Raw genomic sequence first — 113,073 nt, forward strand, 5'->3', positions numbered from 1 at the left:
GCCGCGCGAAGGATGCGTTCGCGCGTCGCGGGACCCGACCTGCTTCGGCCGGCCGTGGGGGCTTGCTGCTGCACTAGATCTCCTGAATCCGTCGCCGCTGCTTGCGCAGGTGTACCAAGTAGTCTACCTTGCGTAAGTAGACGAACTAGTAACTCTACTTTCGCATCCCGTTCCAGAAGGAGAAATCCCATGTCCGCAACGCTGTCCGTCACCGACGCGTCGTCCTATGCGCGGTCGCTGCGCACTCTGTACCTCGTCAGAACCGTGTTCGCCCTCATCTGGGTGGGGGTCATGTTCGCGATGTTCGCGAAGGCGACGGAGCCGAGCGCTCTGCTGACCGCCCTGCTGGTCATCTACCCGCTCTTCGACGCGGGAGCCGTGCTGTGGCAGCTGCGAGCCGATCCCGACAAGCAGCGATCCAAGGCCGTCGAATGGGTCAACGTCGTGTTCAGCGTCGCCGTCGCGATCGCCCTCGGCATCGCCTCGCAGATCGCGATTCCCGCGGCGCTCGCGGTCTGGGGCGTGTGGGCGATCGTCGCCGGTGCGCCGCAGCTGATCGCCGCGATCCGCAACCGCGGCAACGGCGGCCAGGTCGCCCAGATGCTCTCCGGAGGCATCTCGGTGCTCGCCGGATCGGCCTTCCTCGTCCAAGGGGTCCAGGGCAGCGGCATGCTCTCCGGGGCATTCGGATACGCCGGCATCGGCGCGCTCTTCTTCCTGATCTCGGCCGTCGTGCTGAGCGTCAAGCTGAAGAAGCAGGGCGCTTGACCGGCGCAGCGACCGGCGCGGTCGACTACGACCCGATCGTCATCGGCGGGGGTCCGTCGGCGAGGATCGGATTCGGTCGTGAAGCCTCTGGTGTTCGCGAAGCGGGCCCTGCCGGATGGCGCCTTCGACGCGCTGATCACGTGGGGGACCGGGGCGAAGGTCCGACACGCGTGTAGCGCGGGGGCCCGTGGACGATGAGGCCGAGCGGCTGTTCGAGCGAACCAGACGTGGTTCGAGGCACCCTCGCAGGTGGCCGGGTACGAGGCAAGGCGCCGACACGGGCTGACGGAGCTCGACGACTCCAGGACGTCAGCAGGTCGCACCCGTCTCACGTGGAGGAGGAGTCGCCGAGCGCCTCGAGGTATTCGGTGAGGTCGAAGGACTGCGTGGGCGGCAGAGAGACCGCAGCGGGGTCGATCGGTCGGTCGACGACCACCCCCTTCCGAACCGAGCGTCTTAGTTGCCCCGTGCGGAGGGAATCGCGGGTCCCGCTCATGCGGACAGCGCCGTTGTCGGTGAGGTGCGGGATGCGCGCACTGCAGGCAGCACGCCTGCGGCGGCCCCGACGAGCACTGTCACGCCGACGCCTGCGGCCAGTACCTGAGGCGGTATGACCACGAGCCAGCCGTTGCCGCGAGCGACCACAGCGGTGATGAGCCAGCCGAGCACGGTTCCCGCGATGCCGCCGTAGGCGGCGAGCAGGACGGCCTCGATCAGGAACTGAGATCGAATGTGTCCGCGCGTCGCACCGAGCGAGCGGCGCATGCCGATCTCGCGGCGTCGTTCCAGGACGGAGATGACCATGGTGTTCGCCACTCCGATCCCTCCGACGAGCAGGGCGATCGAGCCGACGCCGACGAGAAGCCCGGTGAAGGCCTGGTCGAAGGTGTTCTTCGCGGCCAGTGCATCCGATGGGCGGCTGACCTTGACCTCGTTCGGTGACTCGGGGTTGATGGCTCCGGCGAGCAGGTCACGCACCTGGTCCACGCGTGCGTCATCCGAGCGCTCGTAGATCGTGGTCGGGGAGCCGTCGAAGCCGAAGAGCTCCTTGGAGATTCCGGCGCCGATGATCGCGGCGGAGTCGAGTTCGGGGGCCAGGGGTGATCGGTCGAGTATTCCGACCACGGTGAACGAGTTGCCACCGATCCAGACGCTGGAGCCGACGTCGCGGATGCCGAGCTTCTGTGCGGCCCGGAATCCGAGGACGGTGGCGGGGTAGCGCTGTGTCGCGTGGTTGAGCCATGAACCGCGGATGAGCGTGGAGTTCGTGCCCTTGAGGAGGGAGTCCTCGCCGACGACGACGGTGAGTCCGCCGGTCGCTCCGGGGTCGATCTCGGCGTTGCGATACACATTGACCTTGTCCATGGTCGCGATCCAGGTCGCGGTCTCGACGCCGTCGATGCGGCGGATCCGCTCCACAGCATCGGCGGGGAGCTTCGCGTCCTTTCCGAGGAAGTCGGTGCCCGCGGTGGCCGTGAGCATGTTGGTGCCGAGGGAGGCGAGCCGTTCGCGGACGAGGGCCTCGCTCGAGGTCGAGATCCCGATGACGGCGACCATCGCTGCGATGCCGATGGCGATTCCGAGGGCGGAGAGTGCCGCTCTGGTGGGGTGGGCCTTGAGCCCATGGCTGCCCAGCCCGAGGAGGTCGCCGAAACGGAGTCGTGATCGTCTTCTCGTCGTCATCATGCTGCCTCTCGTGTCTGGTCGGATTCGTCGCGTTCGATGTGCCCGTCCCGGATCGCGACGCGCCGGGGCAGCCGTGCGGCGAGTTCGACGTCGTGGGTGATGACGACGACGGTGGTTCCGGCGCGGTTGAGTTCGTGCAGGATCTCGACGACGGCTGCGCCGGAGCGGGTGTCGAGGCTGCCGGTGGGTTCGTCGGCGAGCAGCAGCGGCGGTTCGCCGACGACAGCCCGCGCGATCGCGACGCGCTGTCGTTCGCCGCCGGACATCTGCCGTGGACGGTGCTGGAGACGGTGCCCGAGCCCGACGCGTTCCAGAGCGGTGGCGGCGCGCCGCCGACGCTCCGCGGGCGGCACCCCGGTGTAGAGGAGACCGGTCGCGACGTTCTCGATAGCGCTGATGCCGTCGGAGAGGTGGAACTGCTGGAAGACGAAACCGATGGTGTGCGCACGCAGCGCCGAGAGGGCGGCGTCGTTCATCGCGGTCGTGTCCTCACCGGCGATGAGGATCTCCCCGGAGCTCGCCCGGTCGAGCGTGCCCATGAGGTTCAGCATCGTGGACTTGCCCGACCCGCTGGGGCCGACGATGGCGAGCATCTCGCCACGAGCGACGTGCAGGTCGACGCCGGCCAGTGCGACGGTGGGCGGGCTGCCGTAGGTTCTGGTGACCCCGCGCAGTTCGATGATCGGCTCGCTCACTGGCCCACCACCACCTTGTCGCCCTCCTCGAGGTCGCCGTCGGTGATCTGGACCATGCCGTCGGCGAAGACCCCGAGCGTGACCTCGACGACCTTGTTCTTCTTGCCCCGCTGGACTTCGACGGCGTTCGCGCCGCCGGGGCGGGCGAGCAGGGCGAGCACAGGAACCTGGAGGGCGTCTTCGGCCTTCACCCGGGTGATGATCACGTTCACGGTGACGTCGTCGAGACCGTCCGCGGCCTTGGGGTCATCCAGGACGATCGTCAGGGGCAGCTTGAGCTTCTTCTCACCGCTCGTCTGATCGTCCTGCTCGGTCGGAGTGCCGATGCTGGTGATCTTTCCCGTCGTCTCCTCACCGTTGGGCAGCACGATCCGGACGGTCGAGCCGACGGTCGCGACAGCGCGGAGGTCGGGGTCGACCTCCGCGGAGATCTGCTTGCTCGTACCGGTGACTCCGAGCACCGAGGCGCCGGCCGGGGCGCCGACGGCGGCCTTGTGGGCGGCTACGCGCACGTCAGCGGTCGAGAAGACGATGCGGCCCATCTCGATGCTGCCGGTCCGCTCGAGGCCGAGGGACTTCTGCCACTTCTTGATCGCATCGGCGGTGCTCCAGCCGAACTCCCGGTCTGGTTCCCTGCCGAAGAATCCGAGGCTCTTGAGGTTCTGTTCGAGCTGCAGCACGTCGACCCCGTCGGTCATGCCGCTCTGGAAGGACCGCCACATGGGCAGGCTTCCACGGAACAGGAGCACCGCCGTGTCGTCGACCCGGAAGAGCTGTCCGCCGGCGCCGATGACGCTGCCGATCTTCGGCAAGGAGGTGATGGTGCCGCCGAGGCTGGTGCCCAGATCGTGTGCCCCACCGAACCCCAGCTTGCCGCCGGCCCGCATCATCTCGGTGAGGTCGCCGCGTACGACGTCGGCGTAGTCCACGCTCACCTCCTTCTTGCCCTCCGCCGACGCGGCCGGCCAGGTGAGGTATCCGATCCCTGCAGCCACCCCGACCAGGGCGACCGCGGCCACCCCGATCAGCAGCGGCTTGCGGCGGGAACGGCGGGCCGTGAGCCCAGCCGTCCCGTCCGAGAGGGCTGCAGATTCGGTCGTCTCCACGATCGGATCGGCGGAATCCTGCGTCTCGCGCCGCATCAGTTCTCGCCTCCGCTCGCACCGGTCATCCCCATGCCGGCCTTCTTGCTGCACGCGTCGATGTCGGCGGGGTCCCAGTCCGCCGGCATGGCCTGGCCCATCGCGACCCCGCCATTGGGATCGATCTTGGGGTCGGGGTAGTCGTAGCCGGCATCGCGCATGCACTTCGCGAACGCCAGCATCTGCTCATTGAGCTCATCGTTCGAGGGGACGTTGGGGTCTGCGGGCGGCTCGCCGACCTTCTTGTAGCAGCCATCCGCCGCCTTGGTCATCGCCTCCGCGTCCGCTTGGGAATTGCTCTCGCCGGGCGTGGACATGTCGAAGCCCTTGTCCTTCATGCAGGCGTTGAACTTGTCGCTCCATTCCGCGTACGCTGCAGCCTCATCGCCGCTCTTGAGGTCCCCATTCGCACCGGTGCTGGATCCTGAACTCCCACGATCGTCGGAACCGGGCGAGGCGGAACAGCCGGCGAGGGCGACGGTCAATGCCACCGCCGCGAGGAGGGCGGCGGCGACACCATGGCGCTTGGTGCTGATGATGGTCATGTCTGGTCCTTTCTGTCGCCCCTGTTCGTGAGGCGACGGCCAGTTCACGCGACCAGCGGTTACGAGCCGGTAAAGACTGCACCTGACGTTTCCTTAACCTGCCGGATGCTTGAATGGCACACATCGAGACAGGAGGGGCGCATGCGAGTGCTTGTCGTCGAGGACGAGGCGTACCTCGCCGAGGCCATCCGCGCCGGCCTGGCGCTGGAGGCGATCGCCGCCGACGTGGTCGCCGATGGGGATGGCGCCCTCTTCGCCGCGGACGTGAATGAGTACGACGTGATCCTGCTCGACCGGGACATCCCGGGTACGCACGGTGACGACGTGTGCCGCATCCTCACCGCGCGCGACTCCCGTCCAGCGATCCTCATGCTCACCGCCGCCCGGCGCCTGCGGGACAAGGTTGACGGCTTCGAACTCGGGGCAGACGACTATCTCCCGAAGCCGTTCGAGTTCCCGGAACTGATCGCCCGGTTGCGTGCGCTGTCCCGCCGACGGTTCACCGCGCTGCCGCCGCAGTTGGAGCGGGCCGGGATCGCGCTCGACCCGTTCCGGCGCGAGGTCTCGCGGTCGGGGCGACACGTCGCGCTCAGCCGGAAGGAGTTCGCCGTGCTCGAGGTGCTCCTGCGTGCGGAGGGCGGGGTCGTCAGCGCGGAGACGCTGCTGGAGAAGGCCTGGGATGAGAATGCGAACCCGTTCACCAACACCGTGAAGGTCACCATCTCGACCCTGCGCCGCAAGCTCGGGGAGCCCTGGGTGATCCGAACCGTTCCGGGGGTCGGCTATGTCATCGACGAGTGAGAAGGCCTCGCCACCGAGGCTGCGCCTGCGGCGCTACCGGTTCACGGTCCGGACGCGCCTCGCGGTGACCTACGCGGCGCTGCTCACCGGTGCCGGTCTGATCATGCTCGCGATCGTCTTCGTGTTCCTGGGAATCCTGCCGACCTACCAGTTCGCCGCCCCTCTCACCCCCGCGCTCCCACCGGACTCCGGCGTCAGCAGCACCCCGAGCGCGCCCAGCACCGGATTCCCCGCTCAGACGACCGAGGCGCTGGTCGTCAGCTCCCTCAGCGACGTCCAGAAACTGCTGCTGGTGGTGTCCGCGGGAGTGCTCATCCTCCTCGCCGTGGGCGGAACCTGGGCGGGGTGGCTGGTGGCCGGGCACATGCTTCGGCCGCTGCAGGATGTCGGTGCGGCCGCGCGCAGAGCCGCCCGCGGAGACCTCGACCATCGGATCTCGCTCGACGGACCCCGGGACGAGATCACCGATCTGGCCGCGACCTTCGACGAGATGCTCGAAGAGCTGGAGCAGTCGTTCGACTCGTACCGGCGATTCGCGGCGAACGCGTCGCATGAGCTGCGCACGCCATTGGCCACCTCCCGAGCGATGCTGGATGTGGCGCTCGCCTCGGCCGGGGCGGCGGAACGAGACCTGCTGACCCGCCTGCGTGCGGTCAACGAGCGCAGCATCGAGACGGTCGAAGCGCTGCTCGACCTGTCCGAGATCGAGGCCACCGCCGCGCGGATGGATGACGTGGACCTGCAGGTCATCGTCGAAGACGCCCTGCGCGACGTGTCGCGCGAGGCGGAAACGGCGGATGTCGTGATCGATGCGGCGCTGACGACGGCGCCGATCCACGGCGATCCCGCCCTGCTGCGCCAGCTGGTGCTGAACCTGCTCCAGAACGGCATCCGCCACAACACCTCTGGCGGGCGCCTCCGGATCGCCACCGGCACGAACGATGATCGCTCGACGGAGCTCCGCGTCACCAATACCGGGGACGTCCTCTCGGAGGAGACCGTGCAACGGCTCAGCGAACCGTTCGTCCGCGGAGACGGGCGAACCAGCAGGGCATCGGCCGCCGGCCGCGGACTCGGACTGTCCATCGTCGCCGCGATCGTCGAACGGCACCGGGCGACCCTCCGGCTCCGGCCCCGAGACGGGGGAGGTCTCGAGGCGACGGTGACGTTCCCGGCGAGCGCACCCGGGTGACCTCCTGACCCGCCCGCGACGGAGGGAGGGCTATCCGCAGTCCTGCCGGGATCAGCTCTGCTCAGGCGTCCCCGGCAGGTCGTGGGTCGCGCAATGGATGCCGCCGCCTCCGGAGGCGATGGTGTCGATCCGCACGGGCACGATCTCCCGGTCGGGGAACTCGTCCTGCAGGATCCCCTGGGCCCGCTTGTCGGAGCGCCGGTCGCCGAACTCCGGGACGAAGACGGCCCCGTTGCCGATGTAGAAGTTCACGTACGACGCGAGGAAGTCGTCCCCCTTCCCGCGGATGCGGGAGAAATCGGGCTGAGGGAGTTCCGTGACCTCGATGGCCTTGCCGTCGGCGTCCACGGCGTCGTCCAGTACCGTGCGCGCCTGGTCGCTCGACTGCTTCCACACGTCGTCCGGCGCTCCGGGGCCGGGGACATCCAGCAGGACTCTGCCAGGGGAGACGAAGCGCACCAGCGAGTCGATGTGCGCGTCGGTGATGTCCTCGCCGTACACGCCGTCGAACCAGATCACCTCCGTCATCCCGAGCAGATCCATCAGGCGCCGCTCGATCTCGTCGCGAGACAGCCCGGGATTGCGGTTGTCGTTGACGATCGAACTCTCGGTGATCAGCAGCGTGCCACGACCGTCGGTCTCGATCGACCCGCCCTCGGCGATGAGATCGGCACGAAGTCGGGGGATCTCGAGCTCCTCGAGCAGGTTCGCAGCCACGTGGCCGTCGTTCGGGTGCTCCTGTTTGTCGCCCCAGCCATTGAAGTTGAAGTCCACGCCCTGGAGGCCCTTGGCGTGTTCCACGAAGACAGGCGCCGTGTCCCGAGCCCAGAGATCGTCCACTGGGATGGTGAGGACCTCCACACCCGAACCGACGGCTCGCTGCGCGGCGGCTTCATCGTCGGGAGACGTCATCAGGACGACGGGCTCGAACTGTGCGATCGTGCGCGCCAATCGGGCGATGTCATCCCGCACGTAGGGCAGATCCTCTCCCCAGATCAGCGCCGTCGGCCAGGACATGATCGTCAGCTCGTGGCTTTCCCACTCCGCTCCCAATCGGCGCGTCGAGCCCTGTTCACGATCGGCGGGTGTGCGATCGCCTGACGGACTCGCAGCGCACCCGGCTATACCGACGCTGAGCAGACCCATGCCGGACAAGGCCAGTAGGCTTCTGCGTGAGATCGACGACTGCCTCATGATCTGCCCCAGACTTCGGCCATCATCCAAGAATGGCCGACTGGCCGAGCGAGCGCATGGGGTCGCATCGTGCGGAGGAACTCACAGTGGAGGGGCTGACGGGAATCGAACCCGCGCTGTCTGCTTGGGAAGCAGAAGTTCTGCCATTGAACTACAGCCCCGAGATGGTGCCTGGCCAGCATAACAAACCTGAGTGCGGCATCCGTTCCGCCGAACGAGGCGCGGCTGCGCGGCGGGCGGCTTTGCGTCATGTCGTCATCCCGCCCGCCTGTTCGATTGACCGCGTCGTCGTCGCACTGCCAGATTCAGACACGGTTCCCCGTCAGGATCACCGGTAGCTCGCGGCCCCCCAACCGCGACGTCGACGTCGACTCCGTTCCTGGCCCCCTCCCCGAGGAGCACGATGAGTACACGCAGAAGACTGATGGGCGCCGCATGCGCGGCGCTCGTCGCCACGGCCATGGTGGTGACCCCGATGGGGGCATCCGCAGCACCGGCGCCGGTCGACCCGGACGGACCGTTCGCGGCCGGCCATCACGGCATCCCGGCACCCGGCGCACTCGGCGCAGGCAAGACGGGCGCCGGCACGAAGGACGCCGGCACGAAGGACGCCGCCGACCTGTACGAGAAGGCGCAGAAGGACGGCTTCACACCGATCGACTCGACCGGCTCTTCCGCCGTCGCCACCGAGAAGCTGGGCGCGGCGGACACACGGATGCTGCAGCAGGCGCAGGCCGCCGAGAAGAAGACGGTCACCGTGCTGATGGTCGCCAAGAAGGGCGCGACCGACGACGTGATCGGAGCGGTGCAGAAGGCCGGCGGCCACGTCGGAGCGGTCACGGACAAGCTCGGCTACGTGCGCGCGACCGTCCCCACCGACGAGGTGAGCACGCTCGCCGGCCTCTCCGCCGTGAGGGCGATCGACCTCGACCGCACCTACAAGGTGCCGAGCCCGGGCTATGGAACCCCCGGCGAGTCGGCGAAGGCCGCACCCCGCGCCGCCGCACCCGCCGCACCCGGCGGCCGCACACCGGCCGACAACCCCTACCTCCCGATCGGCGAGACCGGCGCGACGACCTTCACCGACCAGCATCCGAGTTGGGACGGTCGTGGCACCGTGGTGGGCGTGCTCGACACCGGAGTGGACATCGACCATCCCGCGCTGCAGAAGACCAGTGACGGGAAGCCGAAGATCGTCGACTGGGTCACCGCGACCGACCCGGTCACGGATGGAGACGGCACCTGGGTGCAGATGTCGCTGAAGAAGAGCGGCCCCTCCTTCACCTCCGCCGGCATGACGTGGACCGCTCCCGCCGGCGACTTCGAGTTCGGCTACTTCTACGAGATGGCCACCAGCGGCAGCGACTTCGGCGGCGACCTCGATCGCGACGGCAGGAACACCACCCGCTGGGGTGTGCTCTACGAACCGACCACCCACAAGATCTGGGTCGATTCCGACAACGACCAGGACTTCACTGACGAGGGTGAGATCGCTCCCTACGCGGTCGACCAGCAGGTCGGCCACCTCGGCACGGACGACCCGAACACCGCGACGAACGAGCGCATCCCGTTCGTCGTGGAGTACCGCGACGACGTCGACCTGTCCGCGCTCGGTGGCAGCAACGTCGGAAAGACCGCGGACTACGTGAACATCGGATTGGCCAGTGCCTCGCACGGCACGCATGTCGCCGGCATCATCGCGGGCACCTCGATGCTGGGCGGCGAGATGCGCGGGGCGGCTCCCGGAGCCCAGATCGTCTCGTCCCGCGCCTGCACCTGGGGTGGCGGATGCACCACAGCAGCGCTCACCGAGGGCATGATCGACCTGGTCATGAACCGCAACGTGGATGTCGTGAACCTGTCGATCGGAGGGCTGCCCGCGCTCAACGACGGCTCCGATGTGATCGCGATGCTGTATGACACGCTCATCGAGGGTTCCGGCGTGCAGATCATCGTGGCCGCGGGCAACGATGGCCTCGGCACCAATACCGTGAGTTCGCCGTCGGTGGCGAACAAGGCGATCTCGGTCGCCGCATCCGTCAGCGCCCGCACCTGGTGGGCCGACTACGGTTCCCTGGTCTCGGCGAAGCAGAACATCTTCGGCTTCTCCTCGCGCGGGCCCGCCGAAGACGGCAGCTTCGCACCGCAGGTGTCTGCACCGGGCGCGGCCGTCTCGTCGATCCCGATGTGGCTCGACGGGCAGGCGGTTCCCGAGGCCGGCTACGCGCTCCCCGTCGGGTACGGCATGCTCAACGGCACCTCGATGGCGGCGCCGCAGGTCACAGGCGCGACGGCTCTGCTGCTCTCGGCGGCCAAGGCTCGCTCCATCCAGGCCGACCCGGCCGCGATCAAGACGGCACTCACCGGCACGGCGAAGCCGATCGCCGGAGTTCCCGCAGCGGCGCAGGGCACCGGCATCATCGACACCGCCGGAGCCTGGCGGCAGCTGGCCAAGAAGGTGTCGGTGAACACTCTGAAGATCAGTGCGCCGGTGTGCACTTCGCTCTCGGATGCGCTTCCGAAGCCCGGAACCGGCGACGGCATCTACAACCGCTGCCTGCCGGGCGGCGGCGGACAGGTCGTGGGTACCTCCAAGAGCTACACGGTGTCGGTCGAACGAACCGACGGCAGCACACGCAGCGTCGCCCACAAGATCGGCTGGATCGGCAACGACGGCACGTTCAAGGCCCGCTCGTCACTGCCGCTGAAGCGTGACGATGCGGCCGATGTCACCGTCACCGCCAAGGCCGCGAAGCCGGGCGTGCACAGTGCGATCATGACGATCGACGATCCCGCGACGGTTGGCATCGACCAGTTCGTGAACGTCACGGTGCTGGCGACCCAGCCCCTGAAGGCACCCGGCTTCTCGGCGACCACATCCGGCACCCTCCCGCGGGCGGGTTCGACGTCGCTGCTGGTACCGGTGCCCGAGGGCGTAGAGGCACTGCAGCTGACTCTGGACGGGGTGGCCGCGAACAGCCAGGTTCGAGTGCTTCCGATCGATCCCGACGGGATCCCGGCGGACTCGAACGCGAGCAACCACTGCTACACGAACTATGCGGATCCGGCCAAGTGCGACCCGAACGCCCGCGCGGTGTACCGGCCGAAGGCCGGCGTGTGGGAGTTCGTCATCGAGGCCAGGCGCACCTCGGGAACGGATGCCAACACCTACAAGGCCGCGGTCTCGCTGCAGGGCATGACCTTCGACCCGAAGAGGACGACGCTCGACGCGGTCACGATGAACGCGCCGACCGATCTCGCCGCGACCGGGAAGAACGTCTACGGGCCTGTCACGGCACACGTCGCGGCGGGTGAGGTCGGCACCGTGCGCAACCTGTTCTCGACCGTCACCCAGGGGCAGCTCACGGCCAACCAGCTGTTCGTGCCCCGCGGCACGACCCGCCTGGACGCCATGCTGACCCCGCGGACGCCTGCCGACCTGGACTTCTACGTGTACTTCAACGGTCGGCCGATCGGACAGGGGACCACGAGCGGGAACGGGGCCGAGCGCATCATCGTCGACAACCCGAAGCCCGGCACGTACTACATCGTGGTGACTGGAATGGCGGTGCCCGAGGGTGGTGTCACCTTCGACTACCACCAGGAGATGTACTCGGTGGGGCAGGGCACGATCACGGGCGCGTCGGATGCGACGTTCGACCTGGCGTCCGGGGCGACCATGCCGGTCGCCGGTGACCTCACCGTCGCCGCGCGGCAGTTGACCGGCGATCCCATGGTCGCCAGGATGCGGGTCGCCAATGAGCACGGCACGTTCATCGGGGCGGTCGACGTCGACATCGCCAAGGTCGAGGTGCCGCAGCTCGACGTCGTGAAGTGGGCGCCGCCCTTCGTCGGCGCGGCCCTGACCGACGACGGAATGGTTGCGGGTGACCGGCAGTACAACGCCCGGATGACTCCGACGACCTGGACGGCGGAGGACGGGTTCGTGAACCTGAGCCTCGACGACAGCAAGTACGGGGCAGCGATGGCGATGAACCAGAAGAGGGAGGCCTCGGGCATCGCGACCGACAGCGCACTGCACAATGTCCCCGCCACCTGGGCCGCTGACGGCGCGCTGACCGTGATCGGAAATCCGGACTGGCGTGCGTACTCGGCGGGTTACGCGACGGGCATCAACGGCAACGGCGTCGTCGCGGGTTTCTCGGAGGCGACCATCAAGGAGTCCGACGGCAAGTACCACAACTACAGTGACGGATTCGTGCGCACCGCAGAAGGCGGGTTCCGCAAGTTGGAGCACCTGTCGGACAACCTGGCCGGTGATCAGCCTCGCGCGATCAACGACGCCGGCACGATCGTGGGCAACTCGCTCACCACGGAGTGGGATGCGCACGCGGTGACGTGGGACGCCGCGACCGGGGCGATCCGCGACCTCGGCACGCTGCCGGGTCAGTACTCGGCGCAGGCGAACGATGTCAACGCGACCGGCGCGGTGGTCGGCACCAGCGGTGACGACGCTTTCGTGTGGACCCGGAACGGCGGGATGAAGCGTCTCGCCGACTACGGGTACAACGCGACGGCGGAGAAGATCTCCGACGACGGCTGGATCCTCGGCACCGTGGAGCTGGACCCCGACTACGCGGTCTCCGCGCTGTGGGATCCGCAGGGCCGGCTGTGGGACGTCTCCGGCATGGTGCCGGTGGAGAAGGGGAGCTACTTCGTCCCCACCTACAGTTTCGACATCAACAACCGTGGCCAGCTGATGGTCTACGGCGAGGGCGGGCCCGGCCAGGCGCCGTCAAGCACGGTGATGCTCGGCATCCCTGCCGCGCTCACCGAGTGACACGCGTCCCGCCGGACTCGTCAAGGGTCCGGCGGGACTCCGCGTGCGCGGGCGCTACAGCCAGCCGCGGTCGCGCGCGTGCCAGCCGAGCAGCACCCGCGAGTCGGTGCCGGCGAGATCCATCAGATGCCGCACCCGCCGCTGCACCGTCCGCAGACCGATTCCCAACCGCGACGCGACAGCGGCATCCGTGTGTCCGGCGAGCAGCAGTGCCAGCACCTCACGGTCCGCAGGATCTGCGAGGTCGTTCGGGGAGGCGAGCGACGAATCGACCGTGCCGCCCGGACCCTCCCGAAGCTGCATCGCCGAACGCCACAGACTCTCGAAGCTGAACGTCAGGCAGTCCAGCAGCCCGCCGGGGCGCACCACGGCGATCGCGGAGTGCTCCATCCCGCCGTCGTCAAGCTGCACGATCGCCGCCGCATCGTCGACGATCAGCAGCTTCGCCGGCAGCGACTGCATCATCCGGATCTCCTGTCCCCGGTCCAGGGATGCGAGCAGGTCCTTCTCGGCGGCGGGCTCGTCGAGCACGGTCCGCTCGATGATCACGCGCTCGCGCAGCCTGCGGCCGGCGATCTCCCGTTCGGTGTCCGTCTCGGCGAGCCCGAACACGGCGAACGGCGGCTTCGCGAACAGCCGGAACTGCTCCCGGCCGGAGAGCAGCAGGTGGGTGAGCCAGGAGCCGATCTCGTCCCGGCCTCGCACGATCTCGATGCCGTCCGATGCCGTCTGCTCCCGAGCCGAGCGGTACTGGTCGCTGAGGCTGTCGAGTGCGGCTCGGGCCTCGCGGATCTGCTGCTCGCGCCGAGCGAGTTCGCTCCCGAACGCCAGCGCCGGCGAGACGGCCTCGACCCGGCCGTCTGCGTGGATGTCGATGAGCCGTGCGGCGGCGAGGTCGGCGATCAGGGTCTGCGCCATCGCGGCGCTCCCGTCCAGTCGCGTGGGGAGCGTGGCGGAATCCGTCGGCCCGATTGCGACGATCGTGCGATATGCCGATTCCAGTCGGGGATCCAGATCGATGCCGGAGAGTGAGCCGATGGGAGCCGAACCATCGTTGACGTCGGTCATTCCACAACCATAAGGTTCGGGCGGCGGCGTTTCGTCTCGCTGCCCTCGCTCGAGCACCGGGAAGCCGCGCTCGCTCCACGACCAGGGGAGTGGCACCCAGGTACCACCCGTCCGCCGCAGGATCATCCAGCAGGCGGACGCGCGGGGCCCACTGCCGCGAATAGCGTCGAAGACATGATCACAGCAGAAGGCCTCGGCAAGAGGTTCGGAGACAAGAAGGCCGTCGACGACGTGTCGTTCACCGTGCGGCCCGGTATGGTCACCGGGTTCCTCGGACCGAACGGCGCCGGCAAGTCGACCACGATGCGCATGATCGTCGGGCTGGACAAGCCGACGTCGGGGCGCGTCACCGTCAGCGGTCAGGAGTACCGCCGGCTGCCCGCACCGCTCACCGAGGTGGGCGTGCTGCTCGACGCCAAGGCCGTGCACACCGGCCGCACCGCTCGCAACCACCTGCGCGCGATGGCCGCCACCCACGGCATCCCGTCGTCGCGCGTCGACGAGGTCATCGACATCGCCGGCATCGGCTCAGTCGCGAACAAGCGCGCCGGCAAGTTCTCGCTCGGCATGGGGCAGCGCCTCGGCCTGGCCGCCGCGCTCCTCGGCGACCCGCACACCCTCATCCTCGACGAGCCGGTCAACGGTCTCGACCCCGAGGGCGTGCGCTGGGTGCGTCAGTTCGTCCGCCACGCGGCATCCGAGGGACGCACCGTGCTGCTCTCCAGCCACCTCATGAGCGAGATGGCGCAGACCGCCGACCACGTCATCGTGCTCGGCCGCGGCAAGGTGCTGGCGGATGCTCCGCTGGATGAGCTCGTCCGCGCCTGGACCAGCACCACCGTGCGCGTGCGCACCCCGCGCGCCGCCGATCTCGCGGCCGTCGTCGCGGGCCCCGCCACCGAGATCGTCAGCACCGGACCCGAGACGTTCGACGTCGTCGGCGTTCCGGCATCCCGCATCGGCGATCTCGCCGCCGAGCACCGCATCCCGCTGCACGAACTCACCCCGACCAGCGGCTCGCTCGAAGAGGCCTACATGGCCCTCACCGGCGACTCCGTCGAGTACAAGAGCAAGGACATCGCATGAGCGTCCAGACCGCGCCGGCCCGGCGCACGCACACCGAGACCTCGGACTACCGGCTGAACTTCGGGCACGCACTTCGCAGCGAGTGGATCAAGCTCGCCACGGTGCGCTCCACCTGGTGGTCGATCGCGATCACCGCCGTGCTCACCGTCGGAATCGGCACGCTGATCGCTGCCTCCGTCCCCGGTGACAGCGGCTTCCCCGGCATCCAGGCCGTGGTCTCGCCGATCCAGTTCACGATGCTGCTGGCAGGCATCCTCGGTGCGATCGCGGTGACCGGCGAGTACTCCACCGGCATGATCCGCTCCACCCTCACCGCGAACCCGATCCGCGGCGGCGTGCTCGCCGCGAAGGCGACCGTGCTGGCCGTCTTCATGTTCGTCGCGTCGCTGGTGATCTTCGCCGTCACCGCCGCGATCGTGACTCCGATCCTCGCCGGCAAGGACCTCGGCATCGACTGGGGCGACTTCAAGGGATCGATCGTTCCCGTGCTGGTCGCCTCGGTGACCATGGCCGTGTTCGCCCTGATCGGCGTCGCCTTCGGGTTCATCATCCGCAACGGCGCCGGTGCGATCGCCGCGACGGTCGGCCTGCTGTTCGTGCTGCCGGTCGTGGTGAGCATGTTCGGCATGGCGGGTGACGGCTGGCGCTGGATCCTCGATCTCGCGAACTACCTGCCGTCCGCCGCAGCGCAGAACGTGATCCTGCCGCAGGACGACTGGGGTCTGACCTGGCAGGTCGCCTCCGTGACGCTCGCCGGATGGGTCGTCGCAGGCATGCTCGGTGCCTGGGCCGTGCTGCGCAACCGCGACGCCTGAGCGTGCTGAGAGCAGAATAGTCAGCGTGACCTCCGACAGCCGCAGCTCCTCCCTCCCTCGGGACGAGGAGCTGCGGCTGCCGCGCACCCCCGGCGTGATCCGGCGGTTCTGGGCGCGGCATCCGCTCTTCGCCGACATCCTCATCGCGGTCCTCTGCCTGATCCTCTCGATCTCGCCGGCGGCGACGTTCAGCGGACCCGGCAGAGCGACGGTCGTCGGTGTGGTGATCGCGCAGGGGATCGCACTCACCGCCTGCGTGCTGGTGGTGTGGCGGCGGAGATGGCCGTACGCCCTGTTCGTCGTCTCGATGCTGGTCGCGTCGATCTACCTGTTCGCGCAGTACCCGGTCGGCGGTCCGCTGCTGCTGGTGTCGACGTACGCGCTCGCCGTGTACCGCTCCGCCCGCGCGTGCTGGACGGCGCTGGGCATCGGGTTCGGCATCCTCATCGTGCTGACGATGCCGCTCGCGATCACCGGCGTCGTTCCGTGGGGCACGGCGATCAACGCCATCCTCAGCGAGGCCGTGCTCGGCCTGATCGGCGCCCTGATCGGCGTGAACGTCGGCAACCGCAAACGGTACATCGAGGCGGTGATCGACCGCTCCCGGCAGCTGCTGGTCGAGCGCGACCAGCATGCGCAGCTCGCGGCGGCGGGCGAGCGCGAGCGCATCGCCCGCGAGATGCACGACATAGTCTCGCATTCGCTCACCGTCGTCGTCGCCCTCTCGGAGGGCGCCGCTGCGACCGGCGACCCGGATCGGGCGAGGGATGCCTCGCTCGCCGCCGCCGACACCGCCCGCAGCGCACTCGCCGAGATGCGCTCGATGCTGGGCGTGCTGCGCGCCGGCGACGCGCCGCTCGAACCCGCCGCTCCGATCGATCCCGCCGAGCCGGTCGCCGCCGCGCGCAGCGCAGGGTTCACCGTGTCTCTCGTCACCAGGGGCGCCCCGGACGTGCCCCCGGCCGTCGCTTTCGCCGTCGGCCGGATCGTGCAGGAGGGGCTCACCAACGCGATGCGGCACGCCCCGCACGCGACCGCGATCGACGTGCGCCTGGACTACACCGCCGACCCGGTCGTGATCGAGATCGTCAACGACGGCGCCACGACCGGCACGGATGCCCCGGGCTTCGGCCTGCGCGGCCTCGCCGAGCGCGCCGCGCACCTGGGCGGGTCGTTCCGCTCCGGCGCCGTCGGCGGAGGCAGATGGGCGCTGCGGGCAGAGCTGCCCCACCGTCCGACGAGCTCGGGGGCCGAGTCCGACACCGGGGCGCTCAGCCTGGAACGCCTCTTCCAGGGCCCCTCGTCGAGCTCAGGGAGCGATGCATGACCGAGCCCATCCGCGTGCTGCTCGTCGACGACCAGGCGCTCATCCGCATCGGCTTCCGCATGGTGCTCGAGGCCGAGGGCGACATCGAGGTCGTCGGTGAGGCCGGCGACGGCGCCGTCGCCGTGCGACAGGCCGACGCGCTCTCGCCCGACGTCGTGTTGATGGACGTGCGGATGCCGGGCATGGACGGCATCGCGGCCACGGAGACCATCGTGCGCGAGCACCCCGGCATCCGGGTGCTGGTGCTGACCACCTTCGATCTGGACGAGTACGCGTTCGGTGCGATCCGCGCCGGCGCGAGCGGCTTCCTGCTCAAGGACGCCCAGCGCGTGGAGCTGATCGCCGCCGTGCGCGCGGTGCACCGGGGAGATGCGGTGCTGGCACCGCGGGCGACGCGCGCTTTCCTCGATCAGCTGTCAGCGCAGCCGGCACCGGCGGCATCCGGCCCCGACCCGACGGCTGCGCTGACCGACCGCGAGCGGGAGGTGTTCCTCGCGATGGCGCAGGGACTCACCAACGCCGAGATCGCGGAGCAGCTCTTCCTCAGCGAGTCGACCGTGAAGACGCACGTCGGACGCGTGCTCGCGAAGCTCGATGCCCGTGACCGCATCCAGGCCGTGATCATCGCGCACCGGTGCGGGCTGGTCTGACGCCGCGGCGAGTGCCGCACCTCGGAGTTCTGCGGAATCTCGGAAGGATGCCGCATTCCGGAGGGATGCCGCCGCGGGCATCCGCGGTTCTGCAGATCTCCGAGATGCTGCCGCAACGTGGCGGGAGCTGGTGCGCTGCGGCGCGGGATGTCCTGGCATCCGCTTCTCGGAGTTCTGCAGTGTTTCGGAGGGATGCCGCGCTGCGCATTCGCGGTTCTGCAGATCTCCGAGATGCTGCCGCGCGGTGGCCGTGCTGCCGGGCGACCGGGCCGCCCGGCGCCGCACGCCGCACGCCGCGCGGCGGCCGGGGCACGCGGCCCGGCCGGGCGCGCGGCGCGGAGGCCCGTCGTCTCAGCCCTCGAACGCCTGGCGGACCGTGTCCTCGTCGACGCCGACGAGGTTGCTCGCGATGAGCGTGCCGTTCAGGCCGTGGAAGTGCTCGGCGAGGCGATCGCGGTCGGTCTCGGTGTTCACGACGAACAGCGCGGACGTGCCGGGGGTGACCTCCTTGCCGATGCGGTCGAGCTGCTCCTTGGTGATGCCGACGGCATCCATCTTCTTCACGAGCAGCGCGATCGCGGCACCCGCGGCGGCGCCGATCAGCGGCAGGAAGAACAGCACCCCCACGAGCGCACCCAGCAGCGCGCCCCATCCGCTGGCCCGCCAGTCGTCACGGTGCTCGTACTTGACCTTGGGGCGGTCCTCCCCGGTGGTCCACTCGATGACCGCGTAGTCCTCGATCTTGATCAGGCCCTCGCCTGCGGCCTCACGGAGGATGCCGCTCGCGGTCTCTGCGCCGTCGACGGTCTCGAACTTCCAGGCGGTGAATGTCGTCATTGAAGGCTCCTTCGGGAAGCGGTTGCTGTCAGGATCATCCTGGCAGTGCGGGGCGTCCTTCGTCTCGCTTGTATCGCGGATCCTGGGCGAGCGCCCTTCGTCTCGCTTCGCTCGCTCAGGACCCGCGACGGGGAGTGCTCTCAGAGTCCGGGGACGGGGAGTGCTCTCAGAGTCCGGGGTGGGGAGTGCTCTCAGAGTCCGGGGTGGGGAGTCAGCTCAGGGCCCCGGGGTGGGGGAGAGCACTCAGGGCCCCGGGGTGGGGGAGAGCACTCAGGGCCCGGGTGGGGAGGGCGCTCAGGACCGGGGGCGGGAAGTGCTCTCAGCGTCCGGGGTGAGGAGTCAGCTCAGGGCCCCGGGGGCGGGGTGGGCGCTCAGGGTTCGGGCCGGGGAGCTCGCTCAGAGTCCGGGGCGGGGTGGGTGCAAGGCCCCGGGGGCGGGGTGGGTGCTCATGGTCCGGGGCGGGGAACGCGCTCAGGGCCCCGGGGGTCGGGAGTCCGCTCAGGATCAGGGGGTAGGCGCGGAGGCGGGCAGCATCAGCGAGAAGGTCGTGGTGGGCGAGCTGTCCAGCAGCAGGTGGCCGCCCAGCGACTCGGCGAGCTCCGCCGACAGCGCGAGGCCGATGCCCTCGCCGGAGGTGGCGCTGCGCTGCTCGGGTCGACGCTGGAAGACGACGTTGCCGCTGGGCCGCGGTCCCTCATCGGCCACCTGCACGGTGACGTACTCCGCGCGCCGGGTGCCGCTGACGGTGATGTCGCCGTGGCCGTGCGTGATCGCGTTGTGCAGTAGCACGTCGAGGATCTGCGATGCCGCCGAGGGTGCGTCGCCGAGTGCGGCCTCGATCCCCGAGAGACGGATGCTGCGCCCCGCATCCTCGGCCGGTGCGCTCCAGCGCTCGACCGCCGCGCGGATGACCCCTTCGAGCGGCTCGCTCGTCCCTGCCCCGGGTGAATCGCCGCGCGCCATCTCGAGCAGTTGCGTGATCGCGTCGGCGAGCCGGTCGATCTCCTTCACAGCATGGTCGAGCTGCTCCCGTACTGCGGGCGGCGTCTGCGGCCACAGCGACAGGTCCTCCAGCTCGAGCCGTACTGCGGTGATCGGGGTGCGCAGCTGATGCGAGGCGTTGGCCGCGAACTCGTGCTCTCGTCGGATCCTCGTCTGGAGGGTCGTCGCGCTCTCGCGCAGGGCAGCGTCGATGGCCCGCGCCTCGGGGATGCTGAGATCCTGCGGCTCGCCGCTGAGCGGACCCTTGCCGATCGCCTTCGCGGTCTCGGCGAGCTGCACGAAGGGGCGGGACATCCGTCGGGCGAGGAGCACGGCCGCCACGGCCGCCACCGCGATGGTGAGCAGCCCGAACCAGATCACGGGCTGCAGGGCGGTCTGCACTCGCGACGCGATCAGCTCATCCGAGCGAGCGAAGGTGACCTCGCCGTCGCCGGTCACGTCCACGGTCGCGGCGATGTCGTCGGAGCGCGCCGGGATGCCGGCATCCACGACCGTCCCGTCCGCGGCGGTGTACGAGATCCGCTCCTGGTCCTGCAGGAGCGGTGCGAGGAAGTCCTCGGTGACCGGGGCGGTGCGCTCGTGCTCGGCGATCAGCGCGGAGAACAGTTCGGCGGCCCGCTGCACCCGCTGCGTCTCGGTGGTGTGCACGAGGTCGGGGATCATCAGCGCGCGCGGCACGCCGTACAGCGCGACGATGCCCACGGCGAGGGCGATGAAGACGATGACCAGTCGGTCACGCATCGGCCGTTCCCTCATCGAGCCGGAATCCGACTCCGCGCAGCGTGGTGATGCGCACCTGCGCTCCGGCCTCGTCGAGCTTCTGCCGCAGCCGTGCCATCGTCACGTCGAGCGTCTTCGTCGACCCGAACCAGTTCTCGTCCCACACCTCGTCCATGAGGTGCTCGCGCGTCACCACGGTTCCGCGACGCGAGTCCAGCTGCGCCAGCAGGTCGAACTCCTTGGTGCTCAGCGGCAGCTCGCGCCCGCCGGCGAGTGCGCGGCGGGCCGCGGTGTCGACGGTCAGCGGCGACCCGGCATCCGCTGGTTCGCGCGGAGCGGATGCCGGTGCGGCAGCCCCCGCGCGGCGCAGCAGCGCGCGAAGCCGGGCGAGCAGCTCGGCCAGGGCGAACGGCTTGGCGATGTAGTCGTCGGCGCCGACGTCGAGGCCGACGACGCGGTCGAGCTCTCCGTCGCGGGCGGTGAGGATGACGATGCCGCCGGTGAAGTCCTGCTCGCGCAGGCGACGGCACACGTCGAGGCCGTCCATGTCGGGAAGGCCGAGGTCGAGGACGATCAGATCGACATCCGAATCGGCTCGCTCCAGCGCCGCACCGCCCTCGGCGACCCGCTCGACCTCGTATCCCTCCCGGTCGAGCGTCCGCAGCAGGGGAAGCGCGATGCCGTCGTCGTCCTCCACGACCAGGATGCGTCGTCCCACGAGGTCGAGGCTATCGTCATCCTCCGGAAATGGGATACCAGACATCAGAACTCCCTGTCCGAAGGTCCGGTCTCGGTGACCGGGGCGGTCGAGCAGGCGGTGCCCGCGAGGTCGGTCGCCGTCGCGGACGGCGACCAGACCATGTTCGCCGCCGTGGTCGCGGTGCGTAGCGTTCCTCCGCCGCCGGTCACGGTGCCCAGCGTGATCCGGATGACGGTGACGGATGCCCCGCCGACTGTCGCTGTGGTGGCGGTCATCGTGGCGGGGAACGTCGCCGTCTTGCCCGACTTGATGTAGTCGCCCCGCAGGTTGACGGCCCCGACGCGGACGGACGCACTGCCGATGAGCACGTCGATCTGGTCGGCGGTGCCACTGCCGCCAGCCAGCGCTCCGTCGCGCAGCCTCACGGTCACCGCCAGGCTTCCGCCGTTCCAGCCGGCGGCGATGCTGCCGGTGGACATCTGCTTGCTGTACGTGAGGGTGATCGTGTCACCGGCATCCGCTCGTCCTGCGACGGCCCCGCCGTTCGCCGTCTGCACGTCGAGTCCGCGCACCGGGGTGTTGTCGACGCGGCGGCCGGTCACGGTCGACACGGTCTGCTTGCCCGAGCCGTCGACGAGGATCACGCGCAGGTCGTACAGTCCGTCGGGCACCGAGGTGGTGTCCCACGTGCAGGTGTACGGCGCGGTGGTCGTGGTGCAGGTGGTGACCCACGCGGTGGTGCCGGACGGCGCGTACTGCATGGTCACGGAGGTGACGCCGGCGGTCGAGTCGGCGGACGCCGAGAGCTGGCTGGTGCCGGACAGGTAGGCGCCGGGGTCCTCGAGCGAGACCGAGGAGATGGTGTTGTCGACCAGGCGGGTGATGGCGGCCGAGGTGGTGGTGTTGCCCGCGGCGTCCGTCGCGATCGCGCGGAAGCCATAGTTGCCGCCGGTGAGTGAGGTGGTCTTGAAGCGGCACGAGTACGGGGCATCCGTCGCGGTGCAGATCGTGGTCCAGACTCCGCCGATCCCGTACTGCAGGGCGACGGATGCCACGCCCGAGTCGGCATCCGACGCGGACGCCGCGATCGTGACCGTCCCGCTCAGCGGAGCGCCGGGGTCGACCATGCTCACGGCCGGTGCGGTGTTGTCGACCAGCACATCGGTGATGATCGGGGAGATCGCCGTGGTGAGTGTCTGCGTGGCGACGGCGCGCAGGTCGTAGAAGCCGTTCGCGAGGCTCGTGGTGCTCCAGTTGCAGCCGTACGGCGGCGCGAGCAGGTTCAGGCAGAGCGATCGCCAGTTGCCGCTGCCGGCCGCGGCGTACTCGATGCGAACGGTGTACACGCCGAGTCCGGCGTTCTGCAGCGTGGCGCTCAGCGCGACGGTGCCGCGCACGGCGTCGCCCGGGTCGGAGAGCGTGACGCCGAAGTTGTTGCTCACGGCGACCCGCACCGACGCCGAGGTCGTGGAGTAGCCTGCGTTGTCGGTGGCGATCGCGCGCACGTCGTAGGCGCCGTCGGGCACCGCGGAGGTGTTCCAGCTGCAGCTGTACGGCGCGGTGCTCGCGGTGCACAGCGGTGTCCAGGTCCCGGCGCCTGCTGCCTGCACCGAGAGAGCGACGCTCTTCACGCCTGTCTCGCCGTCGGCTGCGGTGGCGGTGAGGGTCACGACGCCCTTGAGCGCCGTGACCGGTTCCTGCACGCCGACCGTCGGCGGCGTCCAGTCGGCGGCAGCCGTCGCGGTGCTCGGAGCATTCGTGCTCGACGAGATGTATGCGGCGGTGGAGAACTGCGGGCCGTTCAGCGCGGAGAACGCGATGAGCGCGATCGCGAGCGCGGCGAGTGTCGCCGTCCTCAGGGTCGTGCCGATCATGGTGGTCCTTCCGGGTTCTCCTCCGACGCTACGGATGCGAGGGTTACAGCTGGGCAACAGCGGCTGCTCGACGCGGCCACAGTCTCAGTCCGCGCAGCAGATCGCGCAGGTACAGCAGGGCGATCACCGCGGCAGGCACGCCGATCGCCAGCATCCGGATGCCAGGCAGCGAGAGTGCGATGAACACCCAGCCGACCGCCGGGATCCAGCCCTCGACGCGCGGCTGCGCAGACGCGGCGAGCGTGAAGGTCCACGGGTCGGCGCTCGCGTTCGCGTCGCCCTTTGTGCGGAACACGCGGCCGCCTGCGGCATCCGGCTTCTCGCTGATCTCGACGATCCGGTGCGTCACCAGCTCGGTGACGCCGGAGTCTTTCGGCGGCAGGTACGTGATCACGTCTCCCTTCCGCAGATCGCTGACCGGCACCTGACGCTCGATGACGAGCGCTCCCCTCTCGAAGGTGCCGGACATCGATCCGCCCGTGATCACGTACCGGTCCATGCCGAGCAGTCCCGGAACGAGCATGAGCGCCACGAACCCCAGGGCGATCGCAGTTGCGCTAGCGATGAGGGCGCTACCGATCGTGCGGGTCGTCTTCTTGGCGCTCATGCTCGTTCCTTCCCCGGCCCTCGGGTGGCCGGCTTGTTCAGTGAATCGGAGGGAGACTCACTGCTCGGTCGTGGTCGCGGCGGTCTGCGTCGCGTTCCACGAGTAAGTGGCGGTCGCGCTCTTGCCCTGCTCGGCGTTGGTCGCCGACTGGGCGAGCGTGATGCTGAAGGTGTAGTCGTGGCTCTCACCGGCCGCGTAGGTGCCGAGGTCGAGCGGGCCGGCGGCGGTCAGGTCGCCGAAGGTGCCCGACCAGACCGGGGTGGAGGTGCCGGCCCTGGTGATGGTCAGACCGAGGTTCGACTTGGTGGCGAACCCGTTGACGGCGTCCTCGGTGAGAGCGAACTTCGCGGGCAGGCTGCCCGAGTTGGTGATGGTGACCTTGCCGTTCAGCGTGTCTCCCGGCTTCAGGTTCGATGCGTTGAAGATGGCGCTGCCGGCCTTGGAGTTGGACTGCGCGAGGGTGCCGGTGCTGTACGCGTTCGCGGTGTTGACCGAGTTGGAGATGAAGTCCGCCCCCGATCCGACGGCGACGGCGGCGGCGACCAGCAGGCCGGCCAGTGGCACGATCAGCCTCTTGCGCGAGGTGGTGGTGGCGGGGGTCTCAGCGATGTTCTCGTTCATGCGTGGCATCCGTTTCTGGAAGTGGGAAAGCTCTTGAGAACGAAGCTATTGAGGCCGGGTCAACGGGCGATCCACAGCAGGGCAACGGCCGGGCCAGCGCTCGGCCACGCGTGCGAGCCCGGGTAACAGCGCGGTGACGCCGGGTACGCTGAATTCGTGCTTCTCAGCGATCGCGACATCAGGACAGAACTGGCATCCGGCCGCGTCGGACTCGATCCGCTGGATCCCGGGATGGTGCAGCCGTCGAGCGTCGACGTCCGGCTGGACCGCTACTTCCGGCTGTTCGACAACCACAAGTACCCGTTCATCGATCCCGCCGAGGATCAGCCCGAGCTGACCAGGCTGATCGAGGTCGAGCCGGACGAGCCGTTCGTGCTGCATCCCGGGGAGTTCGCACTCGGCGCGACCTTCGAGCAGGTCACGCTGCCCGACGACATCGCCGCGCGGCTGGAGGGCAAGTCCTCGCTGGGGCGCCTCGGGCTCATCACGCACTCGACCGCAGGGTTCATCGACCCCGGGTTCACCGGGCACGTGACCCTTGAACTGGCGAACGTCGCAACGCTGCCGATCAAGCTGTGGCCGGGCATGAAGATCGGGCAGTTGTGCTTCTTCCGGCTCAGCTCACCGGCCGAGAACCCGTACGGGTCGGGCGCCTACGGCAACCACTATCAGGGGCAGCGCGGACCCACGGCGTCGCGCTCGTTCCAGAACTTCCACCGGACCGACGTCGGTGTGACCGACGCGGGGGCGACCGGGAACTGACGCGCACCCTCGGGGCGTCCCGTCCGGCCCGCCCGGTCACGCCAGGGATGGGTTTCGGTGGTTCGTGGGCCTGGAAGCCGCGAAAGGCATCCTTGCGGCGCGTGCTCGCGGCCGGCGTGGCTCGGCGCATTCGACCGGGGATGGGCTTCGGCGGTTCGTGGGCCCGGGGCCCGCGAGAAGCATCCCTGGGGCGCGTGCTCGGGCCGGCGTGGCTCGGCGCGCTCCGACCGGGGATGGGTTTCGGCGGTTCATGGGCCTGGGGCCTGCGAAAGGCATCCCTGGGGTGCGTGCCCGCGGCCGGCGTGGCTCGGCGCGTTCGACCGGGGATGGGTTTCGGTGGTTCGTGGGCCTGGGGCCCGTGAAAGGCATCCCTCCGGTCTGCGCGCGCGGCCGGCGTGGCTCGGCGCGTTCGACCGGGGATGGGTTTCGGTGGTTCGTGGGCCTGGGGCCCGCGAGAAGCATCCTTGTGGTGCGTGCGCGCGGCCGGCGTGGCTCGGCGCGTTCGACCGGGGATGGGTTTCGGTGGTTCGTGGGCCTGGAACCCGCGAGAGGCATCCCTGGGGTGCGTGCACGGGGCGGGCGTGACTTGGCGCGTTCGACCGGGGATGGGTTTCGGTGGTTTGTGGGCCTGGAACCCGCGAGAAGCATCCCTGTGGCGCGTGCTCGTGGGCGGTCCGCGAGCACGGCGTGGCGTGGGGATGGTTTCGGTGGTTTGTGGGCGTGGAACCCGCGAGAAGCATCCCTGTGGCGCGTGCTCGGGCCGGCGTGGCTCGGCGCGTTCGACCGGGGATGGGTTTCGGTGGTTCGTGGGGCTGGAACCCGCGAGAAGCATCCCTGGGGTGCGTGCTCGGGGCGGGCGTGGCTCGGCGCGCTCGCCTGGGGATGGGTTTCGGTGGTTCGTGGGCCTGGGGCCCGCGAAAGGCATCCCTCCGGTCTGCGCTCGCGGCCGGCGTGACTCGGCGCGCTCGACCGGGGATGGATTTCGGCGGTTCGTGGGCCTGGGGCCCGCGAGAAGCATCCTTGTGGTGCGTGCTCGCGGGCGGCGCGCTGAGCGCAGACGCGAAGAGGGCCTCGATCACCGAAGTGATCGAGGCCCTCTCGTCTGAGCGCGTCACGGCTCAGTGGGTGTGGATGTGGATGTGCTGCACCTGCGGGGTGTGACCCCAGTGCGCGCGTCCGGGGCCCCAGTGGCCGTGTCCGCGGTGGCCGCCCTCGAACGGGGCGCCCTCGGAGACGCGGCGCTCATAGTGGCCGTGTCCGCGGCCGTGCGGGCCGAAGCGGTGCTCGCGGTGTTCGCCGCCGTGGCGGTGTCCGCGGTGCTCTCCGCGGTGGCGACGGGGGAGCGGCGTGCCCTCCTCGTAGCCGAAGGCGCGGGCGATGTTCTCGAGCGACGCCGTCATCACGGCGAAGTCCTCGGGGGTGACGACCTCGGCGACCTGCGCGCGGATGCCGTCGACGACGGCGCCCAGGCGCTCCTTGGCGGCGCGACCGGAGTCGGTGAGCTGCCAGGTGCCGGAGGTTCGGGTGACCCAGCCGCGCTCGGCGAGCCGGCGGATCTTCGGGGCCTGGGGATCGCCGCCGTCGGCGACGAGGTTCAGCAGTCGCCAGTCGCGGCGGGTGAGGCCCTCGTTCTCGAAGGCGGTGGCGAAGCGGTCGGCCATCAGGCGGTCGATCGCCGTGATCCAGAAGCCGAACGGACGGGTGGTGTTGTTCTCAGAGTTATTCATGGGAAGTCCTTACTTGTCATATTGCATGTACATGCATTGTGACATGCAATGCGAGTGCATGTCAAGTCGCATGTAAAATCGGATGCATGACCAGCCCGACGCCCGATCCCGCCGACCTCATCGCGGACGCCCTCTCCCGCCTGCGCGGACGCGGTCCCGCCAGGGCGCACGAGGGGCACGGTCACGAGGGTCACGGCGGTCCGCACGGACGCGGCGGCGGGATGCACGGGCATTCCGGGCCGCATGGAGCGGGGCCCTGGGGTCGCCACGGCGGTTGGGGCGGACCCGGCATGCGCGACTTCCCGGCCAGGCTGCGGATGCTGGAGGCGCTCGCCGCGGCATCCGGTCCGCTGGGCGTGAGCGACCTGGCGGAGGCGATCGGCGTCGACCAGCCGCGCGCATCGCGGCTGGTGCAGCAGGGCGTCGAGAACGGCTGGGTGCGGCGCGAGGCCGACCCCGACGACGCGCGCCGCACCCGGATCGTGCTGACCGACGACGGCCGGCGGATGCTGGGCGGCGTGCGCGGGCAGCGCCGCGACCGCCTCGACAAGGCGCTCGCCGCGCTGACCGAGGACGAGCGCGCCGAGCTCGCACGTCTGCTGGGCAAGCTCGCCGACAACTGGGAGTGACGGCGGCGCTGCAGGAACACCGCGCGCCGCGGGCCCGACTGCGGATGCGGCGGCCGCCGCGCCGCGCATCCGCAGGTTCACGCGGTGCGTCGCCCACGCACTCCGAAGTTGCGCATGCCCGGGGGCACACGTCGGGCTGGGATCCCGGGTCCGGACGATCGGTCGGATGCGCCGGACGCACGGTCGGGCGGCCGCACCCGGCAGACGGGATGCTTGATACATGACCACGACCGCGCCCGTCCCCGTGACGACTCCCGCTCTGCCCAGGCTGCGCTACGGCGCCCTCATCGCCATGATGGCGATGAGCTTCCTGCTGGTGACGGCGGAGTTCCTGCCCGGCGGAGTGCTCACCGAGATCGCCGCCGACATCGGCGTGACGCCCGGTCAGGCCGGGCAGATGGTCGCCGTGACGGCGCTGGCGGGACTGATCGTCGCGCCGACGATCGGCCTGGTGCTGCCGCGGCTGAACCGGCGGGCGCTGCTGGTGTGGATGGCCGTCGGAGCCACCGTGTCGAACGCGATCGTCGCGATCGCGCCGAGTCTGCCGCTCCTTCTGGCGGGTCGCGTGCTGCTGGGCGCCGCGCTCTCGGGCTTCTGGGCGATGTCGATCACCGTGGCCGCGAAGATCGCCGGGCCGGAGCGGCTCGGCAAGGCGGTGATGTTCACGTCGGCGGGCACGTCGCTCGCGACCGTGGCGGGCGTTCCGATCGGCGTGATGCTCAGCGAGGTGCTGGACTGGCGTGCGGTGTTCGGCTTCGCCGCGGTCGCCACCGCGTTGCTGGCCCTCGCGCTGCGGATGCTGCTGCCGAGCGTGCCTGCGGAGAACTCGGCCTCGCTGTCGACGCTGCTCGGCACGCTGCGTCTGCCCGGCATCGGGCTCGGCGTCGCCGGCCACGTGCTGGTCGTGCTCGGCCACTTCCTGGCGTTCACTTACATCCGGCTCGCGCTGGAGCGGGTGACGGATGCGGGGCATCCGATCGATCCGTCGGCGATCATCGTGCTGCTCGCGCTTTTCGGCGCGGGTGGGCTGGTCGGCAACATCGTGATCGGCATGATCATCGACCGCACCTATCGCGTGTTCGCGGTCGTCTCCCCGCTGGTGATCGCATTCGGCACGCTGGCCGTGATCGCGGTATCCGGTTCACCGGTGCTGGTCGGTGTCGCGGCGTTCGTGTGGGGCTTCTTCTTCGCGTCGTGGCTGCTGATCGTGAACACCTGGGTGGGGCACCGGATGCCGGATCGGCTGGAGGCCGGCGGCAGCATCGTGGTGGTCGGCTTCCAGGCGGCGATCATGATCGCCGCGGGGCTGGGCGGGCTGCTCGTCGACGGACTCGGCATCGTGCCGGTCTACGTCCTGGGGGCCGTGCTGCTGGCGATCGGTGCGGTGCTGTTCGGCATGTCGAACCGGGCGGGGGCGCGGGGCTGAACAGCCGATGCCCCTCCTCGGAGAGTTCCGAGGAGGGGCATCGCCGTGCTGTCAGTCCTCCAGACCCCGCAGCAGCTCCTGTGCGGTCGGCAGGGTGCCGTCCACCAGGTTCTCGGTGTCCTCGACCTTCAGCTTCCCGGGGCCGAACCCGCTCATCGGGCCGGAGACCGGCAGGTTGAGCCTCGTCGGGGCGAGGTCGATCGTGTACGGGTTGCGGGCGGTGTCGGGCATGATCACGCCGTTGTTGCTGCCCGTGATGACCAGGCCGAGCTGGTGCCCGGCCGGGACCACGACGTCGTTGGCGGCCAGTTCGACGGTGCCCTTGTGATCACCGGCGCCGTCCAGTCGCATCCAGCCTCGGGCCAGCACCTGCAGATCGCTGGTCTGCACGCGCTTGGCCACGTCGACGTAGCAGGCGTCGTCGGTCGCGGTCTCCGCACCCCAGCACGACTCGGTGCCGAGGTTCATCGCCCCGTCGCCGCTCGCCGAGACGCGATCCATCGTGCCGTAGTCCACCAGCATCACCGACACCTGTCCGACCGGTGCGGAGTGGTTGACGGTGATGTCGACGGTCGGGGTGCCCGAGATCCGCAGCTCGTGCTTCGTGGTGCCGGTGGTCCACAGGAGCCGGTTGGGGTTGTTCGCCAGTGAGACCGCGGCAGACTCCGAGACGCGCCCGGTGTTGATGTAGCTCGCGGTTCCGGTGCCGGGCTTGCCGAGCGCCATCGTGCCGTCGCCCTGCAGGCGCAGCTGCATGCTGCGAGCCGAGGCGATCGGCCAGACCTTGGACTGCTCCCACCGGTTCGGGCCGACCTCGACGCTGACGGCCGGTTCACGGTCGATGCCGTTGTCGATGCCCATCAGTTCGGAGTCGAACCAGCGGTTCAGCGTCTTGACCCAGAGCGCCCGCTCGGAGTCGAACGGGTCGACGTGGCCGAGACGCGTCAGCCACATCTTGCGCTTGACGCCGGTCTGCTCCAGATCCGCCCACCACTTCGAGGCGTTCATGGTCTTGACGTTGTTGTCCTGCAGACCGTGCACCAGGAACACGCTCGCCGTGACGTTGCGCACGTCGTAGTGCGATCCGCTGCGGTAGTCGCGCTCGGCCCAGAAGTCGGTATACGCCCCGGACTCGTCGCCGTCGTTCGCGTTCATCCAGTTCAGCTTCGCGCTGCAGTCGGTGGGGACGGTGCGGTTCGCGGCGACGGCGCTGGACAGGTAGCCGGCGTAGTTGTTGGACTTCACCGCGCCCTGCCACCGGTTGTAGTCGTACCAGGAGCTGATCGCGCTGATCGGGACGATGGTCTTCAGACCTTCCACTCCGGTCGCGGCGACGCCGTTGGCCAGCGTGCCGTCGTAGGACTTGCCGATCATGCCGGTCTTGCCGTTGCTCCAATCGGCGCTCACCGGATCGCCGTCGGCGTCGTAGCCGGTGGCGTTCCCGTTCAGCCATTCGATGACCGCTTTGACCGACTCGACGTCGGAGACGCCGCCCTCGTCGACGCATCCTGTCGAGCGGGCGGTTCCGGCCATGTCCACCGCGACGAACGCGTAGCCGCGCGGCACGAAGTAGTTGTCGTAGTAGAGCGGCATCTTCTCGACGACGCCGTTCGCGTCGTACTCCTTGTGCTCGCCCTCGTTGCCGCGCCCGCTGCTGAGGTAGTACGGACTGGCGTCCATGACCACCGGCACCTTGGCGCTGCCGTCCAGTTCCTTCGGCCGGACGATGTCGGCCGCCACGCGTTCGCGCTGCCCGTCACCGTCCAGGTCGGGTGCATCCACCCAGACCGTCTCGCGGATCGCGCCGGCGTAGTCGTACACCGGCTGGGTGGTCCCGTCCTTCAAGACGACGGGTGGATTCTGATCGGTGGCAGCATTCGCCGGGCTGCCTGCGGCGCCCAGGGCCAGTGGCGCGACAACCGCCGCCGACCCGAGCAGGGCAAGGAACTTCGTCTTCATTGATGAAACCTTCCGTAGGAGACTGCTGTGTTTCCTCTCGGTGTCAACTGTGACGTTTCACACACTACCGGGCGGACGCGGGCGCGCCAGGGGCAGCCTAGCGGCGGTGGGCGGATGTGGGCTCAGGCCGTCGCGAGCCGGCGCTGCGCGCGCCAGGCCGACGGAGTGGCGCCGACGTGACGGCGGAACGCGCGGCTGAAGCCCTCATCCGAGGCGTACCCGAGCTCGCGCGACACCGCGCTCACCCCGAGTCCGCGTGAGAGCAGCTCCTGTGCGGAGCGCATCCGAACCGAGGTGACGTAGCCGGCGGGCGAGAGGCCGTAGGCCTCGCGGAACCGCTCGGCGAACACCGAGCGCGACATCGCGCCGACGGCGGCGAGGGTCTCGACCGTCCAGTCCCGGCCCGGCTCGGCGTTGATCGCGTCGACGACGCGGTCGAGGAAGGGGTCGGATGCCGCGGCCGGCCACCCCGCGGGCGCGCAGCCGATGGCGACCCAGGCGCGGATCACCGACGCGAGCACGGTCTTCGCCATCATCCGGCAGATGACGCGATCGCCGCTCCGGTTCGCGCAGATCTCGGCCGAGTCGATGCCCATCACCTGGGCGAGCGCGGCCGCCGCCGGCTCGCGGGTCGCGAAGTCGGCGATCCAGGCGAGCTCGGGCAGCAGCGCAGCGATGTGCGCGGCCTCGTCGGCGAAATCGAGTTCGGAGACCAGGACGGATGCCGCGTCCTCTGCGACGATCGCCGTGTCGTGGCGCCCGCTCACCAGCAGCACATCGCCGGCGGTGAGGATCTGCACCGGCCTGCCGGCCGAGCGGATCTGCACCTCGCCGGCGAGCACGTACGCGAAGGCGAGGGCGGCCGGGCCGAGCACGAGCGTGTCCCCGTCGAGTCGATAGCGGACCTGCTCCCGGATGCGCACCTCGACGGCGTCGAGCAGCATCTCGAGCGCCGCGCCGGGGTCGTCGCCACCCGGAGCGGGGACGCTCACGCGCGGCGGCGTCATCGCGATCAGGCTCATGAAGGGGCGAACCGCGGGCCGGGGACGGGTATTCCTGGACCCGTCACATCTTCGGTCAGAGCCGCTCGTGCTTCGGCAGCCGCACCAGCAGTAGCAGGACGAGCCCCACCGCCAGCACGATCGCGAGCCCCAGGACGCCCCAGTAGGTCGCGCCGAAGGCGGTGATGAACATCGCCCACATCATCGGCGACAGGAAGCTGGCCACCCGGCCGGTCGTCGCGTACAGGCCGAAGATCTCGCCTTGCAGACCGGTCGGCGTGACCCGGGCGAGTAGCGACCGCGACGCCGCCTGCGCGGGGCCGACGCAGCAGGACAGCAGCAGACCGGCGATCCAGAACACGATCTTGCCCTGGTCGTGCAGCAGGAACAGCGCCACCGCCATGGCGAGCAGCGCCGACAGCGCGGTGACGATCACGGCCTTCGCGCCGAAGCGGTCGTCGAACCGCCCGGCGATCATCGTGGAGATGCCGGCGACCACATTCGCGGCGATCGCGAAGATGATGACCTCATTGGAGGAGAGGTGGAACACGACAGCGCCGAGGATGCCGCCGAAGGCGAACACGCCGGCCAGACCGTCACGGTACACCGCGCTCGCGACCAGGAACCAGAATGTGGGACGGTGCGTGCGGTACAGCCGCGCGATGTCGCGGATCAGCTCGCCGTAACTGGCGAAGAACCCCACCTTCTTCAGGCCCTTCGTCGCCGGCGGCTCCGGAACGTTGCGGAACAGCGGGATAGAGAACGCGATCGTCCATACACCGCAGCCCACCGCGATCAGGCGGTAGGCCAGCCCGTTCGAGGTGTCCATGCCGAACCAGTCGAAGGTCGTGAACACCACGATGATCGTCAGTGCGACGATGCCGCCGATGTACCCGAGGCCCCAGCCCAGTCCGCTGACCCGGCCGACGGTCTTCGGCGTCGAGACGCTCACCAGCATCGCGTTGTAGTTGACGCCGGCGATCTCGGAGATCACCGCGCCCAGCGAGATGACGATCGCGCCGTACCAGAAGAACGTCGGGTCGGCGAAGGTGAAGAAGAGCGCGAACTGCGCCAGCGCGAGCAGCATCGTCGATGCGAACAGCCACTTCTTCTTCGATCCGCTGCGGTCGGCCGCCTGCCCCAGCACGGGTGCCAGAAGAAGGATCAGGATGCCGGCGGCGGTCGTCGCCCACCCGTAGCCGCTGGTGAGGTCGGCGACCGCCTTCTCGCGCACCGGATCGGTCTCGGGCAGAGCTGCGATCTCGGGCGGCAGGAAGCTGGGCCCGGTCAGGTACAGCGACACGAACACGAACGTCAGCAGCACCGAGTTGAACGGCTGCGTCGCCCAGTCCCAGATCGCCCAAGAGAGCACCCGCTTGCGGGGGATCGGCGTCTCGTCGCCGCTCTCGGCGAACGTGGCGCCGAACGCCGCGAGGGCGCCGGTGTTGGCGGTGGGCGGCGGAACGTCAGCGGTCATGCGCGTCACGCTACCGGATGCCGGTGACCGGCGTGCGAACGCGCCTGAGCACCGGCATCCGCCGATCTGAGCGTCCGGTTCAGAAGCTGGTGACGAGGTCGCCGAGGACCTCTTTCAACTGCGTCGGATCCGTCGCGTCGTAGTAGTGCGCGCCGGTCGCGCCGGAGATGTCCTTCAGTGCCTTCACGTCCGCGTCCGCGCCGTAGGCGAGCGTGAAGACGAGCACCGGGGTGTTGTCATGATGCAGGCCCTCGAGCGTCTTCAGCATCTGCGCGGCCGTGGTCGTGTCGTGGTTGGTGTCGTTCTCGCCGTCGCTGAGCAGCACGATCGCATTGATGTGATCGTTCGCCCATGACGCGGCCTGCTTCTTCGCGAACGTGTCGACCGCCTCGTACAGCGGGGTGTCGCCCATCGAGGTGATGCTGTTCAGCTCACTGACGAACTTCTTCTTCGTCTGGCGGATGTCGGCGACCGGCGCGAGCTGGCCGGGAACGAGCTTGCCGTCCGGGTCCTGCGCGAACGCGGCGAGGCCCACATCGTCGCCTTCGGTGAAGTGATCGAGCGCGGCGTTCACGGCCTTCTTCGCCAGCGTCAGCCGGGTGTCGCTCGCGGAGACCGGCTCGTCCATCGACCCCGAGACGTCGAGCAGGAACAGCACGTTCGCGCGCTTGCGCACTTCGGGGAACGCCTCCTGGGCGGCGAGCAGGACGTCGGCGGTGGTGGACAGCTGGACCTTGGACCCCGCCTTGTCGAGCTGCGCGATCTGCGCCACGTGGTCGTCGAGCTCGCGGTTCAGATCCCGGTAGCCGGCCTCGCGCACGACCAGCTGCCCCTCTTCGGTGCCGGTGAAGCGGATGAAGTCTGCGGCCGCGGCCTGCTCCTTCGCGTCGACCCAGTCTCCGGTGAGAGGGATGGCCGGGTTGTCGGCCGAGTAGGCGCCGTCGGCCGGGTAGATCGGAACCAGCGGATCGACGGGCGGCTTGTCGACGGAGCGCGTGACGCCGTCGCGGCTGATGATGCCCCTGTTGTAGTCCCAGATCGACTTCTCGTCGACGATGACCGCTGACAGGTAGTCGGCGGAGGAGCCCTTCGCCTCGGCCTGACGCGCGTGCCACAGGAAGTGCTCGGGCGTGGCCATGTAGTGACTGGTCGCCAGTTCCTGGTCGTGCACCTTGCGGCGCACCTTCGGGTCGGCGATGTCCTCGGTGGTCACCTCGCCCACGTCGTCGGCGGCCACACCGTATGACGCGAGCATGACGGCTGCGCCGGAGGTCGCCACGAGCGGGCTGGTCTTGCCGAGCTTGAACGAGCCCCACTCCGGGTGGCCGGCATCCGCCCACACGTCGGGGTCGCCCGCGGCCTTGAAGATCTGCTCCCAGGTCGGAGCCTTGTCGGACCATCCGATCGCGTCGGCGAGGGAGTGCGGCATGGCGGGGACCACGTCCGAGAAGGCGACCAGAGTGCGCTCGCCCACGGGGGCGGCGTCTCCTGCCTCCGCGAGCCACATCGACGAGTCGGGCAGCCACACGGTGGGACGCCTGTCAGCGGCGAAGCGGGAGAACGAGGCGGCGGCGTCCTCGGCGGCCGTGCCGGACTTCGACTTCGACGTCGTGACCGTCACGCATGAGCCCTCGATGTCGCGCGGCGCCTTGTTGTAGGCCTGGGCGAGCTTCTCGACCATCTCGGCGTTCTCGAACGACGAGAGCACGCTCACCGTTGTGCACGGGCCGGCACCGGCCGCAGCCGCGGGCGTGTCCTTCGGGAACTCGATCGGCACCGGCTCCTTCAGGGCCGCCGCCGGCGGGACGGCGGCCTCGGCCGCCTTGTCGTTCATCGACGATGCGATGCCGGCGGTTACAGCGGCCAGCGAGCCGAGCAGCACCGTGATGACGGCCACCATCGCGATCAGCACAGTGCGACGGCGCTTCGCAGGCGGGGCATCCGCCGTGCCGTTCGGCGGGGTCGCGCCGTCTCCTTCGATGTCGACGAGTGCGAGGGGGAGCGTGGGAACGCCGGACGCAGGCCTGGTGCGCAGGCCGGATGCCGGAGCATCCGCTTCGGGGGAGCGGGCAGCCGCCCCGACCGCGGCCGAGCGGGGCAGCGGGCCCGATGCCGGCAGTTGCGGGCGTGGGCGCGGGCGCAACTGCGGCTCGTGCGTGATCGGCTTCGCGGGCAGAGCGACGTCACCTGTCGTCGGGTCGAACTCGATGTGCGTCGAGCGGCGCGGCGGAAGGGGGGTTTCGGGCATGGCGAGAGAATTCCGGTCGGGGGATCGGGCTCACGACCCACTGCAGCCTTCGGGTGACGGCGGGGGCGGTCGGCTCGATTATAGGTCGGCGCGCGGGCCGGGAAACAGGGCTGATGGCGGCGAATCTGGTATACCGTCGCGGTTCAGGCGCCGGACGTGTTCAGCATGCCGATGATCACCGCCGTCCACCAGGCGACCTGCGAGGTGGACGCGCTGGACAGGCACCACAGCTTCAGGCGGGTCGGCGTCGCCGCGAAGCGGGTGTCCGGCGGCATCCTGTGCAGTTCGTCGGTGAGCCTGCCCAGCGCGACGCCGTTCATGGCGGCGACGAAGACCGCGGCCATCTTCAGGACGGTCAGCGGCGAATCCAGGGTCGGTTGCAGGAACGCGCCGGTGAACAGCAGCCCGACGATGCCGGCCCACGCCAGCGGCGTGACCGACTTCTCGAACACCCACAGCTCGTTGAGCTGCTGGGTGCCCATCACCCAGCGCAGGGCCTTCACGTCGAGCATCACGGTCGCGCCGAGTCCGGCGATGACGGATGCCAGATGAGCGAACAGCATCGGCAGATGCATCCAGGGGGCGGGCTGGATCTGCGTGCTGATCCACAGCGACGCGAACATGCCCAGTGACACCATGAGGTAGCCGACGGCACGGCGATGGCGGGCGAGCGATCGTTGCTCGTCGAGTGCGATGCTCACGAGCGACGCGTCTCCTCGGGTACGGAGTGGTGCATGAGCACCGCGCTGATTCTATTGCCGCATCGATCGAAAGATCGATGCCCAGGAGAGGTTTTTGGTAACGATCCTGCCTAACCTGGAGGGGACCCGACCCGAGGAGACCCGTGTTCACTGCTCCCGCGCGCCTGTTCCGCGTGCTCGCGATCGCCGAGGCGATCACCTGGACCCTGCTCATCAGTGCCCTGATCGCCCGCGCCGTCGGGGCTCCGCCGGTGCTGGTCACCGTGGCCGGCGGCATCCACGGCTTCGTGTTCCTCTCTTATGGGGCGACCGCCGTGCTGCTCGCCTTCCACCAGCGCTGGCACGCCGGCGTCGCGATCACCGCGATCGCCAGCGCGATCGTGCCCTATGCGACGATCCCCGCCGAGATCTGGCTGCACCGCACCGGCCGGCTGAAGGGCGAGTGGCGTCTGGAGGAGACCGACGACCCGCGCGACCGCACCTGGTACGACCGCACCATGCGCTGGTTCCTGCACCGGCCGTGGGTGCTGGCCGTGCTGATCCTCGTGGTCGTCGCGGCGATCTTCGCCGTGCTGCTGATGGTGGGTCCCCCGCAGCTTCCCGGCAAGGGTTGAGATCGAGTCTCGCCTCCAGAGGTACTACCTTTCAACCTTCGGGTGAGTCTCATTGCATCCATTGCCTTACTGTTCACTGATCGGATACGGTGGCCGCATCCCCAGACATCCGATCTTTGAAGGGCAATCTCCCCATGGCGACAATGATGTTGCACAGCCGCGCCGCCGACCCCGACGGCCGCTCGCGGACCAGGAAAGGCTGGCGGGCAGCCGCGGCCGCCGGCGCCGTCCTCACAGCACTCACGCTCGCGCCGCTCGCACCAGCGATGGCGGACTCCGGTCCGAAGGTGCTCTACGTCGCACCGGACGGGGCGGCCGGCGCGTGCCGGATCGACAAGCCCTGCGCCCTGGACTCTGCGAAGATCAAGGCGCGTGAGCACATCGCGACGGGGGCCACGCGTGCCGTCGTGATCGAGCTCGCCGACGGCCGGTACCCGCGCTCCGAGCCTCTCGTGCTCGACGCGCGCGACAGCGGAAGAGCGGATGCGCCGGTGGTGTGGCGTGCGGCTCCCGGCGCGCACCCCGTCCTCGACGGGGGTGTGCCCGTCACTGATTGGAAGCTGATCGATGCGGCTGCCGGACTCTGGCAGGGAGCGGCGCGGGACGACGGCGAAGTGCGCCAGCTGTTCGCCGACGGCACGAGGCTGACTCGGGCGCAGGGCGACGCCTGCTCGGCGAAGGACTGCGTGGTCACCAAGGAGGGCATCACCGGCCCCGGCGTCGCCGAGATGCTCGCCTGGTCCGACGCCGTCGACCTCGAGGCATCGGTCAAGATCCGCTGGCGCAACCTCCGCTGCGGTGTCGATCACGTCGCGGGCGACACGCTGGTCATGTCCCAGCCGTGTTGGAAGAACAGCTCGTCCGGTACGAATCGGACCGGCCCGGCCTGGGACACCACCACTGTGGACTCGTCGCGTTACTCGGGCGTCTCGTTCTTCACCGGCGCGTCCGAGCTGGTCGATCAGCCGGGCGAATTCGCCTGGGACTCGGCGAAGAAGACCGTGACGTACAAGGCGCGCGAGGGTGAAGACCCGCGCAAGACGTCGTTCGTCACTCCGCGCACCGAGACTCTGCTGAAGATCGACGGCACGACTGATGCCCCTGTGCACGACGTCCGCTTCAAGGGCATCGGCTTCGAGCACGCCGCTTACACTCAGCCATCCGGCGACGAGGGGTACGCGAGCATGCAGGCCGGCCTGACGCTGACCGGCGAGACCGGCCCGGTCGACCACGCCGGCCGGTACTACACCAAGCCGGCATCCGCGGTGCTGGTGCGCACGGGCCGCGATGTCGTGATCGACGGCGGGTCCTTCCAGCACCTCGGCGGCGCGGGCGCAGTCGTGGAGCAGGGCAGCCAGGGCGTCTCGATCACCGGCAACCGTTTCGAAGACCTCTCCAGCGGCGCCATCTACACGGGTGACACCGAATCGAACCCCGCCGCCGAGCTGGAATCGCGCGGCAACACCTACGAGCGGAACACGATCCTGCACCCTGGGCTGGAGTACACGGATGCGGTCGCGATCTGGGGTGGCTACGAGGCTGAGACCTCGATCTCGCACAACACCATCGAGTACCTGCCGTACTCGGGGATCTCGCTCGGCTGGGGCTGGAACCAAGCCGAGGTGCGCAAGCCGTTCAGCCGCGACAACCACATCGACGGCAACCGCATCGTCGAAGCGCTGATGCCGTGGTCTGAGCAGGCCGACGGCGGCTCCATCTACACCCAAGCGCCGCAGCCGGGCACCACGATCAGCGGCAACTACATCCACAAGACGACGAACAACAGCATCTACCTCGACGAGCAGAGCTCGTACATCGAGGTGTCGGGCAACGTCATCACCGGGGTGGAGGCTCCGCGCACCTGGCTGTCGAACTGGGCCAGTTACGGCATCAAGAACGTGTCCCACGACAACTGGGCTTCGGCGGCCTACCGCAAGATGTCGGGCACCGGCAGCACCCAGCACGACGACCACGAGTCACTCACGTGGCTGCCTGCGGAGGCCGTGGTCGTGGCCGCGGCTGCGGGAGCGACGCCTCCCGGTGAGGTCTTCCAGATGCCGCGTCTCGCCTTCGGCGTGACCAGCGTCGGCGCACCGTTCGACAACGGCGCGACCGAGAAGATCACCGCGAAGATCACGAATGCGTCCCCGGATGCCCCGCTCGACACCCTCAAGGTCTCACTGGAGGCACCTGAGGGCTGGACGGTGTCGGCGACCACGCCCGTCGAATTCACTGAGGTGGCAGGCGGCGGAGCGGTGAACGTGTCGTGGACCGTGGTGCCGACGATCGGCTCGGCCAAGGCGATCGAGGAGCAGGCCTTCACCGTGCGCGGCGCCTACACGAGCGCGGACGGCGATGGCGAATTGGCATCCGAGAACCGGGTCTACGTCAGTAAGCCCAACATCTCGCAGGGCAAGGAAGCGACCCAGTCGTCGACCTACGTCTCATCGAGCGGCACGACCTACCCGGCGCGTCTGGCTGTTGACGGCAACATCGGCAACTTCTCGCACACCGCGGCGACCGGTGACCCGCAGCCGTGGCTGCAGGTGGACCTCGGTGCATCGAAGGATGTCGACGCCGTCGCGCTGTGGAACCGCGTGGACTGCTGTCAGGAACGAGTCGAAGGCGTGTACATCTTCGTCTCCGACACGCCGTTCACCTCGGAGGACCCGACCGTGACCGCCGGTACGCCCGGCGTGTGGGCGACGTTCTTCGCGGACCGCGCCGGCCGCCCGAGCGTGATCGACGTCGGGGCGAAGGGGCGCTACGTGCGCATCCAGCTCGATTCCGACTCCAAGCCGCTCAACCTCGCCGAGCTGCAGGTGTTCGGCAGCTGAGAGGCACTCGATGAGTGCCCCGCGGGTTCCTTCGGATCCGCGGGGCACCGTCGTGAGCGCCGCGAGTACAGGAGAACGACCGAGAACAGGACGGATGCTGCGCATTCGTCCTGTTCTCGCGTGTTGTCCTGTCCTGGAGTGACTGGGCGGCGGGCGTCAGTCCCCGACGCGAGCGCGAAGCGCCACGAAGATCGGCGCGGAGGCCAGCTGCTCGTACTTCTCCGCATCGAGAGCGCGCAGCGCCTCGGCCGGTTGCGGCTCGACGAGCCGCTCGAGGACGAACCCGACATCCGCGATCTCGTTGAGCAGGGTGCTCATCGTCATGAGCTGATACTCCATGGTCGCCTCGCCGAACGAGCGCGTCACCCAGCGCTCGTCGAAGTAGGAACCGCCGAAGTAGCGCCAGTCGGCTGTCGGATGCGTGGACGACAGCACAAGCCACCCGCCCGGCCGCAGGATGCGGCGGATCTCGGCCAGGAAGTGCGGGCGGTCGCTGAGGTGGTGGATGACCAGTGCGCAGACCACGCCGTCCTGCGAGGCATCCGCCAGGAAATCGAGTGGCGCGTCGAGGTCGTGATGCACGATCGTGGCGGCCGGCGCCGCTTCCCGTGCGATCCCAGCGAGCACCTCGCTGCCCTCGACGCCGGTGACTCGCGCGCCCGCCGAGCTGAGGATCGCGGCGAGATGACCCGCACCGCAGCCGAGGTCGGCGACATCCTGCCCGCTCGCGTCACCGATCAGCGAAACGACCGCCGGCCGCTCGTGCAGCGAGTTCAGGCCCGGGGCATCGGCCCGCGCCGCGAACACCTGACCGGCGGCACCGTGGTATGCCCTGTTCTGTTCGGTCATCGGACGAGTCTATGGGTGGGGCGTACTCGCTTCGAGGCTGCGCGTAGGGTCGACCCATGTCCGTCACTGCCGAGGGTTCGCGGACGGTCGTGCTGTTCGAGGGCAGGAGCGACCGCCTCGCGTTCGAGGTCGTGGCGCGCCGCCTTGCGGTGGAGGTGGCGGGTGAGGCGCTCGTCGAACTGGGCGGCATCACCAACCTGCGCAACTTCCTGATCCCGATGCAGGGCACGGATGCTCGGGTGCTGGGACTGTACGACGGCGCGGAGCGCCAATACGTCGCGCGAGTCCTGCGCGACCTCGGGATGCTGCAGGGCGATGACCTCGCGCGCGCAGGCTTCTTCGGCTGCGAGCGCGACCTCGAGGAGGAGGTGATCCGTGCCGCCGGATCCGAGCTGGTGCTCGAGACCCTCGCGACGCGAGGCGAACTCGGACGGTTCCGGGTGTTCCAGCGGCAGCCCGCGCAGCGGGTGCGCAGCATCGAGGAACAGCTGCACCGGTTCGCCGGCACGGCATCCGGCCGTAAGTCGCGGTTCGCTGCCGACGTCATCGATGTCGTCCCGATCGCGCGGATGCCGGCGGCGCTGGTACGGCTGCTGGAAGCCGTGCTTCGAAGGGCGTGACCTCGCTCCCGTCGTCGGGGTGGGGCGCTCAGGCGGTCAGCGTCGGGAAGCTCCAGCTGCCGTCGGCGATCTCCGGGCGCGGACGGTACAGCCGGACGAGGTAATTCCAGCCGTCGGTGATCGGCAGTGCGTTCGGGGTGCCCTCCGGGTAGTCGCCGAAGCGCACCGTGATCGTGCCGTCGTCGCCGCGGACGCCGGTGATGTTGTTGATCGTGTAGGCGTCGCGGTCGTTCTTCTCGAAGAACCCGCCCGCGTTGTAGACCGAGAGCGACCAGAATCCGTCGACCGGGACGTCGCCGACCGTGAGCTCGTACTGGCCCACAGGCAGGCGCGGGTCGACGCCGATGTAGCTCGCCTCGGAGGAGGGCAGGCCGCCCCACCCCGCGGCTGTGCCGATGAGGTGACGCACCGGGTCGACTTCGTCGCGCGTGCCGAACGTGCGATCGAACGCGGCGAGGTTGCGCGCGAGAGCCAGCAGTGCGTCACGCGTCTCGTCGAGGCTCGTGGCGTCGTAGTCGGGGTATTCGAAAGGGACGGCCGAGGCGCTCGTGAGCCGGATCTGATCCTGCAGGGCCGAGACCGTCGCCAGGTCGGCGGCATCGGCGGGGTCGACCAGGGTGCGCACCGCGACGACGACGTACGGGGTGTCGAACTGCTGCACGGTGAGCTCGTGCTCGCCGGCATCGTGGAAGATCTCGTTGATGTAGTGGTGCTCGTTCACGATCATCGCCGAGAGGTAGCGGTCGCCGTGCTCCGGGAGCGTCAGTGTGGCGCCGGCGCTGATGTCGACGACGGCGAAGCTGTACAGGGTGTCGCGGTTCAGCCGGATCACGGTCTGCTTGTCGATGTCGGCGGGGAGCCGGTTGTGCAGGAACCTGTTCACCCCGCCCGCGTCGCGCTGCAGGTCATGCATCATCCGATGGGTCTCGGCCAGGGCGAAGTTGTCGACGTTCACGCGCACGCTCATGCGTCGATCGTGGCACATTTGCGGCGATCAGAGGGCAGTTTCGAAGTTGAGTGATCTCCTATCAACTTTGAATTGACACCATCCGAGCCCCGGCGTACACTTGAGTCATCGCGACTCATGTTTCTGGGTCGCAGCAGACTTCCCAGACAACAACCACAAGGAGAAAACACATGGCACGTGCTGTCGGTATCGACCTCGGAACCACCAACTCCGTCGTCAGCGTCCTCGAGGGCGGCGAGCCCAAGGTCATCGCCAACGCCGAGGGTTTCCGCACCACCCCCTCGGTGGTCGCGTTCACCAAGGACGGGGAGGTGCTCGTCGGCGAGACCGCGAAGCGCCAGGCCGTCACCAACGTCGACCGCACGATCTCTTCGGTCAAGCGCCACATGGGCACCGACTGGACCACCGAGATCGACGGCAAGAAGTGGACCCCGCAGGAGATCTCCTCCCGCATCCTCCAGAAGCTCAAGCGCGACGCCGAGTCGTACCTGGGCGACACCGTGACCGACGCGGTCATCACCGTCCCGGCGTACTTCAACGACGCCGAGCGTCAGGCCACCAAGGAGGCCGGCGAGATCTCGGGCCTCAACGTCCTGCGCATCATCAACGAGCCCACCGCGGCCGCCCTGGCCTACGGCCTCGACAAGGGCAAGGAGGACGAGCTCATCCTCGTCTTCGACCTCGGTGGCGGAACCTTCGACGTCTCCCTGCTCGAGGTGGGCAAGGACGACGACTTCTCCACCATCCAGGTCCGTGCGACCGCCGGTGACAACCGCCTCGGCGGCGACGACTGGGACCAGCGCCTGGTCGACTACCTGATCAAGCAGTTCAAGGAGACCACCGGCGTCGACGTCTCGGGCGACAAGATCGCTCTGCAGCGCCTGAAGGAGGCCGCTGAGCAGGCCAAGAAGGAGCTCTCCTCCTCGACCAGCACCAGCGTCAACCTGCCGTACCTGTCGCTCACCGACAGCGGGCCCGTCTCGCTCTCCGAGACGGTCACGCGCGCCAAGTTCGAGGACCTCACCAAGGACCTGCTCGACCGCACCAAGAAGCCGTTCGAGGACGTCATCCGCGAGGCGAACATCAAGGTCTCCGACATCGACCACATCGTGCTGGTCGGTGGTTCGACCCGCATGCCGGCCGTGGCCGACCTGGTCAAGGCCGAGACCGGAAAGGACGCCAACAAGGGCGTCAACCCGGACGAGGTCGTCGCCGTCGGCGCCGCTCTGCAGGCCGGTGTCCTGAAGGGCGAGCGCAAGGACGTCCTGCTGATCGACGTCACCCCGCTGAGCCTCGGCATCGAGACCAAGGGCGGCATGATGACCAAGCTCATCGACCGCAACACCGCGATCCCGACCAAGCGCAGCGAGACCTTCACCACCGCTGACGACAACCAGCCGTCCGTGGCGATCCAGGTCTTCCAGGGCGAGCGCGAGTTCACCCGCGACAACAAGCCGCTGGGCACCTTCGAGCTGACCGGCATCGCGCCGGCTCCGCGCGGCATCCCGCAGATCGAGGTCACCTTCGACATCGACGCCAACGGCATCGTGCACGTGTCCGCCAAGGACAAGGGCACCGGCACCGAGAAGTCGATCGTCATCTCGGGCGGCTCGTCGCTGTCGAAGGACGACATCGAGCGCATGGTGCGCGAGGCCGAGGAGCACGCCGCTGAGGACAAGAAGCGTCGTGAGTCCGCCGAGACCCGCAACCAGGCCGAGACCCTGTCGTACTCGATCGAGAAGCTGATCAAGGACAACGAGGACAAGCTGCCCGAAGACGTGAAGACCGAGGTCCAGGCCGACGTCGACGCGCTGAAGGCCGCGCTGGCAGGCGAGGACGACGAGGCCGTGAAGACCGCGTTCGACAAGCTGAACCAGTCGCAGTCCAAGCTCGGAGAGGCGATCTACGCGCAGGGCCAGGCGGATGCCGCGGCCGGCGCAGCGCCCGAGGGCGACGCGCCCGCCGGTGACACCTCCTCCGACGAGGATGTCATCGACGCCGAGGTCGTGGACGACGAGGACGAGAAGAAGTAACGATGACCGACAAGAACTTCGACGAGAACGACGAGAACGTTCCCGCCGAGGGTCTCGGCGAGGGGTCGGATGCTGCGGCATCCGGCCCCGCGCCGGATCCGGCGGAGAACGCCGACGAGCTGACGATCGACGACATCCTGAACGCCGAGCAGACCGCCGAGGCGGCTGCGGAGGATCACGCTCTGGAAGACGCCGAGAACGCCCTGCTCGTGGACCTCAAGCGCCTGCAGGCGGAGTACGCGAACTACCGTCGCCGCACCGAGGAGCAGCGCCACATCGAGATCCAGCGCGCGAAGGGCGAGGCCGCCAAGGGCCTGCTGCCCGTGCTGGACGACCTGGCGCGCGCCGAGCAGCATGGTGACCTCGGTGAGGGTTCGCCGTTCTTCGCGATCGCGGAGAAGCTCCGTACCGTCGTCGAGCGGCTCGGCGTGGTCGCCTACGGCACCGCCGGCGAGGAGTTCGACCCGCAGCAGCACGAGGCGATCTTCCAGCAGCCCACCCCTGGCGCCACCACGTCGACGATCCTCGAGGTCGTCGAGGTCGGGTACCGGCTGGGCGAAGTCGAACTGCGCCCGGCGAAGGTCGTGGTCGCCGTACCTGTGGAGTAGGTGATCGATGGCTAGTCAGGACTGGTTCGACAAGGACTTCTACAAGACGCTGGGCGTCAAGAAGGACGTCACGGACGCCGACCTCAAGAAGACGTACCGCAAGCTGGCGCGCAAGTACCACCCGGACTCCAACCCGGGTGACGCGAAGGCCGAGGCGACGTTCAAGGAGATCAGCGAGGCGTACTCGGTGCTCAGCGACGCCGAGCAGCGCAAGGAGTACGACGAGATCCGTGCCATGGGGTCGGGCGCGCGCTTCACCGCGCCCGGCGCCGGCGGGGCCGGCGGCTTCGACGATGTGTTCAGCCGGTTCGGACAGGGCCGAGGTCAGCAGGCCGACTTCGACGACATCTTCGCGATGTTCAATCAGGGCGGAGGCGGCGGCGGATCGTTCGGCTCCGGTCGGTTCGGCCAGACGTCCGGCGGGTTCCGCGGCTTCGGAGGCCCGCAGCGCGGCGCCGACGTGACCGCGCGCACCACGCTCGACTTCGTCACCGCGGCCAAGGGCGAGACCATCTCGCTGCAGTCCGAGGACGGGAAGCCGTTCAAGGTGAAGATCCCCGCCGGTGTCGCCGACGGGCAGAAGATCCGGCTGCGCGGCCGCGGCCGCCCGTCGCCGGATGGCGGCGAGAGCGGTGACATCGTGGTGCAGATCACGGTGCGCCCGCATCCGGTTTTCACTCGTGACGGGCTGAACCTGCGTCTGACCGTGCCGGTGACGTTCACCGAGGCCGCGCTCGGCGCGACCATCGAGGTGCCCACGCTGGACGGCGAGAACGTCAAGCTGCGGGTCGCCCCCGGCACGCCCTCGGGGCGGGTGCTGCGTGTCAAGGGCCGCGGCATCACCACGAAGAAGGGCACCGGCGACCTGCTCGCCGAGCTGCAGGTGGCGGTTCCGTCGCACCTCGACGAGGCCGCGAAGGCTGCTCTGGAGGCCTTCCAGGCCGCCGAGCCGAAGGAGAACCCGCGCGCCGAGATGATGGCGAAGGCGCGGGCATGAAGGTGATGGGGATGGATGCCGACGAGGATGCTCCGGTCTACGCGATAGCTGTCGCGGCCGAGCTCTCCGGCATGCATCCCCAGACCCTGCGGCAGTACGACCGCATCGGCCTGGTCGTGCCCGGCCGCACCCGAGGCGGCTCGCGCCGCTACTCGCAGCGCGATATCGTGCAGCTCCGCGAGGTCGCACGGCTCTCCGCCGACGGCATGAGCCTGCCCGCGATCGCGCGCCTGCTCGACCTGGAGGACGAGGTGCGCGCGCTGCGCCACCGCGTGCGCGAGCTGGAGCAGGCGCTGGATGCCGAGCGGCGCAGCCGCCCCGGCGTCCGGGTGTTCGCCGCCGCCACCAGCGGCCAGGTCGTGACCGTGCCGTCCGGTCGCCGCATCCGCCGCTCCACCGAGGTCATGCTGTGGAGCCCGCACCTGCCGTCCGAGGGCCCCGAGGACTGAGCCTCAGAGCCCCAGCACGGCCTTCGCGATCAGGAAGTAGATCACGAGGCCGGTGGCGTCGACGAACGTCGTGATGAACGGGTTCGAGAACACGGCCGGGTCGACCCGGATCGCCCGCGCCGCGAGCGGCATCATGCCGCCGACGGATGCCGCGACCGTGCAGACCGCCACCAGGGTGAGTCCGATCACCAGGCCGACGTGCCACTCGTAGACGAGGCCCGCGATCGCGAAGCCGAGCAGCCCGAGCAGCAGCCCGAGGCAGAACCCGGTGCGCACCTCGCGGGAGAGCACCTTCAGCACGTCGCGCGGCGCGACCTCGCCGAGAGCGAGCGATCGCGTCACGGTGGTCGCCGCCTGGTTGCCGGTGTTGCCGCCGGTGCCGATCAGCAGCGGCACGAACAGCGCGAGCACCGTCATCTGCGCCAGCGTCGCCTCGAAGGTGTCGAGCACCTGCACGGTCAGAGTCGCGCCGACCGCGAGCACCAGCAGCCACACCACGCGGGAGCGCACCAGCCTGCTGATCGGCGTGGACAGGTACGACCGGCGCAGCGGCTCCACACCGCCCTGCCGTGCGGCATCCTCGCTCTCCTCCTGCTTGAGGATGCGGGCGGCGTCGTCGATCGTGAGGATGCCGATCAGCCGGTCCTCGCCGTCGACGACGGGCAGCGCGAGCAGGCCGTAGTCGGTGGTGCGGCGGGCCGCGGTCTCGGCGTCCTCCGAGACGACGGCGATGTGCACGTCGCGGTTCATGAGGTCACTGATCAGCGCGTCATCGGCCGCGCCCATGAGGTCGCGCAGGCTGACCACGCCGACCACCCGACGGCCGTGGTCGGTCACCGGCAGCGTGTAGATCGTCTCGGCCGACTCCAGCGCGCCGCGCACGCGCGCCATGGTCTCGGCGACCGTGAGCTGCGGATGCGTCGTGACGAACTCCGGACTCATCCGGCGCCCGATCGAGTCCTGCGGGTAGCCGAGCATGCCCGAGGTGAGGTCGCGCTCCTGTCGGGTCAGTCCGCGCAGCAGTCGCGGGGCGACGGATGCCGGCAGTTCGTCGAGCAGCCAGACCCGGTCGTCCGGGTCCATCTCGGCGAACAGGGTCGTCACCTCGGCGTTGCGCAGCGCCTGAACCAGGTCGCCCTGGGTGCCGGGTGAGAGCGCCTCGAACACCTCGAGCGCCCTGCTCTTGGCGAGCAGGCGGTAGACGATCGCGGCGTCCTCGATGCTGAGCCGATCGACGAGTTCGACGACCTCGGGAACCGCGAGCGGGGTCAGCACGGCGGATGCGCCGGCGAGGTCGTTCTGGGAGAGGAGCTGGCCGATCGTGTCGGCGGCCTCGGCCACGTTCTGAAGCTGCGTGGGGGTCATGGTTGTGCCTTCGCAGAGAAAGCCGCCCCACCGCGGCGATCAGTTCGGGCTGATCAGCGGTGCGGAGCGGAAGCGGATGGGTGAGACGCGTCTGCGACTGTGACTGTCACTGGACATGGGGCACCACCTCGCTTCCTGGTTCCTCGCTCGCCGGCCGCATGATGCGGTGGGCGATGGCATGAGAGTGCGCACGGGAGCGCACCAGCCCACGGTAGTCCGGAAGCGTCGGAGTGGCAAACGCGGGCCTGGTCAATTGAAATCGATTTCGCTAAAGTGGCCTCCGATCGAGGAGGATCATGCGTACACGCAGGCGCTTCCGCCGCACCGCGATGGCGATCATGGCGGCATCGGCCGTCGGTCTGGCGGCGTGCTCGCCGGCTGGGCCGGTCGCCGTCGACCCTGACCAGGACAAGCCGTTCGTGCTCGCCGGCGTCTCGCATCTGAAAGAGATCGCGCAGCTCACCGGACCCGACGCGATCAACGACACCGTCTCGGTCGGTGTCGCAGGGACCGATCTCGGCTCCATGGTCGATGTCGGCGACAAGACGTTCTTCTTCTTCGGCGACACGTTCGGCGAGCGGGACCCCGCGTCGACCGGGGGGCAGGGCGGGATGTGGCGATCGAACGCGTCCGCGTGGACCACTGACGACGACCCCTCGGACGGGATCACCTTCGGCGGCTGGCTCGCCGACGGCATCGGCATGGCGGCTCCGCTCATCGAGGGCGATCACGACGGCAACGACGCCGGAGGCGAGGTCACCAAGATCCCCACCTACGGCTTCGCGATCGGCGACACCATGTACGTCTCTTACATGTCGGTGAAGCACTGGGGCGACGCAGGCGAGTGGGACGCGAATCGCTCCGCCCTGGTGAGATCCACTGACGGCGGCGCATCCTGGACGCCGGTCGACGGCGTCGAGTGGCCCGGCGATTCCGGCTTCGTGCAGTTCGCCGCCGCGCACGCGGTGGACGACGGCGTCGAGTACGTGTACCTCTGGGCGATCCCGTCCGGACGATTCGGCGCCGTGCGCCTGATGCGCGTGCCCGCGACCGAGAAGGCCGTGGAGCGCCAGGAGTCGTACGAGTACTTCGCCGGCGTCGACGGTGGGAAGGCGCGGTGGAGCGCCGACATGGATGCCGCTCAGACCGTCGTGGACGGCACGATCGGCGAACTCTCCGTGATGTGGTCGACATACCTCGAGCGCTGGATCATGACCTACTCGGATGCCGGCAGCGCCTACATCCGCGAGGGGGTGACGCCGTGGGGGCCGTGGGGTGATCCGATCGAGCTCGTCCCCGGCTCCGCGTATCCCGGGCTGTACTCGCCGTACCTCAACTCGCGCTACGTCTCGTCCGACGGGCGGACGGTGTACTTCACCCTGTCGCTCTGGGATCCGTACAACGTCTTCTGGTTCTCAGCGGATCTCGATCGCAAGGACTGATCCGGACCCTTGTGCGTGAAATCGATTTCGTCTAACGTGTCGATTACCCGGTCGATGGGGTCCGTCCGCGCGACCGAACAACGGCATCTGCCGAACACACAGCAACGGCTCGAGGGAGAGCCGAGGTCCTGAGGAGGACGAATGCGAAAGTCACTGAAGCGGATCGCACTCGCTGCGATGGCAGCGGCGACCGTCGGGATCATGGTCACCGGGTGCACCTCCGGAGGCGGGGGAGGAGGTGGCAACGGCGACGCCGAGAGCGGCGAGCTGAACTTCGTCTACATGGGCGACGCGAACCAGCAGAAGGCGTTCAACGCGCTGTTCGCCGAGTTCAACAAGGAGCACCCCGACATCAAGCTGAAGGCCGTCGGCATCCCCAGCGGCAACTGGGCGACGTTCTCGACGACCGTCGCCACCCGCCTGGCCGGTGGACAGAAGATCGACATCATCCAGGTCGCGACCGAGGGGCAGCGGCTGTTCGCGTCGAAGGGCATCCTCGAGGATCTCGCCCCGTTCATCAAGAAGGACCAGAAGGAGGTCGACGACTACTGGAGCGACATCAGCCCGAACCTGGTGAAGTTCAACAAGGAGTTCGCCTCCGGCCCCAAGGGCGAGACCGTCTTCATCCCCGGTGGGTTCAACACCATGGGCATGTACCTGAACAAGAGCGTCTTCGAGAAGGCGGGCGTGCCGATCCCAGAGAACGGCAACTGGACCTGGGATGAGTACCTGCAGGCCGGCAAGACGATCAAGGAGAAGACCGGCGCCTACCTCACCGGCGCAGGATCCGGCTACTTCACCGACGTGATGCCGTGGCTGACCACCAACGGCGCGAGCACTTTCAACGACGACTGGAGCAAGCCCACCTACAACACCGCGGCCGCTGTGGAGTCGGCCGAGTTCGCCAAGAGCCTCGTCGACCTCGGCCTGGCGCCGAAGCCCGGCGGGCAGTTCGATGCGAACACGGCGTTCAAGCAGGGCAAGCTCGCGTCGCTCAACGGCGGACGCTGGCCGGTGCTCGGCATCCGAGACCTGAAGATGGTCGACGACACGGTGTTCGTGAACTGGCCCACCAAGGTCGGCAACGGCTCCCCGGTCGGCTGGGATGCCTGGAACATCACCAAGAACAGCCAGAACAAGGATGCCGCCTGGACGTTCATCAAGTTCCTCATGTCGAAGGAGGCGGGAACCTACTTCGCTCAGATCGGCGGCACGATCGTGCCCGCCCGCACGTCGGTCGCGAACTCGGCGGCGTTCACCGACAACGCGCCTGAGGGCACGGTGCGCCTGAGCGAGGCGATGGAGTTCGCCACGCCGATCCCGTCGATCGACCAGGGCGCGGAGGCGCAGAAGACGATCGAAGAGGCGTGGGGCACGATCATCGCCGGGCAGGGTGCCGCGCAGAAGACCCTGGATGCGGCGCAGACGAAGCTGGAGAAGCTGGTCGGTGAGTAATACCGCGCTCGAGGTGCGGCGTCCCGGGGCACTCGCCCAGAGGCGCCGCACCGAGGCGGCCGGCTGGCTGTTCGTCAGCCCGGCCGTCCTCCTGTTCCTCGTCTTCGTCGCAGGACCGTTCGTGTTCGCGATCGTGCTCGCGTTCATGAAGTGGGATCTGCTCACGCCGCCCGAATTCGTGGGGATGCAGAACTTCGCCGATCTCTTCTCGGACGACCTGCTGCCCAAGGTGCTGCTGAACACGTTCCTCTTCGCGTTCGCATCGATCGTCACCCACCTCGTGTTCGGGCTTCTGCTCGCCCTCGCCGTCAACAACGTGATGAGCAGGGCACTGAGCTATTTCGCCCGCGTCGCCGTGTTCTTCCCGTTCCTGATCTCGTGGGCGGCCGTCGCGCTGCTGTGGAAGTACGTGCTCGACCCGACCTTCGGATTCGTCGCGCAGTACCTGTCCATGGTCGGGATCGAACTGCCGAACTTCTTCGCCGACCCGGCCTGGGCGCTGCCGGCGATCATCTTCATCGACCTCTGGCACACCCTCGGCTTCACGTTCATCATCATGCTGGCGGGGCTGCAGACGGTTCCGGCCGAGCTCATCGAGGCGGCCAGGACCGACGGCGCATCCTCCTGGCAGATCTTCTGGAACGTGACCCTTCCGCTGATGTCGCCGACGATGTTCTTCGCGACCATCATCACGTTCATCGGGGCGTTCCAGATCTTCGACCCGATCCAGATCATCACCAAGGGCGGCCCGCAGGACTCCACGATGACGATCATCATGTACCTCTACGAGAAGGGCTTCCAGGCCTTCGACATGGGCTATGCGGCCGCCGTCGCGCTGCTCGTGTTCGTGATCATCATGGGCGTGACGGTGATCCAGTTCGTCGGACGCCGGAAGTGGGTGTTCGAGTCATGACCGCGACCGAAGCCGTCGTGCTCGGCAAGAACGCCGACGCGCTCAGCCGTCTTGATCGCCGTCGTCGCCGTCGGCACCGAGGCCCGTGGTCGATCGTCGTCGACGTGTTCCTGGTGCTCTTCGGGGTCTTCATGCTCGCCCCGTTGGTCTGGCTGTTCGTGCAGAGCCTCACCGAACCGGAGGACGCGTTCACCAGCCCGCCGAAGTGGCTGCCCATCCCGTTCACGCTGCAGAACTTCGCGGACGTGTTCGAGTACATGCCCTTCTTCCAGCAGTTCGGCAACTCGCTGCTGCTCGCCGCCATCTCCACCGCCGGCTCGCTGCTGTTCTCCGTGCTCGCCGCGTACGCCTTCGCGCGCATCTCGTTCCGGGGCAGCCACGCGCTGCTGGTGCTGATGCTGTCGGCGCTGATGGTGCCCGGTCAGCTGGTGATCATCCCGATCTTCATCATGATGCGGCAGGCCGGCCTGGTCGACACCCTCGCCTCGCTCTGGCTTCCGGCCCTGATCAACGTCTTCCAGATCTTCTTCCTCTCGCAGTACTTCAAGACGATCCCGCGCGAGTTGGACGAGGCCGCGAGGATCGATGGAGCAGGCCACTTCTGGATCCTGTTCCGGATGCTGATCCCGCTGTCGGGCCCCGCCATCGCGGCGCTCGCGATCCTCGGTTTCGAAGCCTCCTGGAACGGATACTTCGGACCGCTGATCTTCCTCTCCAGTCCCGAGAACATGACGCTGCCGCTCGGGCTCGTGACGCTGCAGAACGGCTTCGGCGCAGCTCCGGCCGTGGTCGTCTTCGCGGCGATCACGATGGTGGTGCTGCCGCTGCTGGTCGTCTTCCTCGCGTTCCAGCGTCAGATCGTGGAGAGCGTCGCCTCGACGGGGCTGAAGGGATGACGGCGGTGATCGCACCCGCGCGCACCGGGGACGCCGTCCTGCTTCGGCTGCCCGGTGCGGCTTGGCGGGCGCTGCCGTGGCTTGCGGCGTGCGGCGCCGGAATCACGCTCGCCGTCGTCGTCGCGCTCTGGATCACCGCCTGGACGCCTGTTCTCGCGCCGCCCGTCGGGGCACTGCTCGCCTCGCCGTTCCTCGCCTGGGCGGTCGACGCCGTGCACCGGCAGCTCTTCGACGAGCAGACGGCCGTATCGCACCGGCGTCGCCTGCTGGCGGCAGCGATCGGATGCGTCGCCCCGGCCGCGCTCGCCGCGTGGAGCACGATCGTCGCCGGGCTCGCCGACACATCGATGGCCTGGCCGCTGCAGGTGCTCGCGGTGGCCGCGGTGGTGGCAGCCGCGGTGTGCGCCGCGGTCGGGGTGGTGGCCGTCCCGCTCGCCGCGATCCGCGCAGACGCGGCGCTGCGCAGTGTCGCCGCGCTGTCGTTCATCGCCGTCGTCCGCCGCCCCCTGGGGGCTCTCGCCGCTCTGGCGTGCACAGCCGCCGTGGTCTGGCTCGGCCTGAGCTGGTTCGCCGGTCTCCTCGTCCTCGCCGGCCCCGTGCTCGTCGTGCTCATGGTCGGCGCAGCCTGGACGACCGTCGTGTCCGCCGGCGTGGATCTCCCCGCTCTCGCCGTGCTCCGTCCCCGCACCAGAACCAGCCCAGGAGAAGAAGAATGACGCCGATCCTGCGACAGTCGCTCGCCCACACCGATGCCCCCGCCCTCGCGATGCCCATCGGCGGCATCGGAACCGGGGGCTTCGCGGTGAACGCCGACGGATCCCTGCGGCAGTGGCAGCTCGCCGGAATGCCGAACCACCGAGGCGCGCTGCCAGGCACCGGATTCTGGCTGCGACTGAGCAGGGTCGAGCCGCCGCTGGACAGCATCGCCATGGTGCAGGGCGCCCCGGTCGCCGACCCTGCGGCGTCGCTGACGACCGACGGCGAGGTGCCGGAGTGGATGCAGGATGCGGCGGGGAGATTCGACACCTTCTCCTCGGCGCGGTTCAGCGGCACATATCCGATCGCAGAGGTCGAGCTGACCGATGAGCGGCATCCGCTGAGGATCACGATGCGGACTCTGAACCCGATGGTGCCGGGCGACGTGGAGGTGAGCGGCATCCCCACCGGCATGTTCGAGTTCACGCTGACGAACAACGGCGACATCGCGATGCACGGCACGCTGGCCGGCTCTCTGCTCAACGCCGCGGGGTGGGACGGCATCACGCCGATCACCGATGTCACTCCGGGCCTCGGCGGCAACGTCAACAGGCTCCGGCGCGGCGGGGGCTGGGCGCGCGTCGTGATGGACAATCCGTCGCTCGACGAGGCGGACCAGCACGCCGGGCAGCTGGTGCTCGCCGCCGACGACGAGAGTGCCGCCGTCGTGGCGCGCTGCGCCGGCCTCGAGCACCTGCGGGCGTTCCTCGAATCACGGGCGATGAACAACGGAGTCTCCCGGCTGGCGACGGCCCCGACCCTCGGCGATCCGCAGCTGAACGCCCCGAAGGCCGGTTCGGGTGCGAGCCCGGAAGGGCGGAGCTGGCTCGGCGTGGTCGGCGTGCCGTTCTGGCTGGAGCCGGGGCAGTCCCGCCGGATCCGGTTCTCGATGTCGTGGCACTTCCCCAACCGGATGGTCGACGTCGAGCAGTTCGGCCAGGCGCATCCGGAGTGGGGTGCGAGCCGCTTCCACCTCGGTAACGCCTACGGCCTGCGTTTCGCCGATGCGATCGACGTGCAGGACACGGTGGAGCGTGAATGGGACGGGCTCGTGTCGCGCACCGAGGCGTGGACGTCGGTGCTGACGGACTCCAGCTTCACCGACGACGAGACCGACCGGCTCGCGGCGCAGGCCGCCTATGTGCGCAGTCCGACCTGTTTCATCGGCGCCGACGGGCGGTTCTACGGCTACGAGGGGTCACTCGGTGCATCCACCACCATGTGGTCGGGGCAGTTCGGGGGATCGTGCCCGTTGAACTGCACGCACGTGTGGCAGTACGAGGCCGCGCTCGCCGGACTCTGGCCGACCCTTGAGCGTGACATGCGCGACACCGAGTTCGACATCATGCAGAACGCTGCGGGGGCCATCCCGCATCGCCTCCGGGTGCCCACCTACCTGCATCAGATGGGCGACGAGCTGATCGGCGGGCCGGAGGAGCCTGCGCTGGACGGCATGCTCGCGACGATCCTGAAGTCGCTGCGCGACATGCAGCGCGGTGCGGGGGAGGAATGGCTGGCCTCGCGCTGGCCGGGCCTCACCCGTCTCTACACGCACATCTGTGCGAAGTGGGACCCCGATGACGACGGCGTGCTCCGCGGCATCCAGCCCAGCACCCACGACATCGACCTTGCCGGGGTGAACCCGTTCATGGGCACGCTGTGGCTGGCGGCGCTGAGAGCCTACGAGGAACTCGCGCTGCTCGCGAGTGACGACGACGCCGCCGCGGATGCGCGCGCCAGATTCGAGGAGGGAAGCCGTCGCTACGATGAGCTGCTGTTCGACGGCACGCACTACATCCAGGTGCTGGACGACGGGGACCCCACCGACTTCCAGTGGCGCACCGGCGTGCTCAGCGACCAGGTGATCGGGCAGTGGTGGGCGCATCAGCTCGGGCTCGGTCACATCCTCCCCGCCGAGCACGTACGCAGCGCGCTGCGGCACGTGGTCGCGACCAACCTGCGGCACGGCTTCGCCGACTTCACGCATCCCTACCGCGTGTACGCCGATTCGGCGAGCGACGTCGGCCTGCTGATGTGCTCGTGGCCCGAGGGCGGACGTCCGGAGGTGCCGACCCGCTATGCCGACGAGGTGTGGACCGGCATCGAATGGCAGGTCGCCGCGCACTGCTGGTTCGAGGGGCTGGAGGAGGAGGGCGCAGCAGTGCTCAAGGGCCTCTGGGACCGCCATGACGGCTCGCGGCGCAACCCGTACAACGAGATCGAGTGCGGCGACCACTACGCCAGGGCGATGGCCGGCTGGACCCTCGCCCAGGCGCGCTCCGGCGTGCACGTGGACCACACCCGCGGCGTGCTGACGGTGCGCGAGCCCGGGCGCTGGCCGTGGATCAGCGGTGCCGGCTACGGATGGGTCGAGGTGAGCGACGACGACGCCGTGGTGCACGTCGTCGAGGGCGAGTGCGATCTGGTGGTCCGGCGATCCTGACGGGACGCGGGGCTCACCAGACCGTGTATCCGCCGTCGGCGATGACGTCGGACCCGGTCATGAAGCTCGACTCGTCGGACGCCAGGAACAGGATCACGGACGCGACCTCGTCCGGCGTGCCGAGCCGACCCATCGGGGTGCGCTCGCGCCAGGTCTCGCCCAGCTCGGGCTCGCGGTCGAGCAGAGCCGCGGTGAGGTCGGTCGCGATGTATCCGGGCGACACGGAGTTCACCCGCACGCCGCGGTCGGCCCACTCGCCGGCCAGCGTCCGGGTGAGGTGCACCACACCCGCCTTCGCGGCGTTGTAGCTCGACTGCTTCTGCGGGAAGTTGCTGATCGAGCCGCTCATCGACGCGATGTTCACGATCGAGCCGCGGCCGGCATCGAGCATCAGCCGCCCGAACGCCTGGCAGACGTAGAAGGTGCCGTTCAGGTCGATGTCGACCACCCGCCGCCAGTCGTCCGCCGACATGTCCTCCGCAGCCGCCGAGCGCACGATCCCGGCGGCGTTCAGCACCACGTCGGGGACGCCGAGCCGCGAGGCGATGTCGGATGCGACGGACGCCACTGCCGAGGCATCCGTGACGTCAACCTCGACGAACTCGGCGTTGACCTCCTCCGTCATCGCGAGGTCGAGCACCGCCACCCGGCATCCCTGGGCAAGGAATCGGCGCACGGTCTCGAGGCCGATGCCGCGCCCGCCGCCGGTGACGACGACGAGCCGGCCGGCGAGCGAGGGGTAGGTCGCGTGCGTCATGACTGCGGCTCCCGCGGAGGCGTGGCACCGATGTCGGGGACCGGGGCCGTCCCTAGGTGCACCTCCATGTCGTCTGCGCTCGGGGTCTTCGGCCGCCGGGCGGTCGGGCGGTCGAGGTAGAACATCGCGGTCGAGGCGATGTCGTCGCGCAGTGGCAGGTAGCGCCACCCACTGCGCCAGCCGAGCGCCTGGATGTCCACCTTCGGGATGCCGGTGGCGAAGTGGATCGGGTCCTGCAGGTGCCAGCGGTACATGCCGAAGCGCTGCTGACTGACGTACAGCCCGTCCGGGCGGATCACCTGGGGCATCCCGAGGTAGGGAGTCGAGAACGCTGTGTACCCCTGATCCGGGATGTCGAAGTTCCAGGCGCCGCCGAAGTAGTCCTCCGTGCCGGTGCCGCAGATCGTCGGGTACGCGTCATCGTCGTCGAGGTAGAACTTGATCTCGCCCTCGCCCCACCAGCCATTGGAGTTCACACCCCAGGCGATGTAGGTGCCGACGTACTGCCCCTGACCCTCGATGCCCTCGAGGATCACGTGCGGCGTCAGCTCCTCCAGAGGGTTCGACCGGCGCCACTGCGCATGGAAGTACCCCTCGTTCGAGTAGTCGCCGCCGGTCTCATAGGTGACCTGGTAGTAGACGCGCACGTCGACGGCCGAGGTGTTCTCGATGGTCAGTCGTGCGCCGTCGCGGAACGGCATCGGCCAGTACGAGTTGAAGCCGCCGTGCGGGTTCGCGGCGATCGCTTGCGAGTTCACCTGCGCGAACACGCCCCAGCCGTTGCAGAAGAAGTCGCCGTAGGGCACTTCGACGGCCGGCTCGTCGGCGCCGTCCCAGAACGCGCGCAGGATGAGGGTGCGCCAGTTGTCGGTGTGCGTGGTGATCCAGATGTGCGTGATCTTGCCAGCGCCCGCGATGGATGCCAGTTCGAAGGTCTCGCCGGCCTTGATGTCGACGCTGGGGGAGATCTTCCAGCCCGGACCGAGGTCGCGTGCACAGTCGGCGCCGGTCCCCTCGGTGGCCCGCCCGCCGCCTCCGACGGCGCCGTCGAAGTTCTCCGGGGAGATCGAGCGGGTCTGCACCTGGCGCAGAGCGGAGATCGAGTTCAGGTCGGGCATCCGTGCACATCCTCGGTTCGACGGTGGGTGTTCCGTCACAGTATCGATTCGCGCGCTCTGTTGCAATCGATTTCAGGACGATAGTCTGTCCTGGCAGTACAAGTCATGGGGGAGCCGTGTCCACGATCTACGACGTCGCGCAGCTCGCCGGGGTGTCCCCGGCGACGGTCTCGCGCGTGTTCAACGGCGCGGGGGTGTCCGACGCGAAGGTCACCGCGGTGCGCAGCGCTGCCAAGCAGTTGAACTTCACCCCGAACCGCGCTGCCCGCACGCTGCGCAGGCAGAGCTCCGAGGTCATCGCCCTCGTCATCCCCGACATCGAGAACCCCTATTTCACCGAGATGGCCCGCGGCGTGGAGGATGTCGCGAGCGAGGCCGGCTACTCGGTGGTGCTGTGCAACTCCGATGCGCAGATCGAGAAGGAGTCGACCTATCTCCGCATCGCGATGGCGGAGAACATGTCGGGCGTGATCCTGGCCGCCGCGTCAGATCACACCAGCCTCGACGCGATCCTCGCCACGGGGCGCCCCGTGGTCGCGGTCGACCGCAGCACCGGCTACGACATCGACGGCGTGGTCATGGCGAACCGTGACGCCGGACGCCAGGCCACCGCGCACCTGCTCGAGACGCATCGCCGCGTCGCATACATCGGCGGGCCGGAGAACATCGAGACCTCCGCGGATCGCGCTGAGGGGTGGCGGCTCGCGCATCGGAACGCCGGTGTCGCCGTTCCCGAGGACCTGCTGCGCTTCTCGTCGTTCCGGGTCGACGGCGGCCGTGCCGTGATGGAGGAGCTTCTGGCGCTGCCCGAACCGCCCGATGCCGTGGTCGCCGGCAACAACCTCATCGGCGTCGGCGCGATCCAGGTGCTCACCGAGCACGACCTCACGCCGCCGCGGATCGGCGTGGCCGTGGTCGGCTCACTGCCCTTCACCACCCTGTCGCCGAGCGCTGTGACCGTCGTGCGTCTGCCCGCACGCCACATGGGCGTGACGGCCGCACGGATGCTGCTCGAGCGCATCCGCGGTGACGAGCAGCCGGCACGCACGGTGGTGCTGCGCAACGACCTGCAGGCGGCTACGCGCTGAGACGCGTCGCTCCGGAACGCTTCTCGGGTTGCGGTATGAAATCGATTTCGCATACTCTGAGCGTGACATTCCGTCGAGGAGGACACATGCGCTGCACCCTGGGTGTGGACGTCGGCACATCGAGCACCAAGGGAGTGCTCACGGGCCCCGACGGCGTCATCCTCGCGACCGCGACGAGGACGCACGATGTCGACCGCCCGCGCACCGGATGGGTCGAGATGGACGGCCGCATCTGGTGGGAAGAGTTCGTCCAGATCGCCAGCGAGCTGCTCGCCGCCCGACCGGATGCCGAGATCGCGGGCGTCGGGGTCAGCGGCATGGGGCCGTGCGTGCTGCTCGCCGATGAGAACGACGAGCCGGTGCGTCCGGCGATCCTCTACGGCGTCGACACCCGCGCAACGGCGCAGATCACCCGCATGACCGAGGAGCTCGGCGAAGAGGAGATCGCCCGCGTCGGCGGATCGACTCTCACCTCGCAGGCGGCCGGAGCGAAGATCGCCTGGATCGCCGACGAGGAGCCCGAGGCCTTCGCCCGCGCGAAGAGGTTCTTCATGCCCGCCTCCTGGCTGGCCAGGAGGCTCACCGGTGCCTACGTGCTCGACCACCAGTCGGCCAGCCAGACATCTCCGCTCTACGACATCGAGAGCGGGAACTGGTACCAGCCGTGGTGGCAGCGCTACGCCGACGGCGTCGAGCAGCCGCCGCTGGCATGGGCCGGTGACATCGCCGGCACCGTCACCGAGCAGGCCGCCGAGCTCACCGGCATCCCCGTCGGAACCCCTGTGATCGCCGGAACCGTCGACGCCTGGACCGAGGCGGTCAGCGTCGGTGCGCACGAGGTCGGCGACCTCATGCTCATGTACGGCACGACGATGTTCCTCGTCGCGACGGGGGAGCACACGCTGCGCACCCCGTCGATGTGGACCACCGCGGGCGCCTTCGCCGGCACCCGCAACCTCGCCGGCGGGCTGTCCACCTCGGGCGCTCTCACCGCCTGGCTGAAAGACCTCACCGCCGCTGACTACCCCCAGCTGCTGGCCGAGGCCGAGGCATCCGGCTCCGGTGCGCGCGGCCTGCTGATGCTGCCGTACTTCGCCGGGGAGCGCACCCCGATCCAGGACCCAGATGCCCGCGGCGTGATCGCCGGGCTCACCCTGGAGCACGGTCGCGGAGATCTGTACCGCGCGGCGCTGGAGGCCACCGCGCTCGGCGTGCGGCACAACGTCGAGACGATGCGCGCAGCGGGCGCGGACATCCGCCGCATCGTCGCCGTCGGCGGCGGCACGCAGGGCCGTCTCTGGCTGCAGATCGTCTCGGATGTCACGGGTCTGGTGCAGGAGGTGCCGCAGACCACGATCGGTGCCAGCTACGGTGCCGCGTTCCTCGCGGCAATGGCCACCGCCGACGGCGACGTGCCGCTGATCACGGACTGGAACCCGGTGATCGACCGCATCGAGCCGGATGCGGCGCTGCGCGAGACCTACGACGCGCTCTTCGACCGCTACCTGCGCCTCTACGCCGGCACGAAGGACGTCGTGCACGAACTCGCCGCCCAGCAGCGGCACATGTACTGACACAAGGAGAACCCCATGAGCTACACCCTCCCCGCCCCGGCATCCCGCCCGGCATCCGCGCCGAAGACGGCGTACATCATCACCTCGGGTGACCTGCGCGAGTCGGCGAACGTCGCCGGCTGGCCGGTGCAGGCGGCCACCGAGGCGGCGGTCACGAAGGCCTTCGAGGGGCTCGGGTGGAGCGTCATCCGGCCGTTCGGCATCGACCCCGAGACCGGGCACGGCTACATCTCCAGTCAGCGCATGGGCATGGAGGTGTTCAAGAACATCCCCGTGGATGCTCCGCTGATCGTCGCGATCGCGAACTGGCAGTACTCGCACCACGTGCTCGCCGGGCTCCGCACGCACCAGGGCCCGATCCTCACCACCGCGAACTTCGCTCCGGACTGGCCGGGCCTGGTCGGGCTGCTCGGGCTGAACGCGGGCCTCACCAAGATGGGCAAGGACTACGCCACGATCTGGTCGGTCGACTTCACCGACGAGTGGTTCCTCGCCGGCATCCGGGAGTGGACCGAGACCGGCCGCATCACGCACGACGCCTCGCACGTGCGCGACCTGCCCGCCCTGCCGGACAGCCCCGAGAAGCAGCTCGGCGAGGCGCTCGCCGCGCAGCTGCGCGACGAGAAGGCCATCATCGGCGTCTTCGACGAGGGCTGCATGGGCATGTACAACGCGATCTTCGACGACGAGCTGCTCAACGGCACCGGCATCTACAAGGAGCGTCTGTCGCAGTCGGCCCTGTACGCCGAGATGCTGCGCGTCACCGAGGACGAGGCGGATGCCGCCTACGACTGGCTCATCGAGCACGGCATGACCTTCACCTACGGCGAGGACGCCGCCACCGAGCTCACCCGCGAGCAGGTGCAGTGGCAGATGAAGATGTACATCGCCGCCCTCCGCATCGCCGACGACTTCGGGCTCGACGCCGTCGGCATCCAGTACCAGCAGGGCCTGAAGGACCTCGTCCCGGCGTCCGACCTCGCGGAGGGCATCCTGAACTCCACCGAGCGTCCTCCGGTGACCAGCCGCGACGGATCCCGCATCCTGCACGAGGGGCGCGCGTTCCCGCACTTCAACGAGGCCGACGAGGGCGTCGCGGTCGACGCGCTCGTCACCGACCGGGTGTGGCGGGCGATGGGTCTGGTGCCCGACAACACCCTGCACGACGTGCGCTGGGGCGAGGAGTACGACGGTGAGTTCGTCTGGGTCTACGAGATCTCCGGCTCGGTGCCGGCCTCGCACCTGGGTGGATGGCAGAACGCCGAGGGCTGGCGGCAGGGGCACGTGTTCTTCCCGGCGGGCGGCGCCACGATCAACGGCGTCTCCAAGCCCGGCGAGGTCGTGATCTCGCGCGTCTACATCTCAGAGGGCGTGCTCAACGCTGACGTGTTCCGCGGCACGGTCGTCGAGCTGCCCGCCGAGGAGACGCAGCGCCGCAAGGACGCCACGAACCCGGAGTGGCCGATCGCGAACGTCGTGCTGCACGGCCAGAGCCGCGACCAGTTCATGGCGCGGCACAAGGCCAACCACGCCCAGGTCGTCTACGCGCCCGACGCCGAGACCGCCGACAGGGCGCTCATCGCGAAGGCGGCGATGTTCGCCGGCATGGGCATGCGGGTGCACCTGGTCGGCGACGTCACGGTGTGATCGCGCGGAACGCCTCGTAGTCGGCGAGGGATGCATCGGCGTAGGCGTACGACCAGGCCAGCAGCGCCTCGGTGATCCGTTCGCCGTCGCCGATGTATCCCACCGCCGCTGTGGATGCCACCGACTGGCTGTGCGCGCGGGCGAGCGTGGCCGCGCACGCCTGCGCGTACGTCGCATAGGGCGCATCGTCGAGCTGCTCGACCTCGACGCCGCCCTTCATGTCGTGGAACTGCCGCACGTAGTAATCGGAGCCACGACTGCGCAGGTGCCCGAGGAACGGATCCGACAGACCCTGCAGGACCTTCTGCATCGTCACCACTCGGGCGCCCTCGCCGAACGTCGCGACCCGCTCCCGCAAGCCTTCCGGCTGCGGGATGCGACCGTACTCCTCGAGCACGCTCCGGCCCGCCTCCTTGGGCTGCATGAGCAGCGAGTTGCCGTCGCCGTCCTGCAGCAGCACCAGGTAGCAGCGGGTGCCGACGCTGCCCACGCCCACCACGCGTCGGGCGATGTCCGCCACCCGGTAGTGCTCGAACAGCTGCGCGACATCCGGGCTGGTGGTGCGCCGGAACTCAGTCACAAGACCGTCCACGAGATCGCGGGTCTCCTCGCCCACGGGTCCCATCGCCGGCGGCTCGTGCACGAAGCGCAGGCGGCCGTCGGCATCCGGCGTCGTGAGGCGGCGCACGGCGCGCTCGCCCGTGCGCCGCTCGGCCTGCTTCACCGACCGGCGGATGGCCTGGCGCGACGCGTCATCGAGCACGGCCATCGACGCGGCCACGGTGAAGTGCGAGAAGTACCGCTCGGTCGGGCTGAGCTTCGTACCGCGGCGCAGGCCGCGCACATAGGAGGTGATCGCCGCCCGTGCCGCCTCCTCGGTGGCGATCTCCGAACGCCCGGCCGCCCGCCCGCCGATCACGACGCTGGTCACCAGGCGCTTCACGTCCCACTCCCACGGGGCTGCCGCCGCCTCGTCGAAGTCGTTCAGATCGAACACGAGTGAGCGCTCAGGCGAGGCGTAGAAGCCGAAGTTCGACACGTGCGCGTCGCCGCATGAGGCGACCAGGATGCCGCTGTGCGGAGCGTCAGCGAGATCGGCGGCCATCAGCGCGGCCGTGCCGCGGAAGAACGCGAACGCGCTGGCCGCCATGCGCTCGCGACGCAGCGGCACGAGGTCGGGCACGCGCGTCGCGTTCTGCGCCGCGAGGATGCCGAGCGGGTCGCGTTCGCCGGTCGCCCGGCCGGCCAGCTCCGACCGGGGCCGCTCGCGGCGCACCCGTCGGCCCCGCTCGAGCTGTTCGGCACGCGACGGCGGGGCCACCCAGGTGTCTGTCATGTGCTCATCATGCCGCTCCGCGCGGCCGGCGCACCAGCACGCCCGCCGCGGGCGAGGCGCCCGTCGATCGGCGTCATCGTGACGATATCCTCAGCGCATGACATCATCCCCCGCAGCGCTGCACGCCGAACGTCCCGGCCGCAGTGCCACCGCTCTGGAGTCGCTGTCGCTCGGTGTCGGCGCCGTCGCGTTCATCCTCACCGCGCTCGTCGCGCTCCCGGTGTTCGGGTTCGAGGACGCCCCGATCTCGGGCCCGGGCTCGATCGGACAGTACGCGGCGATCGCCTCGGCCGTGGTCGCGGTGCTCGCGTTCATCGCGGGGCGCTACGTCATCCGCGAGCGCGGCGAGAAAGTCACCTTCCTCGAGGTGACGGATGTCGCTGCCCTGGCCTTCGCGCACGCGGTGATCGCCCTGCTGGGCTGGACGCTGCTCGCCGACATCCTGGAGAAGGGGTTCATCGGCGCGACCGTGTTCGCACTCCCGCTGCTGATCCTCTCCGGCGCGGCCGCGGCCGTCACCGCCTATGTCGTGTTCTTCTCGGCCACCCACATGGACCTCTCGCTGCTGGCCACCGTGCTGGCAGTGTTCCTCATCTTCGGCGTGATGGCGAGCATGCTCACCGCGAGCGACCCGAAGTGGTGGGAGGAGAACCTCAGCGCCCTCGGCATGACCGACGACCTCTCTGCGATGGCGTTCAACCTCACCCTCATCGTCGCCGGCTTCATGGTCACGATCCTGGTGCGGTACGCCACGAAATCGCCGTCGATCCGCAACGCCCCCGGCATCCGCTGGGTGCGCACCCTTCTCGTGATCGTCGGCGTCTTCCTCGGCTGTGTCGGGGTGTTCCCGGTCGACGAGTTCTTCCTCGTGCACAACAGCGTCGCCACCGGCATGGCCGTGGCGTTCACGGCGATCGTGATCGGCCTGCGCTGGTGGATTCCGCGGATGCCGCGCGGCTTCCTGCTGCTCGGCTACCTCTTCGTCGCGATCGTCGTCGTGGTCGGCATCCTGTTCGCCACGCACTACTACACGCTCACGGCGGTCGAGCTGGTCGCCGGCATCCTGGTCTTCTCCTGGATCATCCTGTTCATCCGCGCTGCGGCGGCGGTCGAATCGGATGCCGGGGCGGATGATGCAGCGCAGGCCGCCGCGTTCGACCGGGCCGCTGCTGCGGCGGGAGCATGAGCACCTCGCAGCCGGCACCCGCCGGTCTCTCGCCCACGCTGCGAGTGCTCATCGGCCTCGCCGCGGCCGTGATCGCGCTGGCAGGCATGCACGCCGCGCGAGAGCTGATCGGGCCGCTCGCGCTGGGCGCGGTGCTCGTGATCATCTGCCATCCGCTGCGGCATCCGCTCGAGCGTGCGGGATGGCCGCGCTGGCTGGCGACGACCGCGGTGATCCTGCTCGGCTGGGTGGTGCTGATCGTGATGGCGCTGCTGCTCGGCTACGCCGGCGCGCAGTTCGTGCGGATGGTGGGCAGCTACTCCGATGAGCTGATGGACACCTGGAGCTCGCTGTCGGCGCAGCTGTCGTCGCTCGGGCTCGACCCGGCCACGGGAACCGAGCTCATCAAGCCGGAGGCGATCCTCGGTTTCGTCACGTCGCTCGCAGGCAGCACGGTGAGCGTGCTCACCGCGCTGTTCTTCGTGTTCGCGTACATCCTGTTCATGGCCTTCGACGCCTCACGGTACGGTCGCGCCGAGTCGCTGTTCGGGCCGGAGGCAGGGCCTGCGATGCGCCGCTTCACCGACTACAGCAGCAATGTGCGGCGCTACTACGTGATCAACGCGTCCTTCGGACTGGTGGTCGCGATCATCGACGGCCTGGCACTCTGGGCGGTCGGCGTGCCCGCGCCGATCGTGTGGGCCATCCTCGCGTTCGTGACCAACTTCATCCCGAACATCGGCTTCGTGATCGGCCTGATCCCGCCGGCGATCCTGGCGCTGGTGGTCGGGGGCTGGCCGCTCATGCTCGCCGTCATCGCGATCTACATCGTCGTGAACGTCACGCTTCAGGTGCTGGTGCAGCCGAAGTTCGTCAGCGACGCCGTCAGCCTCAGCCTCACGCTGAGCTTCGTGTCGGTCGCGTTCTGGACGTTCATCATCGGCCCGCTCGGGGCGATCCTCTGCATCCCGCTCACCCTGCTGCTGCGCGCCCTGGTGCTCGAGGGTGACCCGCAGCAGCGCTGGCTGCGCTGGCTCTCCGGCGACACCACGGTCGGGCGCGCGAGCGCCTGAGTCCCGCGACGGCGAGGGATGGCTTTCGGCGTTCCCCGGACGTCAGGGCGCCGAAAACCATCCCTGCACGTCAGGGATGCTCGGGGAGCAGGCCCGCGACCAGGGCGTCGACGATGTCGTCGGTCGGGGTGTCCGGATCGATCGGCGACGTGAGGCGATCGAGCAGCAGCCCGTCGAGCGCGTAGTGGAACAGCGCGATCTCCCGGCGACCACCGGGCAGGCCCGCGGCCTGGTTGAACGCGATGTCGCCCTCGAAGCCCGACCGCTGCCAGGCGGCCATCGTCTCGGCCAGCTCCGGGCGGCGGGCGGACTCGAGGCGCAGCTCGAACAGGGCGAGAGTCACCTCGCGTTCGGTCGACAGACGGCGCACGATGTCGCGCATGTAGTCCGCGAACAGTGCTCGGCTCGGCTTCTCGGCGGCGCGGACGGCCAGATCCTCGGATGTCGGGCCCAAGCGTGCGCCGATGCGCTCGAACAGTCCGGCGATCAGGGCGTCGCGGCTACGGAAGTAGTTCGACGTGGTGCCCACGGGCACCCCGGCCCGCTCGTCGATGGCGCGGTGCGTCAGGCCCCGCGATCCCTCGCTCGCCAGCACCGCGATGCCGGCGTCGGCGAGGGCATTACGTCGTGCCTCGTTCTTGGCCATGGATTGACCCTAGCGCAACCACTGCACCTGTTGTAGTCTCTAACCACTGCACCTGTCGTGAATGGAGAACAAGATGCGTGAACTCACCTACTACGTCGCCGTCAGCATCGACGGATTCATCGCCGGCCCCGAGGGCGAGTTCGACTTCTTCCTCGCGGAGGGCGATCATCGGGACGCGATCAACGAGCGCTTCAACCAGACCATCCCCACCCAGATCAGCGAGGCCCTCGGCATCCCCACCGACGGTGAGCTGTTCGACACCGTGCTGATGGGCTGGAACACCTACGCGATCGGATTGCCCACGCTGTCCACCCCCTACAGTCACCTGCGTCAGGTCGTCTTCACCAGCCGCACACCCGAACCCGTCGAGGGCGTGGAGTTCACCGACCGCGACCCGGTCGAGATGATCCGCGAGCTGAAAGCCGAGCCGGGCAAGGGCATCTGGCTGTGCGGCGGCGGCGCGCTCGCCGCGGCGCTCGCCGACGAGATCGACCGCCTCGTGCTGAAGGTCAACCCCGTGATCCTCGGCAGCGGCATCCCGCTGTTCGGCGAACGCGGCTTCGCGCCGCGGTCGCTCGCCCGCACCGCGACGACGGCCTTCGACTCGGGCGTCGTGCTGGCGGAGTACGAGCTCATGGATCGAGTGGCCTGACGCCGCCCTGGACCCGACGGCGCGGTTCGCGTAGCATCACAAACAGCATCATCTGATGCGATCTGAGATGAGGTTCTGCCATGCGCACCACGGTGACCATCGACGATGCCCTGCTGGAGCGGGCTGCGGAGCTGACGGGTATCACCGAGCGCGGTGCGCTGCTTCGGTCGGGGCTCGAGTCGCTGATCCGTGTGGAGGTCGGGCGCAGGCTGGCTGCGCTCGGCGGAACCGATCCCGAAGCGACGGCGGCACCCCGGCATCGTGATCGCGCGGCATGATCCTCGTCGACACATCCATCTGGATCGATCACCTGCATCGACCGGAGGCGGGTCTCGTCGCTCTCCTGGAGGATGACCAGGCGGCAGTGCACGACCTCGTGATCGAGGAGCTGGCACTGGGAACGATGGCGCATCGGGGTGCGGTGCTGAACCTTCTCGGCAGCCTTCGACGGTTTCCGGCCTTGAACCAAGACGAGGTCCGGCTGCTCGTCGAACATCACCGTCTGTGGGGGAGGGGGCTGAGCGCCGTGGACGCGCATCTGCTGGGCGCCGTGCGCGTCACGGCGGGGGCTCTGCTCTGGACAAGGGACAAGCGACTCGCTGCCGCCGCACAGGACACCGGCACTCCGCTCTTCGCCGGGTGAACTGAGCGCCGGAGACAGCGCCGCAGATCGAGGGCGTCAGGCCGGCGGCAGTCGCAGCACCTGCGACTCGCCGCCGGCCACATCATCGGCGATGCGCAGGCTGCGGGCGAGGTCGTCGAGCGCACCCTCGAGAGTGCCGAACCGTTCACGGTCGCCGCAGACGGCGTTCAGCGTGATCAGGTGCGTGCCGGTGTCCCAGGTGTAGGTCGCGAACGGGGGAGTGCCCGGGGTCTGCGGCAGCGCCATCATCAGCTTCTCGCCCACGCCCAGCGGGGTGGCGAAGCTCACGGTGTCGTCGTACTCCATCGGCATCATCGCCCGTGCCGTGCGCAGCTGCGGCGTGAGCTCCTGGGTGGTCGCGATCGCGACCACGAGGTCCGGATCGGCCTTCCACGTCCACGCCAGTACGCGCCCGTCGGCCTTGCGCATCGCGAACGGCGCGGCCTGGCTGGCCAGCCAGGAGCCGAACGCCGAGCCGCGGCGAGCCTCGCCGCCCATGGCCGAACCGGCCTGCCCCAGCAGCATCCGGATGGCGGCCTTGCGATGCCGCCGTCCCTTCCAGCCCAGCGAGCCGGTGACGGGGATCCAGAGGTCGGGATCGGCAGAGGATACGAGGCGCATGACAAGAGGGTAGAGGATGCCGCTCGGTGCGGGCTCCGATGCCATCACAGGGCGCTCGGGTAGAGTTGCCTGCGCCCGACCGGGCATTCTCCGGCCACTGGGAGCAGTACTCCGTGACATCCGAAGCCCGCCCGCTGACCATCCTCATCGGCTGCGACACGTTCTACCCCGACATCAACGGGGCCGCCCGCTTCGCCGAGCGCCTCGCCGCCGGGCTGGTCGAGCGCGGCCACGACGTGCACGTCGTCGCGCCGAACACGAAGTACCGCCGCTCCGAGACCCACACCGAGGTCATCGAGGGCCAGCCCTTGACCATGCACCGGCTGCCGTCGGTGCGCTGGCTGCCGCACGACTGGCTGCGCTTCGTCTGGCCGTGGCGTGCGAAGCACTACGCCCGCAAGGTGCTCAGCGAGGTGCAGCCCGACGTGGTGCACATCCAGTCGCATATCATCATCGGCCGCGGGCTGGCGCGCATCGCGCGTCAGCGGGGCATCCCGATCGTGGCGACCAACCACGTCATGGCCGAGAACATCCTCGACCACACGGCGATGCCCGAATTCGTGAACGCGCCGATCCTGAAGCTGGCGTGGGATGACGCCGAGCGCACGCTGCACATGGCGCGCGCCGTTACGACGCCCACGCGCAAGGCGGCGGACTTCCTCGAGAAGACCATCGACGTCAGTGGCGTCGTGCCGGTCTCGTGCGGCATCGATCGGCGCAACTACACGCCGATCATCGCCCCGCGCGAGAAGAACCGGCTGCTGTTCGTGGGCCGGCTCACCGGTGAGAAGCAGGTCGACGTCGTGCTGAGGGCCATGACCAAGCTCGACCCCGCGCTGGACGTGCATTTCGACATCGCAGGCGGCGGCGACCAGCGCAAGAACCTGGAGCACCTCGCCGCGCAGCTCGGGCTGGCGGATCGGGTCACCTTCCACGGCCGGGTCACCGACGAGGAGCTGCGTGACCTCTACTCCCGGGCATCCGTCTTCGTGATCGCGTCGATCGCCGAGCTGCAGTCGATCGTCACGATGGAGGCGATGGCCTCGGCGCTGCCGGTGGTCGGTGCGGATGCCGTCGCGCTGCCGCACCTGGTGCACGACGGCGAGAACGGTTACCTGTTCGAGCCGGGGAACGTCGACGATCTCGCCGAGAAGATCACCCGCGTGCTGACGGCCTCGCCCGCCGAATACGAGCGGATGCAGCGCGCATCGCTCGACGGCGTCGCGGTGCACGACATCAACCGCACCCTCGACACGTTCGAGGCGCTCTACCGCGACGAGCCGCTGCCGGCCTGACAGCTCCGCTGGCCGGCTCGCACGGCCCTCTGCCGGGTAAGCATCGGAAGGCGGAGGGCGTCCTTCGTCTCGTCGCTGGCGCTCCTCGCTCAGGAGCCGTGGGAATGGGTGCGGGCAAGTGACGCGAAAGGGGCGGGAGGACTGAAGTCCTCCCGCCCCTTTCGGCGGCACCTCGCGGTTACTCGCGGGCGAGTGCGGCGAGTGCCTCGAGCTCGAGATCGAGGTACTGCTCCTCGCTGACGTCGATGCCGACGCCGAGCAGCTTGCCACCCGTGAACGGGAAGCCGTCGGAGTACTGTCCGCTGACCGCGTCGCCGCTGTCGTAGCCGATGCACAGTCCGTCGCCGGCCAGCGTGAACTTGCCGACCTGCGCACGCATCGGACCCGAAGCGACGGCCTGGTCGTCGACGTAGAGCGTCGCGGTGCCGATCGACTCCCCGTGCTCGCCAGCGCTCTCGCGCACGAACTCCACGCCCAGCGCATGCTTGCCGGGCGTCAGCTCGCCCGACGTGAACGTCTGCTCCGGCGGGATGCCGAGGAAGTTGTACACGTAGTTCAGCTTGTTGTCCTTGATGAACAGCGAGTGACCGCCGAACCGGGAGCCGTGAGCGAACAGCACGCCCTCGGCGCCCTCCTCCAGCACGACGTCGGCGATGATCTTGTACGACCTGCCTCGGACGTTCACCGCGACGCTCTCGGCGACGGCCGTGGTGTCGGGATAGTAGATGTACCGGGTGCGCGGCGGCTCGGCCTGCGGGCGCTCGATGGTGAGCTGGTCGCGGGCAGACCGGTCGTCGAGCGGCAGCACGTTGTTCTTTTCGGCCTCCACGAACCAGGCGTCGATGAGCTCCTGCAGCTTCTCCGGGTGCTCGGCGGCGAGGTCCCTCGACTCCGAGCGGTCCTCGGCCACGTGGTAGAGCTCCCAGCGATCCTCGTCGAACCTGCCGTGGCCGGTGAGCGGCGCGTGGATGGCGGCGGCCTTCCAGCCGTCCTTCCAGATGCCTCGGGTTCCGAGCATCGCGTAGTACTGCACCTTCTTCTCGGTCTGCCCGTCGGGCGCCGCGTCGAAGGAGTACTTCATCGAGACGCCGTCCAGCGGACGCTGCTCGACGCCGCGGAACACGTCCGGCATGTCGATGCCGATGACGTCCAGCACGGTCGCCACGATGTCGGTGGAGTGGTGGTACTGGTGCCGGATCTCGCCCTTGGCCTTGATGCCGGCCGGCCAGTGGATGATCATCGGGTCGCAGGTGCCGCCCGAGAACTGCGAGTAGCGCTTGAACATCTGGAACGGGGTCGAGAACGCCGTCGCCCACCCGGTGGGGTAGTGGTTGTACGTCTCGGGGCCGCCCAGCACGCCGATCTTGTCGAGGTTCTCCTTCAGGTCGTCGGGGAACCCGTTGAAGAACTTGTTCTCGTTGACCGAACCGTCGGGTGAGCCCTCACCGGATGCCCCGTTGTCGGCGCAGTAGAAGATCAGCGTGTTGTCGAGCTGCCCGGAGTCCTCCAGGTAGTCGATGATGCGGCCGATCTGCACGTCGGTGTACTCGCTGAAGCCGGCGAACACCTCGGCCATGCGCGCGAACAGTCGCTTCTCGTCATCCGACAGCGTGTCCCACGGCTTGACGTAGTCGGCCTCGTTGGCCTGGTCCTCCGGCATCGGGTTGATCGGCGTCAGTGCGGTGTCGGCGGGCAGGATGCCGCGTTCGATCATGCGGCCGAGCACCCACTCGCGATAGGCGTCGTAGCCGTCGTCGAACTGGCCCTTGTACTTGTCGATGTAGTCCTTGGGCGCGTGGTGCGGCGCGTGGTTCGCGCCGGGGCAGAACCAGGTGTACCAGGGCTTGGAGGGGTTCGACGCGTTCTGGTCGCGGATCAGGCGGATGGTCTGGTCGGCGAGGTCCTTGGAGAGGTGGTAACCCTCCTCCGGCGTGTACGGGGGCTCGATGAAGTGGTTGTCCTCGACGAGATCGGGGTACCAGTTGTTCGTCTCGCCGCCGAGGAAGCCGTAGAAGCGGTCGAAGCCCTGCGCGAGCGGCCACTGCTCCTTGCTGCCGCCGGTGGAGATGTCCTCCTCGGGCACGTTGTGGTTCTTGCCGACCCAGAACGTGGAGTACCCGTTCTTCTGCAGCACCTGACCGATCGTGGCGCACGACTCGGGGATGTGACCGGAGAGGCCCGGGAAGCCGTTCGTGCCCTCCATGATGTTGCCCATGCCGTTGACGTGGTGGTTACGGCCGGTGAGGAAGGTCGAGCGGGTCGGTGAGCACAGCGCGGTGGTGTGCCACTGCGTATAGGTGAGGCCGTTGGCAGCGAGGCGGTCGAGGGTGGGCATGTTGATGCGACCGCCGTACGGCGACCATGACGCCATGCCGGTGTCGTCGTAGAGGATGACGAGGATGTTGGGCGACCCCTCAGCCGCCTTCACGGGCTCGTACGGCGCCCAGTCGGCCACCGAATCGCGCACGTCGAGCGCGATCTTCCCCTGGAATTCCTTGGTCATGGTGCTCCCTTCCACCGCGGATGCCATCGGCGAGCATCCGGCACTTCAAAGCTAACGGCGAGGGGATGCCCGACGGCACCCCCTCGCCCGGATCGGATGATGATTCAGTCGCGCGCCATCGCTGCGGCGAGGTGCGCCTCGAGGTCGATGTACGCGTCGTCGGCGATGTCGAAGACGACCTTGGCGATATCGCCGCCGGTGAAGTCGAATCCGTAGCCGTACAGCGACGAGACCGGATCGGCGCTGTCGCGGCCGATCGTCAGGCCTTCGCCGCACAGCGAGAAATGTCCGAGCACGGTGCGGATCTGCTTCTCGTCGACCTTCTGATCGTCGACGTACAGGCTGACCGGTCCCTTGCCCTCGCGGTACTCGCCGATGCCCTCCTTCACGAAGTCCACGCCGATGATGTGCCGACCGGACGTGGGCGCAGGGCCGCTGATGTGGTCCTCCGGCGGGATGCCGAGGAAGTTGTACACGTAGTGGATCTGGCCGTCCTTGACCACGAGCGCGTGACCGCCGAACCGTGAGCCGTGCGCGAAGATCACGCCCTCGGTGTCCGGGGTGAACTCCACCTCGGCGGCGATCTTGTAAGAGACACCGTGCACGTTGGCTGCCGATCGCTCCGGAATCTCGCTCGTCCCCGGGTAATAGATGAACTGCCCCGACGGCGGCGCGGGCTGGTGGAACTCCATGTGGATGAAGGTCTCGTAGTCCTTCGGGTTGCCGATGATCTGCAGGTCGTTCAGCGGCAGCACCAGGTTGGCCTTCGCCTCCTCGAGCCACAGCGCCTTGAGCTCCTCGAGTTTGTCGGGGTGCTCGGAGGCGAGGTCGTGCGCCTCGGCACGGTCGATGTCGGTGTGATAGAGCTCCCATACGTCATTCGGGAAGTCGCCCTTGCCGCTGACCGGGCCGTGCACACTGACGGCCTTCCAGCCCTCGTGCCAGATGCCGCGCTGACCGAACATCTCGAAGTACTGGGTCTTCTTGTTGGTCGGCCCATCCGGCTCCGCGGCGAACGACGGCACCATCGAGACGCCGGACAGCGGAGTCTGCTCGACGCCGTTGTAGGTCTCGGGGAACGGCACCCCACAGGCCTCGAGGATGGTCGGGACCACATCGACCGAGTGGTGGTACTGGTGGCGGATCTCGCCCTTAGCGGAGAAGCCCGCCGGCCAGTGGATCACCATCGGGTCGGCGACACCGCCCTGGTAGGTGTAGCGCTTGAACATCTTGTACGGCGTCGAGAACGCGGCCGCCCACCCGGTCGGGTAGTGGTTGTATGTGTCGGGCGAGCCCAGCTGGTCGACCATCGAAAGGTTCTGCTGCAGGTCGTCGGGATACCCGCCGAAGATCTTGCCCTCATTGACAGAGCCGTAGGGGCTGCCCTCGCCGGATGCCCCGTTGTCGGCGCAGTAGATGACGAGGGTGTTGTTGAGCTGCCCCGATTCCTCGAGGTAGTCGATGATGCGGCCGACCTGGCTGTCGGTGTACTCGCTGAAGCCCGCGTAGACCTCGGCCATGCGGCTGAACATCGCCTTCTCCTCGTCGGACAGCGAGTCCCAGGGGAGCACCTCGTCCGTCTGCGAGTACGTGCCTTCCGGCATCGGGTTCAGCGGGGTCAGGTCGGTGTCGGCGGGGACGATGCCCTTCTCCTTCATCCGGTCCAGGACCCACTCGCGGTACGCCTCGTAACCGTCGTCGAACATGCCCTTGTATTTGGCGATGTACTCCTCGGGCGCGTGGTGCGGCGCGTGGTTCGCCCCGGGGCAGAACCACAGGTACCAGGGCTTCTCCGGCTCGGTCTGCTTGACGTCGCGGATCATCTTCAGGGCCTGGTCGGCGAGATCCTTCGACAGGTGGTAGCCGTCCTCGGGCAGATAGGGCTGGTCGATGTAGTGGTTGTCCTCGGCGAGCGACGGGAACCAGTTGTTGGTCTCGCCGCCGACGAAGCCGTAGAACCGGTCGTAACCCTGCGCGAGCGGCCAGTGCTTCTTCGAGGCGCCGGCGGTCCACTCGTCGATCGGCACGTTGTGGTTCTTGCCGACCCAGAACGTCGACCAGCCGGCATCCCGCAGCACGTTCGCCATCGTCGCGTTCGAGTCGGGGATGTGCGAGTTGTAGCCGGGGAATCCGGTGGACGACTCAGAGATCGTCGCGAAGCCGTTCAGGTGGTGATTGCGTCCGGTGAGGAACGTCGAGCGGGTCGGTGAGCACAGTGCTGTGGTGTGCCACTGGGTGTAGGTCAGACCGTCCTTCGCCAGACGATCCATCGTCGGCATGCTGATGCGGCCGCCGTACGGAGACCATGCCGCCATGCCGGTGTCGTCGTACAGCACCACGAGCACGTTCGGCGCTCCCTGCGGCGCCTTGTCGGGCAGGAAAGCGTCCCAATCGCCCACCGAATCCCGTACGTCGAGTGCGATCTTCCCCTGGAATTCCCGCGCCATGATGCTCCCTCACTCCGGCCGTCTGTTCTCCCTTGCCCTGAACATATCGGGCGGCGCGTCGGGAAGGAAGAGGGCAGAAATGGCACAACGTGTCAAAGTGACGTATATTGCCGAGACCCCCTGAATCTTCCCGAAAGGATCGGCCATGCCCCGTGCAGCCATCTACCGCCGGTACGGCGACAGCAGCGTCCTCGAGATCGAGGACATCGAGACTCCCCAGCCGGGGCCGGGCATGGTGCGCGTGCGCGTCACGCGCTCGAGCGTGAACCCTGTCGACTCGAAGATGCGCGCGGGCCTCCTCTCCGGCGGTGCACCGCTCGAGGAGCCCGCGGTCGCGGGCATGGATGTCGCGGGGATCGTGGACGCCGTGGGTGAGGGAGCCGACACCCTGTCCGTCGGTGACCGCGTCGCCGGACTGTCCCCGAACGGCGCGGCCGCGGAGTACATCGTCACGTACGCCGCCGCCCTCGTGCGGATCCCGGACGGCGTCAGCGACGCGGTCGCGTCGACCATCGGGGTCGGCGGATCGACCGCGGTCCGCGCGCTCGGCGAGGCCGGTGTCGGCGAAGGCTCGGTGATCCTCGTCGACGGCGCCGCCGGGGGAGTGGGAACGTTCCTCACGCAGCTCGCGGTCGCCGCCGGCGCGACCGTCATCGGCACTGCGTCGCCGAAGAACCACGATGGGCTGCGCGAGCGCGGCGTGATCCCGGTGGACTACTCCGGCGACTGGCAGGGCGCTGTGCGCGAGGCTGCCGACGGACGCGCGATCGACGCTGCATTCGACCTGGTCACCGCCGGCAAGTACGACGCCTTCTCCGAGCTCGTGACCGAAGGTGGCGCCATCGTCACGCTCCTCGATCCCGAGGTCGCCGAGCGCGGCGGCATCATCATCACCGGCATGGAGGATGGCTACGACAGCGCCCTGCAGCGGGTGATCGACGGCGTCGCCGCGGGCGACATCCTCGTTCCCATCGAGGACGTGCTGCCGCTCGAGCGCATCGCCGAGGCGCAGGATCGCTCGGCCGCCGGGCACGTGCGCGGCAAGCTCGTCCTCGCGATCTGACGGGCGACGGTGGGCCGGGGCCGATGGCCCCGGCCCACCGTGCATCAACCCTTCAGCTGGTCGCGGATCGCCTGCTTGTGCACCGGCGTCGGCTGCACGACGTGCTCGGCGTACTCCGGATGCTTCGGAAGCCAGGCCACCACGTAGGGGCAGACCGGCACGATCGCGGCGCCCGAGGCGACCACGTCGTCGACGGCGGCGCGCACCAGCACCGAGGCCAGGCCCTTGCCGCCGTACTCCTCCGAGACGCCGGTGTGGAACAGCACACGCTGGTTCCCGCCTTCAGCCGCGACGTCGACATAGGACTCCTCGCCGATCTCCTTGGAGCCGGTGCCGTCCTCGCCGGTGTCCAGCAGCACGTAGCGCGACTCCTCCGGGCGGTCCTGCACGATGTAGCGCTCGTTCGTCATGTTCGTCTCCTGGTCACTGGCGCGGCCGCAGCCGGATGGTGGGCATGGGCGGGGCAGGCAGCGGCGCTCGCTGCCCTGGCGGGAACTCACCGAACAGTGCCGGTTTGCCGGCATCCGCGGCATCCGCCGGCTCGAAACCGAGCTCGGCCTGGTACCGGCGCCGGAACTCGACGATCTCGTCGTGACTGCGGCCGACGAAGTTCCACCACATCACGATTTGCTCGCCCAGCGGCACGCCGCCGAGCAGGATGATGCGGGCGCCATCGGCGCCCGCCGTCACATGCATGGTGTCCGCCCCGGTCGGCACGTACCCCAGCTCACGGTGCGCGACCGCGGTGCCGTTCACCTCGAAGCCCCCGGTCTCGGCGAGCAGCGCGTGCTCGAAGTCGGTGCGCACCGTCAGCGTCACCGACGCACCCGGTTCGAGGACCAGCTCCGCGCCGAGCAGGTCGGGCGTGCGTGTGTCGACCGGCGAGGTCGAGCCCAGCAGCGAGCCGATGAACACCCGTGCGGTCATCCCCGGCATGCTCACGGGCTCCGGCGCGTAGTGGTCGAAGTGGTTCTGCGAGAACCGGGTGCGCTCCGGCAGCGCGTACCAGAGCTGCACTCCGTGCAGCGTGCGCGTCTCGGGAGTGCTGATCTCGGAGTGGGTGATGCCGCTGCCCGCGATCATCAGGTTCAGCTCGCCCGGCCTCACGGCGGCCGCATTGCCGCCGGAGTCCAGGTGGTCGATCTCGCCGGTGAACAGCCAGCTCACGGTCGCCAGTCCGGTGTGCGGATGCCGCGGCACCTCCATGCCCCCGGAGACCGCGACGTCATCAGGCCCGTAGTGGTCGAGGAAACACCAGGCGCCTACCAGCGACCGCTGCTTCTGCGGGAGCGTGCGGTACACGGTCATCGCCCGCGGGCCGCCGAGCGGAACCTCGCGGGGCTCCAGCACCTCGACGCCGGTGCAGGGCTGCCCCGGCTCGAGCACCTCGACCTGCGGGTCCTTCTCGAGGTCGCTCACTTCACCAGTTTCCCCTCCGCATCGCGCGGTCTCACCGGATGCTCGCTGAGGATGGAGATCCGGTTGAACAGGTTGATCGTCACCGCGACCCACTCCGCGGCGGCGAAGGCCTCGTCGCCGAGCAGCCCGCGGGCGGCGGCCAGATCCGCCGCGGAGTTCTCGCTGAGCGGCATCCGGGTCGCTGCCTCGGCGATCGCGAGCATCGCCGCCTCGCGATCCGTGTACAGCTCGGCGTCACGCCAGGCCGGCAGCAGGTCGAGCTTCTGCTGGGTGATGCCGGCGGCACGGGCCTCCCTGGAGTGCAGGTCGAGGCAGAACGGGCAACCGTTCAGCTGCGACGCGCGCACCTTGATGTACTCGGTCTCGGCGGGCGTGAGCCCGGCGCTCGCCGCATGGTCGGCGATCGACGCCGACAGCGCCGACGCCGCCTTCCAGACGTCGGGCGAGGTCTTGTCCAGGTAAGGGCGCGTCATCATCTCTCCTCAGGTGGTGTCAGGCGTCCGCAGCCAGCCGGAAGCCGACGTGCGACATCCCGGTGTCCTCGGCCTGCGGCGAGCGCGCCGCCGGCCGGAAGCGCAGGCAGTAGTCCGGCGAGCACAGGAACGACCCGCCCTTGAGCACCCGGCGGGGGATCTGCTCGCCCTCGCGGGAGCTCGCCGCAGCGAGCAGGTTGGCCCGCTTGCCGGCATCCACCGGCTTGTCGGTCGGCACGATGTGCCGGGGGGCGTAGAAGTCGGTGGTCCACTCCCAGGTGTTGCCGATCATGTCGAACAGGCCGTAGCCGTTCTCGGGGTACGAGCCGACCGGGGCGGTGCCGCCGACACCGCGGCTGTCGTACGGGAACCGCCCCAGCCAGGAGTTCGCCAGCGCGCGTCCGCCCGGATACGGGTCCTCTCCCCAGGCGAAGCGGGAGCCGTCGACGCCGCCGCGGGCGGCGTACTCGTGCTCGGCCTCGGTGGGCAGGCGCCGGCCGGCCCACTCGGCGTAGGCCGTGGCATCCTCGAACGCGACGTGCACGACCGGGTGGTCCATCCGGTCGTCGATGCTCGAAGCGGGGCCGAACGGCGCGCGCCAGTGCGCGCCCGGCTCCCAGCGCCACCAGTTGCGCCAGTCGCGCAGGTCGGTCGGGCCGGGAGTCGGCGTGAAGACCATCGCGCCCGGCGCGAGGTCCTCCTCGGCGACGCCGGGATACAGCGCCGGGTCCATCGGCCGCTCGGCGACGGTCACATAGCCGGTGTCGTCGACGAAGCGGGCGTAGTCGGCGTTCGTGACCGCGTACCTGTCGATGCGGAACGACTCCACCCGACGCTCGTGCACGGGCTGCTCGTCCGGATAGAACTCCGTGGAGCCCATCCGGAAGGTGCCGCCGGGGATCAGTACCGTCTCGCGCGAATCGTCCGCCATGGCTCCCACCGTAATGCTCGCAGCGGATGCCGGGCGCTGGCATGATTCAGGATGTGGACGAGCAGACCTGGCGGAAGCGCACCGGACCGACGCTGCTGGTCGCTTCGATCGCGTTCCTGCTCGCGTACTCGTGGCGGGTGATCACCGAGGCGGACGGCGTCATCGAGGTGATCGCGAACGTGGTGATCATCGTCACCTGGGTGCTGTTCGTCGCTGACTACGTGGTGCGCTTCTCGCTGGCTCCGCAGAAGTGGCTCTGGTTCCGCACCCATCTCGCCGACCTCGCCATCACGATCATCCCGGTGCTGCGGCTCGCACGGCTGGGGCGCGTGTTCACGCGCCTGCCCGGCATGCGCCGCACGCGAGCCGCAGCGTTGCGCACCCGCATCCTCGTCTACGGCATCGCCGCGGCGGCCATCCTCATCCTCATCGCCTCGCTGCAGGTGCTCGACGTCGAGCGCAACGCGCCGGGTGCCACGATCGTCAGCTTCGGAGACGCACTGTGGTGGTCGTGCGTCACCGCCACCACCACCGGGTTCGGTGACCTCACCCCAGTGACCGTCGTCGGCCGGGCCGTCGGTGTGATCCTGATGTTCGGGGGCGTGGCGCTGGCCGGCATCATCACCGCGACGCTGGCCTCGTGGGTCGTCGAGCGCGGCGCAACCGCCGATGATGAGGACGACGCGGATGCGGCGACCAAGGCCGACGTGCACGCGCTGCGCGACGAGATCGCCGCGCTGCGCGAACTGCTCACCCGCCAGGGCGATGAACCTCCCCCGGGAAGCGGCACGGTTCAGTAACCTGACCTCATCGACATCGGAGGAGCCACCATGACCGATCTGCCCTCGTGGCGCGACACCGCCACCCGCAAGACGATCGTCGACTTCGTCGAGTCGGTCACGACCGGGGCGGATGCCGTGCCTGTCGAGGAGCGCATCGCGGTCTTCGACAACGACGGCACGCTGTGGTCCGAGAAGCCCGTGATCATCCAGCTCGACTACATCATCGGTCAGTGGGCGGGCGAGCTGAAGGCCGACCCCTCGCTCGCCGAGAAGCAGCCGTACAAGGCGGTCGCCACCGGCGACCTCGGCTGGATCGGAGACGCGGTCGAGAAGCACTACGGTGGCGACGACAGTGATCTGAAGGTGCTGCTCGGCGCCCTGGTCGGGCTCACCGACGGCCTGACGGTCGACGAATATGCGGCATCCGTCGCCGAGTTCTTCCGCACCGCGAAGCACCCCACGCTCGGCACGCCGTTCTCTGGTGCGGTCTACGAGCCGATGCGCGAACTGCTCCGCTACCTCGAGGCGAACGGCTTCACCTGCTACATCGCCTCCGCCGGCGAGCGTGACTTCATGCGCAGCGTCACCGAGGAGTACTACGGCATTCCGCCCGAGCGCGTGATCGGCTCGGCCTACGGCCTCACCTACGACGCGGATGCCAGGGCCGTGAAGTACTCCGCCAACCTGGACTTCCTCGACGACGGGGCGATCAAGCCGGTGCGCATCTGGAGCAGGACCGGCCGCCGTCCGCTGCTCGCCGCAGGCAACGCCAACGGAGATCTGCCGATGCTGCAGTTCGCCGTCGGCGACGGCACGGGCCGCCGCGGGCTCGCGCTGCTCGTGCACCACGACGATGCGGACCGCGGCGACACCCCTTACGACAAGGGCGCCGAGCTGGCGCTCGCCGCGGACGACGTCACCGTGATCAGCGTCTCCGACGACTGGTCGCAGATCTTCCCCGCGACGGATCCGGAATGAGCGCCATCGCATCCGCGCCCGCGCGCGGCTGGCTTGCCCCCACACTGCACGGGTACAAGCCGGCCTGGCTCGGCGCCGACATCGTGGCAGGGCTGTCCGCCGGCGCGGTCGTCGTGCCGCAGGCGATGGCCTACGCGACCATCGCGAACATGCCGGTGCAGATCGGTCTGTACACCTGCATGGTGCCGATGCTCGTCTACGCGCTGCTCGGTGGATCGCGCGCGATGAGCGTGTCGACGACGTCGACCATCGCGACGCTGACCGCCACCACGCTGGTCTCGGCCGGCGTCGCCGCGAACTCCGACAACCCGGTTCCCGACCTGATGGCGCTGACCCTCATCGTCGGCGTGATCCTGGTGCTGGCCAGGCTGCTGCGCCTGGGCAGCACGGTGGACTACATCTCCAAGCCGACGATCCTGGGCGTGCAGGTCGGCGTCGGCGCGACCGTCGCGGTCGGCCAGCTGCCGAAGCTGCTCGGCGTCGACAGCGAATACTCGGGGCACGGCTTCATCCGATCGATCCTCGGTGTCATCGAGGCCGTTCCCGGCATGAACGTGCCCACCCTGCTGCTGTCGATCGGGTCGATCGCCGGGCTCGTCCTGCTCAAGCGCTTCCTTCCGCGCGTCCCCGGCCCGCTGCTGGTGGTGGCCGCCGGCATCCTGCTCATGGCGTTCACGGGAATGAAGGATGCGGGCGTCGCGCTGATCGCGCCGGTGCCGACCGGGTTCCCCGCCTTCCAGTTCCCTTCGTTCGCGCACATCCAGGGGATGCTGCCGGGGGCGTTCGCGATCGCAGTGATGGCGTTCCTGGAGTCGAGTGCGGTGGCCCGCGGCATCCGTGAGGCGGGCGAGACGCAGATCGACAGCAACCGCGAACTCTTCGCGACCGGCGCCGCCAACACGATCGGCTCCTTCTTCCAGGTGCTGCCCGCCGCGGGCGGCTTCTCGCAGAGCGCGGTGAACAAGAACGCGGGCGCAAAATCACAGGTCGCCGGAATGGTGACGGTCGGGCTCGCCGTGCTGGTCGCACTGTTCCTCGGTCCGGTGCTCAGCCTCATGCCGCAGGCGACGCTCGCCGCTCTCGTGTTCGTCGCCGTCGTCGGCCTGATCGACGTGGTCGGGCTCGCCCGGCTGTGGCGGTTGAACCGTCCCGACTTCTGGGTAGCGGCGGTGACCGCGTTCATCGGCCTCACCGCCGGCCTGCTGCTGGCCGTGGCCGTGGGGGTGATCGGCACCTTCGTCGTCGTCTTCCGCGAGCTGAACCGGGTGCGTCTGAACGTGGGTGAGGCGCGTGACGGTGTGCTGCCGGTGCACCTGATCGGCGCGGTCTACACCGCGAACGCCCTGAACTACGAGACCTCGATACTGGATGCCGCGGACGCGGTGCCCGGGCTGAAGGCGCTGGTGCTGGAGACAGCGCAGATGCGTGTGGTCTCGGTCACCGTGCTCGACACCCTCACGGATCTGGACCACGAGCTGAAGGCGCGCGGCATCGAGCTGCGTCTCGCGTCGGTGCCGGACTCGGCCGCTGTCGTCGCGCGGCGCGGCGGCTGGTTCGAGGGGCTCGAGAAGGAGGGGCGCGTGTACGGGACCCTCGACGAGGCGATGCGCGGCCCCGTGCACTGAGCGTTCTTCAGTCGTCGCGGTTCGCGGTTCCAGAGGGCCAAGGCAGACGGCCGAGTGTTCTCAACCGTGGATGCCGCGGTTGCCGGCCCCGCACCTCAATAAGGGATGACCGCGTACAGCAGAGAGCTCGCCCAGCCCACGATCACTCCGAAGAGCCCCGAGATGGCGATGCCAGTGGCGATGCCCGCGGTGCCTTTCGGCGCATTCTGGCGCAGTGCCACGATGCCGAGCGCGAGGGCCGTGCCGAACAGGCCCAGCGAAAGGATCCCGCGGAGCGCGCCGAGCATCGTCGCCACTGTGCGGCCCTGCGGGGTGGTGAACAGGAACGGCTGGATGATCGAGAAGATCACCGCAAGGGCCATCCCGATGAGCGCGACGATGAGGGCAGTGCGTCCGAGCGGACTGCCCGTCGACGGCTGCGCAGAGGCCTGTGCAGGCTGGACCGGGTACCCGGCGTAGCCGGAGTAACCGGGCGGCGGGGTCGGGATCGCGGGCTCCTGCTGCGGGGACTCCTGCCGTGGGGCGGGCACGTCCTGTGGGTTCTGCGGCTGGCTCATGGCCCCGAGCCTAGGGGGCGGGGGCCTGATGGCATCAGTCCCAGTGGCCGGGGCGCTGCAGCACGTGCGAGGTGACGGTCGCGCCGTCGGCGCCGACCTCGGCCGTCGCGTACAGCAGTGACAGAGTCGGATAGCCGTGCGTCGTGTTGTCGCGGATGATCGCGCGATCGTCGTCGGGGTCGAGGGCGGCGGTCTCCTGGAGCAGCGCGAGCCAGGCATCCGGAGCGGCTGCCGTGAATCGCGGAAGCCAGGCGGCGATCCGCGCGGTGCCCGGGTCGTCGAGGTCGTCGTGCGCGATCATGTGCACGCCGGGGGCGACTGGCGTCTCGCGCAGCGAGGCGCCGTCCCAACTGAGCACGCGAGAGCCCTCGGGCGTGACCTCGAGCAGGTTGAAGCCGTGCATGCGCGGCGAGCCCTGCGGAGAGCGGCCCGCGACCGACTCCAGTGCCAGCGAGCCGCGCGAGAGCGCCTGATCGGCGGGCAGGTCGAGCACGTCGGCCCGGTTGAGCAGCACGGCGAGTCGACGGGATGCCGGGTCGACTGCGAGCCACGCGCCGCCCGCTCGGCGGTCGCGGATGCCGATCACACCGGGGTAGCGGTCGGGCCACCAGGCGCCGAGATCGTCCCAGTCGCGCTGCGGGTCCTCATCGCGAACGGCGAGCAGTCGGGCGGCGCCCGGTTCGGTCTCGATGACGACGGTGCACACGCGGCCAGTCTATGGCCGGCCCGACCACCCGGGTCCTGACGTCCTTCGTCTCGCTGCGCTCGCTCAGGATCCGTGACGGGTGTCGTGCTCCCGGGTCCTGAGCGAGGAGCGCCAGCGACAGACGATCTGTTCCGGGTCCTGAGCGAGGAGCGCCAGCGACAGACGATCTGTTCCGGGTCCTGAGCGAGGAGCGCCAGCGACGAGACGAAGGGCGTTCAACGCCGATCGTGCGCGACTCGGGACCAGTCGGTCGGGACCGCCCGGTAGCCGTCGCGACAGAGCTCGACGACGGTGGAGATGAGACCCCACAGGGCCACTGCGCTGAGAAGGATCACGATGAACATGGCAGTAACGCTACGTCTGGCGGAAAAGCGCCACGAGTGGCATGATGGACAGCAATCGCAGGAAAACTGCCAACCTGAATCGAGTGTCGATGAAGACCGTCGCGTGCATCATCCAGCCAGGGTTCGCCCCTTTCGAATTCGGCATCGCCTGCGAGGTGTTCGGCCTCGACCGCTCCGACGACGGCGTGCCGAACTTCGACTTCCGTGTGGTCGCGGCCGACGCAGGCGAGGTGCCGTCGAAACTGGGGTTCACGGTCGGGGGAGTGGGCGACCTCTCCTTCGCACGCGAGGCCGACGTGCTCGTGCTGTGCCCGTTCCCCAAGGAGCAGTGGGGCTCCGTCGATCCCCGCATCCTCGACGTGATCCGCGACGCGGGTGAACGCGGCGCGTGGATCCTCAGCGAGTGCAGCGGCGTGTTCGCACTCGCCGAGGCCGGGGTGCTCGACGGGCGCCGCGCGACCACGCACTGGATGTACTCGGACGTGCTGGCCGAGCGGTATCCCGCCGTCACCGTCGACCCCGACGTGCTGTTCGTCCACGACGGCCGCATCATCACCAGCGCGGGCACCGCAGCCGGCATCGACGCCTGCCTGTCGCTGCTGCGCATCGAGCTGGGCGCCGAGCTCACCAATCGGATCGCCCGCCGCATGGTCGTGCCGCCGCAGCGCGACGGTGGGCAGGCGCAGTTCATCGACCGGCCGATCCCCGTCGTCGCCGAGGCCTCTCTCTCGAGTCTGGTGAGCTGGGCGGTCGAGCACCTCGACGAGGATCTCTCGGTGGAGCGGCTCTCCGCGCACGCGCACATGTCGCCGCGCACCTTCGCCCGGCGGTTCAAGGCCGAGCACGGCGTCACCCCGGCGGTCTGGCTCACGAGGCAGCGGGTCATCCAGGCGCAGCGGATGCTCGAGCGCACCGACGAAGGCATCGATCAGATCGCGGCGGAGTGCGGGTTCGGCTCGGCGGCAGTGCTGCGGCAGAACTTCGCCCGCATCGTCGGCACCAGCCCCACCGCCTACCGGGCGACGTTCAGCTGCGTCGAGGAGCCGGCGGCCTGAGGGGAACGAAACATTCCGAAACTCTTGCTTATCGTCTCGGCATGCTCCTATGTTTTTGTTGCAAACAGAAACATATGCGTCACTCCCGTGACGTCTGTGTCCGACGACGATGTCAGGAGATTCACCCATGCGCCGATCGACCCGATCGCTGCTGGTGGCCACGGCCGCCGCAGCCCTGGTGCTGCCGTTGTGCGGCGTCACCGCCGCGAACGCGGCTCCGCCCTCGTTCAGCAGGTCCGACAAGGATGCACTGCGCAACCAGACGCCGGTCGATCTCGCGATCGGCAGCGCCGCCTGGGGCGAGAAGATGCTGACCGACTACGACCCGGCGGCCCCGACCGAGTTCCAGGACATTCTGAGCCGGCAGTTCTCGTCGCTGACGCCCGAGAATGACATGAAGTGGGATGCCGTGCATCCTGCCCCCGGCGTCTATGACTTCGCCTCGGCCGACGCCCTGGTCGCCTTCGCCGAGGCGAATCACCAGAAGGTGCGCGGCCACACCCTGGTCTGGCACAGCCAGAACCCTGCCTGGGTCACCGAGGCGGCGAAGACCTGGACCTGTGAGCAGGCGAAGGACGTGCTGGAGGACCACATCCGCACCGTCGTCGGCCACTTCAAGGGCAAGGTCTACGAGTGGGATGTCGCCAACGAGATCTTCAAGGACACCTGGGATGCCGGTGGCGTGTCCTTGCGCACCGACAGCAACCCCTTCCTCAAGGCGTGCGCCGATGACCCGGTCGGTCTCCTCGCGGACGCGTTCACCTGGGCGCATGAGGCAGACCCTGCCGCGGTGCTGTTCCTGAACGACTACAACGCCGAGGGCATCAACGAGAAGACCGACGCGTACTACGACCTTGCACAGCAATTGCTGGACCGCGGCGCGCCCCTGGGTGGATTCGGCGCACAGGCGCACCTGAGCCTGCAGTACGGCTTCGACACCTCTCTGCAGGCGAACATGGAGCGCTTCGCCGCGCTCGGCCTGAAGGTCGCCATCACCGAGGCGGACGTGCGCATCCCTGTGCCTGCGGGGCAGAGTGGTCCGACCGCCGAGCAGGTCGCCACTCAGAGTGAGCGCTACCGCGCTCTGCTCCAGGCGTGTCTGAACGTGAAGGCGTGCTCGTCGTTCACGGTCTGGGGCTTCACTGACGCGCACTCCTGGGTGCCCGGGGTGTTCCCCGGTGAGGGCTGGGCGACGATCTCGGACGAGTCCTTCACGCGGAAGCCCGCGTTCGATGCGCTGCTCACCGCGCTGAGGGATGCCACCCCGGGCGTCTCGCCGCGCCGCGGCTGACTCGGGCAGCCGCTGACCCGCATCGAGCGGGACCGGAGCCGCGGGGAGCGTGTCTGTCTGCGGCTCCGGTCCCAACCGTTGCGGGTGTTCGCCAGCCGGACCCGCAATGAGTGGAACCGGAGCAGGGTGAGCGGAGCGGAACTGAGGCAGACTTGAGGGCGTGAACATCGTCGTCGGGGTCACGGGCGGGATCGCCGCCTACAAGGCCGTGCACCTGGTCCGGCTGCTGACCAAGGGGGGCCACGACGTCACCGTCGTCCCCACCGAGGACGCGCTGCGCTTCGTCGGGCTGCCCACCTGGGAGTCCCTCAGCCGCAACCCCGTGACCACGAGCGTGCACGAGGACGTCGCCCGCGTGCGGCACGTCGCCCTCGGGCAGAACGCGGATCTGGTCGTGATCGCGCCGGCCACCGCCAACACGATCGCGAGGATGGCCGCAGGCATCGCCGACGACCTGCTCGGCACCACGCTGCTCGCCACCGAGGCGCCGGTGGTGATCGCCCCGGCGATGCATGCCGAGATGTGGCGGCATCCGGCCACCCAGGCGAACATCCGCACGCTGCGCGAGCGCGGCGTGATCATCGTCGGCCCCGCCGAGGGAGAACTGGCCGGTGGTGACTCCGGCCCCGGCCGGATGTCCGAGCCCGAGCAGATCCTGGATGCCGCGCACGCGGCGCTCGCACCGCAGGACCTGACCGGGCTGACCGTGGCCGTGTCGGCCGGCGGCACCCGAGAGCCGATCGACCCGGTGCGCTACCTCGGCAACCGCTCCAGCGGCCGGCAGGGCGTCGCGCTCGCGGCATCCGCCGCCGCGCGCGGCGCCGACGTGGTGCTGGTCGCGGCGAACGTCGAGCAGGACGTGCTGGTGGATGCCCGGCATCCCGGCATCCGCGTCGAGAACGTCGAGACCGCCGCCGAGCTGGCCGACGCGATGCGCGCGGTCGCTCAGGACGCGGACGTGATCGTGATGGCTGCCGCTGTCGCGGACTATCGGCCGGCCGTGGCCGCGACCGAGAAGCTGACCAAGGAGGACGGTCTGCTCACGCGCATCGACCTCGTCGAGAACGAGGATGTGGTCGCAGGTCTCGCCGCGAACCGCCCCGGCGAGCAGACGATCGTCGCGTTCGCGGCCGAGACGCTCGCCGACCCCGAACAGCGCCGCGAGCGCGCCCGGCGCAAGAGGGAGCGCAAGGGCGTCGACCTGCTCGCGGTGAATCGTGCGGATGCCGCACACGGGTTCGAGCTCGCCGACAACGCGGTCGAGATCATCGGCGACGGCGGTGAGGTCGTCGCCGAGCGCGCCGGCTCCAAGCGCGAGGTCGCCGATGCGATCTGGGATGCGGTGCTCGTCCACCGTGCAGAGTGAGCGGGTACAGTTGCCCGCTGGCGCGCCCCGAAGCGCCGCGCTAAACTTTTCGTACTGTAGAAATCTACTTCCATGAAATGGAATCTCAAATGAATGCTCCGCTGCCCGCCACGACCACGCGCGAGATCGCGCCCGAGCTGGCCCGTTCCTGGCTGCTCGTCGCGGCGACGCGCCCCGAGACCTTCGATGATGCCGCAGCGTCCCATGCCGACGCCGTCGTGCTCGACATCGAGGACGCCGTCGACGCCAGTCACAAGGACGAGGCCCGCGAGGACGTCATCCAGTGGCTGAACACCGAGGGCAATAGCGCCTGGGTGCGCATCAACGACGCCACCAGCGACCACTGGAGCGCCGACCTCGAAGGTCTGCGCTCGGCGGCGGGGCTGAAGGGCGTGATGCTCGCCAAGACCGAGTTCGGCAGTCAGGTGGAGGACACCTTCAACCGCCTCGGCGCGCGGGTCCCCGTCGTCGCCCTCGTGGAATCCGCGATCGGCATCGAGAACGCCACCGAGATCGCCCGCGCCAAGGGCGCCTTCCGCCTGGCCTTCGGCAGCGGCGACTTCCGCCGCGACACCGGCATGTCGGCCGACCGCGAGGCGATGGCCTACCCGCGCGCCCGCCTGGTCATCTCCAGTCGCGCCGGCGGCCTGCCCGGCCCGATCGACGGCCCCACCGTCGGCTCCAGTCACCCGATCCTGCGCGAGCAGTCCGCCATCACCGTGTCGATGGGCATGACAGGAAAACTCTGCCTGCAGACCGACCAGACGCCCGTCGTCAACGAGGTCATCAGCCCCACGCGCACCGACGTCGAGTGGGCCTACGAGTTCCTCGAGGACTTCGATGCCCGCGGCCGCATCGTGCGCGACGGCAGCGACCTGCCGCGACTGGGCCGAGCCCGCAAGATCATGCAGCTCGCAGAGGCCTTCGGTGTGACGCCGAACGGCCGCTGACCACCGTCACCCACAAGAAGGAGTCAGATATGACCCAACTCACCGCGGGCGACGCCGCCCCCGCATTCACCCTGTCCGACGCCGACGGCGTCACGACCTCGCTCTCGGACTACCACGGCAAGAACGTCGTCGTGTACTTCTACCCGAAGGCCGCGACCCCGGGCTGCACCACTGAGGCCTGTGACTTCCGCGACAACCTGTCGTCGCTCGCCGCCGCCGGTTACGCCGTCGTGGGCGTCTCGCCCGACGAGGTCGCCGACATCAAGTCGTTCTCGGATGCCGAGGGGCTGACCTTCCCGCTGCTCGCCGACACCGACGCATCCGTGGCGCGCGCCTGGGGCGTGTGGGGCGAGAAGACCGTGGGCGACCGCACCTTCGACGGCGTCATCCGCTCGACCTTCGTGCTGGACGGCGAGGGCGTCGTGCAGCGCGCCGAGTACGGTGTGGAGGCGACCGGCCACGTGGCGCGTCTGCGCGAGGAGCTCGGCGTCTGAATTCTCGCGTCGCGGAATATCGTTGGCGGGAGGGGTTGACAAACCCCTCCCGCCTTCTGCATACTAATTACACATGCTGAAAGAACAGTTCCGGGATACGGAATCGGATCTTCTCGAAGATTCCCGTATAGCCTTACACCCCGGATGCCAGCATGGCTTGAGGTACGAAGATGTCGCTCGAGGAGTTCAACGCTCTCCCGCGTGAAGAAGCCGTCACCATCGTGAAGCCGGCGCTCGATGTCGCCCGCTGGATCGATGCGATCGTCGATTCCCGGCCCTACGGGTCGGTCGACGAGATCACCGCAGCCGCCACCGTCGTGGCCGCCCCGCTCTCCGAGGCGGAGATCGACGGAGCACTGGCGCACCACCCCCGCATCGGGGAGCAGCCGAAGGGTGCGACCGCCGAGGCGGCGCACTCTCGCAGTGAGCAGGCCGGCGTGGACGCATCCGCCGCCGCTGCGCTCGCCGAGGGCAACCGCGCCTACGAGGCGAAGTTCGACCGGGTCTACCTGGTGCGCGCCGCAGGGCGCTCGGCAGACGACATCCTCGCCCTGCTGCAGACGCGGCTCGGCAACACCCCCGAGCAGGAGCTCGCCGTCATCGACCAGCAGCTGCGCGAGATCGCGGCGCTGCGCCTGGCGGCAGCCATCGAGACTGAAGGAGCACGCGCATGAGCGTCTCTCACGTGACCACCCACATCCTGGACACATCGATCGGGCGCCCGGCGTCCGGCGTCGCCGTCGTACTCGAGGCCCGAGTCGGCGACGGATGGTCTGAGATCGGTACGGGCCTCACCGATGCTGACGGGCGGGTGAAAGCGCTCGGCCCGGAGCGGCTGGAGAGCGGTGCCTACCGCCTCCGGTTCGACACCGCGGCCTACTTCGCCGGCATCGAAACGGACACCTTCTTCCCGGAGGTGGCGCTGACCTTCTCGGTCGACGCCGCACAGGAGCACTACCACGTGCCGCTCCTGCTGAGCCCGTTCGCCTATTCCACTTACCGAGGAAGCTGAGTACGAAAATGACCAACATCATTCTGGGCAAGAACCAGTACGGCAAGGCCGAGGTCCGCGTCGTCCGCATCACGCGCGACACCGACCGCCACGAGATCGAGGACCTCAACGTCACCTCGCAGCTGCGCGGCGATCTCGACAGCGCGCACTTCGACGGCAACAACGAGCACGTCGTCGCCACCGACACGCAGAAGAACACCGTGTACGCCTTCGCCAAGGACGGCGTCGGCAGCCCGGAGGAGTTCCTCGTGCGTCTCGGCCGGCACTTCACCGGTGAGTTCGACTGGATCACCGGCGGCCGCTGGGAGGCCGAGCAGTACACCTGGCAGCGCATCGAGGGCGAGAACGGTCCGCACGACCACTCCTTCGTCCGGGGTGGCACCGAGACCCGCACCTCCGTGGTGCAGATCGACGGCGACGACACGGTCGTCATCGCCGGCCTGACGGACCTCAAGGTCCTCAAGTCCACCCAGAGCGGCTTCGTGGGCTACCCGAAGGACAAGTACACCACCCTCGCCGAGACTGAGGACCGCATCCTCGCCACCTCGGTGACGGCGAAGTGGCGCTACAACCGCACCGACATCGACTTCAACGAGGTCTTCGCGGACGTCCGCCGGCTGCTGCTCGCCGGGTTCTCGAAGAACTACTCGTACGCCCTGCAGCACACGCTGAAGGAGATGGCCGAGGCCGTGCTCGAGGCGCACCCCGAGATCGACGAGATCCGCTTCTCGACTCCGAACAGCCACCACTTCGTCGTGGACCTGTCGCCGTTCGGTCTGGAGAACCCCAACGAGGTGTTCTTCGCCGCCGATCGTCCCTACGGCCTGATCGAGGCGTCGTTCCTCCGCGAGGGCGCGGACACCGACCACTGGTCGTGGGACGGCATCGCCGGCTTCTGCTGAGCCGGCGCAGCTGACCCGGCGCACGCCGGACAGCACAGGGTGAGCCCGCGGGGGCGGGCTCACCCTCTACTTCCCATGCCCCCGACACGCATGCCCACCCCGAATAGCGGGTCACCGGACGAGGAGGTCCACCAATGACTGCTGCACGCAGCTCAGCGAAGAGCAAGACTAAGACAGAATCCACCCGTCCGGAGGACGAGGCGCTGAGCATCGGCTCGGCGTTCACCTACGGGCTCCAGCACGTGCTGACCATGTACGGCGGCATCATCGCCCCGCCGCTCATCATCGGCAGTGCTGCAGGTGTCGACCCGCAGATGATCGGCGTGCTGATCGCCGCCTGCCTCTTCGTCGGCGGTCTCGCCACCCTGCTGCAGACCCTCGGCCTGAAGTTCGGCAAGAACGTGCCGCCGCTGTTCGGCTCGCAGCTGCCGCTGGTGCAGGGCGTCTCCTTCGCCGGTGTCGCGACCATGCTCGCGATCGTGAACGGCAACAAGGAGACCGGTCTCACCGACATCTTCGGAGCGGTGATCATCGCCGGTCTGATCGGTCTGGCGATCGCGCCGTTCTTCGCGCAGATCGTGCGGTTCTTCCCCGCGGTGGTCACCGGTGTCGTGATCACCACGATCGGTCTGTCGCTGATGCCGGTGGCCGGCAAGTGGATCACCGGCCAGAACCCGGAGGCCCCTGGCTGGGCCGACCCGGTCAACGTCGGCATCGCCGCCTTCACGCTCGCCGTGATCATGCTGCTGAGCAAGGTCGGCAACGCCTTCATCTCGCGTCTGTCGATCCTCATCGCGATGATCGTAGGCACGATCTTCGCCGTCATCATCGGCCGCGCCGACTTCTCGAAGGTGCTCGAGGGCCCGGTGTTCGCATTCCCGACGCCGTTCGCGTTCGGTGTGCCGACGTTCAACTTCGCCGCGATCCTCTCGATGACGATCGTGGTGCTCGTGATCCTCACCGAGACCACCGCCGACATCCTGGCCGTCGCCGAGATCACCGGCTCCAAGGTCGACCGCAAGCGCATCGCTGCGGGCCTGCGCGCCGACATGGTCTCGACCGCCGTCGCCCCGATCTTCAACTCGTTCACCCAGAGCGCGTTCGCCCAGAACGTCGGCCTGGTCGCCGTGACCAAGATCAAGAGCCGCTACGCGGTCGCTGCCGGCGGTGGGGTGCTGATCGTCCTCGGTCTGTTCCCGGTGCTCGGCCGCATCGTCGCCGCGATGCCCACCGCCGTCCTCGGCGGAGCAGGCATCGTGCTGTTCGGAACGGTCACCGCTTCCGGCATCCGCACGCTGGCGAAGGTCAAGTACGAGGGCAACATGAACCTGATCATCGTGGCCGCCTCGATCTCGGTCGGCGTGCTGCCCGAGGTGGTCCCCGGTATCTACTCGAACTTCCCGAGCTGGTTCCAGGTCATCTTCAACTCGGGCATCAGCTCGGCCGCCGTGATGGCCATCCTGCTGAACCTGATCTTCAACGTCTGGACCAAGGGCAACTCCGAGAATCCGTCGGTCTTCGGCGCGGCTCCGGTGCGGTCCGTCAAGACCGACGTCATCCGCGTGCTGAAGGAGGGCGACCGCGTTCAGGGCGGCAGGCTCGTCGACGCCGACGGCAAGGACGTGCCGGTGCAGGACGACGACGTCGACCTGTCGCACCACTGACGCACGACGCTGACGGACGCGGGGTTCGCAGGGGCCGAAAAGCCCCGGCGGGCCCCGTTTTCGTCTTGACAAGCGCGCCGTTCTAGGCGCACACTAGCTTGCGTATGATGAAAGCTTTCTTTCATATCGTGAAAGTCAATGACATGAAGGACACTGAAGAGCCGGACGAGGAGGTCCGCAGATGAACGGCTCCCCGCTCCGCGGATCAGCCGCGACCGCCGAACGGCATCCCGGCCGCGGTCACCACCAACTCTCCGATGTTCGCCTCGGGCGGCAGCTGGGCCATGAACACCACGGCCCTGGCCGCATCGGCAACGTCGAAGGTCGGCTCCACCAGACGAGAGCCGTCCGGCTGCAGCGCCCCGGAGCCCACACCGATCTCGGTCATGATGCTCGTGGCCGCGTTGCCGATGTCGATCTGGCCGCACGAGATGGAGTCGACGCGCCCGTCCAGGTCGATCGACTTCGTCAGGCCGCTGATGGCGTGCTTGCTCACCGCGTAGGCCACGGACTGCGGGCGCGGCACGTGCGCGGCGATCGATCCGTTGTTGATGATGCGGCCACCGCGCGGTTGCTGCGCGCGCATGGCCCGCATCGCGGCGCGCGCGCAGAGCAGGGCGCCGGTCACGTTCACCTCGAGCGTCGCGCGCCAGGCATCCGCCTCCACGTCGGCAGCGGATGCCGCGGGGCCGAACGTCCCGGCGTTGTTGAACAGCACGTCCACACGGCCCCACTCGGCCACGACGGCCGCGAACGCGGCATCCACGTCGGCCTCCGACGTCACGTCGGCCGGCAGCACCAGCATCCGGTCCCTGTCCTGTGCCGTCTCCCGCAGCGCCGCCTCGCGGCGCCCGATCAGGGCCACTCGGAATCCGGCGTCGTGCAGAGCATGCGCGGTCGCCCGGCCGATCCCCGAACCCGCTCCCGTCACCACGGCGATGCGTCCGTCCACTCTCTGACCTCCTGAACTCGACCGTCTGCCGCAACCCGGCAGCCCCCTACATCTAACAAGAAAGGCCGACCATGTATGCAGATCGCAGCACCGGCGCACTCGGCTCCGACACCACGGACCACGACCCCGAAGAGACCGCCGAATGGCTCGAGTCGCTCGATGCGCTGATCGCGCAGCGCGGCTCGGACCGGGGCGAGTACATCGTCCGTGAACTGGTCGACCGTGCCGGCATCGCCTCGGAGCCGAGCGCGACCACCGACTACGTCAACACCATCCCGGCATCCGCCGAGCCGGAGTACCCCGGCGATGAAGAGCTGGAGCGGCGCTACCGCGCCTGGATGCGGTGGAACGCGGCCGTGCTGGTGCACCGCGCGCAGCGCCCCGGCATCGGCGTCGGCGGGCACATCTCCACCTACGCGGGCGCCGCGACCCTCTATGAGGTCGGCTTCAACCACTTCTTCCGCGCCAAGGACCACCCGGGCGGCGGCGACCAGGTGTTCTTCCAGGGGCACGCCTCGCCGGGCATGTACGCCCGCGCGTTCATGGAGGGACGCCTCACCGAGGAGGACCTCGACGGCTTCCGCCAGGAGAAGTCCCGTGAGGGCCACGCACTGAGCTCGTACCCGCATCCGCGCCTCATGCCGGAGTTCTGGGAGTTCCCGACCGTGTCGATGGGCATCGGCCCGATGAACGCGATCTACCAGGCGCAGAACAACCGCTACCTGCACAACCGCGGTCTGAAGGACACCTCTGACCAGCACGTCTGGGCGTTCCTCGGCGACGGCGAGATGGACGAGCCGGAGAGCCGTGGCCTGCTGCAGCTCGCCGCCAACGACGGCCTCGACAACCTCACCTTCGTCGTGAACTGCAACCTGCAGCGCCTGGACGGCCCGGTCCGCGGCAACGGCAAGATCATCCAGGAGCTCGAGGGCTTCTTCCGCGGCGCCGGATGGAACGTCATCAAGGTGGTCTGGGGTCGCCAGTGGGACGACCTGCTCGAGCGCGACACCGAGGGCGCCCTGCTCGACATCATGAACACCACCCGCGACGGCGACTACCAGACCTACAAGGCCGAGTCGGGCGGGTTCATCCGGGAGAACTTCTTCGGTCGCGACCCGCGTGCGAAGGCCCTCGTCGACGACCTCAGTGACGACGAGATCTGGGGCCTCAAGCGCGGCGGCCACGACTACCACAAGGTCTTCGCGGCCTACCAGCAGTCGATGCAGCGCAACGGCAAGCCCACCGTCATCCTGGTGAAGACGGTGAAGGGCTACGGCCTTGGTCCGCACTTCGAGGCGCGCAACGCGACGCACCAGATGAAGAAGCTCACCCTGCAGGACCTGAAGGACTTCCGCGACCACCTGCGGGTGCCTATCACCGACGCGCAGCTCGAGGACAACCCCTACCTGCCGCCGTACTATCACCCGGGTCAGGATGCTCCGGAGATCCAGTACATGCAGGAGCGGCGCCGCGCCCTCGGCGGGTATCTGCCCGAGCGCCGTCCAGAGGCATCCGGCGAGATCGCGCTGCCCGATCCGAAGGCCTACGAGGTCGCGGCGCGCGGTTCCGGCAAGCAGCAGGCGGCCACCACGATGGCCTTCGTGCGCGTGCTGAAGGACCTCATGCGCGACAAGGAGTTCGGCAAGCGCATCGTGCCGATCATCCCCGACGAGGCGCGCACCTTCGGCATGGACGCGTTCTTCCCGACCGCGAAGATCTACAACCCGAACGGCCAGAACTACCTCGCCGTCGACCGTGACATCGTGCTCTCGTACAAGGAGTCCGAGGCCGGGCAGATCCTGCACATCGGCATCAACGAGGCCGGCTCGATCGCGGCGTTCACCGCCGCCGGCACCAGCTACGCCACGCACGGCGTGCCGCTCATCCCGGTGTACGTGTTCTACTCGATGTTCGGCTTCCAGCGCACCGGCGACTCGCTGTGGGCGGCCGCCGATCAGATGACGCGAGGATTCCTCATCTCGGCCACCGCCGGGCGCACCACGCTGACCGGCGAGGGCCTGCAGCACGCCGACGGGCACTCGCCGCTGCTCGCGGCGACGAACGCCGCCGTGGTCACCTACGACCCGGCATTCGGCTACGAGATCGGGCACATCGTGCGCGCGGGCATCGAGCGGATGTACGGGCCGGACTCCACCGACCGTAATCACATCTACAACATCATGGTCTACAACGAGCCGATCGTTCAGCCTGCCGAGCCCGAGGGCGTCGACGTGCCGGGCATCCTCGGTGGCATCCACCGGATCGCTCCCGTGGCAGCGCCGAAGGCGCACCTGCTGGCATCCGGAATCGGCGTGACCTGGGCGCAGGAGGCGCAGCAGCTGCTGCGCGACGACTGGGGCGTGGACGCGGACATCTGGTCGGTCACCTCGTGGACCGAGCTGCGCCGTGATGCGGTCGCCGCCGAGGAGGACGAGTTCCTCGGGAAGGGCTCGCGCGTGCCGTTCATCCAGCAGCAGCTGGCCGACGCGCACGGCCCGATCGTCGCGGTCAGCGACTACGCGAAGGACTGGGCCGACTCGGTGCGACAGTTCGTGCCGAACGACTGGGCGACGCTCGGCGCCGACGGCTTCGGCTTCTCGGACACACGGGCCGCCGCCCGTCGGTACTTCAAGATCGACGGCCCGTCGGTCGTCGTGCGCACCCTGCAGCTGCTCGCCAAGCGCGGCGAGGTGGATGCCGCCGTGCCGGCGCAGGCCGCCGAGAAGTACCGTCTGCTCGACGTGAACGCCGGCAGCAGCGGCTCCGACGCGGAGTGAGTGTCTGACGCGCCACTCAGAGATGGAAAACGCGGCTCTGCGCAGCGGGGAGCGGCGTTTTCCATCTCTGAACGTCGCGACCCGGCGGCGGGTTCACGTCATTCGCGTGGTGCGAGCCGATCCGCGAGTGCGCGCAGGCGCTGCAACTCGGCTCGCGTCGGGGTGCCCGGTGTCGCCGTGGGTCGATCGAGCTCGGCATCCAGATCCAGGACGCGGAAGTCGGTACAGGTGTCGCCGTCGAACACCGCCGCTGTGGTGATGAAGCGATGCTCGACGCCGGTGACGCGGGTCGTCCGGATGCCGTTCTGCACTCCGCGGGTCAGCTGCACGCGCACGAGCATCCCGAGCATCGAGTTCGGAACCGCGGGCAGATACGACACGGTGTCGCCCTGCGCGTAGACGATCAGGGCGTCCTTCTCGAGGTCGGTGGCGGGGTCGGTGAACCGGTACCGCTCCATCGGCTGCACGACGTGCGGATGGTTGCCGAGGATCACGTCGACGCCGAGATCGGCGATGCGGTGTCCGTTGTCGATCACGTGCTGGATGGGGAAGGACTCGAACTCAAGGCTCCAGTGCGCGCACGCGACGATGGCATCCGCGCCGCGCGATCGCGCGATCGTGACGTGCTTCTCGATCAGTCCGAGATCGGGATTCTCCAGGTTGAGGCGCACGTAGTTCGCCGAGTACGCCTGCTCCGGCGGGAACGGGCGGCCATTGACGGAGAACGTGTACGACAGGACCGCGACCCGGATGCCGTTCATGTCGACGACGGGGATGTCGTCCTGCTCGGACGGGGTGCGGGCGGTGCCGACATGCCCGATGCCCTCGGCGTCGAGCACGTCCAGAGTCTCGCGCAGCCCCTCGATGCCCTGGTCCAGGCAGTGGTTGTTCGCGGTGGAGAAGAAGCCGTAGCGCGACCCGATGCCGGTGAAGACGCGCAGCATCCCGACAGACGAGTTCAGCGGGGGAGCGGAGAGGATGCTTCGCGGTGGGGCCCCCAAGGAGCGGGAAGGCGCCACGGGCGTCTCCAGATTCGCGATCGTGAGGTCGGCCTCGAACGCGAAGTCCGCGACGTCGTCGAAGAGGTGCGTCGTGTTGTCCGGGCGCACCTGCTCGGCGGAGAGCAGGTCACCTCCGGATGCGAGTACCCCGGTCAGCTCGGGAGTGAAGTCCGTTGGAGGCTCGAAGCCGAGCCGCATCCGGGCGAATCGCCGCTCGATGTCGGTGCCGCGCTGTGCCTGTTCGACGGGACGCACGAAGAACTTGTGCGCCCACCAGAGCTTCTCGCCGATGCGCATGGTGCTCGCGTTGCCCTCGACGGGGCGTGAGTTGCGCGTGCCTCCGGGCAGGAGGCGGCCGTAGCCGCGCAGAAGGGTGCGGATGAGCTTGTCGATCATGTCGGACTCCGAGGAACGAAGAAGTGTCACATATGTGACACTGAGACGTTAGGAGTCGCCGCGCCTGTGGGCCAGTGCGTGCGCGAGAAGTGTCGCAGAGGCGCACGGAATGAGGCAGAACATGGCGGCGACGCATCCGAACGCTCTTCGATCGCGGCGACTGCTCGCTGACGCGCTGGTCGAGCTGCTCGTCCGACGGCCGTTCCGCGAGATCACCGTCGGTGAGATCGCCGACCGCGCGCAGGTCGCCCGCCGCACCTTCTACCGCCACTTCACGGCGAAGGAGGATCTGCTCGCGGAGCACCTGCGGATGCTGGCGGCCGAGTACATCGATGATGTGCGCCCGGTCGTCGAACTGCCGACCGCGGAGATCGTCCGCGTGCACCTGGGCTTCTGGCGGCGGCATCTGCCGCTCCTGCGTGCGCTGCAGCGCGACGGGATGCAGTACCTGCTCGTGGAGGGGTACAGCGCACACATCGCGGAGGTGCGGGCAGGCAGCGGCAGCCGACGCTACGCCCAACTGGCCCGTGACGAGTACGCGCTCGCGTTCAACGCCGGCGGGCACCTCAACGTGCTCTTCGAGTGGCTGCGCAGAGGCGCAGAGGAGAGCCCTGAGTCGGTCGCGCGCTCACTCGGCCGGCTGCGGGGTCCCGACGGAACATGACCCTCCGGTCCCTCCCGGTCGTTGAGCGAGCGCCCTTCGTCTCGCTACGACGCGGATCCTGAGCGAGCGGAGCGAGACGAAGGGCGCTCAGGAGCCGGACCGCATCCGGGTCCTGAGCGAGGAGCGCAGCGATGAGCGCAGCGCAGCGAGACGAAGTGACGAAGGGCGCACAACGACCCGCGGGGGAGAAGCCGGATACGCAGAAGGCCCCCGGATCGCTCCGGGGGCCTTCTGGGTACGATTTGGCGTCAGGCCGCGAGATCCGCCGAGATCGCCTCCGCGGCCGAGCGCAGCAGCGGGATGGCGCGAGAGGCGAACTCCTCGGTGACGCGCGAGATCGGGCCGGACACCGACACGGCGGTCAGCGTCGGAGCATCCGGCACCGCCATCGCGTAGCAGCGCACCCCGATCTCCTGCTCCTGCTCGTCGATCGAGTAGCCTCGCTCGCGGATGCGGTCGAGCTCTGCGATCAGGTCCTCGACCGTGCCGATGCTGAACTCGGTGGGTGTCGACATGCCGGTGCGTCCGACGATGCCGCGCACCGTGTCGTTCGGCAGCTGCGCGAGGATCGCCTTGCCCACGCCGGTGTCGTGCACGTTGGCGCGGCGCCCCACTTCGGTGAACATGCGCATCGAGTGCTGGGACTGCACCTGTGCCACGTAGACCACCATGTCGCCGTCGAGCACGGCCATGTTGGCACTCTCGCCGAGCTGGTCCACCAGGCTCTTCAGCTGCGGGCGTGCCAGAGCGCCGAACTGGCGGGCGGCTCCCTCTCCGATGCGGATCAGCCGCGGGCCGAGCGCATAGCGCCGGTTGGGCAGCTGGCGGGCGTAGCCGAGCGCCACGAGTGTGCGCAGCAGACGGTGGATGGTGGGGAGGGGCAGGTCGGTCGAGGCCGAGAGCTCGCTCAGGGTGACGTCGCCGCCGGCATCCGTTATCAGCTCGAGCAACTCGAAGACGCGCTCGACGGACTGGACTCCGGACGTCGAGCTCTTGGCGGGCTTCATCGCATCGGCCATGGTCACTCCCTCATCTTCTGTTCTGTAATTCCATCATGCGAAAGGTCTATGCCGGAAATTCGCGAGCGATTCGGTATACCACTTGCATAAAACTTTCGCTAAGTAGATAATAGTCTCCACGATACGAAAAACAACAGCCCTCGAAGGGGAGGCATCATGGCGAACCCGGGTCCTGGCAACTCGATCACCCTGCGCATCGACGCACCGTCCAACTTCAGCGTGACCAGCGAGCTCGCGGCGACCGCCGCTGCCGCGGGTGCTGTCATCACCGCACTCGACGTCGTCGAGTCGCACCCGACGACGATCGTCGTCGACCTGACCTGCAACACCATCGACGAGTCCCACGCGGAGAGCATCCGCGACGCGGTCCAGGCGCTCGAGGGCGTGCACGTGCGCCAGGTCAGCGACCGCACCTTCCTGATGCACCTCGGCGGCAAGCTCGAGGTCGTTCCCAGCGTCCCGCTGCGCAACCGCGACGATCTCTCCCGCGCGTACACCCCTGGCGTCGCCCGTGTCTGCATGGCGATCGCCGAGGACAAGAGCAAGGCGCGCAAGCTCACCGTCAAGCGCAACACCATCGCCGTGGTCACCGACGGCTCGGCCGTGCTGGGCCTGGGCAACATCGGCCCCGAGGCCGCCCTGCCCGTCATGGAGGGCAAGGCCGCCCTGTTCAAGCAGTTCGCGAACGTCGACGCCTGGCCGGTCTGCCTGGACACCCAGGACACCGAGGAGATCATCAAGATCGTCAAGGCGATCGCCCCGGTCTACGGCGGCGTGAACCTCGAGGACATCGCCGCCCCGCGGTGCTTCGAGATCGAGGCCCGTCTGCGCGACGAGCTCGACATCCCCGTCTTCCACGACGACCAGCACGGCACCGCGATCGTCACGCTGGCCGCGCTGCACAACGCGCTGAAGGTGGTCGACAAGAAGATCGAGGACGTCCGCATCGTCCTCTCCGGCGTCGGCGCGGCCGGTAACGCCATCGCCCAGCTGCTGCTCGCGCAGGGCGCGGTCGACATCGTCGCGTGCGGCCGCAGCGGCGCGATCAACCGCGACGACGAGTACACCGACGCACACCGCATCGAGCTCGCCGCCACCACCAACCCGCGCAACTTCAAGGGCACCCTGAAGGAGGCCGTCGTCGGCGCCGACGTGTTCATCGGCGTCAGCGCCCCGAACGTGCTCGACGAGGCCGACATCGCCGCGATGGCGGACGACGCGATCGTGTTCGCCATGGCCAACCCGACCCCCGAGGTCGACCCGGTCATCGCCTCCAAGCACGCAGCCGTCGTGGCCACCGGCCGCAGCGACTTCCCGAACCAGATCAACAACGTGCTGGCGTTCCCCGGCTTCTTCCGCGGTCTGCTCGACGCGGGCGTGTCCGACATCACGCCGCCTATGCTGGTCGCAGCCGCCGAGGCGATCGCGAGCCGCGTCGACGATGAGGAGCGCAACGCCAGCTTCATCATCCCCAGCGTGTTCGACCCCGAGGTGGCGGGCGCCGTCGCCGAGGCGATCGTGCGCGTCGTCAAGGCCGGCAAGGAGTGAATGATTTGACCGTCAACGGAACCCTCGGCGAGCAGGACCTCGCAGGCGTCGACACCGCGCTCAGCGGCACCGACACCCTGCTCGCGACCGAGTACCCCGGCGATGACGGATCGCGTCAGCCCGTGCACACGCTGTACGTGCCGGCCGACCGCTTCACCCCGGAGCTCACCGCGCAGCTCGGAACGGATGCCGCGGCTGCGGCATCCGCGTTCGGCGGCGTCGCCGCACTGGCCGAGGCCGTCGGTCTCGGCCACCTCGCGGGCGAGCTGGCGCCACTGGTCGAGGCCAAGCTCGAGAACGAGCCGGTCGAGGACCTGCGCCTCGACTTCGAGGACGGCTACGGCGCGCGCCCCGATGACGAGGAGGACGCCGACGCGGTCCTCGCCGCCGAGCGGGTCTCGCAGGCGGTCGCCGCCGGTGTCGCGCCGCCGTTCATCGGCATCCGGTTCAAGTGCTTCGAGGCGCCGACCCGGCGCCGCGGCATCCGCACTCTCGACCTGTTCCTGACCACGCTGGTCCGTAACGGCGGCCTGCCGGACGGTCTTGTGCTGACTCTGCCGAAGGTCACGACGATCGAGCAGGTCGAGGCGATGGTCTCGCTCTGCGAGATCTTCGAGGAGCGACTCGGCCTTCCCGCCGGTCGCCTGCGCTTCGAGGTGCAGATGGAGACCCCGCAGCTCATCGTCGCCGCGGACGGCTCGGTGCCGGTCGCGACCCTGCTGCACCGGGCGGACGGCCGCGTCACCGCCCTGCACTACGGCACCTACGACTACAGCGCCTCGCTGCAGATCGCCGCGGCTTACCAGTCCATGGAGCACCCGGCCGCCGACTACGCCAAGCAGGTCATGCAGGTCGCGGTCGCCGAGACCGGCGTGCGTCTCTCCGACGGATCGACCAACGTCATCCCCGTCGGCGAGAACGCGGAGGATGCCTGGAAGCTGCACGCCCGCCTGGTGCGGCGCTCGCTCGAGCGCGGCTACTACCAGGGCTGGGATCTGCACGCCGCACAGCTGCCCACTCGCTACCTGGCGACCTACGCGTTCTACCGCGAGGGCTTCGCCGCCGCCGCGAAGCGCCTGGACAACTACCTGCACGGCAGCGATGCGACGATCATGGATGAACCTGCCACCGCCCGCGCTCTCGCGCGGTTCGTGGTGCGCGGCGCCGAATGCGGCGCGATCACCGAAGACGAGGTGCGGTCCGCGACGGGTGCTGAACCCGCCGAGCTCGTCCGCCTCGCTCACCCGAAGCTCGCAGCCAAGGAGAACGCATGAGCTATTACACCCCCGCCGGCGGCCTGCCCCCGCAGACCGACCTGCTCACCGACCGCGCCATCGTCAAGCTGGCCTACACGGTCATCCCGAAGGGCGTGCTGCGCGACATCGTCACCAGCAACCTGCCCGGATTCACGAACACCCGCGCCTGGATCATCGCCAAGCCCACGCCGAGCTCCGCGATGACCTTCTCGCAGCTGATCGTCGAGATCGCCCCGGGCGGCGAGGCGGCCAAGCCCGAGGTCGAGGCCGGCGTCGAGGGCGTGGTGTTCGTCACCACCGGTCGCCTGAACCTGACCCTGGAGGGTGAGGAGCACGTGCTCGAGGAGGGCGGCTACGCCTTCCTCGCGCCGGGTGCGAACTGGTCGCTCAAGAACGAGGGCGACGAGATCACCAGCTTCCACTGGATCCGCAAGGCCTACGAGTGGATCGACGGGGTCGACGCCCCGGCATCCTTCGTGACCCGTGACCAGGACATCGAGCCGACCCCCATGGTCGGCACCGACGCGTGGCTGACTACCCGCTTCGCGGACTCGAGCGACATGGCGCACGACATGCAGGTGAACATCGTCACCTTCAAGCCGGGCGGCTCCATTCCGTTCGCCGAGACGCACGTCATGGAGCACGGCCTGTTCGTGCTCGAGGGCAAGGCCGTCTACCGCCTCAACGACGACTGGGTCGAGGTCGAGGCCGGCGACTACATGCTGCTCCGCGCGTTCTGCCCGCAGGCCTGCTACGCCGGCGGCCCCGGCAACTTCCGCTACCTGCTGTACAAGGACATGAACCGCCAGATCAAGCTGACCTGAGTTCAGTCCTCGTGAACGCCGTCCGCCGTGCTGGTGGGCGGCGTTCGTGTTTCCAGGGCCGCTCGGCCGCTCGGCCGGTCCGCGAGAACAGGACGTCTCGCGAGAACAGGACAGATCCCGGGCATCCGTCCTGTTCTCGCACGTTGTCCTGTGTTCGAGGTGCGGATGCAGGCGACTCGGACGCCTGTGGGCAGGATGAAACCCGAATCCGCCGGCATCCGTCCTTCCTGCCTGCATCCGTAACGGGCGGATGCCAGACGCACAGCGAAGCGGGGCCCGCCGGACGGCAGGCCCCGCTTCGGATGTGCCTCAGGCGGGAGCTGCGGCGGCGGCCTTCTCCTCGGCGGTGGGGATCTGCTCGATCCGGCCGAGCACCACGGTGTAGAAGATGATGCCGACCACGAGCATCACCGCGGCGATGACGAACGCCATCGCGAAGCTGCCGGTGAACTGGACGACGAAGCCGGTGACGATCGGTGCGGTCGTGCCGATCAGGTTGTTCACGGTGTTCATGACCGCGCCGGTCGCGCCGACAGCGCCCTCCGGAGCGATCAGGGCGGGGAGGGAGTTCGTCACGCTGAACGCGATCGTGATGCCGGTGATCCCGAGGGTGATCCAGACGAGCGACCAGAACAGACTGTGCGTGAACGCCGTGCCGACGATCGTGGTCGCGAGCAGCATACCGCCGATGATGAACACCCGCCGCACGAGAGTGCTGGACTTGCCGTTCTTGATCAGACGATCCAGGAAGAAACCGGGCAGCAGGTACTGGACGACCACGGCGACCAGCCAGGGGATGGCCGTGTACAGGCCGGATGAGGCGACATCCATGTCCATCTCGGCCTGCAGGAAGCCGGGCAGCCAGGTGAGCAGCATCCACTGCACGTAACCGGCGCAGCCCAGACCCAGCGACATGCCCCACACCTTGCGCTGACGGAGGATGTAGCCGAGGTTGGCGAGCGGGTTCGGCTTCGGGGCGTCCTCGTGCTGAGCGCCGCCGTCGAGGATGTGCTTCAGCTCGGCATCGCTCAGCTTGCCCTCGCGGTTCATCTCCTTCGGGTCGCGGTAGCGGATGAAGAAGAGCACAGTGCAGATGAGGCTGAGCACGCCGATGGTGACGAACGCGCCGCGCCATCCGAACATGGCGACTGCCGCGCCGACGATCGGGAAGCCGATCACGTTCGACAGGCGCTGGCCGCTGTCGAAGATGACGGTCGCCATACCTCGTTCTGTTCGGGGGAACCAGTAGCTGGTGACCTTCATCGCGCCGGGGAAGATTGGCGCCTCGGCGAACCCGAGGATCAGGCGGGCGACGAGCAGCAGCCCCATTCCGCTGATCATGGCGGTGAGGAAGCAGGACACCGCCCACAGCACCGTCGCGGTTCGCATGACCCACTTGATGCCGATCTTGTCGAGCAGCATGCCCATCGGGATCTGCATCAGGGCGTAGGACCAGCCGAAGCAGCCGAGGATGATGCCCATCTGGCCGGCCGTCATGCCGAACTCGAGTCGCATCTCGTGCTCGGCGACCGACATCGAACTGCGATCGATGTAGTTGACCAGCACGGCGAAGAAGAGGATGAAGGCGATTCCCCAGCGCACCTTGCCGATCTTCTTCGGGCTCGGGATGATCAGCCCGGTCTTGGGGATCTTGGCGGGGTCGGGGGAACTGATGGAAGACATGATGATGCGGAGACCTCTCTTGCTCGTCATCGAGTTGAGTCTGGACGCTCCTGTTCAGGGCGCGTCAGCACTGTAACCCCGAATCGTCAGATTTCACAATAGAGAACTTAATATTCGTATTGTGGAACTTGGGTGAACCCGGCTCGCACGCAGCCGGTGTTGACATCACCCACCCTGCGCGCGTACGATTTCACACACAGGAAGAAAACTTCCACGATTTGAAATCAAGGACGATCCCATGAGCTACACCGTCAACGCTTCGATTCTGCTGACCGACCTGCCGGTGAACGAGCGTCCGGCCGCCGTCAAGGCCGCCGGCTTCGACGCCGTCGAGTTCTGGTGGCCGTTCGCCTCTGCCGTCCCCGCGGTGTCCGAGGTCGACGCCTTCGTCACCGCGATCCAGGATGCCGGCGTGCAGCTGACCGGCCTGAACTTCTTCGCGGGCGACATGCCCGCCGGAGACCGCGGCCTGGTCTCCTGGGTCGGCCGCGAGGACGAGTTCCGCGCCAACGTCGACGTCGTCGTCGCGATCGGCGAGCGCACCGGAACCAAGGCCTTCAACGCCCTGTACGGCCTCCGCCAGGAGGGCGTCTCCGAGCAGGAGCAGGACGACCTCGCCGTCGAGAACCTCGCCATCGCCGGTCGCGCTGTCGCCGAGCTGGGCGGCATCGTGCTGCTCGAGCCGGTCTCCGGCGCCGACGCCTACCCGCTGAAGACCGCCGCCGACGCGCTGGCGATCATCGAGCGCGTCAAGAACGAGCAGGGCGTCGACAACGTCAAGCTGCTCGCCGACTTCTACCACCTGGCCGTCAATGGCGACGACGTCGCCGCAGTGATCGCAGGTCACGCCGCCGAATTCGGTCACATCCAGATCGCGGATGCTCCGGGCCGCGGCGAGCCCGGCACCGGTGACCTGCCGATCGCGCAGTGGATCGCCGACGCACAGGCCGGCGGCTACCAGGGCGTCATCGGCCTGGAGTACAAGGCCACGCAGGCCCACCCGTTCGCCTGGACCGCAGCGGCCGCACAGGCCTGATCCCACCAGGCATCCCGACTCAAGAATTCCCGCGAAGGAGCGAAGACATGACCAACATCGCATTCATCGGCCTCGGCATCATGGGCCTGCCGATGGCCAAGAACCTCGTCACCGCCGGCTACGACGTGACCGGCTTCAACCGCAGCCAGGAGGCGATCGACAAGCTCGTCGCCGCTGGCGGCAAGGGCGCCACCAGCATCGCCGACGCCGTGAAGGACGCCGACGTCGTCATCACGATGGTCCCGGACTCCCCGGATGTCGCGGGCGTCGTGCAGGGCCCGGAAGGCGTGTTCGCCAACGCCAAGGCCGGTGCACTGTGGATCGACAACTCCTCGATCCGCCCCGATGTCGCCAAGGAGCTCGCAGCCGAGGCCGTCGCCGCCGGCTTCGGCGCCGTCGACGCTCCCGTCTCGGGCGGCGAGCAGGGTGCCATCGACGGCGTCCTCTCGATCATGACCGGCGGCTCGCCGGAGGACTTCGCCAAGGCGGAGCCCGTGCTGAACGCGGTCGGCAAGACCATCGTGCACGTCGGCCCCGCTGGCGCCGGCCAGACCGTCAAGGCCGCCAACCAGCTCATCGTCGCCGTCAACATCCAGGCGCTGAGCGAGGCCATCCTCTTCCTCGAGTCCTACGGCGTCGACACGGATGCCGCGCTCAAGGTGCTCGGCGGAGGACTGGCCGGTTCGAAGGTTCTGGACCAGAAGGGCCAGAAGATCCTCGACCGCGACTTCACCCCCGGATTCCGCCTGGCCCTGCACAACAAGGACCTGGGCATCGTCACCGCCGCCGCACGACAGGCCGGCATCTCCGTTCCGCTCGGCTCGGCCGTCGCGCAGCTGGTCACCTCGCTCGTCGCCCGCGGCGACGGCGGCCTCGACCACTCCGGTCTGTTCAAGCTCACCGCCGAGCTCTCCGGTCGCGACTAAGCGATCCCCACCACACTTTCTAAGGACTGAAATCATGACCCGCATGCGCGCAGTGGACGCCATCGTCCAGATTCTGATCAAGGAGGGCGCCGACGAGGCCTTCGGCCTGCCCGGCGCCGCCATCAACCCGCTGTACTCCGCGATGCGCGCCAACGGCGGCATCCGGCACACCCTGGCCCGTCACGTCGAGGGCGCCTCGCACATGGCCGACGGCTACAGCCGCACCGGCGACGGCCGCATCGGCGTCTGCCTCGGCACCTCCGGCCCCGCCGGCACCGACATGATCACCGGCCTCTACGCCGCGATCGCCGACTCCATCCCGATGCTGTGCATCACCGGCCAGGCGCCGGTGGCGAAGCTCGACAAGGAGGACTTCCAGGCCGTCGACATCGCGTCGATCGCGAAGCCTGTGACGAAGTTCGCCAAGACGGTCCTCGAGGGCGCTCAGGTTCCCGGCGTGTTCCAGTCGGCGTTCCAGATCATGCGCTCCGGCCGCCCTGGCCCGGTGCTGATCGACCTGCCTTTCGATGTGCAGATGACCGAGATCGAGTTCGACATCGACACCTACGAGCCGCTGCCGGTGGCCAAGCCCGTCGCCTCCAAGGCGCAGGCCGAGAAGGTGCTCGACATGCTCGTGTCCGCCAAGCACCCGGCGATCATCGCCGGTGGCGGCATCGTCAACTCCGGAGCATCCGACAAGCTCGTCGAGCTTGCCGAGACCCTCGGCGTGCCCGTGTTCCCGACCCTGATGGGCTGGGGCGTCCTGCCCGACGACCACCCGCTGGCCGCGGGCCTGGTCGGCATCCAGACCTCGCAGCGCTACGGCAACGCGAGCTTCCTGGAGAGCGACTTCGTGCTGGGCATCGGCAACCGCTGGGCCAACCGCCACACCGGCGGCCTGGACACCTACCGCAAGGGCCGCACCTTCGTGCACGTCGACATCGAGCCCACCCAGATCGGCCGCGTCTTCGCGCCCGACTACGGTGTGGTCTCCGACGCCGGCGCGTTCATCGACGCCCTGCTCGAGGCTGCCCGCGACCGCGTCGCCGAGCTGCCCGACTACAACGGCTGGGCGCAGGAGTGCCGCGACCGCAAGGCGCGCCTGCAGCGCAAGACCAACTTCGACAACGTGCCGATGAAGCCGCACCGCGTCTACCAGGAGATGCTCTCGGCGTTCGACCGCGACACCACCTTCGTCACCACGATCGGCCTGTCGCAGATCGCCGGCGCGCAGCTGCTGCACGTCTACGGCCCGCGCAAGTGGATCAACGCCGGTCAGGCCGGCCCGCTGGGCTGGACCGGCCCTGCCGCCCTCGGCGTGGTCCGTGGCAAGCCGGGCGAGCAGGTCGTCGCGCTCTCGGGCGACTACGACTTCCAGTTCATGATCGAGGAGCTCGCCGTGGGTGCGCAGCACAAGCTGCCGTACATCCACGTCGTGGTGAACAACAGCTACCTGGGCCTGATCCGTCAGTCGCAGCGCGGCTTCGAGATGGACTATGAGGTGTCGCTGGCGTTCGACAACGTCAACACCCCGCAGGACTCGTCGTCGATCGCCACCGGTTACGGCGTGGACCACGTCAAGGTCGCCGAGGGGCTGGGCTGCAAGGCCCTGCGCGTCGAGCGTCCCGAGGACCTCGCCGCGGGCTTCGCCGAGGCGACGCGTCTGCGTGACGAGTTCCAGGTGCCGGTGGTCGTCGAGGTCATCCTCGAGCGCGTCACCAACATCGCGATGGGTGCCGACCTCGACACCATGAACGAGTTCGAGGACCTGGCGACGACTCCGCAGGACGCCCCTGAGGCGATCTACGCGCTGCTCGACTGAGTTCTGCCGACGCTGATCATGCGCATTCTCATCGCCTCCGACAAGTTCAAGGGCTCCGCGACCGGCGCTGAAGTCGCCGCCAGTCTCGGAGAAGGGATCCTGTCGGTCCGTGCGGATGCCGTGATCGCGTCGGTGCCGGTCGCCGACGGCGGCGAGGGGACGGTCGACGCCGCCCTCGCCGCCGGATTCACGGCGGATGCCGCGGAGGTGACGGGCCCGGTGGGGGATCCGGTCACCGCGCGGTTCGCGGTCAGCGGCTCGCAGGCCATCATCGAGATGGCCGCCGCGAGCGGGCTGGACGCCCTTCCGGGCGGCGTGCGCGCCGCCCGGAAGGCCACCAGCCGGGGCACCGGAGACCTGATCCGCGCCGCACTGGACCGCGGCTGCACACAGGTCGTGCTCGGCATCGGCGGCAGCGCCAACACCGACGGCGGAGCCGGAATGCTGCAGGCGCTCGGCGTCTCGCTGAAGGATGCCTCGGGGGAGGAGCTTCCCGGTGGGGGAGCCGCGCTCGCGTCGCTCGCGACCGTCGACGTGTCGGGACTGGACCCGCGTCTCGCCGAGGCGGAGATCGTCCTGGCCAGCGACGTGGACAACCCGCTGCTCGGTGAGCGCGGCGCAGCCGCCGTGTTCGGCCCGCAGAAGGGGGCATCCGCTGCGGATGTCGTTGAGCTTGATACCGCACTCGCGCACTTCGCCTCTCTGCTGGAAGCTCAGCCGAGAGTGCGGCCTTCGACTGCCGACGCGGGGGCCGGAGCCGCCGGCGGCGTCGGCTATGCCGCCCTCGCGGTGCTCGGCGCCCGTCGCGAGCCCGGCGTCGAGGTGGTGCAGCGACTCACCGGCCTCGCCGACCGCGTCGTCGGCGCCGACCTCGTCATCACCGGCGAGGGCAGCCTCGACGACCAGAGTCTCGGCGGCAAGACGCCGCTCGGCGTCGCCGCCGTCGCCCGCGCGGCGGGCGTGCCCGTCATCGCCGTGTGCGGTCGGTCGACGCTGGATGCCGCGGCCGTGGCATCCGCCGGCTTCGAGCGCGTGTACGCCCTGTCCGAGATCGAACCCGATGTCGAGAAGAGCATCGCGAACGCCAAGACCCTCCTGGTGGACGTCGGGCGCACTGTCGCCCGCGACATCCTCTGACCGCAGACTCGGCGGGGCGGGGACAACGGCGTCCGCCTCCCGTCGTGCCCCACGCGTCTCTCTCCGCCATCGCCGGTCGTTGAGCGAGCGACGAAGGAGCGAGACGAAACGTCGTGACGTTCTTCGGGAGTCTTGGTGCGTTTCGTCTCGCTTCGCTCGCTCAACGACCACCGGGCGTGCCCACCTCGGTCGTTGAGCGAGCGAGGTACGAGCGAGACGAAACGTCGTGACGTGCCTCGGAACCTCGCGGTCGTTGAGCGAGCGACGAAGGAGCGAGACGAAAGGTCGTGACGTGCCTCGTTACTCAGCCGGCTGGGCACCAGCAGCTCTCTGCCGCTTGCTCCATCCGACAACCGCATCGAGGCCGCCCGCCATGAATGCCTCTCGCTTTGCACGACTCCAGCCCTGGATGCGCTTCTCCCAGGCGAAAGCCTCAGAGATGTCGCCGAACTCTTCGGACCAGGCCAGCTCGACCGGGAGTCGCCGTCGTGTGTATGCGCTGCCCAGGCCCGCGGCGTGCTGCTCGAGTCGCCAATTCAGATCGATCGTGCTCCCGACGTAATAGCTGCCGTCGGCGCATCTCAGGATGTACGTGAATCCGCTCATGCTCGGACGGTAGGCGAGGCGTCGGACATTCTGAGATCATCCAGGTGATGGTTCTTCTCGAGGTGGTCGTCGCTGTGGTCGTGATCCTGTCGGTCGTGCTTCCGGCTCGGCGCATCCTCCGACGGAACGGGTGGCTCGGAATCCGGACGACCGCGACGTTGGCCAGCGACGAGGCGTGGGCGCGCGGGCATCGGGCTGCGGTGCTGCCGGCGAGTCTGACTGGCGGGATCGCGATCGTCGGGGGCGTTGTCGCGATGTCGCTGGGCCACGGCCGCGATATCGCGGTCGTCGTGGGGATCGCGGTGGTCCTGGTCGCGGGTGGCGTGTGGATCGCCGCGGTGGCGAGGCGTGCTGCGATGCGCTCAGAGTAAGGTCCGCGGAAGCGCTGAGAGCGTTTCGTCTCGCTCGTTCCTCGCTCGCTCAACGACCACGTGGGGTGAGGCGTCAACGACCGCCGGGTTCGCGGGACCAGTCGCCGCTCTTGCCGCCGGACTTCGCGAGCACCTGGATGTCGGTGATCACGGCCCGGTTGTCGACGGCCTTGATCATGTCGTAGAGGGTCAGCGCGGCGATGCTCGCGGCGGTGAGCGCCTCCATCTCCACACCCGTCACGCCGTTCGTGACCGCGGTCGCGACGATGCGAACCCGATCCTCGCCGGGCTCGAGATCGACGGCGAGCTTCGTCAGCGGCAGCGGGTGGCACAGCGGGATGAGGCTCGAGGTCTGCTTCGCGCCCATGATGCCGGCCAGCCGGGCCGTGCCGAGCGCCTCGCCCTTGGGGAGCGTTCCGTCGGCGATCGCCGCGACCACCTCGGGAGTGGTGATGAGCACGGCCTGCGCCTTCGCCTCGCGCCGGGTGACGGCCTTCTCGGTCACGTCGACCATGTGCGCCGAGCCGTCGGCGCGCAGGTGGGTGAGCTTCGGCTCGGCGTTCGCGGGCTCAGTCATCGATCCTCCAGATGTCGACCTCGGCGCCGGCGGGCAGGGAGTCCACCCCCACCGGAAGGTGCACGAGCGCGTTCGCCGTGGCGTACGCGTGCAGCAGGTGGGAGCTCGGGGCGCCGACTTCGACGCTACCGTCCGCACGCACCGTGCCGCGCCGCACCTGATGCTTCGCGGGTGGCGAGGTGACCGGATGCGCGAGCGCCGCGCGCTCGGTGCGCCGCTGCGCCGGCCACCCGGCGAGCTCGCGCAGCAGAGGACGCAGGAAGAGCTCGAATGAGATCAGTGCGGACACCGGATTGCCCGGGAACGCCAGCACCGGCAACCGTTGCCCGCTCGGCAGCACCGCAGTGCCGAGGCCCTGCGGGCCGCCCGGCTGCATCGCGACGGGACCGAACTCCACGCCGAGTGGCTCCAGCGTGTCGCGCACCACCTCGAAGGCACCGGCGCTGACACCGCCGGTCGTCACGACCAGGTCGACATCCGGATGCTGCTCCAGCACCGCGACCACGGCCGCGGCGTCGTCCGGCGCCGATGCGGTCATGGCCACGGCTCCGGCCGCCGTGACGGCCGCGGCCATCATCACCGAGTTCGAGTCGTAGATCGCGCCGCTGTCGGCCACCGGATCGAGCCGGATGCCCGGCATCCGCAGCTCGTGGCCGGTGGAGAGCACGAGCACGCGGATCGGGTTCCGGACGCGCACGAGCGGCACACCGGCCGCCGCGAGCGAGCCGAGCTGCGCCGGTCCGAGCCTGGTGCCGGCGGGCAGCAGCAGCGCGCCCTCCCGGATGTCGGTGCCGACGGCCCGCACGAACGTGCCGGGCTCGACGGGGGCGTGGAACGCCACGGTCGTGCCGGCTGGGGCGTCGTGCGTGCCTCCACCGATGCCGACGAACCGCGGCGGATCGCTCTGCTCGATGGGGACGACGGCATCCGCGCCCGCCGGCACGGCGGCTCCGGTCATGACGGGGGAGGCCGTACCGGGCGCGAGGGTCCCGACCGGGTCGCCCGCCGCGCTGGTGGGGCCGACCGGAAGGCGCACGGGCGCGTCGGCGGATGCCGCGGCGAGGTCGGCTGCACGCACGGCATAGCCGTCCATCTGCGAGTTCGCGAAGCGGGGGAGGGAGATCGGGGAGGTCACGTCCTCGGCGAGCACCAGGCCGAGAGCATCCGTGAGCGCCGCCGTCTCGGAGTTCAGCCGTTCGACGAGCGGCTCGAGCAGCTCCGCCGCCGCGGCGGCGTGCTCGAGGTGGGTGCGCACGGTCATCCGCCCGCGAACGGCGGCAGCACGTCGACGTTCGCCGAGATCGGCGATGCCGGGTCGCGGCGAACGACGCCGTCGACGAGGAAGGATCCGGAGCGCAGCACCTTCTCCATCGCCGCGCCGTAGCGCTCCTGCAGTGCGTCGCGCAGCGCGCCCACGGTCGCGCCGGCGTCGAAGTCGAGCTGCTCCTGCTCCCGGCCCGCGGCATCTGCCGCCGCCGCGAAGTACCGCACTGTCACCATCGCCATGCCTCCATCGTACCCGCGATGCGGAATCCAGCATCCGCGAAGTGGAAGTGAATATCCGCCAGGTGGACAGCGGGCGCGTAGACTCGGAACCATGTCTCCGCTCGTCGAGCCGGGTCCGGCGCTGGACCCAGACCGGGTCTCCCGGTACAGCCGTCAGCTCATGCTGCCCGGATTCGGCGAGAGCGCGCAGCGCCGGCTTCGGAACGCTCGCGTCCTGGTGCTCGGCGCCGGCGGGCTCGGAAGCGCCGTGGTCCCGTCGCTCGCTGCGGCCGGCGTCGGCACGATCGGCATCATCGACGACGACGACGTCGAGCTGTCCAACCTGCACCGTCAGCTCAGCCACGGCGTCGCCGACATCGGCCGGTCCAAGGTGGACTCGCTCGCGGAGACGGTCGCCGCGATCGACCCCGGATGTCGGGTGAACCGGCATCCGGTGCGCGTGATCAGTGCGAATCTGCCCGAGATCCTCGCCGGCTACGACCTGCTGATCGACGGCAGCGACAACTTCCCGACCAGGTACCTCGCCAACGACGCCGCCGTGCTGGCCGGCATCCCGCTGGTGTGGGGCGCGATCCTGCGCTTCCACGGTCAGGTCGGCATCTCGTGGCACGGCCACGGCCCCACCTGGCGCGACCTGTTCCCGGCGCCGCCACCCGCAGATGACGCGCTCTCCTGCGAGCTCGGCGGAGTGCTGCCCACGCTCTGCCCGGCGATCGGCTCGTTCCTCGCCACCGAGGCGATCAAGCTCATCACCGGCATCGGCGAACCGCTGATCGGCCGCGTGCTCGTCTACGACGCACTCACCGCACGCACCCGCGAGATCCCCTACGGCATCTCCGACGAGACGCCCGAGGTCACTGAGCTGATCGACTACGACCTGTTCTGCGGCGTCGGCGCTGACGACGACCTCGTGCCGGTCGCCGCAGCCGACTTGCTGCGGCGGATGCGCGCCGGCGAACCGCTGCGCCTGCTCGACGTGCGCGAGCAGCACGAGGCCGACGCGCGCCGCATCGACGGCAGCATCCTGCTTCCGATCGGCGACCTGCGCAGCGGGTCGCTGCCGGATGCCGGCGACGAGACGCTCGTGGTCTACTGCGAGAAGGACCCGCGGTCGCGCAGCGCCGCCCGCATCCTCATCGAGAACGGCTTCGACGACGTCGTCTATCTCGCCGGCGGCATCCAGGCCTTCGCCGGCGTCGGCGGCGACACCGTATCCAGCGCGCAGGAGGAACTGTGACTTTCGACCTGATCTCCGAGACGCCCCTCGAAGAGGCGGCGATCCGGCGGGCCGTCGAGGCCGACGCGAGCGGCGCCGTGGTGATGTTCTGCGGTGTGGTGCGCGACCATGACGGCGGCAAGCCGGTGCGCTCGCTCGACTACCGTGCGCACCCGGATGCCGCGCGTTTCCTCGAGGCGTGCGTCGAGCGGATCCGCGAGGAGACCGGCTTCGCGGTGGCCGCTTCGCACCGCGTCGGAGACCTGCGCATCGG

At 68.9% G+C, this 113,073-nt stretch carries 102 protein-coding genes and 1 tRNA gene (2 of these 103 running past the window's edge); 58 read left to right on the forward strand and 45 right to left on the reverse strand.

Annotated elements, in window-relative coordinates; all coding sequences use genetic code 11:
- Window positions 1–74, reverse strand: the start of a protein-coding gene (locus tag ACFVDO_RS08085) for a TetR/AcrR family transcriptional regulator (protein ID WP_378855051.1). Its footprint begins 520 nt before the window's first position; only the first 74 of its 594 coding nucleotides appear in the window; it begins with the start codon at window positions 72–74; the stop codon falls past the left edge of the window.
- A 115-nt stretch (window positions 75–189) separates the two neighbouring features.
- Between ACFVDO_RS08085 and ACFVDO_RS08090 the strand changes: the two genes are divergently transcribed.
- Window positions 190–768 carry a hypothetical protein gene (locus tag ACFVDO_RS08090; protein ID WP_378855049.1) on the forward strand — a complete coding sequence of 193 codons (579 nt, stop codon included), beginning with the start codon at window positions 190–192 and terminating at the stop codon, window positions 766–768.
- A 492-nt stretch (window positions 769–1,260) separates the two neighbouring features.
- Here the strand turns inward: ACFVDO_RS08090 and ACFVDO_RS08095 are convergent, their stop codons facing one another.
- From ACFVDO_RS08095 to ACFVDO_RS08110, 4 genes are read right to left on the reverse strand one after another with little or no spacing between them, the layout of a single operon-like run.
- On the reverse strand, window positions 1,261–2,451 hold the full coding sequence (locus tag ACFVDO_RS08095) for an ABC transporter permease (RefSeq protein ID WP_378855047.1): 1,191 nt from the start codon (window positions 2,449–2,451) through the stop codon (window positions 1,261–1,263).
- On the reverse strand, window positions 2,451–3,149 hold the full coding sequence (locus tag ACFVDO_RS08100) for an ABC transporter ATP-binding protein (RefSeq protein WP_378855045.1): 699 nt from the start codon (window positions 3,147–3,149) through the stop codon (window positions 2,451–2,453). Before ACFVDO_RS08100 ends, ACFVDO_RS08095 begins: the two co-directional genes overlap by 1 nt.
- On the reverse strand, window positions 3,146–4,291 hold the full coding sequence (locus tag ACFVDO_RS08105; protein WP_378855043.1) for a peptidoglycan-binding protein: 1,146 nt from the start codon (window positions 4,289–4,291) through the stop codon (window positions 3,146–3,148). Before ACFVDO_RS08105 ends, ACFVDO_RS08100 begins: the two co-directional genes overlap by 4 nt.
- Window positions 4,291–4,836, reverse strand: a complete 546-nt coding sequence (locus tag ACFVDO_RS08110) for a hypothetical protein (RefSeq protein ID WP_378855041.1) — start codon at window positions 4,834–4,836, stop codon at window positions 4,291–4,293. The genes ACFVDO_RS08105 and ACFVDO_RS08110 overlap by 1 nt, the downstream gene beginning before the upstream one ends.
- 141 nt (window positions 4,837–4,977) lie before the next feature.
- Here ACFVDO_RS08110 and ACFVDO_RS08115 point away from each other — a divergent pair, with 141 nt between their 5' ends.
- Together ACFVDO_RS08115 and ACFVDO_RS08120 are read left to right on the forward strand one after the other, a co-directional pair.
- Window positions 4,978–5,637, forward strand: coding sequence for a response regulator transcription factor (locus ACFVDO_RS08115; RefSeq protein WP_378855039.1), 660 nt, complete (start codon window positions 4,978–4,980; stop codon window positions 5,635–5,637).
- The gene (locus ACFVDO_RS08120) at window positions 5,621–6,829 is read left to right on the forward strand and encodes a sensor histidine kinase (protein ID WP_378855037.1); all 1,209 of its coding nucleotides are present in this window, start codon (window positions 5,621–5,623) and stop codon (window positions 6,827–6,829) included. The genes ACFVDO_RS08115 and ACFVDO_RS08120 overlap by 17 nt, the downstream gene beginning before the upstream one ends.
- A gap of 51 nt (window positions 6,830–6,880) precedes the next feature.
- Here the strand turns inward: ACFVDO_RS08120 and ACFVDO_RS08125 are convergent, their stop codons facing one another.
- Window positions 6,881–7,882, reverse strand: coding sequence for an agmatine deiminase family protein (locus ACFVDO_RS08125; protein ID WP_378855035.1), 1,002 nt, complete (start codon window positions 7,880–7,882; stop codon window positions 6,881–6,883).
- A gap of 228 nt (window positions 7,883–8,110) precedes the next feature.
- A tRNA-Gly gene (locus tag ACFVDO_RS08130) sits at window positions 8,111–8,184 on the reverse strand.
- 242 nt (window positions 8,185–8,426) lie between these two features.
- Between ACFVDO_RS08130 and ACFVDO_RS08135 the strand changes: the two genes are divergently transcribed.
- On the forward strand, window positions 8,427–12,824 hold the full coding sequence (locus ACFVDO_RS08135; RefSeq protein WP_378855033.1) for a S8 family serine peptidase: 4,398 nt from the start codon (window positions 8,427–8,429) through the stop codon (window positions 12,822–12,824).
- A 54-nt stretch (window positions 12,825–12,878) separates the two neighbouring features.
- On the opposite strand, the gene ACFVDO_RS08140 is transcribed toward ACFVDO_RS08135, so the two are convergent.
- Window positions 12,879–13,892 carry a hypothetical protein gene (locus tag ACFVDO_RS08140; RefSeq protein WP_378855031.1) on the reverse strand — a complete coding sequence of 338 codons (1,014 nt, stop codon included), beginning with the start codon at window positions 13,890–13,892 and terminating at the stop codon, window positions 12,879–12,881.
- 174 nt (window positions 13,893–14,066) lie between these two features.
- On the opposite strand from ACFVDO_RS08140, the gene ACFVDO_RS08145 reads away from it, so the two are divergent.
- From ACFVDO_RS08145 to ACFVDO_RS08160, 4 genes are read left to right on the forward strand one after another with little or no spacing between them, the layout of a single operon-like run.
- Window positions 14,067–14,978 carry an ABC transporter ATP-binding protein gene (locus tag ACFVDO_RS08145; protein ID WP_378855029.1) on the forward strand — a complete coding sequence of 304 codons (912 nt, stop codon included), beginning with the start codon at window positions 14,067–14,069 and terminating at the stop codon, window positions 14,976–14,978.
- Window positions 14,975–15,793 (forward strand): ABC transporter permease subunit, encoded by an 819-nt coding sequence (locus ACFVDO_RS08150; protein ID WP_378855027.1) that lies wholly within the window; start codon window positions 14,975–14,977, stop codon window positions 15,791–15,793. The genes ACFVDO_RS08145 and ACFVDO_RS08150 overlap by 4 nt, the downstream gene beginning before the upstream one ends.
- A gap of 25 nt (window positions 15,794–15,818) precedes the next feature.
- Window positions 15,819–17,120 (forward strand): histidine kinase, encoded by a 1,302-nt coding sequence (locus ACFVDO_RS08155; RefSeq protein ID WP_378855025.1) that lies wholly within the window; start codon window positions 15,819–15,821, stop codon window positions 17,118–17,120.
- Window positions 17,117–17,770: a response regulator gene (locus ACFVDO_RS08160; RefSeq protein WP_378855023.1), complete on the forward strand. Its 654-nt coding sequence runs from the start codon at window positions 17,117–17,119 to the stop codon at window positions 17,768–17,770. Before ACFVDO_RS08155 ends, ACFVDO_RS08160 begins: the two co-directional genes overlap by 4 nt.
- 351 nt (window positions 17,771–18,121) lie before the next feature.
- On the opposite strand, the gene ACFVDO_RS08165 is transcribed toward ACFVDO_RS08160, so the two are convergent.
- The 6 genes from ACFVDO_RS08165 to ACFVDO_RS08190 form a co-directional block, all read right to left on the reverse strand.
- Window positions 18,122–18,607, reverse strand: a complete 486-nt coding sequence (locus ACFVDO_RS08165) for a DUF1269 domain-containing protein (RefSeq protein ID WP_378855021.1) — start codon at window positions 18,605–18,607, stop codon at window positions 18,122–18,124.
- 504 nt (window positions 18,608–19,111) lie between these two features.
- The gene (locus ACFVDO_RS08170; RefSeq protein WP_378855019.1) at window positions 19,112–20,350 is read right to left on the reverse strand and encodes a sensor histidine kinase; all 1,239 of its coding nucleotides are present in this window, start codon (window positions 20,348–20,350) and stop codon (window positions 19,112–19,114) included.
- Window positions 20,343–21,047 (reverse strand): response regulator transcription factor, encoded by a 705-nt coding sequence (locus ACFVDO_RS08175; RefSeq protein WP_378855017.1) that lies wholly within the window; start codon window positions 21,045–21,047, stop codon window positions 20,343–20,345. Before ACFVDO_RS08175 ends, ACFVDO_RS08170 begins: the two co-directional genes overlap by 8 nt.
- A 44-nt stretch (window positions 21,048–21,091) precedes the next feature.
- Entirely contained in the window at window positions 21,092–22,903 is a 1,812-nt protein-coding gene (locus ACFVDO_RS08180) for an Ig-like domain-containing protein (RefSeq protein ID WP_378855014.1), read from the reverse strand.
- A 43-nt stretch (window positions 22,904–22,946) separates the two neighbouring features.
- Window positions 22,947–23,510 carry a signal peptidase I gene (locus ACFVDO_RS08185; RefSeq protein WP_378855012.1) on the reverse strand — a complete coding sequence of 188 codons (564 nt, stop codon included), beginning with the start codon at window positions 23,508–23,510 and terminating at the stop codon, window positions 22,947–22,949.
- A 57-nt stretch (window positions 23,511–23,567) separates the two neighbouring features.
- Entirely contained in the window at window positions 23,568–24,131 is a 564-nt protein-coding gene (locus ACFVDO_RS08190; protein ID WP_378855010.1) for a TasA family protein, read from the reverse strand.
- A gap of 156 nt (window positions 24,132–24,287) precedes the next feature.
- Here ACFVDO_RS08190 and dcd point away from each other — a divergent pair, with 156 nt between their 5' ends.
- Window positions 24,288–24,893, forward strand: a complete 606-nt coding sequence (gene dcd, locus ACFVDO_RS08195) for a dCTP deaminase (protein ID WP_378855008.1) — start codon at window positions 24,288–24,290, stop codon at window positions 24,891–24,893.
- A 1,118-nt stretch (window positions 24,894–26,011) separates the two neighbouring features.
- Here dcd and ACFVDO_RS08200 read toward each other — a convergent pair.
- Window positions 26,012–26,620, reverse strand: coding sequence for a MarR family winged helix-turn-helix transcriptional regulator (locus ACFVDO_RS08200; RefSeq protein WP_378855006.1), 609 nt, complete (start codon window positions 26,618–26,620; stop codon window positions 26,012–26,014).
- A gap of 86 nt (window positions 26,621–26,706) precedes the next feature.
- On the opposite strand from ACFVDO_RS08200, the gene ACFVDO_RS08205 reads away from it, so the two are divergent.
- Window positions 26,707–27,249 carry a MarR family winged helix-turn-helix transcriptional regulator gene (locus tag ACFVDO_RS08205; protein ID WP_378855004.1) on the forward strand — a complete coding sequence of 181 codons (543 nt, stop codon included), beginning with the start codon at window positions 26,707–26,709 and terminating at the stop codon, window positions 27,247–27,249.
- Window positions 27,250–27,469: 220 nt separating this feature from the next.
- Window positions 27,470–28,675 (forward strand): MFS transporter, encoded by a 1,206-nt coding sequence (locus tag ACFVDO_RS08210; RefSeq protein WP_378855001.1) that lies wholly within the window; start codon window positions 27,470–27,472, stop codon window positions 28,673–28,675.
- A gap of 51 nt (window positions 28,676–28,726) precedes the next feature.
- Here the strand turns inward: ACFVDO_RS08210 and ACFVDO_RS08215 are convergent, their stop codons facing one another.
- The 5 genes from ACFVDO_RS08215 to ACFVDO_RS08235 all read right to left on the reverse strand — a co-directional run bounded on the left by ACFVDO_RS08215 (window position 28,727) and on the right by ACFVDO_RS08235 (window position 36,061).
- The gene (locus ACFVDO_RS08215) at window positions 28,727–30,634 is read right to left on the reverse strand and encodes a CocE/NonD family hydrolase (RefSeq protein WP_378854999.1); all 1,908 of its coding nucleotides are present in this window, start codon (window positions 30,632–30,634) and stop codon (window positions 28,727–28,729) included.
- Window positions 30,635–30,756: 122 nt separating this feature from the next.
- Entirely contained in the window at window positions 30,757–31,641 is an 885-nt protein-coding gene (locus ACFVDO_RS08220; protein WP_378854997.1) for an AraC family transcriptional regulator, read from the reverse strand.
- A gap of 70 nt (window positions 31,642–31,711) precedes the next feature.
- A complete protein-coding gene (locus ACFVDO_RS08225; protein ID WP_378854995.1) occupies window positions 31,712–33,112 on the reverse strand; it encodes an MFS transporter in 1,401 nt (466 codons plus the stop codon).
- Window positions 33,113–33,191: 79 nt separating this feature from the next.
- Window positions 33,192–35,360, reverse strand: coding sequence for a VWA domain-containing protein (locus tag ACFVDO_RS08230; protein WP_378854994.1), 2,169 nt, complete (start codon window positions 35,358–35,360; stop codon window positions 33,192–33,194).
- A 143-nt stretch (window positions 35,361–35,503) separates the two neighbouring features.
- On the reverse strand, window positions 35,504–36,061 hold the full coding sequence (locus tag ACFVDO_RS08235) for a hypothetical protein (RefSeq protein WP_378854991.1): 558 nt from the start codon (window positions 36,059–36,061) through the stop codon (window positions 35,504–35,506).
- Between the two features lie 143 nt (window positions 36,062–36,204).
- Between ACFVDO_RS08235 and ACFVDO_RS08240 the strand changes: the two genes are divergently transcribed.
- Both ACFVDO_RS08240 and ACFVDO_RS08245 read left to right on the forward strand, forming a co-directional pair.
- The gene (locus ACFVDO_RS08240; protein WP_378854989.1) at window positions 36,205–36,675 is read left to right on the forward strand and encodes a DUF3817 domain-containing protein; all 471 of its coding nucleotides are present in this window, start codon (window positions 36,205–36,207) and stop codon (window positions 36,673–36,675) included.
- A 146-nt stretch (window positions 36,676–36,821) separates the two neighbouring features.
- Window positions 36,822–39,512: a discoidin domain-containing protein gene (locus ACFVDO_RS08245; protein WP_378886852.1), complete on the forward strand. Its 2,691-nt coding sequence runs from the start codon at window positions 36,822–36,824 to the stop codon at window positions 39,510–39,512.
- A 156-nt stretch (window positions 39,513–39,668) separates the two neighbouring features.
- Here ACFVDO_RS08245 and ACFVDO_RS08250 read toward each other — a convergent pair whose 3' ends face one another.
- Window positions 39,669–40,361, reverse strand: coding sequence for a class I SAM-dependent methyltransferase (locus ACFVDO_RS08250; RefSeq protein ID WP_378854985.1), 693 nt, complete (start codon window positions 40,359–40,361; stop codon window positions 39,669–39,671).
- 56 nt (window positions 40,362–40,417) lie between these two features.
- Here ACFVDO_RS08250 and ACFVDO_RS08255 point away from each other — a divergent pair, with 56 nt between their 5' ends.
- Entirely contained in the window at window positions 40,418–40,981 is a 564-nt protein-coding gene (locus tag ACFVDO_RS08255; protein WP_378854983.1) for an ATP-dependent endonuclease, read from the forward strand.
- A gap of 28 nt (window positions 40,982–41,009) precedes the next feature.
- On the opposite strand, the gene ACFVDO_RS08260 is transcribed toward ACFVDO_RS08255, so the two are convergent.
- A complete protein-coding gene (locus ACFVDO_RS08260) occupies window positions 41,010–41,948 on the reverse strand; it encodes a DUF1254 domain-containing protein (RefSeq protein ID WP_378854981.1) in 939 nt (312 codons plus the stop codon).
- A gap of 170 nt (window positions 41,949–42,118) precedes the next feature.
- On the opposite strand from ACFVDO_RS08260, the gene dnaK reads away from it, so the two are divergent.
- From dnaK to ACFVDO_RS08280, 4 genes are read left to right on the forward strand one after another with little or no spacing between them, the layout of a single operon-like run.
- Window positions 42,119–43,981, forward strand: coding sequence for a molecular chaperone DnaK (gene dnaK / locus ACFVDO_RS08265; RefSeq protein WP_378854979.1), 1,863 nt, complete (start codon window positions 42,119–42,121; stop codon window positions 43,979–43,981).
- Window positions 43,982–43,983: 2 nt separating this feature from the next.
- Window positions 43,984–44,589, forward strand: a complete 606-nt coding sequence (locus ACFVDO_RS08270; protein WP_378854977.1) for a nucleotide exchange factor GrpE — start codon at window positions 43,984–43,986, stop codon at window positions 44,587–44,589.
- 7 nt (window positions 44,590–44,596) lie between these two features.
- Window positions 44,597–45,586 (forward strand): DnaJ C-terminal domain-containing protein, encoded by a 990-nt coding sequence (locus ACFVDO_RS08275; protein WP_378854975.1) that lies wholly within the window; start codon window positions 44,597–44,599, stop codon window positions 45,584–45,586.
- On the forward strand, window positions 45,583–46,035 hold the full coding sequence (locus tag ACFVDO_RS08280; RefSeq protein ID WP_378854973.1) for a heat shock protein transcriptional repressor HspR: 453 nt from the start codon (window positions 45,583–45,585) through the stop codon (window positions 46,033–46,035). Before ACFVDO_RS08275 ends, ACFVDO_RS08280 begins: the two co-directional genes overlap by 4 nt.
- A gap of 3 nt (window positions 46,036–46,038) precedes the next feature.
- On the opposite strand, the gene mgtE is transcribed toward ACFVDO_RS08280, so the two are convergent.
- Window positions 46,039–47,400: a magnesium transporter gene (gene mgtE, locus ACFVDO_RS08285; RefSeq protein ID WP_378854971.1), complete on the reverse strand. Its 1,362-nt coding sequence runs from the start codon at window positions 47,398–47,400 to the stop codon at window positions 46,039–46,041.
- 296 nt (window positions 47,401–47,696) lie between these two features.
- Here mgtE and ACFVDO_RS08290 point away from each other — a divergent pair, with 296 nt between their 5' ends.
- The 6 genes from ACFVDO_RS08290 (at window position 47,697) to ACFVDO_RS08315 (ending at window position 55,305) form a co-directional block, all read left to right on the forward strand.
- Window positions 47,697–48,842: a DUF4185 domain-containing protein gene (locus tag ACFVDO_RS08290; RefSeq protein ID WP_378854969.1), complete on the forward strand. Its 1,146-nt coding sequence runs from the start codon at window positions 47,697–47,699 to the stop codon at window positions 48,840–48,842.
- 141 nt (window positions 48,843–48,983) lie between these two features.
- On the forward strand, window positions 48,984–50,297 hold the full coding sequence (locus tag ACFVDO_RS08295) for an ABC transporter substrate-binding protein (RefSeq protein WP_378854967.1): 1,314 nt from the start codon (window positions 48,984–48,986) through the stop codon (window positions 50,295–50,297).
- A complete protein-coding gene (locus tag ACFVDO_RS08300; RefSeq protein ID WP_378854965.1) occupies window positions 50,290–51,210 on the forward strand; it encodes a carbohydrate ABC transporter permease in 921 nt (306 codons plus the stop codon). Before ACFVDO_RS08295 ends, ACFVDO_RS08300 begins: the two co-directional genes overlap by 8 nt.
- Complete coding sequence (locus ACFVDO_RS08305; RefSeq protein ID WP_378854963.1) at window positions 51,207–52,106, forward strand: carbohydrate ABC transporter permease; 900 nt, start codon at window positions 51,207–51,209, stop codon at window positions 52,104–52,106. Before ACFVDO_RS08300 ends, ACFVDO_RS08305 begins: the two co-directional genes overlap by 4 nt.
- Before the next feature lie 5 nt (window positions 52,107–52,111).
- Entirely contained in the window at window positions 52,112–52,822 is a 711-nt protein-coding gene (locus ACFVDO_RS08310; protein WP_378886853.1) for a hypothetical protein, read from the forward strand.
- On the forward strand, window positions 52,819–55,305 hold the full coding sequence (locus tag ACFVDO_RS08315) for a GH116 family glycosyl-hydrolase (protein ID WP_378854960.1): 2,487 nt from the start codon (window positions 52,819–52,821) through the stop codon (window positions 55,303–55,305). Before ACFVDO_RS08310 ends, ACFVDO_RS08315 begins: the two co-directional genes overlap by 4 nt.
- Before the next feature lie 13 nt (window positions 55,306–55,318).
- Here the strand turns inward: ACFVDO_RS08315 and ACFVDO_RS08320 are convergent, their stop codons facing one another.
- Window positions 55,319–56,062 carry an SDR family oxidoreductase gene (locus ACFVDO_RS08320; protein WP_378854958.1) on the reverse strand — a complete coding sequence of 248 codons (744 nt, stop codon included), beginning with the start codon at window positions 56,060–56,062 and terminating at the stop codon, window positions 55,319–55,321.
- Window positions 56,059–57,180: a glycoside hydrolase family 172 protein gene (locus tag ACFVDO_RS08325; protein ID WP_378854956.1), complete on the reverse strand. Its 1,122-nt coding sequence runs from the start codon at window positions 57,178–57,180 to the stop codon at window positions 56,059–56,061. Before ACFVDO_RS08325 ends, ACFVDO_RS08320 begins: the two co-directional genes overlap by 4 nt.
- 116 nt (window positions 57,181–57,296) lie before the next feature.
- On the opposite strand from ACFVDO_RS08325, the gene ACFVDO_RS08330 reads away from it, so the two are divergent.
- The 3 genes from ACFVDO_RS08330 (at window position 57,297) to ACFVDO_RS08340 (ending at window position 61,489) form a co-directional block, all read left to right on the forward strand.
- The gene (locus ACFVDO_RS08330; protein WP_378854954.1) at window positions 57,297–58,268 is read left to right on the forward strand and encodes a LacI family DNA-binding transcriptional regulator; all 972 of its coding nucleotides are present in this window, start codon (window positions 57,297–57,299) and stop codon (window positions 58,266–58,268) included.
- A gap of 86 nt (window positions 58,269–58,354) precedes the next feature.
- Window positions 58,355–59,842 carry an FGGY-family carbohydrate kinase gene (locus ACFVDO_RS08335; RefSeq protein ID WP_378854952.1) on the forward strand — a complete coding sequence of 496 codons (1,488 nt, stop codon included), beginning with the start codon at window positions 58,355–58,357 and terminating at the stop codon, window positions 59,840–59,842.
- Between the two features lie 15 nt (window positions 59,843–59,857).
- Entirely contained in the window at window positions 59,858–61,489 is a 1,632-nt protein-coding gene (locus ACFVDO_RS08340; RefSeq protein ID WP_378854949.1) for a fucose isomerase, read from the forward strand.
- Here ACFVDO_RS08340 and ACFVDO_RS08345 read toward each other — a convergent pair.
- Complete coding sequence (locus ACFVDO_RS08345) at window positions 61,479–62,825, reverse strand: DUF2252 domain-containing protein (RefSeq protein WP_378854947.1); 1,347 nt, start codon at window positions 62,823–62,825, stop codon at window positions 61,479–61,481. The genes ACFVDO_RS08340 and ACFVDO_RS08345 overlap by 11 nt on opposite strands.
- A gap of 97 nt (window positions 62,826–62,922) precedes the next feature.
- Between ACFVDO_RS08345 and ACFVDO_RS08350 the strand changes: the two genes are divergently transcribed.
- Window positions 62,923–64,011: a DUF998 domain-containing protein gene (locus ACFVDO_RS08350; protein WP_378854945.1), complete on the forward strand. Its 1,089-nt coding sequence runs from the start codon at window positions 62,923–62,925 to the stop codon at window positions 64,009–64,011.
- A complete protein-coding gene (locus tag ACFVDO_RS08355) occupies window positions 64,008–65,063 on the forward strand; it encodes an AI-2E family transporter (protein ID WP_378854943.1) in 1,056 nt (351 codons plus the stop codon). Before ACFVDO_RS08350 ends, ACFVDO_RS08355 begins: the two co-directional genes overlap by 4 nt.
- A gap of 70 nt (window positions 65,064–65,133) precedes the next feature.
- Here ACFVDO_RS08355 and ACFVDO_RS08360 read toward each other — a convergent pair whose 3' ends face one another.
- Complete coding sequence (locus tag ACFVDO_RS08360) at window positions 65,134–65,709, reverse strand: TetR/AcrR family transcriptional regulator (RefSeq protein ID WP_378854941.1); 576 nt, start codon at window positions 65,707–65,709, stop codon at window positions 65,134–65,136.
- Window positions 65,710–65,782: 73 nt separating this feature from the next.
- Between ACFVDO_RS08360 and ACFVDO_RS08365 the strand changes: the two genes are divergently transcribed.
- From ACFVDO_RS08365 to ACFVDO_RS08375, 3 genes are all read left to right on the forward strand, one after another.
- Entirely contained in the window at window positions 65,783–66,361 is a 579-nt protein-coding gene (locus tag ACFVDO_RS08365; protein ID WP_378854939.1) for a dihydrofolate reductase family protein, read from the forward strand.
- An 80-nt stretch (window positions 66,362–66,441) separates the two neighbouring features.
- Window positions 66,442–66,639, forward strand: a complete 198-nt coding sequence (locus ACFVDO_RS08370) for a type II toxin-antitoxin system VapB family antitoxin (RefSeq protein WP_378854937.1) — start codon at window positions 66,442–66,444, stop codon at window positions 66,637–66,639.
- Window positions 66,636–67,004 (forward strand): type II toxin-antitoxin system VapC family toxin, encoded by a 369-nt coding sequence (locus tag ACFVDO_RS08375; RefSeq protein WP_378854935.1) that lies wholly within the window; start codon window positions 66,636–66,638, stop codon window positions 67,002–67,004. The genes ACFVDO_RS08370 and ACFVDO_RS08375 overlap by 4 nt, the downstream gene beginning before the upstream one ends.
- A 36-nt stretch (window positions 67,005–67,040) precedes the next feature.
- Here the strand turns inward: ACFVDO_RS08375 and ACFVDO_RS08380 are convergent, their stop codons facing one another.
- Complete coding sequence (locus tag ACFVDO_RS08380; protein WP_378854933.1) at window positions 67,041–67,625, reverse strand: hypothetical protein; 585 nt, start codon at window positions 67,623–67,625, stop codon at window positions 67,041–67,043.
- 113 nt (window positions 67,626–67,738) lie between these two features.
- On the opposite strand from ACFVDO_RS08380, the gene ACFVDO_RS08385 reads away from it, so the two are divergent.
- Window positions 67,739–68,920, forward strand: a complete 1,182-nt coding sequence (locus tag ACFVDO_RS08385; protein WP_378854931.1) for a glycosyltransferase — start codon at window positions 67,739–67,741, stop codon at window positions 68,918–68,920.
- 178 nt (window positions 68,921–69,098) lie between these two features.
- On the opposite strand, the gene ACFVDO_RS08390 is transcribed toward ACFVDO_RS08385, so the two are convergent.
- Together ACFVDO_RS08390 and ACFVDO_RS08395 are read right to left on the reverse strand one after the other, a co-directional pair.
- On the reverse strand, window positions 69,099–71,423 hold the full coding sequence (locus ACFVDO_RS08390) for an arylsulfatase (protein ID WP_378858571.1): 2,325 nt from the start codon (window positions 71,421–71,423) through the stop codon (window positions 69,099–69,101).
- A 104-nt stretch (window positions 71,424–71,527) separates the two neighbouring features.
- Window positions 71,528–73,870, reverse strand: a complete 2,343-nt coding sequence (locus tag ACFVDO_RS08395; RefSeq protein ID WP_378858570.1) for an arylsulfatase — start codon at window positions 73,868–73,870, stop codon at window positions 71,528–71,530.
- A 145-nt stretch (window positions 73,871–74,015) separates the two neighbouring features.
- On the opposite strand from ACFVDO_RS08395, the gene ACFVDO_RS08400 reads away from it, so the two are divergent.
- Window positions 74,016–74,933 (forward strand): zinc-binding alcohol dehydrogenase family protein, encoded by a 918-nt coding sequence (locus ACFVDO_RS08400; protein WP_378858569.1) that lies wholly within the window; start codon window positions 74,016–74,018, stop codon window positions 74,931–74,933.
- A 44-nt stretch (window positions 74,934–74,977) separates the two neighbouring features.
- On the opposite strand, the gene ACFVDO_RS08405 is transcribed toward ACFVDO_RS08400, so the two are convergent.
- The 4 genes from ACFVDO_RS08405 to ACFVDO_RS08420 are packed head-to-tail and all read right to left on the reverse strand — an operon-like array spanning window position 74,978 to window position 77,756.
- Entirely contained in the window at window positions 74,978–75,343 is a 366-nt protein-coding gene (locus ACFVDO_RS08405) for a GNAT family N-acetyltransferase (RefSeq protein WP_378858568.1), read from the reverse strand.
- A 13-nt stretch (window positions 75,344–75,356) separates the two neighbouring features.
- Window positions 75,357–76,352, reverse strand: a complete 996-nt coding sequence (locus ACFVDO_RS08410; RefSeq protein WP_378858567.1) for a pirin family protein — start codon at window positions 76,350–76,352, stop codon at window positions 75,357–75,359.
- Window positions 76,349–76,825, reverse strand: coding sequence for a carboxymuconolactone decarboxylase family protein (locus ACFVDO_RS08415; protein WP_378858566.1), 477 nt, complete (start codon window positions 76,823–76,825; stop codon window positions 76,349–76,351). Before ACFVDO_RS08415 ends, ACFVDO_RS08410 begins: the two co-directional genes overlap by 4 nt.
- 19 nt (window positions 76,826–76,844) lie before the next feature.
- Entirely contained in the window at window positions 76,845–77,756 is a 912-nt protein-coding gene (locus ACFVDO_RS08420; protein WP_378858565.1) for a formylglycine-generating enzyme family protein, read from the reverse strand.
- A gap of 53 nt (window positions 77,757–77,809) precedes the next feature.
- Between ACFVDO_RS08420 and ACFVDO_RS08425 the strand changes: the two genes are divergently transcribed.
- Genes ACFVDO_RS08425 through ACFVDO_RS08435 form a run of 3 tightly spaced genes read left to right on the forward strand, consistent with a single transcriptional unit; the run spans window position 77,810 to window position 81,141 of the window.
- Window positions 77,810–78,556 (forward strand): potassium channel family protein, encoded by a 747-nt coding sequence (locus ACFVDO_RS08425; RefSeq protein ID WP_378858564.1) that lies wholly within the window; start codon window positions 77,810–77,812, stop codon window positions 78,554–78,556.
- A 30-nt stretch (window positions 78,557–78,586) separates the two neighbouring features.
- The gene (locus tag ACFVDO_RS08430; RefSeq protein WP_378858563.1) at window positions 78,587–79,516 is read left to right on the forward strand and encodes an HAD family hydrolase; all 930 of its coding nucleotides are present in this window, start codon (window positions 78,587–78,589) and stop codon (window positions 79,514–79,516) included.
- Complete coding sequence (locus ACFVDO_RS08435) at window positions 79,513–81,141, forward strand: SulP family inorganic anion transporter (RefSeq protein WP_378858562.1); 1,629 nt, start codon at window positions 79,513–79,515, stop codon at window positions 81,139–81,141. Before ACFVDO_RS08430 ends, ACFVDO_RS08435 begins: the two co-directional genes overlap by 4 nt.
- Before the next feature lie 95 nt (window positions 81,142–81,236).
- Here the strand turns inward: ACFVDO_RS08435 and ACFVDO_RS08440 are convergent, their stop codons facing one another.
- The 3 genes from ACFVDO_RS08440 to ACFVDO_RS08450 form a co-directional block, all read right to left on the reverse strand.
- A complete protein-coding gene (locus tag ACFVDO_RS08440) occupies window positions 81,237–81,698 on the reverse strand; it encodes a hypothetical protein (protein WP_378858561.1) in 462 nt (153 codons plus the stop codon).
- Window positions 81,699–81,732: 34 nt separating this feature from the next.
- Window positions 81,733–82,404, reverse strand: coding sequence for an NRDE family protein (locus ACFVDO_RS08445; protein WP_378858560.1), 672 nt, complete (start codon window positions 82,402–82,404; stop codon window positions 81,733–81,735).
- Window positions 82,405–82,619: 215 nt separating this feature from the next.
- Window positions 82,620–82,748 carry a hypothetical protein gene (locus tag ACFVDO_RS08450; RefSeq protein ID WP_378858559.1) on the reverse strand — a complete coding sequence of 43 codons (129 nt, stop codon included), beginning with the start codon at window positions 82,746–82,748 and terminating at the stop codon, window positions 82,620–82,622.
- 89 nt (window positions 82,749–82,837) lie between these two features.
- Between ACFVDO_RS08450 and ACFVDO_RS08455 the strand changes: the two genes are divergently transcribed.
- From ACFVDO_RS08455 to ACFVDO_RS08495, 9 genes are all read left to right on the forward strand, one after another.
- Entirely contained in the window at window positions 82,838–83,803 is a 966-nt protein-coding gene (locus tag ACFVDO_RS08455) for a GlxA family transcriptional regulator (RefSeq protein WP_378858573.1), read from the forward strand.
- Window positions 83,804–83,930: 127 nt separating this feature from the next.
- Window positions 83,931–85,094 (forward strand): endo-1,4-beta-xylanase, encoded by a 1,164-nt coding sequence (locus ACFVDO_RS08460; RefSeq protein ID WP_378858558.1) that lies wholly within the window; start codon window positions 83,931–83,933, stop codon window positions 85,092–85,094.
- A 160-nt stretch (window positions 85,095–85,254) separates the two neighbouring features.
- Window positions 85,255–86,460 carry a bifunctional phosphopantothenoylcysteine decarboxylase/phosphopantothenate--cysteine ligase CoaBC gene (gene coaBC, locus ACFVDO_RS08465; RefSeq protein WP_378858557.1) on the forward strand — a complete coding sequence of 402 codons (1,206 nt, stop codon included), beginning with the start codon at window positions 85,255–85,257 and terminating at the stop codon, window positions 86,458–86,460.
- An 89-nt stretch (window positions 86,461–86,549) separates the two neighbouring features.
- On the forward strand, window positions 86,550–87,410 hold the full coding sequence (locus ACFVDO_RS08470) for an HpcH/HpaI aldolase/citrate lyase family protein (protein ID WP_378858556.1): 861 nt from the start codon (window positions 86,550–86,552) through the stop codon (window positions 87,408–87,410).
- Between the two features lie 29 nt (window positions 87,411–87,439).
- A complete protein-coding gene (gene bcp / locus ACFVDO_RS08475; protein ID WP_378858555.1) occupies window positions 87,440–87,904 on the forward strand; it encodes a thioredoxin-dependent thiol peroxidase in 465 nt (154 codons plus the stop codon).
- 170 nt (window positions 87,905–88,074) lie between these two features.
- Window positions 88,075–88,578: a 2-oxo-4-hydroxy-4-carboxy-5-ureidoimidazoline decarboxylase gene (gene uraD / locus ACFVDO_RS08480; RefSeq protein WP_378858554.1), complete on the forward strand. Its 504-nt coding sequence runs from the start codon at window positions 88,075–88,077 to the stop codon at window positions 88,576–88,578.
- Window positions 88,575–88,916 carry a hydroxyisourate hydrolase gene (gene uraH, locus ACFVDO_RS08485; protein ID WP_378858553.1) on the forward strand — a complete coding sequence of 114 codons (342 nt, stop codon included), beginning with the start codon at window positions 88,575–88,577 and terminating at the stop codon, window positions 88,914–88,916. Before uraD ends, uraH begins: the two co-directional genes overlap by 4 nt.
- Before the next feature lie 8 nt (window positions 88,917–88,924).
- Window positions 88,925–89,818 (forward strand): factor-independent urate hydroxylase, encoded by an 894-nt coding sequence (gene pucL, locus ACFVDO_RS08490; RefSeq protein ID WP_378858552.1) that lies wholly within the window; start codon window positions 88,925–88,927, stop codon window positions 89,816–89,818.
- Window positions 89,819–89,952: 134 nt separating this feature from the next.
- The gene (locus ACFVDO_RS08495; RefSeq protein WP_378858551.1) at window positions 89,953–91,482 is read left to right on the forward strand and encodes a nucleobase:cation symporter-2 family protein; all 1,530 of its coding nucleotides are present in this window, start codon (window positions 89,953–89,955) and stop codon (window positions 91,480–91,482) included.
- A gap of 205 nt (window positions 91,483–91,687) precedes the next feature.
- On the opposite strand, the gene ACFVDO_RS08500 is transcribed toward ACFVDO_RS08495, so the two are convergent.
- Complete coding sequence (locus ACFVDO_RS08500) at window positions 91,688–92,434, reverse strand: SDR family oxidoreductase (protein ID WP_378858550.1); 747 nt, start codon at window positions 92,432–92,434, stop codon at window positions 91,688–91,690.
- 71 nt (window positions 92,435–92,505) lie between these two features.
- Between ACFVDO_RS08500 and aceE the strand changes: the two genes are divergently transcribed.
- Entirely contained in the window at window positions 92,506–95,211 is a 2,706-nt protein-coding gene (aceE, locus tag ACFVDO_RS08505) for a pyruvate dehydrogenase (acetyl-transferring), homodimeric type (RefSeq protein ID WP_378858549.1), read from the forward strand.
- Window positions 95,212–95,309: 98 nt separating this feature from the next.
- On the opposite strand, the gene ACFVDO_RS08510 is transcribed toward aceE, so the two are convergent.
- Window positions 95,310–96,608, reverse strand: a complete 1,299-nt coding sequence (locus tag ACFVDO_RS08510) for a CapA family protein (protein WP_378858548.1) — start codon at window positions 96,606–96,608, stop codon at window positions 95,310–95,312.
- Between the two features lie 109 nt (window positions 96,609–96,717).
- Between ACFVDO_RS08510 and ACFVDO_RS08515 the strand changes: the two genes are divergently transcribed.
- Window positions 96,718–97,272, forward strand: a complete 555-nt coding sequence (locus ACFVDO_RS08515) for a TetR/AcrR family transcriptional regulator (RefSeq protein ID WP_378858547.1) — start codon at window positions 96,718–96,720, stop codon at window positions 97,270–97,272.
- Between the two features lie 248 nt (window positions 97,273–97,520).
- Here the strand turns inward: ACFVDO_RS08515 and ACFVDO_RS08520 are convergent, their stop codons facing one another.
- Window positions 97,521–98,291, reverse strand: a complete 771-nt coding sequence (locus ACFVDO_RS08520; RefSeq protein ID WP_378858546.1) for an IclR family transcriptional regulator — start codon at window positions 98,289–98,291, stop codon at window positions 97,521–97,523.
- Window positions 98,292–98,447: 156 nt separating this feature from the next.
- Here ACFVDO_RS08520 and ACFVDO_RS08525 point away from each other — a divergent pair, with 156 nt between their 5' ends.
- Genes ACFVDO_RS08525 through ACFVDO_RS08535 form a run of 3 tightly spaced genes read left to right on the forward strand, consistent with a single transcriptional unit; the run spans window position 98,448 to window position 101,919 of the window.
- Complete coding sequence (locus ACFVDO_RS08525; protein ID WP_378858545.1) at window positions 98,448–99,839, forward strand: NAD-dependent malic enzyme; 1,392 nt, start codon at window positions 98,448–98,450, stop codon at window positions 99,837–99,839.
- A gap of 5 nt (window positions 99,840–99,844) precedes the next feature.
- Window positions 99,845–101,113, forward strand: coding sequence for a DUF6986 family protein (locus ACFVDO_RS08530; protein WP_378858544.1), 1,269 nt, complete (start codon window positions 99,845–99,847; stop codon window positions 101,111–101,113).
- Window positions 101,110–101,919 carry a bifunctional allantoicase/(S)-ureidoglycine aminohydrolase gene (locus tag ACFVDO_RS08535; protein WP_378858543.1) on the forward strand — a complete coding sequence of 270 codons (810 nt, stop codon included), beginning with the start codon at window positions 101,110–101,112 and terminating at the stop codon, window positions 101,917–101,919. The genes ACFVDO_RS08530 and ACFVDO_RS08535 overlap by 4 nt, the downstream gene beginning before the upstream one ends.
- A gap of 309 nt (window positions 101,920–102,228) precedes the next feature.
- Here the strand turns inward: ACFVDO_RS08535 and ACFVDO_RS08540 are convergent, their stop codons facing one another.
- A complete protein-coding gene (locus ACFVDO_RS08540) occupies window positions 102,229–103,632 on the reverse strand; it encodes an MFS transporter (protein ID WP_378858542.1) in 1,404 nt (467 codons plus the stop codon).
- Between the two features lie 208 nt (window positions 103,633–103,840).
- Between ACFVDO_RS08540 and ACFVDO_RS08545 the strand changes: the two genes are divergently transcribed.
- The 4 genes from ACFVDO_RS08545 to ACFVDO_RS08560 are packed head-to-tail and all read left to right on the forward strand — an operon-like array spanning window position 103,841 to window position 108,523.
- Window positions 103,841–104,638, forward strand: a complete 798-nt coding sequence (locus ACFVDO_RS08545) for a hydroxypyruvate isomerase family protein (protein ID WP_378858541.1) — start codon at window positions 103,841–103,843, stop codon at window positions 104,636–104,638.
- Between the two features lie 47 nt (window positions 104,639–104,685).
- Entirely contained in the window at window positions 104,686–105,564 is an 879-nt protein-coding gene (locus ACFVDO_RS08550; RefSeq protein ID WP_378858540.1) for a 2-hydroxy-3-oxopropionate reductase, read from the forward strand.
- Window positions 105,565–105,598: 34 nt separating this feature from the next.
- The gene (gene gcl / locus ACFVDO_RS08555; protein ID WP_378858539.1) at window positions 105,599–107,386 is read left to right on the forward strand and encodes a glyoxylate carboligase; all 1,788 of its coding nucleotides are present in this window, start codon (window positions 105,599–105,601) and stop codon (window positions 107,384–107,386) included.
- 18 nt (window positions 107,387–107,404) lie between these two features.
- A complete protein-coding gene (locus ACFVDO_RS08560) occupies window positions 107,405–108,523 on the forward strand; it encodes a glycerate kinase (protein WP_378858538.1) in 1,119 nt (372 codons plus the stop codon).
- Window positions 108,524–108,823: 300 nt separating this feature from the next.
- Here ACFVDO_RS08560 and ACFVDO_RS08565 read toward each other — a convergent pair whose 3' ends face one another.
- The gene (locus ACFVDO_RS08565; RefSeq protein ID WP_378858537.1) at window positions 108,824–109,129 is read right to left on the reverse strand and encodes a GIY-YIG nuclease family protein; all 306 of its coding nucleotides are present in this window, start codon (window positions 109,127–109,129) and stop codon (window positions 108,824–108,826) included.
- Between the two features lie 47 nt (window positions 109,130–109,176).
- On the opposite strand from ACFVDO_RS08565, the gene ACFVDO_RS08570 reads away from it, so the two are divergent.
- Window positions 109,177–109,500, forward strand: a complete 324-nt coding sequence (locus ACFVDO_RS08570) for an SdpI family protein (RefSeq protein WP_378858536.1) — start codon at window positions 109,177–109,179, stop codon at window positions 109,498–109,500.
- A gap of 73 nt (window positions 109,501–109,573) precedes the next feature.
- On the opposite strand, the gene moaC is transcribed toward ACFVDO_RS08570, so the two are convergent.
- Genes moaC through ACFVDO_RS08585 form a run of 3 tightly spaced genes read right to left on the reverse strand, consistent with a single transcriptional unit; the run spans window position 109,574 to window position 111,583 of the window.
- Window positions 109,574–110,077: a cyclic pyranopterin monophosphate synthase MoaC gene (moaC, locus tag ACFVDO_RS08575; protein WP_378858535.1), complete on the reverse strand. Its 504-nt coding sequence runs from the start codon at window positions 110,075–110,077 to the stop codon at window positions 109,574–109,576.
- Complete coding sequence (gene glp, locus ACFVDO_RS08580; RefSeq protein ID WP_378858534.1) at window positions 110,070–111,338, reverse strand: gephyrin-like molybdotransferase Glp; 1,269 nt, start codon at window positions 111,336–111,338, stop codon at window positions 110,070–110,072. The genes moaC and glp overlap by 8 nt, the downstream gene beginning before the upstream one ends.
- Window positions 111,335–111,583 (reverse strand): MoaD/ThiS family protein, encoded by a 249-nt coding sequence (locus ACFVDO_RS08585; protein ID WP_378858533.1) that lies wholly within the window; start codon window positions 111,581–111,583, stop codon window positions 111,335–111,337. The genes glp and ACFVDO_RS08585 overlap by 4 nt, the downstream gene beginning before the upstream one ends.
- Window positions 111,584–111,674: 91 nt before the next feature.
- On the opposite strand from ACFVDO_RS08585, the gene ACFVDO_RS08590 reads away from it, so the two are divergent.
- Entirely contained in the window at window positions 111,675–112,820 is a 1,146-nt protein-coding gene (locus ACFVDO_RS08590) for a ThiF family adenylyltransferase (RefSeq protein ID WP_378858532.1), read from the forward strand.
- Window positions 112,817–113,073, forward strand: the 5' portion of a protein-coding gene (locus ACFVDO_RS08595; RefSeq protein WP_378858531.1) for a molybdenum cofactor biosynthesis protein MoaE. 151 nt of this gene lie beyond the right edge of the window; the window shows 257 of its 408 coding nt (coding positions 1–257); its start codon is at window positions 112,817–112,819; its stop codon lies beyond the right edge, outside the window. The genes ACFVDO_RS08590 and ACFVDO_RS08595 overlap by 4 nt, the downstream gene beginning before the upstream one ends.

The sequence above is a fragment of the Microbacterium sp. NPDC057741 genome (assembly GCF_042798735.1).
GTDB lineage: Bacteria > Actinomycetota > Actinomycetes > Actinomycetales > Microbacteriaceae > Microbacterium.

Coding starts and splice junctions, on each gene's coding strand:
- ACFVDO_RS08180 (WP_378855014.1), bottom strand. CDS start 22,903: ATGATCGGCACGACCCTGAGGACGGCGACACTCGCCGCGCTCGCGATC.
- ACFVDO_RS08270 (WP_378854977.1), top strand. CDS start 43,984: ATGACCGACAAGAACTTCGACGAGAACGACGAGAACGTTCCCGCCGAG.
- ACFVDO_RS08290 (WP_378854969.1), top strand. CDS start 47,697: ATGCGTACACGCAGGCGCTTCCGCCGCACCGCGATGGCGATCATGGCG.
- ACFVDO_RS08210 (WP_378855001.1), top strand. CDS start 27,470: ATGACCACGACCGCGCCCGTCCCCGTGACGACTCCCGCTCTGCCCAGG.
- ACFVDO_RS08170 (WP_378855019.1), bottom strand. CDS start 20,350: ATGCGTGACCGACTGGTCATCGTCTTCATCGCCCTCGCCGTGGGCATC.
- ACFVDO_RS08220 (WP_378854997.1), bottom strand. CDS start 31,641: ATGACGCCGCCGCGCGTGAGCGTCCCCGCTCCGGGTGGCGACGACCCC.
- ACFVDO_RS08380 (WP_378854933.1), bottom strand. CDS start 67,625: ATGCGCCTCGTATCCTCTGCCGATCCCGACCTCTGGATCCCCGTCACC.
- dnaK (WP_378854979.1), top strand. CDS start 42,119: ATGGCACGTGCTGTCGGTATCGACCTCGGAACCACCAACTCCGTCGTC.
- ACFVDO_RS08510 (WP_378858548.1), bottom strand. CDS start 96,608: ATGATCGACAAGCTCATCCGCACCCTTCTGCGCGGCTACGGCCGCCTC.
- gcl (WP_378858539.1), top strand. CDS start 105,599: ATGACCCGCATGCGCGCAGTGGACGCCATCGTCCAGATTCTGATCAAG.
- ACFVDO_RS08090 (WP_378855049.1), top strand. CDS start 190: ATGTCCGCAACGCTGTCCGTCACCGACGCGTCGTCCTATGCGCGGTCG.
- ACFVDO_RS08540 (WP_378858542.1), bottom strand. CDS start 103,632: ATGACGAGCAAGAGAGGTCTCCGCATCATCATGTCTTCCATCAGTTCC.
- ACFVDO_RS08225 (WP_378854995.1), bottom strand. CDS start 33,112: ATGACCGCTGACGTTCCGCCGCCCACCGCCAACACCGGCGCCCTCGCG.
- ACFVDO_RS08460 (WP_378858558.1), top strand. CDS start 83,931: ATGCGCCGATCGACCCGATCGCTGCTGGTGGCCACGGCCGCCGCAGCC.
- ACFVDO_RS08350 (WP_378854945.1), top strand. CDS start 62,923: ATGACATCATCCCCCGCAGCGCTGCACGCCGAACGTCCCGGCCGCAGT.
- ACFVDO_RS08405 (WP_378858568.1), bottom strand. CDS start 75,343: ATGACGAACGAGCGCTACATCGTGCAGGACCGCCCGGAGGAGTCGCGC.
- ACFVDO_RS08115 (WP_378855039.1), top strand. CDS start 4,978: ATGCGAGTGCTTGTCGTCGAGGACGAGGCGTACCTCGCCGAGGCCATC.
- ACFVDO_RS08515 (WP_378858547.1), top strand. CDS start 96,718: ATGAGGCAGAACATGGCGGCGACGCATCCGAACGCTCTTCGATCGCGG.
- ACFVDO_RS08205 (WP_378855004.1), top strand. CDS start 26,707: ATGACCAGCCCGACGCCCGATCCCGCCGACCTCATCGCGGACGCCCTC.
- ACFVDO_RS08375 (WP_378854935.1), top strand. CDS start 66,636: ATGATCCTCGTCGACACATCCATCTGGATCGATCACCTGCATCGACCG.
- ACFVDO_RS08440 (WP_378858561.1), bottom strand. CDS start 81,698: ATGAGCCAGCCGCAGAACCCACAGGACGTGCCCGCCCCACGGCAGGAG.
- ACFVDO_RS08245 (WP_378886852.1), top strand. CDS start 36,822: ATGTTGCACAGCCGCGCCGCCGACCCCGACGGCCGCTCGCGGACCAGG.
- ACFVDO_RS08335 (WP_378854952.1), top strand. CDS start 58,355: ATGCGCTGCACCCTGGGTGTGGACGTCGGCACATCGAGCACCAAGGGA.
- ACFVDO_RS08140 (WP_378855031.1), bottom strand. CDS start 13,892: ATGACCGACGTCAACGATGGTTCGGCTCCCATCGGCTCACTCTCCGGC.
- ACFVDO_RS08560 (WP_378858538.1), top strand. CDS start 107,405: ATGCGCATTCTCATCGCCTCCGACAAGTTCAAGGGCTCCGCGACCGGC.
- ACFVDO_RS08520 (WP_378858546.1), bottom strand. CDS start 98,291: ATGGCCGATGCGATGAAGCCCGCCAAGAGCTCGACGTCCGGAGTCCAG.
- ACFVDO_RS08590 (WP_378858532.1), top strand. CDS start 111,675: ATGTCTCCGCTCGTCGAGCCGGGTCCGGCGCTGGACCCAGACCGGGTC.
- ACFVDO_RS08470 (WP_378858556.1), top strand. CDS start 86,550: ATGAATGCTCCGCTGCCCGCCACGACCACGCGCGAGATCGCGCCCGAG.
- ACFVDO_RS08435 (WP_378858562.1), top strand. CDS start 79,513: ATGAGCGCCATCGCATCCGCGCCCGCGCGCGGCTGGCTTGCCCCCACA.
- aceE (WP_378858549.1), top strand. CDS start 92,506: ATGTATGCAGATCGCAGCACCGGCGCACTCGGCTCCGACACCACGGAC.
- ACFVDO_RS08545 (WP_378858541.1), top strand. CDS start 103,841: ATGAGCTACACCGTCAACGCTTCGATTCTGCTGACCGACCTGCCGGTG.
- pucL (WP_378858552.1), top strand. CDS start 88,925: ATGACCAACATCATTCTGGGCAAGAACCAGTACGGCAAGGCCGAGGTC.
- ACFVDO_RS08395 (WP_378858570.1), bottom strand. CDS start 73,870: ATGGCGCGGGAATTCCAGGGGAAGATCGCACTCGACGTACGGGATTCG.
- ACFVDO_RS08275 (WP_378854975.1), top strand. CDS start 44,597: ATGGCTAGTCAGGACTGGTTCGACAAGGACTTCTACAAGACGCTGGGC.
- ACFVDO_RS08455 (WP_378858573.1), top strand. CDS start 82,838: ATGAAGACCGTCGCGTGCATCATCCAGCCAGGGTTCGCCCCTTTCGAA.
- uraD (WP_378858554.1), top strand. CDS start 88,075: ATGTCGCTCGAGGAGTTCAACGCTCTCCCGCGTGAAGAAGCCGTCACC.
- bcp (WP_378858555.1), top strand. CDS start 87,440: ATGACCCAACTCACCGCGGGCGACGCCGCCCCCGCATTCACCCTGTCC.
- ACFVDO_RS08200 (WP_378855006.1), bottom strand. CDS start 26,620: ATGAATAACTCTGAGAACAACACCACCCGTCCGTTCGGCTTCTGGATC.
- ACFVDO_RS08450 (WP_378858559.1), bottom strand. CDS start 82,748: ATGTTCATCGTGATCCTTCTCAGCGCAGTGGCCCTGTGGGGTCTCATC.
- ACFVDO_RS08420 (WP_378858565.1), bottom strand. CDS start 77,756: ATGGCGGACGATTCGCGCGAGACGGTACTGATCCCCGGCGGCACCTTC.
- ACFVDO_RS08255 (WP_378854983.1), top strand. CDS start 40,418: ATGTCCGTCACTGCCGAGGGTTCGCGGACGGTCGTGCTGTTCGAGGGC.
- moaC (WP_378858535.1), bottom strand. CDS start 110,077: ATGACTGAGCCCGCGAACGCCGAGCCGAAGCTCACCCACCTGCGCGCC.
- ACFVDO_RS08340 (WP_378854949.1), top strand. CDS start 59,858: ATGAGCTACACCCTCCCCGCCCCGGCATCCCGCCCGGCATCCGCGCCG.
- ACFVDO_RS08305 (WP_378854963.1), top strand. CDS start 51,207: ATGACCGCGACCGAAGCCGTCGTGCTCGGCAAGAACGCCGACGCGCTC.
- ACFVDO_RS08260 (WP_378854981.1), bottom strand. CDS start 41,948: ATGAGCGTGCGCGTGAACGTCGACAACTTCGCCCTGGCCGAGACCCAT.
- uraH (WP_378858553.1), top strand. CDS start 88,575: ATGAGCGTCTCTCACGTGACCACCCACATCCTGGACACATCGATCGGG.
- ACFVDO_RS08390 (WP_378858571.1), bottom strand. CDS start 71,423: ATGACCAAGGAATTCCAGGGGAAGATCGCGCTCGACGTGCGCGATTCG.
- ACFVDO_RS08525 (WP_378858545.1), top strand. CDS start 98,448: ATGGCGAACCCGGGTCCTGGCAACTCGATCACCCTGCGCATCGACGCA.
- ACFVDO_RS08215 (WP_378854999.1), bottom strand. CDS start 30,634: ATGAAGACGAAGTTCCTTGCCCTGCTCGGGTCGGCGGCGGTTGTCGCG.
- ACFVDO_RS08190 (WP_378855010.1), bottom strand. CDS start 24,131: ATGAACGAGAACATCGCTGAGACCCCCGCCACCACCACCTCGCGCAAG.
- ACFVDO_RS08345 (WP_378854947.1), bottom strand. CDS start 62,825: ATGACAGACACCTGGGTGGCCCCGCCGTCGCGTGCCGAACAGCTCGAG.
- ACFVDO_RS08315 (WP_378854960.1), top strand. CDS start 52,819: ATGACGCCGATCCTGCGACAGTCGCTCGCCCACACCGATGCCCCCGCC.
- ACFVDO_RS08535 (WP_378858543.1), top strand. CDS start 101,110: ATGAGCTATTACACCCCCGCCGGCGGCCTGCCCCCGCAGACCGACCTG.
- ACFVDO_RS08150 (WP_378855027.1), top strand. CDS start 14,975: ATGAGCGTCCAGACCGCGCCGGCCCGGCGCACGCACACCGAGACCTCG.
- ACFVDO_RS08365 (WP_378854939.1), top strand. CDS start 65,783: ATGCGTGAACTCACCTACTACGTCGCCGTCAGCATCGACGGATTCATC.
- ACFVDO_RS08295 (WP_378854967.1), top strand. CDS start 48,984: ATGCGAAAGTCACTGAAGCGGATCGCACTCGCTGCGATGGCAGCGGCG.
- ACFVDO_RS08250 (WP_378854985.1), bottom strand. CDS start 40,361: ATGACCGAACAGAACAGGGCATACCACGGTGCCGCCGGTCAGGTGTTC.
- ACFVDO_RS08120 (WP_378855037.1), top strand. CDS start 5,621: ATGTCATCGACGAGTGAGAAGGCCTCGCCACCGAGGCTGCGCCTGCGG.
- ACFVDO_RS08550 (WP_378858540.1), top strand. CDS start 104,686: ATGACCAACATCGCATTCATCGGCCTCGGCATCATGGGCCTGCCGATG.
- ACFVDO_RS08135 (WP_378855033.1), top strand. CDS start 8,427: ATGAGTACACGCAGAAGACTGATGGGCGCCGCATGCGCGGCGCTCGTC.
- ACFVDO_RS08325 (WP_378854956.1), bottom strand. CDS start 57,180: ATGCCCGACCTGAACTCGATCTCCGCTCTGCGCCAGGTGCAGACCCGC.
- ACFVDO_RS08095 (WP_378855047.1), bottom strand. CDS start 2,451: ATGACGACGAGAAGACGATCACGACTCCGTTTCGGCGACCTCCTCGGG.
- ACFVDO_RS08105 (WP_378855043.1), bottom strand. CDS start 4,291: ATGCGGCGCGAGACGCAGGATTCCGCCGATCCGATCGTGGAGACGACC.
- ACFVDO_RS08400 (WP_378858569.1), top strand. CDS start 74,016: ATGCCCCGTGCAGCCATCTACCGCCGGTACGGCGACAGCAGCGTCCTC.
- glp (WP_378858534.1), bottom strand. CDS start 111,338: ATGACCGTGCGCACCCACCTCGAGCACGCCGCCGCGGCGGCGGAGCTG.
- ACFVDO_RS08570 (WP_378858536.1), top strand. CDS start 109,177: ATGGTTCTTCTCGAGGTGGTCGTCGCTGTGGTCGTGATCCTGTCGGTC.
- ACFVDO_RS08415 (WP_378858566.1), bottom strand. CDS start 76,825: ATGACGCGCCCTTACCTGGACAAGACCTCGCCCGACGTCTGGAAGGCG.
- ACFVDO_RS08355 (WP_378854943.1), top strand. CDS start 64,008: ATGAGCACCTCGCAGCCGGCACCCGCCGGTCTCTCGCCCACGCTGCGA.
- ACFVDO_RS08160 (WP_378855023.1), top strand. CDS start 17,117: ATGACCGAGCCCATCCGCGTGCTGCTCGTCGACGACCAGGCGCTCATC.
- ACFVDO_RS08165 (WP_378855021.1), bottom strand. CDS start 18,607: ATGACGACATTCACCGCCTGGAAGTTCGAGACCGTCGACGGCGCAGAG.
- ACFVDO_RS08360 (WP_378854941.1), bottom strand. CDS start 65,709: ATGGCCAAGAACGAGGCACGACGTAATGCCCTCGCCGACGCCGGCATC.
- ACFVDO_RS08145 (WP_378855029.1), top strand. CDS start 14,067: ATGATCACAGCAGAAGGCCTCGGCAAGAGGTTCGGAGACAAGAAGGCC.
- ACFVDO_RS08370 (WP_378854937.1), top strand. CDS start 66,442: ATGCGCACCACGGTGACCATCGACGATGCCCTGCTGGAGCGGGCTGCG.
- ACFVDO_RS08585 (WP_378858533.1), bottom strand. CDS start 111,583: ATGGCGATGGTGACAGTGCGGTACTTCGCGGCGGCGGCAGATGCCGCG.
- ACFVDO_RS08320 (WP_378854958.1), bottom strand. CDS start 56,062: ATGACGCACGCGACCTACCCCTCGCTCGCCGGCCGGCTCGTCGTCGTC.
- ACFVDO_RS08495 (WP_378858551.1), top strand. CDS start 89,953: ATGACTGCTGCACGCAGCTCAGCGAAGAGCAAGACTAAGACAGAATCC.
- ACFVDO_RS08280 (WP_378854973.1), top strand. CDS start 45,583: ATGAAGGTGATGGGGATGGATGCCGACGAGGATGCTCCGGTCTACGCG.
- ACFVDO_RS08430 (WP_378858563.1), top strand. CDS start 78,587: ATGACCGATCTGCCCTCGTGGCGCGACACCGCCACCCGCAAGACGATC.
- ACFVDO_RS08185 (WP_378855012.1), bottom strand. CDS start 23,510: ATGAGCGCCAAGAAGACGACCCGCACGATCGGTAGCGCCCTCATCGCT.
- ACFVDO_RS08565 (WP_378858537.1), bottom strand. CDS start 109,129: ATGAGCGGATTCACGTACATCCTGAGATGCGCCGACGGCAGCTATTAC.
- mgtE (WP_378854971.1), bottom strand. CDS start 47,400: ATGACCCCCACGCAGCTTCAGAACGTGGCCGAGGCCGCCGACACGATC.
- ACFVDO_RS08230 (WP_378854994.1), bottom strand. CDS start 35,360: ATGCCCGAAACCCCCCTTCCGCCGCGCCGCTCGACGCACATCGAGTTC.
- ACFVDO_RS08110 (WP_378855041.1), bottom strand. CDS start 4,836: ATGACCATCATCAGCACCAAGCGCCATGGTGTCGCCGCCGCCCTCCTC.